The sequence below is a fragment of the Sphingosinicella flava genome, assembly GCF_016025255.1.
GTDB lineage: Bacteria > Pseudomonadota > Alphaproteobacteria > Sphingomonadales > Sphingomonadaceae > Allosphingosinicella > Allosphingosinicella flava.
The window spans coordinates 1-112,538 of record NZ_CP065592.1 but is presented as its reverse complement, the minus strand read 5'-3'; the positions used below and the strand labels follow the sequence as shown (position 1 = coordinate 112,538).

General features: G+C 63.3%; 114 protein-coding genes, 4 tRNA genes and 1 pseudogene. 67 read left to right on the top strand and 52 right to left on the bottom strand.

Going from position 1 to position 112,538, the window contains the following annotated elements; genetic code table 11:
• Positions 1–71: 71 nt before the first annotated feature.
• The 6 genes from IC614_RS00590 to IC614_RS00565 all read left to right on the top strand — a co-directional run bounded on the left by IC614_RS00590 (position 72) and on the right by IC614_RS00565 (position 5,481).
• Complete coding sequence (locus IC614_RS00590; protein WP_200971832.1) at positions 72–389, top strand: DUF6481 family protein; 318 nt, start codon at positions 72–74, stop codon at positions 387–389.
• A gap of 13 nt (positions 390–402) precedes the next feature.
• Positions 403–2,007 carry a carbon-nitrogen hydrolase family protein gene (locus IC614_RS00585; protein ID WP_200971831.1) on the top strand — a complete coding sequence of 535 codons (1,605 nt, stop codon included), beginning with the start codon at positions 403–405 and terminating at the stop codon, positions 2,005–2,007.
• A 372-nt stretch (positions 2,008–2,379) separates the two neighbouring features.
• Positions 2,380–2,895 (top strand): 50S ribosomal protein L10, encoded by a 516-nt coding sequence (rplJ, locus tag IC614_RS00580; RefSeq protein WP_200971830.1) that lies wholly within the window; start codon positions 2,380–2,382, stop codon positions 2,893–2,895.
• Positions 2,896–2,951: 56 nt separating this feature from the next.
• Positions 2,952–3,329: a 50S ribosomal protein L7/L12 gene (gene rplL / locus IC614_RS00575; protein ID WP_200971829.1), complete on the top strand. Its 378-nt coding sequence runs from the start codon at positions 2,952–2,954 to the stop codon at positions 3,327–3,329.
• A gap of 123 nt (positions 3,330–3,452) precedes the next feature.
• The gene (locus tag IC614_RS00570; RefSeq protein WP_200971828.1) at positions 3,453–4,187 is read left to right on the top strand and encodes a leucine-rich repeat domain-containing protein; all 735 of its coding nucleotides are present in this window, start codon (positions 3,453–3,455) and stop codon (positions 4,185–4,187) included.
• Between the two features lie 97 nt (positions 4,188–4,284).
• Positions 4,285–5,481 (top strand): hypothetical protein, encoded by a 1,197-nt coding sequence (locus tag IC614_RS00565; protein WP_200971827.1) that lies wholly within the window; start codon positions 4,285–4,287, stop codon positions 5,479–5,481.
• On the opposite strand, the gene IC614_RS00560 is transcribed toward IC614_RS00565, so the two are convergent.
• Positions 5,406–5,795, bottom strand: a complete 390-nt coding sequence (locus IC614_RS00560; RefSeq protein WP_200971826.1) for a MerR family DNA-binding protein — start codon at positions 5,793–5,795, stop codon at positions 5,406–5,408. The two genes, IC614_RS00565 and IC614_RS00560, sit on opposite strands and share 76 nt — an antisense overlap.
• Before the next feature lie 51 nt (positions 5,796–5,846).
• Here IC614_RS00560 and IC614_RS00555 point away from each other — a divergent pair, with 51 nt between their 5' ends.
• From IC614_RS00555 to IC614_RS00530, 6 genes are all read left to right on the top strand, one after another.
• Complete coding sequence (locus IC614_RS00555; RefSeq protein WP_226372672.1) at positions 5,847–6,320, top strand: DUF4396 domain-containing protein; 474 nt, start codon at positions 5,847–5,849, stop codon at positions 6,318–6,320.
• Positions 6,321–6,344: 24 nt separating this feature from the next.
• A complete protein-coding gene (locus tag IC614_RS00550) occupies positions 6,345–7,754 on the top strand; it encodes a hypothetical protein (protein ID WP_207791129.1) in 1,410 nt (469 codons plus the stop codon).
• A 425-nt stretch (positions 7,755–8,179) separates the two neighbouring features.
• The gene (rpoB, locus tag IC614_RS00545; protein WP_200971824.1) at positions 8,180–12,334 is read left to right on the top strand and encodes a DNA-directed RNA polymerase subunit beta; all 4,155 of its coding nucleotides are present in this window, start codon (positions 8,180–8,182) and stop codon (positions 12,332–12,334) included.
• A gap of 142 nt (positions 12,335–12,476) precedes the next feature.
• Positions 12,477–16,745, top strand: a complete 4,269-nt coding sequence (gene rpoC / locus IC614_RS00540; protein ID WP_200971823.1) for a DNA-directed RNA polymerase subunit beta' — start codon at positions 12,477–12,479, stop codon at positions 16,743–16,745.
• Between the two features lie 444 nt (positions 16,746–17,189).
• Positions 17,190–18,368, top strand: a complete 1,179-nt coding sequence (locus IC614_RS00535; protein WP_200971822.1) for a glycosyltransferase family 4 protein — start codon at positions 17,190–17,192, stop codon at positions 18,366–18,368.
• Between the two features lie 18 nt (positions 18,369–18,386).
• On the top strand, positions 18,387–19,910 hold the full coding sequence (locus tag IC614_RS00530) for a helicase HerA-like domain-containing protein (RefSeq protein WP_200971821.1): 1,524 nt from the start codon (positions 18,387–18,389) through the stop codon (positions 19,908–19,910).
• A 4-nt stretch (positions 19,911–19,914) separates the two neighbouring features.
• Here the strand turns inward: IC614_RS00530 and IC614_RS00525 are convergent, their stop codons facing one another.
• Positions 19,915–20,412 (bottom strand): hypothetical protein, encoded by a 498-nt coding sequence (locus IC614_RS00525; RefSeq protein ID WP_200971820.1) that lies wholly within the window; start codon positions 20,410–20,412, stop codon positions 19,915–19,917.
• A 114-nt stretch (positions 20,413–20,526) separates the two neighbouring features.
• Between IC614_RS00525 and IC614_RS00520 the strand changes: the two genes are divergently transcribed.
• Together IC614_RS00520 and IC614_RS00515 are read left to right on the top strand one after the other, a co-directional pair.
• A complete protein-coding gene (locus IC614_RS00520) occupies positions 20,527–20,766 on the top strand; it encodes a hypothetical protein (protein ID WP_200971819.1) in 240 nt (79 codons plus the stop codon).
• A 69-nt stretch (positions 20,767–20,835) separates the two neighbouring features.
• Positions 20,836–21,075 carry a hypothetical protein gene (locus IC614_RS00515; protein WP_200971818.1) on the top strand — a complete coding sequence of 80 codons (240 nt, stop codon included), beginning with the start codon at positions 20,836–20,838 and terminating at the stop codon, positions 21,073–21,075.
• Between the two features lie 3 nt (positions 21,076–21,078).
• Here IC614_RS00515 and folP read toward each other — a convergent pair whose 3' ends face one another.
• Positions 21,079–22,161, bottom strand: coding sequence for a dihydropteroate synthase (gene folP, locus IC614_RS00510; protein ID WP_200971817.1), 1,083 nt, complete (start codon positions 22,159–22,161; stop codon positions 21,079–21,081).
• Between the two features lie 273 nt (positions 22,162–22,434).
• On the opposite strand from folP, the gene IC614_RS00505 reads away from it, so the two are divergent.
• On the top strand, positions 22,435–22,869 hold the full coding sequence (locus IC614_RS00505) for a DUF2231 domain-containing protein (protein WP_207791128.1): 435 nt from the start codon (positions 22,435–22,437) through the stop codon (positions 22,867–22,869).
• Positions 22,866–24,167 carry a PQQ-dependent sugar dehydrogenase gene (locus IC614_RS00500; RefSeq protein WP_200971816.1) on the top strand — a complete coding sequence of 434 codons (1,302 nt, stop codon included), beginning with the start codon at positions 22,866–22,868 and terminating at the stop codon, positions 24,165–24,167. Before IC614_RS00505 ends, IC614_RS00500 begins: the two co-directional genes overlap by 4 nt.
• 8 nt (positions 24,168–24,175) lie before the next feature.
• Here the strand turns inward: IC614_RS00500 and IC614_RS00495 are convergent, their stop codons facing one another.
• The 4 genes from IC614_RS00495 to glmM all read right to left on the bottom strand — a co-directional run bounded on the left by IC614_RS00495 (position 24,176) and on the right by glmM (position 28,313).
• Positions 24,176–25,309 (bottom strand): site-specific DNA-methyltransferase, encoded by a 1,134-nt coding sequence (locus IC614_RS00495; RefSeq protein ID WP_200971815.1) that lies wholly within the window; start codon positions 25,307–25,309, stop codon positions 24,176–24,178.
• A gap of 205 nt (positions 25,310–25,514) precedes the next feature.
• On the bottom strand, positions 25,515–26,117 hold the full coding sequence (locus IC614_RS00490; RefSeq protein ID WP_200971814.1) for a ribonuclease HII: 603 nt from the start codon (positions 26,115–26,117) through the stop codon (positions 25,515–25,517).
• 49 nt (positions 26,118–26,166) lie between these two features.
• Positions 26,167–26,982 (bottom strand): bifunctional hydroxymethylpyrimidine kinase/phosphomethylpyrimidine kinase, encoded by an 816-nt coding sequence (gene thiD, locus IC614_RS00485; RefSeq protein WP_200971813.1) that lies wholly within the window; start codon positions 26,980–26,982, stop codon positions 26,167–26,169.
• On the bottom strand, positions 26,979–28,313 hold the full coding sequence (gene glmM / locus IC614_RS00480) for a phosphoglucosamine mutase (protein WP_200971812.1): 1,335 nt from the start codon (positions 28,311–28,313) through the stop codon (positions 26,979–26,981). The genes thiD and glmM overlap by 4 nt, the downstream gene beginning before the upstream one ends.
• A gap of 103 nt (positions 28,314–28,416) precedes the next feature.
• Between glmM and IC614_RS00475 the strand changes: the two genes are divergently transcribed.
• Both IC614_RS00475 and IC614_RS00470 read left to right on the top strand, forming a co-directional pair.
• Positions 28,417–29,703 carry a dicarboxylate/amino acid:cation symporter gene (locus IC614_RS00475; RefSeq protein WP_200971811.1) on the top strand — a complete coding sequence of 429 codons (1,287 nt, stop codon included), beginning with the start codon at positions 28,417–28,419 and terminating at the stop codon, positions 29,701–29,703.
• Positions 29,703–30,686 carry an aldo/keto reductase gene (locus IC614_RS00470; RefSeq protein WP_200971810.1) on the top strand — a complete coding sequence of 328 codons (984 nt, stop codon included), beginning with the start codon at positions 29,703–29,705 and terminating at the stop codon, positions 30,684–30,686. The genes IC614_RS00475 and IC614_RS00470 overlap by 1 nt, the downstream gene beginning before the upstream one ends.
• Positions 30,687–30,730: 44 nt before the next feature.
• Here IC614_RS00470 and IC614_RS00465 read toward each other — a convergent pair whose 3' ends face one another.
• From IC614_RS00465 to IC614_RS00455, 3 genes are read right to left on the bottom strand one after another with little or no spacing between them, the layout of a single operon-like run.
• Complete coding sequence (locus tag IC614_RS00465) at positions 30,731–32,017, bottom strand: amidohydrolase family protein (RefSeq protein ID WP_200971809.1); 1,287 nt, start codon at positions 32,015–32,017, stop codon at positions 30,731–30,733.
• Complete coding sequence (locus tag IC614_RS00460; protein WP_200971808.1) at positions 32,014–33,402, bottom strand: amidohydrolase; 1,389 nt, start codon at positions 33,400–33,402, stop codon at positions 32,014–32,016. Before IC614_RS00460 ends, IC614_RS00465 begins: the two co-directional genes overlap by 4 nt.
• Positions 33,403–33,422: 20 nt before the next feature.
• A complete protein-coding gene (locus IC614_RS00455) occupies positions 33,423–35,024 on the bottom strand; it encodes a peptide MFS transporter (protein ID WP_226372671.1) in 1,602 nt (533 codons plus the stop codon).
• Between the two features lie 235 nt (positions 35,025–35,259).
• Here IC614_RS00455 and IC614_RS00450 point away from each other — a divergent pair, with 235 nt between their 5' ends.
• Together IC614_RS00450 and IC614_RS00445 are read left to right on the top strand one after the other, a co-directional pair.
• Complete coding sequence (locus tag IC614_RS00450) at positions 35,260–35,841, top strand: nitroreductase family protein (protein WP_200971807.1); 582 nt, start codon at positions 35,260–35,262, stop codon at positions 35,839–35,841.
• A 67-nt stretch (positions 35,842–35,908) separates the two neighbouring features.
• Complete coding sequence (locus IC614_RS00445; RefSeq protein ID WP_200971806.1) at positions 35,909–36,256, top strand: GntR family transcriptional regulator; 348 nt, start codon at positions 35,909–35,911, stop codon at positions 36,254–36,256.
• 199 nt (positions 36,257–36,455) lie between these two features.
• On the opposite strand, the gene IC614_RS00440 is transcribed toward IC614_RS00445, so the two are convergent.
• Positions 36,456–36,896 (bottom strand): biotin transporter BioY, encoded by a 441-nt coding sequence (locus tag IC614_RS00440; RefSeq protein WP_200971805.1) that lies wholly within the window; start codon positions 36,894–36,896, stop codon positions 36,456–36,458.
• 93 nt (positions 36,897–36,989) lie between these two features.
• On the bottom strand, positions 36,990–38,717 hold the full coding sequence (locus tag IC614_RS00435) for an acyl-CoA dehydrogenase (protein WP_200973028.1): 1,728 nt from the start codon (positions 38,715–38,717) through the stop codon (positions 36,990–36,992).
• A gap of 53 nt (positions 38,718–38,770) precedes the next feature.
• Between IC614_RS00435 and IC614_RS00430 the strand changes: the two genes are divergently transcribed.
• Positions 38,771–39,703: an L-threonylcarbamoyladenylate synthase gene (locus IC614_RS00430; RefSeq protein ID WP_200971804.1), complete on the top strand. Its 933-nt coding sequence runs from the start codon at positions 38,771–38,773 to the stop codon at positions 39,701–39,703.
• A 1-nt stretch (position 39,704) separates the two neighbouring features.
• Here the strand turns inward: IC614_RS00430 and msrA are convergent, their stop codons facing one another.
• Together msrA and IC614_RS00420 are read right to left on the bottom strand one after the other, a co-directional pair.
• Complete coding sequence (gene msrA / locus IC614_RS00425; protein ID WP_200971803.1) at positions 39,705–40,250, bottom strand: peptide-methionine (S)-S-oxide reductase MsrA; 546 nt, start codon at positions 40,248–40,250, stop codon at positions 39,705–39,707.
• Between the two features lie 61 nt (positions 40,251–40,311).
• The gene (locus tag IC614_RS00420) at positions 40,312–41,355 is read right to left on the bottom strand and encodes an ATP-dependent DNA ligase (RefSeq protein ID WP_200971802.1); all 1,044 of its coding nucleotides are present in this window, start codon (positions 41,353–41,355) and stop codon (positions 40,312–40,314) included.
• A gap of 279 nt (positions 41,356–41,634) precedes the next feature.
• Here IC614_RS00420 and IC614_RS00415 point away from each other — a divergent pair, with 279 nt between their 5' ends.
• Positions 41,635–42,150 (top strand): murein L,D-transpeptidase catalytic domain family protein, encoded by a 516-nt coding sequence (locus tag IC614_RS00415; RefSeq protein ID WP_226372670.1) that lies wholly within the window; start codon positions 41,635–41,637, stop codon positions 42,148–42,150.
• A gap of 79 nt (positions 42,151–42,229) precedes the next feature.
• Here IC614_RS00415 and IC614_RS00410 read toward each other — a convergent pair whose 3' ends face one another.
• Entirely contained in the window at positions 42,230–43,501 is a 1,272-nt protein-coding gene (locus tag IC614_RS00410; protein WP_200971801.1) for a L,D-transpeptidase family protein, read from the bottom strand.
• A gap of 257 nt (positions 43,502–43,758) precedes the next feature.
• Here IC614_RS00410 and IC614_RS00405 point away from each other — a divergent pair, with 257 nt between their 5' ends.
• Positions 43,759–44,934: a GGDEF domain-containing protein gene (locus IC614_RS00405; RefSeq protein ID WP_200971800.1), complete on the top strand. Its 1,176-nt coding sequence runs from the start codon at positions 43,759–43,761 to the stop codon at positions 44,932–44,934.
• Between the two features lie 8 nt (positions 44,935–44,942).
• On the opposite strand, the gene IC614_RS00400 is transcribed toward IC614_RS00405, so the two are convergent.
• The 10 genes from IC614_RS00400 to IC614_RS00355 all read right to left on the bottom strand — a co-directional run bounded on the left by IC614_RS00400 (position 44,943) and on the right by IC614_RS00355 (position 54,339).
• Positions 44,943–45,479 carry a DUF3617 domain-containing protein gene (locus IC614_RS00400; protein ID WP_200971799.1) on the bottom strand — a complete coding sequence of 179 codons (537 nt, stop codon included), beginning with the start codon at positions 45,477–45,479 and terminating at the stop codon, positions 44,943–44,945.
• A 31-nt stretch (positions 45,480–45,510) separates the two neighbouring features.
• A tRNA-Gln gene (locus tag IC614_RS00395) sits at positions 45,511–45,585 on the bottom strand.
• Positions 45,586–45,635: 50 nt separating this feature from the next.
• Positions 45,636–46,532 (bottom strand): branched-chain amino acid aminotransferase, encoded by an 897-nt coding sequence (locus IC614_RS00390; protein ID WP_226372669.1) that lies wholly within the window; start codon positions 46,530–46,532, stop codon positions 45,636–45,638.
• Between the two features lie 297 nt (positions 46,533–46,829).
• Positions 46,830–47,648 carry a pyrroline-5-carboxylate reductase gene (gene proC / locus IC614_RS00385; protein WP_226372668.1) on the bottom strand — a complete coding sequence of 273 codons (819 nt, stop codon included), beginning with the start codon at positions 47,646–47,648 and terminating at the stop codon, positions 46,830–46,832.
• A complete protein-coding gene (locus tag IC614_RS00380) occupies positions 47,645–48,154 on the bottom strand; it encodes a type III secretion system chaperone family protein (protein WP_200971797.1) in 510 nt (169 codons plus the stop codon). Before IC614_RS00380 ends, proC begins: the two co-directional genes overlap by 4 nt.
• Before the next feature lie 170 nt (positions 48,155–48,324).
• Positions 48,325–48,636: an accessory factor UbiK family protein gene (locus IC614_RS00375; RefSeq protein ID WP_200971796.1), complete on the bottom strand. Its 312-nt coding sequence runs from the start codon at positions 48,634–48,636 to the stop codon at positions 48,325–48,327.
• Between the two features lie 149 nt (positions 48,637–48,785).
• On the bottom strand, positions 48,786–49,295 hold the full coding sequence (locus tag IC614_RS00370; RefSeq protein WP_200971795.1) for a TspO/MBR family protein: 510 nt from the start codon (positions 49,293–49,295) through the stop codon (positions 48,786–48,788).
• A 12-nt stretch (positions 49,296–49,307) separates the two neighbouring features.
• On the bottom strand, positions 49,308–52,409 hold the full coding sequence (locus IC614_RS00365; RefSeq protein WP_200971794.1) for an efflux RND transporter permease subunit: 3,102 nt from the start codon (positions 52,407–52,409) through the stop codon (positions 49,308–49,310).
• Between the two features lie 98 nt (positions 52,410–52,507).
• On the bottom strand, positions 52,508–53,572 hold the full coding sequence (locus tag IC614_RS00360) for an efflux RND transporter periplasmic adaptor subunit (protein WP_200971793.1): 1,065 nt from the start codon (positions 53,570–53,572) through the stop codon (positions 52,508–52,510).
• 32 nt (positions 53,573–53,604) lie between these two features.
• On the bottom strand, positions 53,605–54,339 hold the full coding sequence (locus IC614_RS00355; protein WP_200971792.1) for a TlyA family RNA methyltransferase: 735 nt from the start codon (positions 54,337–54,339) through the stop codon (positions 53,605–53,607).
• A 77-nt stretch (positions 54,340–54,416) separates the two neighbouring features.
• Between IC614_RS00355 and IC614_RS00350 the strand changes: the two genes are divergently transcribed.
• Positions 54,417–54,836: a DUF6766 family protein gene (locus IC614_RS00350; RefSeq protein ID WP_200971791.1), complete on the top strand. Its 420-nt coding sequence runs from the start codon at positions 54,417–54,419 to the stop codon at positions 54,834–54,836.
• A gap of 3 nt (positions 54,837–54,839) precedes the next feature.
• Here the strand turns inward: IC614_RS00350 and dxs are convergent, their stop codons facing one another.
• Positions 54,840–56,762, bottom strand: a complete 1,923-nt coding sequence (dxs, locus tag IC614_RS00345) for a 1-deoxy-D-xylulose-5-phosphate synthase (RefSeq protein WP_200971790.1) — start codon at positions 56,760–56,762, stop codon at positions 54,840–54,842.
• A gap of 125 nt (positions 56,763–56,887) precedes the next feature.
• Between dxs and IC614_RS00340 the strand changes: the two genes are divergently transcribed.
• Positions 56,888–57,397 carry a hypothetical protein gene (locus IC614_RS00340; protein WP_200971789.1) on the top strand — a complete coding sequence of 170 codons (510 nt, stop codon included), beginning with the start codon at positions 56,888–56,890 and terminating at the stop codon, positions 57,395–57,397.
• A 3-nt stretch (positions 57,398–57,400) separates the two neighbouring features.
• On the opposite strand, the gene IC614_RS00335 is transcribed toward IC614_RS00340, so the two are convergent.
• Positions 57,401–57,862 (bottom strand): Fur family transcriptional regulator, encoded by a 462-nt coding sequence (locus tag IC614_RS00335; protein WP_200971788.1) that lies wholly within the window; start codon positions 57,860–57,862, stop codon positions 57,401–57,403.
• Between the two features lie 277 nt (positions 57,863–58,139).
• Positions 58,140–58,505, bottom strand: coding sequence for a MerC domain-containing protein (locus IC614_RS00330; protein WP_200971787.1), 366 nt, complete (start codon positions 58,503–58,505; stop codon positions 58,140–58,142).
• A gap of 111 nt (positions 58,506–58,616) precedes the next feature.
• On the opposite strand from IC614_RS00330, the gene IC614_RS00325 reads away from it, so the two are divergent.
• The 8 genes from IC614_RS00325 to IC614_RS00290 all read left to right on the top strand — a co-directional run bounded on the left by IC614_RS00325 (position 58,617) and on the right by IC614_RS00290 (position 64,727).
• Positions 58,617–59,771, top strand: a complete 1,155-nt coding sequence (locus IC614_RS00325; RefSeq protein WP_200971786.1) for a COX15/CtaA family protein — start codon at positions 58,617–58,619, stop codon at positions 59,769–59,771.
• Between the two features lie 2 nt (positions 59,772–59,773).
• Entirely contained in the window at positions 59,774–60,094 is a 321-nt protein-coding gene (gene cutA, locus IC614_RS00320) for a divalent-cation tolerance protein CutA (protein WP_200971785.1), read from the top strand.
• 120 nt (positions 60,095–60,214) lie between these two features.
• A complete protein-coding gene (gene rplM, locus IC614_RS00315) occupies positions 60,215–60,694 on the top strand; it encodes a 50S ribosomal protein L13 (protein WP_200971784.1) in 480 nt (159 codons plus the stop codon).
• Positions 60,694–61,266, top strand: coding sequence for a 30S ribosomal protein S9 (gene rpsI, locus IC614_RS00310; protein WP_200971783.1), 573 nt, complete (start codon positions 60,694–60,696; stop codon positions 61,264–61,266). The genes rplM and rpsI overlap by 1 nt, the downstream gene beginning before the upstream one ends.
• Positions 61,267–61,575: 309 nt before the next feature.
• Positions 61,576–63,201: a M28 family metallopeptidase gene (locus tag IC614_RS00305; RefSeq protein WP_200971782.1), complete on the top strand. Its 1,626-nt coding sequence runs from the start codon at positions 61,576–61,578 to the stop codon at positions 63,199–63,201.
• Between the two features lie 183 nt (positions 63,202–63,384).
• A complete protein-coding gene (locus IC614_RS00300; RefSeq protein WP_200971781.1) occupies positions 63,385–63,723 on the top strand; it encodes a 4-fold beta flower protein in 339 nt (112 codons plus the stop codon).
• 153 nt (positions 63,724–63,876) lie between these two features.
• On the top strand, positions 63,877–64,287 hold the full coding sequence (locus IC614_RS00295) for a PRC-barrel domain-containing protein (protein WP_226372667.1): 411 nt from the start codon (positions 63,877–63,879) through the stop codon (positions 64,285–64,287).
• Between the two features lie 47 nt (positions 64,288–64,334).
• Complete coding sequence (locus IC614_RS00290; RefSeq protein ID WP_200971780.1) at positions 64,335–64,727, top strand: MAPEG family protein; 393 nt, start codon at positions 64,335–64,337, stop codon at positions 64,725–64,727.
• Here IC614_RS00290 and IC614_RS00285 read toward each other — a convergent pair.
• From IC614_RS00285 to IC614_RS00265, 5 genes are all read right to left on the bottom strand, one after another.
• Positions 64,724–64,942, bottom strand: a complete 219-nt coding sequence (locus IC614_RS00285; protein ID WP_200971779.1) for a hypothetical protein — start codon at positions 64,940–64,942, stop codon at positions 64,724–64,726. The genes IC614_RS00290 and IC614_RS00285 overlap by 4 nt on opposite strands.
• A gap of 148 nt (positions 64,943–65,090) precedes the next feature.
• Positions 65,091–65,252, bottom strand: coding sequence for a hypothetical protein (locus tag IC614_RS00280; RefSeq protein ID WP_200971778.1), 162 nt, complete (start codon positions 65,250–65,252; stop codon positions 65,091–65,093).
• Between the two features lie 101 nt (positions 65,253–65,353).
• Entirely contained in the window at positions 65,354–66,895 is a 1,542-nt protein-coding gene (locus tag IC614_RS00275; protein WP_200971777.1) for a DHA2 family efflux MFS transporter permease subunit, read from the bottom strand.
• A 3-nt stretch (positions 66,896–66,898) separates the two neighbouring features.
• Positions 66,899–67,966 (bottom strand): HlyD family secretion protein, encoded by a 1,068-nt coding sequence (locus IC614_RS00270; RefSeq protein WP_200971776.1) that lies wholly within the window; start codon positions 67,964–67,966, stop codon positions 66,899–66,901.
• Positions 67,963–68,388: a MarR family winged helix-turn-helix transcriptional regulator gene (locus tag IC614_RS00265; protein ID WP_226372666.1), complete on the bottom strand. Its 426-nt coding sequence runs from the start codon at positions 68,386–68,388 to the stop codon at positions 67,963–67,965. The genes IC614_RS00270 and IC614_RS00265 overlap by 4 nt, the downstream gene beginning before the upstream one ends.
• Positions 68,389–68,492: 104 nt before the next feature.
• Between IC614_RS00265 and IC614_RS00260 the strand changes: the two genes are divergently transcribed.
• Positions 68,493–68,566, top strand: a tRNA-Gly gene (locus tag IC614_RS00260).
• 304 nt (positions 68,567–68,870) lie between these two features.
• Here the strand turns inward: IC614_RS00260 and IC614_RS00255 are convergent.
• The 3 genes from IC614_RS00255 to IC614_RS12455 form a co-directional block, all read right to left on the bottom strand.
• Positions 68,871–69,722: a DUF3800 domain-containing protein gene (locus IC614_RS00255; RefSeq protein WP_200971774.1), complete on the bottom strand. Its 852-nt coding sequence runs from the start codon at positions 69,720–69,722 to the stop codon at positions 68,871–68,873.
• A 137-nt stretch (positions 69,723–69,859) separates the two neighbouring features.
• A complete protein-coding gene (locus IC614_RS00250) occupies positions 69,860–71,218 on the bottom strand; it encodes a hypothetical protein (protein ID WP_200971773.1) in 1,359 nt (452 codons plus the stop codon).
• A gap of 58 nt (positions 71,219–71,276) precedes the next feature.
• A complete protein-coding gene (locus IC614_RS12455) occupies positions 71,277–71,501 on the bottom strand; it encodes a YozE family protein (protein ID WP_200971772.1) in 225 nt (74 codons plus the stop codon).
• A 29-nt stretch (positions 71,502–71,530) separates the two neighbouring features.
• Between IC614_RS12455 and IC614_RS12375 the strand changes: the two genes are divergently transcribed.
• The 3 genes from IC614_RS12375 to IC614_RS00235 all read left to right on the top strand — a co-directional run bounded on the left by IC614_RS12375 (position 71,531) and on the right by IC614_RS00235 (position 72,852).
• Positions 71,531–71,662: a hypothetical protein gene (locus IC614_RS12375; protein WP_264175500.1), complete on the top strand. Its 132-nt coding sequence runs from the start codon at positions 71,531–71,533 to the stop codon at positions 71,660–71,662.
• 351 nt (positions 71,663–72,013) lie between these two features.
• Complete coding sequence (locus IC614_RS00240) at positions 72,014–72,460, top strand: hypothetical protein (protein WP_200971771.1); 447 nt, start codon at positions 72,014–72,016, stop codon at positions 72,458–72,460.
• Positions 72,461–72,495: 35 nt separating this feature from the next.
• The gene (locus IC614_RS00235; RefSeq protein ID WP_200971770.1) at positions 72,496–72,852 is read left to right on the top strand and encodes a hypothetical protein; all 357 of its coding nucleotides are present in this window, start codon (positions 72,496–72,498) and stop codon (positions 72,850–72,852) included.
• Here the strand turns inward: IC614_RS00235 and IC614_RS00230 are convergent.
• Entirely contained in the window at positions 72,849–73,607 is a 759-nt protein-coding gene (locus IC614_RS00230; RefSeq protein WP_200971769.1) for a competence/damage-inducible protein A, read from the bottom strand. The two genes, IC614_RS00235 and IC614_RS00230, sit on opposite strands and share 4 nt — an antisense overlap.
• A gap of 79 nt (positions 73,608–73,686) precedes the next feature.
• Between IC614_RS00230 and map the strand changes: the two genes are divergently transcribed.
• The 5 genes from map to glnA all read left to right on the top strand — a co-directional run bounded on the left by map (position 73,687) and on the right by glnA (position 77,473).
• Positions 73,687–74,514, top strand: a complete 828-nt coding sequence (gene map, locus IC614_RS00225) for a type I methionyl aminopeptidase (RefSeq protein WP_200971768.1) — start codon at positions 73,687–73,689, stop codon at positions 74,512–74,514.
• 61 nt (positions 74,515–74,575) lie between these two features.
• Positions 74,576–75,295 (top strand): Crp/Fnr family transcriptional regulator, encoded by a 720-nt coding sequence (locus tag IC614_RS00220; RefSeq protein ID WP_200971767.1) that lies wholly within the window; start codon positions 74,576–74,578, stop codon positions 75,293–75,295.
• Between the two features lie 101 nt (positions 75,296–75,396).
• Positions 75,397–75,735 (top strand): P-II family nitrogen regulator, encoded by a 339-nt coding sequence (locus IC614_RS00215; protein WP_200971766.1) that lies wholly within the window; start codon positions 75,397–75,399, stop codon positions 75,733–75,735.
• Positions 75,736–75,744: 9 nt separating this feature from the next.
• A complete protein-coding gene (locus IC614_RS00210; RefSeq protein ID WP_200971765.1) occupies positions 75,745–75,954 on the top strand; it encodes a helix-turn-helix domain-containing protein in 210 nt (69 codons plus the stop codon).
• Positions 75,955–76,060: 106 nt separating this feature from the next.
• On the top strand, positions 76,061–77,473 hold the full coding sequence (glnA, locus tag IC614_RS00205; RefSeq protein ID WP_200971764.1) for a type I glutamate--ammonia ligase: 1,413 nt from the start codon (positions 76,061–76,063) through the stop codon (positions 77,471–77,473).
• A gap of 70 nt (positions 77,474–77,543) precedes the next feature.
• Here glnA and IC614_RS00200 read toward each other — a convergent pair whose 3' ends face one another.
• Positions 77,544–78,449 carry a hypothetical protein gene (locus IC614_RS00200; RefSeq protein ID WP_200971763.1) on the bottom strand — a complete coding sequence of 302 codons (906 nt, stop codon included), beginning with the start codon at positions 78,447–78,449 and terminating at the stop codon, positions 77,544–77,546.
• Positions 78,450–78,684: 235 nt separating this feature from the next.
• Here IC614_RS00200 and IC614_RS00195 point away from each other — a divergent pair, with 235 nt between their 5' ends.
• The 3 genes from IC614_RS00195 (at position 78,685) to IC614_RS00185 (ending at position 82,356) form a co-directional block, all read left to right on the top strand.
• The gene (locus IC614_RS00195) at positions 78,685–79,830 is read left to right on the top strand and encodes a hypothetical protein (RefSeq protein ID WP_207791126.1); all 1,146 of its coding nucleotides are present in this window, start codon (positions 78,685–78,687) and stop codon (positions 79,828–79,830) included.
• Positions 79,831–80,025: 195 nt separating this feature from the next.
• The gene (gene dgoD / locus IC614_RS00190; protein WP_200971761.1) at positions 80,026–81,165 is read left to right on the top strand and encodes a galactonate dehydratase; all 1,140 of its coding nucleotides are present in this window, start codon (positions 80,026–80,028) and stop codon (positions 81,163–81,165) included.
• A gap of 123 nt (positions 81,166–81,288) precedes the next feature.
• Complete coding sequence (locus tag IC614_RS00185; RefSeq protein ID WP_200971760.1) at positions 81,289–82,356, top strand: cellulase family glycosylhydrolase; 1,068 nt, start codon at positions 81,289–81,291, stop codon at positions 82,354–82,356.
• 55 nt (positions 82,357–82,411) lie between these two features.
• Here the strand turns inward: IC614_RS00185 and IC614_RS00180 are convergent, their stop codons facing one another.
• Both IC614_RS00180 and IC614_RS00175 read right to left on the bottom strand, forming a co-directional pair.
• Positions 82,412–83,047, bottom strand: a complete 636-nt coding sequence (locus tag IC614_RS00180; RefSeq protein ID WP_200971759.1) for a response regulator transcription factor — start codon at positions 83,045–83,047, stop codon at positions 82,412–82,414.
• Entirely contained in the window at positions 83,044–84,192 is a 1,149-nt protein-coding gene (locus tag IC614_RS00175; RefSeq protein WP_200971758.1) for a sensor histidine kinase, read from the bottom strand. Before IC614_RS00175 ends, IC614_RS00180 begins: the two co-directional genes overlap by 4 nt.
• Positions 84,193–84,327: 135 nt before the next feature.
• Between IC614_RS00175 and IC614_RS00170 the strand changes: the two genes are divergently transcribed.
• Together IC614_RS00170 and IC614_RS00165 are read left to right on the top strand one after the other, a co-directional pair.
• The gene (locus IC614_RS00170; RefSeq protein WP_200971757.1) at positions 84,328–86,265 is read left to right on the top strand and encodes a TonB-dependent siderophore receptor; all 1,938 of its coding nucleotides are present in this window, start codon (positions 84,328–84,330) and stop codon (positions 86,263–86,265) included.
• Positions 86,266–86,283: 18 nt separating this feature from the next.
• Complete coding sequence (locus IC614_RS00165) at positions 86,284–86,775, top strand: Rid family hydrolase (protein ID WP_200971756.1); 492 nt, start codon at positions 86,284–86,286, stop codon at positions 86,773–86,775.
• Between the two features lie 74 nt (positions 86,776–86,849).
• Here the strand turns inward: IC614_RS00165 and IC614_RS00160 are convergent.
• Positions 86,850–86,939: transfer RNA gene (locus tag IC614_RS00160), tRNA-Ser, on the bottom strand.
• 124 nt (positions 86,940–87,063) lie between these two features.
• Here IC614_RS00160 and hspQ point away from each other — a divergent pair.
• The 4 genes from hspQ (at position 87,064) to IC614_RS00140 (ending at position 89,104) form a co-directional block, all read left to right on the top strand.
• Positions 87,064–87,444 (top strand): heat shock protein HspQ, encoded by a 381-nt coding sequence (gene hspQ, locus IC614_RS00155; protein WP_226372665.1) that lies wholly within the window; start codon positions 87,064–87,066, stop codon positions 87,442–87,444.
• 184 nt (positions 87,445–87,628) lie between these two features.
• Positions 87,629–88,066, top strand: a complete 438-nt coding sequence (gene rplU / locus IC614_RS00150; RefSeq protein WP_200971755.1) for a 50S ribosomal protein L21 — start codon at positions 87,629–87,631, stop codon at positions 88,064–88,066.
• Between the two features lie 44 nt (positions 88,067–88,110).
• Positions 88,111–88,380, top strand: a complete 270-nt coding sequence (gene rpmA / locus IC614_RS00145; RefSeq protein ID WP_200971754.1) for a 50S ribosomal protein L27 — start codon at positions 88,111–88,113, stop codon at positions 88,378–88,380.
• Positions 88,381–88,546: 166 nt separating this feature from the next.
• Positions 88,547–89,104, top strand: a complete 558-nt coding sequence (locus IC614_RS00140; protein WP_200971753.1) for a GNAT family N-acetyltransferase — start codon at positions 88,547–88,549, stop codon at positions 89,102–89,104.
• A 73-nt stretch (positions 89,105–89,177) separates the two neighbouring features.
• On the opposite strand, the gene IC614_RS00135 is transcribed toward IC614_RS00140, so the two are convergent.
• Positions 89,178–90,032 carry a metal-dependent hydrolase gene (locus IC614_RS00135; protein ID WP_200971752.1) on the bottom strand — a complete coding sequence of 285 codons (855 nt, stop codon included), beginning with the start codon at positions 90,030–90,032 and terminating at the stop codon, positions 89,178–89,180.
• 44 nt (positions 90,033–90,076) lie between these two features.
• Here IC614_RS00135 and IC614_RS00130 point away from each other — a divergent pair, with 44 nt between their 5' ends.
• From IC614_RS00130 to IC614_RS00105, 6 genes are all read left to right on the top strand, one after another.
• A complete protein-coding gene (locus IC614_RS00130) occupies positions 90,077–90,670 on the top strand; it encodes a helix-turn-helix domain-containing protein (protein WP_200971751.1) in 594 nt (197 codons plus the stop codon).
• 182 nt (positions 90,671–90,852) lie between these two features.
• The gene (gene obgE / locus IC614_RS00125) at positions 90,853–91,890 is read left to right on the top strand and encodes a GTPase ObgE (RefSeq protein WP_200971750.1); all 1,038 of its coding nucleotides are present in this window, start codon (positions 90,853–90,855) and stop codon (positions 91,888–91,890) included.
• A gap of 88 nt (positions 91,891–91,978) precedes the next feature.
• A complete protein-coding gene (locus IC614_RS00120; RefSeq protein WP_200973023.1) occupies positions 91,979–92,917 on the top strand; it encodes an NAD-dependent epimerase/dehydratase family protein in 939 nt (312 codons plus the stop codon).
• Positions 92,918–93,240: 323 nt separating this feature from the next.
• Positions 93,241–93,492: an acyl carrier protein gene (locus IC614_RS00115; protein WP_200971749.1), complete on the top strand. Its 252-nt coding sequence runs from the start codon at positions 93,241–93,243 to the stop codon at positions 93,490–93,492.
• 179 nt (positions 93,493–93,671) lie between these two features.
• Complete coding sequence (gene spt, locus IC614_RS00110) at positions 93,672–94,877, top strand: serine palmitoyltransferase (protein WP_200971748.1); 1,206 nt, start codon at positions 93,672–93,674, stop codon at positions 94,875–94,877.
• A 97-nt stretch (positions 94,878–94,974) separates the two neighbouring features.
• Complete coding sequence (locus tag IC614_RS00105; RefSeq protein WP_200971747.1) at positions 94,975–96,981, top strand: hybrid sensor histidine kinase/response regulator; 2,007 nt, start codon at positions 94,975–94,977, stop codon at positions 96,979–96,981.
• Here the strand turns inward: IC614_RS00105 and IC614_RS00100 are convergent.
• From IC614_RS00100 to IC614_RS00090, 3 genes are read right to left on the bottom strand one after another with little or no spacing between them, the layout of a single operon-like run.
• Positions 96,938–97,831, bottom strand: coding sequence for a hypothetical protein (locus IC614_RS00100; RefSeq protein ID WP_200971746.1), 894 nt, complete (start codon positions 97,829–97,831; stop codon positions 96,938–96,940). The genes IC614_RS00105 and IC614_RS00100 overlap by 44 nt on opposite strands.
• 10 nt (positions 97,832–97,841) lie before the next feature.
• Positions 97,842–98,813: a diacylglycerol/lipid kinase family protein gene (locus IC614_RS00095; RefSeq protein WP_200973022.1), complete on the bottom strand. Its 972-nt coding sequence runs from the start codon at positions 98,811–98,813 to the stop codon at positions 97,842–97,844.
• 2 nt (positions 98,814–98,815) lie between these two features.
• A complete protein-coding gene (locus tag IC614_RS00090; protein ID WP_200971745.1) occupies positions 98,816–99,307 on the bottom strand; it encodes a DUF2141 domain-containing protein in 492 nt (163 codons plus the stop codon).
• Positions 99,308–99,438: 131 nt separating this feature from the next.
• Between IC614_RS00090 and lptF the strand changes: the two genes are divergently transcribed.
• The 6 genes from lptF to IC614_RS00060 all read left to right on the top strand — a co-directional run bounded on the left by lptF (position 99,439) and on the right by IC614_RS00060 (position 105,198).
• Positions 99,439–100,638: an LPS export ABC transporter permease LptF gene (lptF, locus tag IC614_RS00085; protein ID WP_200973021.1), complete on the top strand. Its 1,200-nt coding sequence runs from the start codon at positions 99,439–99,441 to the stop codon at positions 100,636–100,638.
• Positions 100,635–101,732, top strand: a complete 1,098-nt coding sequence (gene lptG, locus IC614_RS00080) for an LPS export ABC transporter permease LptG (RefSeq protein ID WP_200971744.1) — start codon at positions 100,635–100,637, stop codon at positions 101,730–101,732. Before lptF ends, lptG begins: the two co-directional genes overlap by 4 nt.
• Before the next feature lie 211 nt (positions 101,733–101,943).
• Positions 101,944–102,660: a sterol desaturase family protein gene (locus IC614_RS00075; protein ID WP_226372785.1), complete on the top strand. Its 717-nt coding sequence runs from the start codon at positions 101,944–101,946 to the stop codon at positions 102,658–102,660.
• A gap of 191 nt (positions 102,661–102,851) precedes the next feature.
• Positions 102,852–103,517 (top strand): MipA/OmpV family protein, encoded by a 666-nt coding sequence (locus tag IC614_RS00070; protein WP_200971743.1) that lies wholly within the window; start codon positions 102,852–102,854, stop codon positions 103,515–103,517.
• An 87-nt stretch (positions 103,518–103,604) separates the two neighbouring features.
• Entirely contained in the window at positions 103,605–104,741 is a 1,137-nt protein-coding gene (locus IC614_RS00065; protein WP_200971742.1) for an N-acetyltransferase, read from the top strand.
• Between the two features lie 97 nt (positions 104,742–104,838).
• Complete coding sequence (locus tag IC614_RS00060) at positions 104,839–105,198, top strand: hypothetical protein (protein WP_200971741.1); 360 nt, start codon at positions 104,839–104,841, stop codon at positions 105,196–105,198.
• A 14-nt stretch (positions 105,199–105,212) separates the two neighbouring features.
• Here IC614_RS00060 and IC614_RS00055 read toward each other — a convergent pair whose 3' ends face one another.
• Genes IC614_RS00055 through erpA form a run of 3 tightly spaced genes read right to left on the bottom strand, consistent with a single transcriptional unit; the run spans position 105,213 to position 106,641 of the window.
• Positions 105,213–105,482: a hypothetical protein gene (locus IC614_RS00055; protein WP_200971740.1), complete on the bottom strand. Its 270-nt coding sequence runs from the start codon at positions 105,480–105,482 to the stop codon at positions 105,213–105,215.
• A 3-nt stretch (positions 105,483–105,485) separates the two neighbouring features.
• On the bottom strand, positions 105,486–106,268 hold the full coding sequence (gene xth / locus IC614_RS00050) for an exodeoxyribonuclease III (protein ID WP_200971739.1): 783 nt from the start codon (positions 106,266–106,268) through the stop codon (positions 105,486–105,488).
• Between the two features lie 37 nt (positions 106,269–106,305).
• Positions 106,306–106,641, bottom strand: a complete 336-nt coding sequence (erpA, locus tag IC614_RS00045; protein WP_200971738.1) for an iron-sulfur cluster insertion protein ErpA — start codon at positions 106,639–106,641, stop codon at positions 106,306–106,308.
• Positions 106,642–106,747: 106 nt separating this feature from the next.
• On the opposite strand from erpA, the gene purS reads away from it, so the two are divergent.
• From purS to IC614_RS00030, 3 genes are read left to right on the top strand one after another with little or no spacing between them, the layout of a single operon-like run.
• A complete protein-coding gene (gene purS, locus IC614_RS00040) occupies positions 106,748–106,984 on the top strand; it encodes a phosphoribosylformylglycinamidine synthase subunit PurS (RefSeq protein ID WP_200971737.1) in 237 nt (78 codons plus the stop codon).
• Positions 106,985–106,998: 14 nt separating this feature from the next.
• On the top strand, positions 106,999–107,664 hold the full coding sequence (purQ, locus tag IC614_RS00035; RefSeq protein ID WP_200971736.1) for a phosphoribosylformylglycinamidine synthase subunit PurQ: 666 nt from the start codon (positions 106,999–107,001) through the stop codon (positions 107,662–107,664).
• A gap of 1 nt (position 107,665) precedes the next feature.
• Entirely contained in the window at positions 107,666–108,361 is a 696-nt protein-coding gene (locus IC614_RS00030) for a Crp/Fnr family transcriptional regulator (RefSeq protein ID WP_200971735.1), read from the top strand.
• 3 nt (positions 108,362–108,364) lie between these two features.
• Here the strand turns inward: IC614_RS00030 and IC614_RS00025 are convergent, their stop codons facing one another.
• Positions 108,365–108,787 carry a hypothetical protein gene (locus IC614_RS00025; RefSeq protein ID WP_200971734.1) on the bottom strand — a complete coding sequence of 141 codons (423 nt, stop codon included), beginning with the start codon at positions 108,785–108,787 and terminating at the stop codon, positions 108,365–108,367.
• A gap of 138 nt (positions 108,788–108,925) precedes the next feature.
• Positions 108,926–109,660, bottom strand: a complete 735-nt coding sequence (locus IC614_RS00020) for a queuosine precursor transporter (protein ID WP_200971733.1) — start codon at positions 109,658–109,660, stop codon at positions 108,926–108,928.
• Between the two features lie 57 nt (positions 109,661–109,717).
• Between IC614_RS00020 and IC614_RS00015 the strand changes: the two genes are divergently transcribed.
• Positions 109,718–109,794, top strand: a tRNA-Arg gene (locus IC614_RS00015).
• A 97-nt stretch (positions 109,795–109,891) separates the two neighbouring features.
• On the opposite strand, the gene IC614_RS00010 is transcribed toward IC614_RS00015, so the two are convergent.
• A complete protein-coding gene (locus IC614_RS00010) occupies positions 109,892–111,553 on the bottom strand; it encodes a ShlB/FhaC/HecB family hemolysin secretion/activation protein (protein ID WP_226372784.1) in 1,662 nt (553 codons plus the stop codon).
• A gap of 2 nt (positions 111,554–111,555) precedes the next feature.
• Positions 111,556–112,538: pseudogene (locus IC614_RS00005) on the bottom strand (hypothetical protein); the annotation flags it as partial.

Genomic DNA, 112,538 nt, shown 5'->3' with positions numbered 1-112,538 from the left:
GTCGGGCGCGCCGTTTCTGGAACAGGTGCGGCCGACAACCGTCTCTAGCCAAGTTCAGGAGTTGATGAGACATGAGTTCATATAAGGATCCGTCCTTTCAGGACCGGGTCGGCAGAGCCTTGGAAGCGAAACGGAAAGCGCTCGATGCCCTGCGTTCGAAGGCCCCCGTCGACGAGAAGGTCGTCGCGGAGCGGCAAGCGGTGCGTGCACGGCGCGAAGCCGCCGAAGCTGAAAAGCGTGAAGCGAAGAAGGCGGCGGAAAGTGCCGCCAAGGAGGCGAGAGCCCTCAAGGCCGCCGAGAAAGCCGCGTCGATTCCCGCGCCGCCGACTGAAGCGGATCGCAAGGCCGCGCGCGATGCGCGCTACGCGGCGCGCAAAAGCAGGAAATAGGGCTTTAGCAGCCATGTCGAGCAAGAGCCCCGCTACGCTGCAAGTGCGCACGGCCAGTCCTAAGGACGTAGCGGGCATACTCGCGCTCATCAGTCGCGCTTATCCTGGCATCGAAAATTACAATGCCGGGCAGATACGCGGCCAGATCAACAACTTCCCCGCAGGGCAGTTCGTCGCGGTCTTCGAGGGCGAAATCGTCGGCTATTGCGCCTCTTCGCGGATCGACGAGGTGATCGCGCTGGCGCCGCACGATTGGGCGACGATCACCGGCAATGGCTTTGGCAGCCGCCACGATCCCACTGGGGACTGGCTGTACGGAATCGAAATGGCCGTGGACGAACGTCAGCGCGGCCTTCGTATCGGCAAGCGTCTGTATGAAGCGCGACGGGCTCTCGCCGAACGGCTGGAGTTGCGCGGCATCGTCTTCGGCGGCCGGATGCCGGGCTATGCGCGCGTTAAGTCGAAAGTGGACGGCCCCGAAGACTATCTCGACCGGGTGCGCGAAGGAAAGTTCCGCGACCCCGTCATTGGCTTTCAGCTTTCGAATGGGTTCACGCCGATCGGAGTGCTTCGCAAATATCTCCCGTTCGACAAGGCGTCCGACGGGTTTGCCGCGCACATGGTATGGCGCAATCCTTATGTGGACCCGAACGAGCCGCTCGCCTTCCGCGTGCCACGCGATGTTGAAAGCGTCCGCCTCGCTACCGTCCAGCTCCAGGCGCGGGCGGTGAAGAGCTTCGATGAGTTCGTCCACAATGTCGAATATTTCGTCGACGTGGCGGCGGACTATCGCTCCGATTTCGTAGTGTTTCCAGAATTGTTCACCATGTCGCTCCTCTCGTTTGAAAAGGAAGCGCTGTCGCCGATGGAGGCGATAGACCGTATGACCGATCACCGCGCGCCGATCGTCGCCGAATTGTCGCGCATGGCGCTGCGTTACAACATCAACATCGTCGGCGGATCCCACCCGACCCGCACCGAAGACGGCAGCATCCAGAACGTCGCTTATATCTGCCTGCGCGACGGATCGGTCCACGCGCAGGAGAAGATTCACCCGACGCCGAACGAAGCGTATTGGTGGAAAATCAAGGGCGGGAACTCGGTTGAGGTCATCCAGACCGACATCGGGCCCATCGGCGTGCTCATCTGCTATGATAGCGAGTTTCCGGAACTTGCCCGGCGGCTGGTGGATGAAGGCGCGCGGATTATCTTCGTGCCTTTCTGCACCGACAATCGCCAGGGCTATATGCGGGTGCGCTACTGCGCGCAGGCAAGGGCTATCGAGAACCAGTGCTTCGTCGTCTTGTCCGGGAATGTCGGGAACCTTCCCGGAGTCGACAATATGGACGTGCAATATGCTCAATCGTGCATCCTCACGCCCTGCGATTTCCCGTTCGCCCGCGACGGTATCGCGGCGGAAGCAAGCGAGAATATCGAAACGCTGACGATCGCTGACGTGAATCTCGCCGATCTCACCTGGGCACGTGCGGAAGGCACCGTTCGCAACCTTTCAGACCGCCGGTTTGATCTTTATCGCATCGATTGGAATCGTGGCCAAGATGATCGCCCCTCTCCCGATATGCGGCCGATGGGGTCCAAGGCACCGGGCGGTGGCTAGGCACCAAGTCTCTACGGAGGCGAGCACATGATTTCCCGGATGCGGCCAATGCTTTCAAGGGCGCATATTCAAGCTGCACCCATGCCCGCTCTCGGCACCGCTCGGCGCCCGGCGCGGCTTGGCGGTTGACTTTGCGGGAGATTGCGGTAGAGGCGCGGGCTTGCCGGGTGGGCTTTCCCGCCGGGCAGCCGTCCGAGACAGTTGGTGGAGGTGATTTGGCCTCCTTAATGTCCAGCCTAGACGGGGAAGAGTTTCAAGCCGAACGGCTCAGCCGCATCGGTGTCTGCCTGAACGATCAGGCCGTCAGCCCTACCCCTCGGACATAAGTACCCGCGCGGCGGATGGTCCGCCGTGCGTAATGGAGTGTAAGGCATGGATCGCGCTCAAAAAGCCGAGCAGGTCGCACAGCTGAAGCAGACGTTCAACGAGAGCGCGGTCGTGGTCATCACCCGCAATCTCGGCCTGACGGTGGCGCAATCGACCACCCTCAGGAACCGGATGCGTGAAGCCGGCGCCAGCTTTAAGGTGTCCAAGAATACGCTCGCTCTGATTGCCGTAGAGGGCACGACCTACGCACCCATCAGCGACATGCTGACGGGTCCGACGGCGCTCGCCACCTCCACCGATCCCGTCGCGGCCGCCAAGGTGGTCGTCGACTTCGCGAAGACGACCGACAGGTTCGAAATCGTGGGCGGTGCGATGGGCGATACGCTCCTCGATGTCAACGGAGTGAAGGCGCTCGCCGAGCTTCCGTCTCTCGATGAACTGCGTGCAACGATCATCGGCCTCATCCAGGCGCCGGCGACCAAGATTGCGCGGACCATCAACGAGCCGGGCGCACAGCTTGCGCGTGTCTTCGGCGCTTTCGCCGCCAAGGCAGACGCCTGATTTTTTCTTGTTGAACTGAACATACGGGGCCGACGCGCCCTCATTGGAGACTTAAAATGGCAGACATCAATGCTCTCGTTGATCAGCTTTCCGAGCTGACCGTCCTCGAAGCCGCCGACCTCGCGAAGGCGCTGGAAGAAAAGTGGGGCGTTTCGGCCGCCGCGGCTGTCGCGGTTGCTGGCCCGGCTGGCGGCGGCGCCGCTGCTCCGGCCGCTGAAGAGAAGACCGAATTCGACGTGATCCTCACCGGCGACGGCGGCAAGAAGATCAACGTCATCAAGGAAGTCCGCGCGATCACCGGCCTCGGCCTCGGCGAAGCCAAGGCGCTCGTCGAAGGCGCTCCGAAGCCGATCAAGGAAGGCGTGAACAAGGACGAAGCCGAAAAGATCAAGAAGCAGATCGAGGAAGCAGGCGGCACCGTCGAGCTCAAGTGATCCGAGGCGCCTTGCGGCGCATCGGAGTCATCCCGGACTTGATCCGGGATCCAGGCTTTGAAAGAAGGCGGTTCCCTAGGGGCCGCCTTCTTTTGTTAACTTCACGTCATTATCATCCTTCCAATGAGAAGTGCATCGCCATTTGCCGGAGGCGGCAGACACTATACACTTGCCGAACAGCTTCGCGGGATCGATGAATGGGAGCAAGCGGGCTGGAACCATAAATTCGTGCAGCGGCCGGATGAGATAGCCTCTTGCGCCGAGGTCGCCGGCCTGTCGCGAAGCAAAACCTCCTATCGCGGAATCGGTGAGTGCCGGACCATCCGCTACCTCGTCGCCCGGTCGGTGGATCAGCCGTTCCTCGAGGAAATCTGCACCCTGAAACAACTGGAGCGTCTGGATCTCAACGGTCCGGTTACAGCAGCGAACATTGACTGCTTAGGCAATCTGACACGCCTGCGGCACCTAAGAATTGATAGTGCGCGTAACGTCACGGATTTCAGCCCCCTGCTTCTTATGCCGGCCTTGAAGCGTTTGTTCATCGAGAATGCGAAGCATATCTCAACTTTGGCCTGGCTCAATGATGCCCATCAACTTGAAGCCTTGGGCGTGGAGGGCAGCATGTGGATCCCGCTGACGCTACACAGTTTGAAACCAATTGCCGGCCTCAGATCCCTGCAAGGCCTCTTCCTCACCTCCGTCCGGCTTCAGGATAAAGACCTTTCTTCACTGGCAACCCTCTCAAGGCTCAAATTATTGCAGTGTGCGCGTTTCGCACCCCAAGCGGAATTCGAGCGGCTCCATCAGGCCAAACCCGATCTCGAATGCACCTGGTTCGACACGCGAAATTGGAAATAATTTAACTCCATTATCAACGGAAAGGGATGGAACCCGACCTCGGAACCGTCGTTCCATGATTGGTCCGTAACGCCTGCAAGCCTGGAGGCCATGCCTGATGAAGATCTGTTTTCCCTTCATCGCGCAGGCGCATCAGACCTTTCATGCGCTGCCGATCGCGCTGGAACTCTCGCGCCGTCACAAGGACGCGGAAGTCCATATCGCCGCGGCGACTCCCGCCCACCTCGCCTTCGTGAAGAAGCTCGCCCGCCAATATTATCCGGACGCCCGACCCATTTTCGAGATGCTGAGCCTGCCGCGTTGGGTCCGCGACAGCATCCCGCGCTGGGGCCAGGGCATCGCGCCCAAGCTCCTCTCCCTCTTTTGCAACCTGCGCTATTTCAGCGGCTTCGACGCCTTGGTCGTCCCGGAACGCACGACCTTGCTGCTGAAACGCTTCCTGAAGAAGCCGCGCTTCATCTGGACGCGGCACGGCGCCGGGGATCGCGCCAGCGGCTTCCAGAAGGATATCGGCCAGTTCGACTTCGTGCTGATGTCCGGCGGCAAGATCGAGAAAAGGCTGCTTGAGGAGCATCTGGTCGAGGAGGGCCATTACGCCACCGGCATCTATGCCAAATTCGATCTCATCCGGCGCATGAAGCGCGAGCCGCTTTTTTCGAACGGCCGGCCGACCGTGGTCTACAATCCACATTTCTGGCTGAGCCTGTCGTCCTGGCCGGCCTGGGGGCAACAGGTGCTCGATCATTTCGCGCGCAGCGATCGCTACAACCTGGTCTTCGCGCCGCACATCCGGCTCTTCTACCCGCCGCGCCCCGACAAATATGCGCCGTTCGCGCGCTTCGACCGGCTGCCGCACATGCGGATCGACCTTGGCAGCGTCGCGTCGGCGGATATGACCTATACGATGGGGGCGGACCTCTATCTGGGCGACGTCAGCAGCCAGGCGGCCGAATTCCTGATCCGCCCCCGCCCTTGCCTGTTCCTCAACGCGCATGGGGCGGACTGGCGGGGCGACCCCAATTACCGTTTCTGGGACATGGGGCCGGTGATCGACCATGTGAATGATCTGGAGGCGGGGCTTGAGGAAGCGTTCAGCACCCACGAACGCTACCGGCAACGGCAGATCGATTATATTCGCGACACGTTCGGCGCGGCGGACAAGCCGACCGGCCCCGTCGCGGCGGATGCGATCATGCGGTTTCTCAAGGCCGAGGCGGCTCAACCTGCGGCGATGGCGCCCAATATCGGACAATCGGCACCCGCATCGCCCGCACATGCATCGGCGAGCAGCTGAAGCTCGTCGCGGAGGCGCTGCAATTCGCCGAGGCGCGCGTCGATCGTCCGCAAATGGGTGAGGGCCAGCCGCTTCACCTCCGCGCTGGCTCGCCCCGGATCCTGGTAGAGGCCGAGCAGCTCCCCGCATTCCTCCACCGAAAAACCGAAGGCGCGCGCCCGCCGCACGAAGGCGAGACGCCCGACTTCCACCGTGCCGTAGATGCGATAGCCGGACGCCGCGCGCCCCTCCGGCACGACCAGGCCGATATCGGCATAATAGCGCACCGTCTTTACTGGCAATCCCGCCGCCTGGGCCGCCTGTCCGATCGTCATTCCCGGCAATGTCTTGACCTTCCAGTTACTGGAAGCCTTATTTCGCCCGCCATGGCCGCCGAATCAAGGAGCAACCTCATGGCCCATGCCGCCGCCCTGCCCGATTTCCATTGGCATTGCCGTCACACATGGCGCCGCGCCTCGGTCAACACCGCCTGGTGTCTGACCGGCTGCGCGGCCGGCGACTTCGGAACCATCGCCTTCTTCCAGCTGACCGGCATCGCCTGGCCGACCATGGCGATCATGATCCTCGCGACGCTGAACGGCATCCTCGCGTCGATCGCGCTCGAAACCGCCATCCTGTCGCGCCAGATGGCGTTGCGCACCGCCTTCAAGACCGCGATCGGCATGTCGCTCATCTCGATGATCGCGATGGAAGCGGCGATGAACGGCGTCGACTGGCTCTTGACCGGCGGCGCGATGCTCACCTGGTGGGTCTTGCCGATCATGCTGCTGGCCGGATTCCTTGCCCCGCTTCCCTATAATTACTGGCGCCTCAAGGCCCTGGGCCGCGCCTGTCACTGACCTTTCGATATGAGGACGATCACCATGCGTTCGATGCTTTCCGTGTCTCTTCTCGCTTTGATGGCGGCGCCGGCCTTCGCCCAACAGCACGATCATGGCGCCCATCCTTCCGCGCCCCAACCGTCCGCTCCGGCGCCGGCCCCGCCGCCCGCCGGACAGGACGATCATGCCGGACATACCCCTCCGCAAACACAGGAGGCAGGGCCGCATCGCCATCATGACATGGCCGAGGACATGAAATCCGAAGGTCATGACGGCCATGCCGCCGCCGCCCATGCCATGCGCGGCGCGCTCGGCCCCTACCCTTCATCCCGCGAGGCCTCCGGTACGGCCTGGCAGCCCGATGCTTCCCGTCATGGCGGCGTCCATCTGCGGGCCGGGGAGTGGACCCTGATGGGCCATGCCCTCCTGAACGGCGTCTATAGCAGCCAGGACGGTCCTCGCGGAGACGACAAGGCGTTCCTGTCCGGCATGGTGATGGGCATGGCGCAGCGGCCGCTCGGCGCCGGCACGCTTCAGTTGCGCACGATGCTGAGCCCCGATCCCTTCATGGGCAAGGCGGGCTACCCCCTCCTTCTCGCCTCGGGCGAGACTGCGGACGGCGTCACGCCGCTCGTCGACCGCCAGCATCCGCACGATTTCTTCATGGAATTGTCGGCGAGCTACAGCGTGCCCCTCGCGCCGGACACCAGCCTCTATCTCTATGGCGGCCTTCCCGGCGAGCCCGCCTTTGGCCCGCCCGCCTTCATGCACCGCATGTCGATCATGGACAGCCCGGAGGCGCCGATCACCCATCATTGGCTCGATTCCACCCATATCACGTTCGGCGTGGTCACGGCGGGGATCACGCATCGGAACGTGAAGATCGAAGCCTCCCGCTTCAACGGCCGGGAGCCGGATGAGAAGCGCTACGACATCGAAACGGCGCCGCTCGATTCCACCGCAGTGCGGTTGAGCTGGAACCCCAATGCCAACCTCTCCCTTCAGGCGAGCTGGGCGGATCTCAAGAGCCCGGAACAACTGGAGCCCGGCGAGGATGAAACCCGCTGGTCGGCGAGCGGGATCTACACGCGCGACCTCGGCGATGGGAAATGGTGGTCGGCGACCGCCGCCTGGGGCCGCCGCGACAAGGATCATGGCAGCCTCGACGCGCTCGTCCTCGAAACCGCCGTCGGCCTCAATGCCTGGACCCTGTTCGGCCGTGCCGAATATACCGAGAATGATGAATTGCTGTCGGAAGATGGCCATCATGGCGACACCTACCGGGTCGGAAAGGCGTCGATCGGCGTGATCCGGGATTTCGAGGTGGCACCCAGCGTGAAGTTCGGCATCGGCGGCCTTTACGCCCGCAATTTCGTGCCCGCGGCGCTGGAGCCGCTCTACGACGGCGACCCGGCGGGCGCGATGGCGTTCGTGCGCTTGAAAGTGGATTGATCGGATAAGATTTAGGTAAGTGAGATTCCAGCTTTCGCTGGAATGACATTCCAATTTTAGATCTCACGTCATTCCAGCGAAAGCTGGAATCTCACTTACCTCACTTCTCTTCTTACCGATTGATCCTGAATAAACCTCTCCAGGATCACACCTGACTAGACTCAGATGACCGGAGAAGGACTGGTGCGGCTGCAAGAGACGACGCGCGGACAACAACAGCCGAAAAGTTGACTTTCCAACAGCCTTTCCCTACATGCCTGCCATCACCACAGCCTTTCGGAACAGGACATGCCGTCGCGCAGCATGTTCAAAGCATTGATCGGCCTTGTGGTTCCTTAGACGCTTGAAGCTGCCTTTTCGTTGGAAAAGCGCGGCTTTTTGCGTTTTCAGCGCACCTGTTTCGACGGAACGAGGCGAAATTTTTCATGGCGACCAAGGCAGCACCGGCGGCGGAGACTCGGGTTTCCGCGTCCAAGCGGATCCGCAAGATCTTCGGCAATATCCACGAAGTCAGCGAAATGCCGAACCTCATCGAGGTTCAGCGCGACAGCTACGAACAATTCCTCCGCTCGCGGCCGCAGGACGGCTATGTGTCGGGCCTGGAAAAGACGCTGCGCTCGGTCTTCCCGATCCGCGACTTCGCCGGCACCGCCGAGCTGGATTTCGTTCATTACGAGCTTGAAGAGCCGAAATACGACACTGACGAGTGCCGCCAGCGCGGCATGACCTATGCCGCCCCGATGCGCGTCACCCTGCGCCTCATCGTGTTCGAGGTGGATCCGGATACGGAAACCCGCTCCGTCCTCGATATCAAGGAGCAGGACGTCTATATGGGCGACATGCCGCTGATGACGAAGAACGGCACGTTCATCGTCAACGGCACGGAGCGCGTCATCGTCAGCCAGATGCACCGTTCGCCGGGTGTCCTGTTCGATCATGACCGCGGCAAGACCCACGCTTCGGGCAAATATCTCTTTGCCGCGCGCGTCATCCCCTATCGCGGCTCCTGGCTCGATTTCGAATTCGACGCCAAGGACATCGTCAACGTCCGCATCGACCGCAAGCGCAAGCTGCCGGTAACGGCGCTGCTGCACGCCCTTGGCCTCACCAGCGAGGAAATCCTCAACACATTCTACAACCGCGTCACGTTCGTGCGCGGCAAGGACGGCTGGCAGATTCCGTTCGTGGCCGAGCAATGGCGCGGCCAGAAGCCCGCTTTCGACATCGTCAACGCCGAAACCGGCGAGGTGGTGTTCCCGGCGGGCCAGAAAATCACGCCGCGCGCCGCCAACAAGGCCGGCAAGGACGGGCTCACCAGCCTCGTCATCCCGACCGAAGAGATTTTCGGTCGCTATTCGGCCTATGACCTCATCAACGAGAAGACCGGCGAGATCTATATCGAGGCCGGCGACGAGGTTTCTCCTGAGAACCTCGAGAAGCTCGACAAGGCGGGCATCGACCGTCTCGAGCTGCTCGACATCGATCATACCAATACCGGCGCTTGGATGCGCAACACGCTGAAGGCGGACAAGTCGGAAGACCGCGACAGCGCGCTGTCCGACATCTACCGCGTCATGCGCCCCGGCGAACCGCCGACGAAGGAAACCGCCGAAGCCCTGTTCGCCGGCCTGTTCTTCGATCCGGAGCGCTACGACCTGTCGGCCGTTGGCCGCGTCAAGCTTAACATGCGCCTCGGCCTCGATGCCGAGGACACGATCACCACGCTCCGCACCGAAGACATCGTCGCGGTCGTCAAGGAACTGGTGAACCTGAAGGACGGCAAGGGCGAGATCGACGACATCGACAATCTCGGCAACCGCCGCGTCCGTTCGGTGGGCGAATTGCTCGAGAACCAGTATCGCGTCGGCCTGCTCCGCATGGAGCGCGCGGTGAAGGAGCGCATGTCGTCCGTCGATGTGTCGACCGTCATGCCGAACGACCTCATCAATGCGAAGCCGGCCGTGGCCGCGGTCCGCGAATTCTTCGGCTCCTCGCAGCTGTCGCAGTTCATGGATCAGACCAACCCGCTGTCGGAAGTGACGCACAAGCGCCGCGTGTCGGCGCTCGGGCCGGGCGGCCTCACCCGCGAGCGCGCGGGCTTCGAGGTCCGCGACGTTCACGTCACCCATTATGGCCGTATCTGTCCGATCGAAACGCCGGAAGGCCCGAATATCGGCCTCATCAACTCGCTGGCGAGCTTCAGCCGGGTCAACAAATATGGCTTCATCGAGACGCCGTATCGCAAGGTCATCGACAATAAGGTGACGAACGAAGTCGTCTATCTGTCGGCGATGGAAGAGGCGAAGCACACGATCGCGCAGGCCAACGCCGATCTGGATGCCGAAGGCCGCTTTACTGAGGATCTCGTTTCCGCCCGTCAGGCCGGCGAATTCCTGATGGTCCCGCGCGACCACATCACGCTGATGGACGTCAGCCCCAAGCAGCTCGTCTCGGTCGCCGCGTCGCTCATCCCGTTCCTCGAGAATGACGACGCCAACCGCGCGCTCATGGGATCGAACATGCAGCGTCAGGCCGTGCCGCTCGTCCGCGCCGAGGCGCCGTTCGTCGGCACCGGCATGGAAGAGACGGTTGCGCGCGACTCGGGTGCCGCGATCGCCGCCAAGCGCGGCGGCATCGTCGACCAGGTCGACGCGTCGCGCATCGTGATCCGCGCCACGGGCGAAGTCGAAGCCGGCAAGTCGGGTGTCGACATCTACACGCTCATGAAGTTCCAGCGTTCGAACCAGTCGACCTGCATCAACCAGCGTCCGCTGGTGAAGGTGGGCGACGTGGTGAATGCGGGCGACGTCATTGCCGACGGCCCCTCGACGGAGCTTGGCGAGCTCGCCCTCGGCCGCAACGTGCTCGTCGCGTTCATGCCGTGGAACGGCTACAATTATGAGGACTCGATCCTCATTTCCGAACGCATCGTGAAGGACGACGTCTTCACCTCGATCCACATCGAGGAATTCGAAGTGATGGCGCGCGACACGAAGCTCGGGCCGGAAGACATCACCCGCGACATTCCGAACGTCGGCGAGGAAGCGCTCCGCAACCTCGACGAGGCGGGCATCGTCTATATCGGCGCCGAAGTGGAGCCAGGCGACATTCTGGTCGGCAAGATCACGCCGAAGGGCGAAAGCCCGATGACGCCGGAAGAAAAGCTCCTCCGCGCCATCTTCGGCGAAAAGGCCAGCGACGTGCGCGACACCTCGCTTCGCCTGCCGCCGGGCGTTGCCGGTACGATCGTCGACGTGCGCGTCTTCAACCGTCACGGCATCGACATCGACGACCGCACCCGCGCCATCCAGGCCGAGGAAAAGGATCGTCTGCGCAAGGATGCCGAGGACGAACGCTCGATCCTCCGCCGTGCCACTTATTCGCGCCTGAAGGACATGCTGCTCGGCCAGACGGCCGCCGCGGCGCCGAAGGGCATCAAGAAGGGCAGCGCGATCGACCAGGATCTGCTGGACAGCGTCGAGCGTCACGAATGGTGGAAGTTCGCCGTCGCCGACGACAAGGTTCAGGGCGATCTCGAAGCCGTTCGTACCCAGTTCGACGAAGCCGAAGGCGTCATCAAACGCCGCCTTGAGGACCGCATCGAGAAGCTGGAGCGCGGCGACGAGCTGCCGCCGGGCGTCTTGAAGATGGTCAAGGTCTTCGTTGCGGTGAAGCGCAAGCTGCAGCCGGGCGACAAAATGGCCGGCCGCCACGGCAACAAGGGCGTCATCTCGCGCATCCTGCCGATCGAGGACATGCCGTTCCTCGAAGACGGAACGCATGCCGACATCGTCCTCAATCCGCTCGGCGTGCCGTCGCGTATGAACGTCGGCCAGATCTTCGAAACGCACCTCGGCTGGGCCGCGCGCGGCCTTGGCCGCCAGATTGCGGGCATGCTCGAGGACATCCATCACAAGGGCAAGGACATTGCGTCCGGCGACGTGACGGCGGTTCGTGCCAAGCTGAAGGACATCTACGGCGATCATTATCACGCCGAGATCGACGCCCGCGACGAGGACGAGGTGATGGAACTCGCGTCGAACCTCGTGAACGGCGTTCCGATGGGCACGCCGGTGTTCGACGGCGCCAAGGAAGCGGACGTCTCGGCGATGCTCGCCAAGGCGGGCCTCGACGAAAGCGGCCAGGTGACGCTTTACGACGGCCGTACCGGCGAAGCGTTCGACCGCAAGGTGACCGTGGGCTATATCTACATGCTGAAGCTCCACCACCTTGTCGACGACAAGATCCACGCCCGTTCGATCGGCCCGTACAGCCTCGTCACCCAGCAGCCGCTGGGCGGCAAGGCGCAGTTCGGCGGACAGCGTTTCGGCGAAATGGAAGTGTGGGCGCTCCAGGCTTACGGCGCCGCCTATACGCTCCAGGAAATGCTGACCGTGAAGTCGGACGACGTGATCGGCCGTACCAAGGTCTACGAAGCAATCGTCAAGGGCGACGACACGTTCGAAGCCGGTATTCCGGAGAGCTTCAACGTGCTCGTCAAGGAAATGCGCTCGCTGGGCCTCAACGTGGAGCTCAACAGCCTCGCGGACGATGACGATCTGGCCGAGGCGGCGGAATAACTGAACTCTAGCCCCTCTCCCCTTGCGGGAGAGGGGTTGGGGAGAGGGGTTTCGGCCTCACTCCCCTCTCCCTCCCACCGCCACGGCGGTGGGGCCCTCCCTCTCCCGCAAAGGGGAGAGGGGCTAAAGGAAGAGAAACGACATGAATGAACTGACCAACTTCGCAAACCCGGTCGCCAAGCCGGAGACGTTCGACCAGATTAAGATCGGCATCGCCTCGCCGGAGCGCATCCGTTCATGGTCGTTCGGCGAGATCAAGAAGCCGGAAACGATCAACTACCGCACGTTCAAGCCGGAACGCGACGGCCTGTTCTGCGCGCGCATCTTCGGTCCGATCAAGGATTACGAATGCTTGTGCGGCAAGTACAAGCGCATGAAATATAAGGGCATCGTCTGCGAAAAGTGCGGCGTGGAAGTGACCGTGTCGAAGGTCCGCCGCGAACGCATGGGTCATATCGAACTCGCCGCGCCGGTTGCCCACATCTGGTTCCTGAAGTCGCTGCCGAGCCGCATCGGCCTGCTGCTCGACATGCAGCTGAAGCAGCTTGAGCGCGTCCTCTACTTCGAATCCTATGTCGTCATCGAACCGGGCCTCACCCCGCTCGAAAAGTATCAGCTCCTCACCGAGGACGAGCTGATCGAGGCGCAGGACGAATATGGCGAAGACGCCTTCTCCGCCGGCATCGGCGCCGAAGCCGTCAAGCAGATGCTGATGGACCTCGACCTCGAAGGCGAGCGCAAGGATCTGCTGGAAGAGCTCGCGACCACCAAGTCGGAGTTGAAGCCCAAGAAGATCATCAAGCGCCTGAAGGTCGTCGAAAGCTTCCTCGAATCCGGCAACCGTCCGGAATGGATGATCCTGGACGTCGTTCCGGTCATCCCCCCCGAACTGCGCCCGCTGGTGCCGCTCGACGGCGGCCGTTTCGCGACGTCGGATCTGAACGACCTCTACCGCCGCGTCATCAACCGCAACAACCGCCTGAAGCGGCTGATGGAGCTGCGCGCGCCGGACATCATCGTCCGCAACGAAAAGCGCATGTTGCAGGAGGCCGTGGACGCCCTGTTCGACAATGGCCGTCGCGGCCGCACCATCACGGGCGCCAACAAGCGTCCGCTGAAGTCGCTGTCCGACATGCTGAAGGGCAAGCAGGGCCGCTTCCGCCAGAACCTGCTCGGCAAGCGCGTCGACTATTCGGGCCGTTCGGTCATCGTGACCGGTCCGGAACTGAAGCTCCACCAGTGCGGCCTGCCGAAGAAGATGGCGCTCGAGCTGTTCAAGCCGTTCATCTACTCGCGCCTCGACGCCAAGGGTCTCTCGATGACCCTCAAGCAGGCGAAGAAGTGGGTGGAGAAGGAGCGCAAGGAAGTCTGGGACATCCTCGACGAAGTCATTCGCGAGCATCCGGTGCTCCTCAACCGCGCGCCGACGCTCCACCGCCTCGGCATCCAGGCGTTCGAGCCGGTGCTGATCGAGGGCAAGGCGATCCAGCTTCACCCGCTCGTCTGCGCCGCCTTCAACGCCGACTTCGACGGCGACCAGATGGCCGTGCACGTTCCGCTGAGCCTCGAGGCGCAGCTCGAAGCGCGCGTCCTGATGATGTCGACCAACAACATCCTGTCGCCCGCCAACGGCAAGCCGATCATCGTTCCCTCGCAGGACATGGTCCTCGGCCTCTATTATCTCAGCCTCGAGCGTGAGGGTGAGCCGGGCGAAGGGTCGCTGCTCAGCGACATGCAGGAGGTCCACCAGGCCCTGAACGCCGGTGCCGTCACCCTGCACTCGAAGATCGTCAGCCGCGTTCCGCAGACGGACGAAAACGGCAACACCTACATGAAGCGCTTCGAAACGACGCCAGGCCGCATGCTGCTCGGCGAGACGCTGCCGAAGAGCCACAAGGTGCCGTTTGAAACCGTCAACCGCCTTCTCACCAAGAAGGACATCGGCGACGTGATCGACGAGGTCTATCGCCACACGGGGCAGAAGGAGACCGTGCTGTTCGCCGACGCGATCATGCAGCTTGGCTTCCGTCACGCCTTCCGCGCCGGCATTTCGTTCGGCAAGGACGACATGATCATCCCGCACGAGAAGGAAGGGCTGGTCGACGAGACCCGCGCGCTCGTGAAGGATTATGAGCAGCAGTATCAGGACGGCCTGATCACCCAGCAGGAAAAGTATAACAAGGTGATCGACGCCTGGAGCCGGTGCGGCGACCAGGTCGCGAACGCCATGATGGACAAGATCAAGGCGCAGCCGAAGGACGAGAATGGCCGCATGGCCCCGATCAACTCCATCTACATGATGGCGCATTCGGGTGCCCGTGGTTCGCAGGCCCAGATGAAGCAGCTTGCCGGTATGCGCGGCCTCATGGCCAAGCCGTCGGGCGAGATCATCGAAACGCCGATCATCTCGAACTTCAAGGAAGGCCTCACCGTCCTCGAATATTTCAACTCGACCCACGGTGCCCGCAAGGGTCTGGCAGACACGGCGCTCAAGACGGCGAACTCGGGTTACCTGACCCGCCGTCTCGTCGACGTCAGCCAGGATTGCGTGATCGTCGAGGAGGATTGCAAGACCTCCAACGCACTCGAAATGCGGGCGATCGTTCAGGGCGGCGCGACCATCGCCTCCTTGGGCGAGCGTATCCTGGGCCGTACCCCGTCCGAGGATATCGTCGACAGCAAGACGGGCGACGTCATCGCCCGGGAAGGCACGCTGATCGACGAACCGGCGGCGCTCAAGATCGACGAACTGGGCATCCAGGCCGTGAAAATCCGTTCGCCGCTCATCTGCGAAAGCGTCCAGGGCGTCTGCGGCAAATGCTACGGCCGTGACCTTGCCCGCGGTACGCCGGTCAATATCGGCGAAGCGGTCGGCGTCATCGCGGCGCAGTCGATCGGCGAGCCGGGCACGCAGCTCACGATGCGGACCTTCCACATCGGCGGTGCGGCGCAGCTCAACGAAACCTCGAACCTCGAAGCGGCCGTCGACGGCACGATCGAGCTTCGCGACCTGCCGACGATCATGGACAGCCGCGGCCGCCGCATCGCGATGGCGCGCAACGGCGAGCTGGCGATCGTCGACATGGACGGCCGCGAGCGGGCCTCGCACCGTATCCCGTACGGCGCGCACCTCCTCGTCGATCACGGCCATATCGTGTCGAAGGGCGATCGGATCGCCGAATGGGATCCGTTCATGATGCCGGTGATCACCGAAAAGGGCGGCACCGTGAAGTTCCAGGATCTGATCGAGGGCAAGACGCTCACCGAACAGACCGACGAAGCGACGGGCATCGCCCAGCGCGTCGTCACGGAATTCCGCGGCACGTCGCGCTCGAAGGAAGATCTGCGTCCGCGCATCACCCTGCTCGACGACAATTCGGGCGAGGCGGCGCGCTACATGCTCTCGCCGGGCGCGATGCTCTCGGTCGAGGACGGCCAGGTGGTTCAGGCGGGTGAAGTGCTCGCCCGTGTGTCCCGCGAAGCCGCCAAGACCCGTGACATCACCGGCGGTCTGCCGCGCGTCGCGGAGCTTTTCGAAGCGCGCAAGCCGAAGGAGAACGCGATCATCGCGAAGGTCTCCGGCCGCGTGTCGTTCGGCAAGGACTATAAGGCCAAGCGCAAGATCGCGATCATTCCCGAGGATGGGGGCGATCCCGTCGAGTATCTGGTGCCCAAGTCGAAGGTTATCGACGTGCAGGAAGGCGACTTCATCAAGCGCGGCGACAACCTGATCGGCGGCTCACCCGATCCGCACGACATCCTTGAAGTGCTCGGCGTCGTGGCTCTGGCCGAATATCTCGTGTCGGAAATCCAGGAAGTCTATCGCTTGCAAGGCGTGAAGATCAACGACAAGCACATCGAGGTGATCGTTCGCCAGATGCTGCAGAAGGTCGAGATCATCGAAAGCGGCGACACCACCCTCCTCGTCGGAGAGCAGGTCGACCTTGCCGAGATGAACGAGATCAACGCCAAGCTCGGCAAGAACCAGGCCCGCGCCGTCGGCAAGCCGGTTCTCCTGGGCATCACCAAGGCGTCGCTGCAGACCCGCAGCTTCATCTCGGCGGCGTCCTTCCAGGAAACGACCCGCGTCCTCACCGAAGCCTCGGTGCAGGGCAAGGTCGATACGCTGGATGGCCTCAAGGAAAACGTCATCGTCGGCCGCCTCATTCCGGCGGGCACGGGCGCGGGGATGCAGCGCATGCGCATCGCCGCCTCCAGCCGCGATGCCGCGCTCCGCGCCGCGCATCGCAAGCTGCAGGAATCCTTGATCGCCGCCAACACGGCCGAGGAAGAGCATGCAGCCGAGCTGGCCCAGGGCCCGGAAGCCGCGATCGGCAACGATCCTCTGGGGGATGTCGCCCCGAGCGGCACCGGCACGGACGCCGATGCGGGCGAATATCTGAACGACTAAGGTTCGGACCGCCGACAAAAAGCCCCGCCGGAGCGATCCGGCGGGGCTTTTTTATGGTCGGCCGGCAACCCAGTCTTCCTCGTCATTCCAGCGAAAGCTGGAATCTCCCTCCTTCTTTGCCTACACAAGGGCAGTGAGACTCCAGCTTGCGCTGGAATGACGGCGGCAAGGGAAAGCATTTTCCTACAGGACAGGCTCCATGCTAATGCGCCTCTCTTGCTCTTTCTCCCCGTGAGCCTCCTCCGCAATCCACTTCCGCTACCCGAGCCTGGAAACTGACAAAACTGACGGTTTCGCCGTGCCAACGCATCCAGATTGTCAGCTTTCAACACTGTCCCGATCACCCGCCTTGCTGTGGCGAGCCTGCAATAGCGCTCTGCAAGGAAAGTCCACCGCGCCCGCGCGGCTTTGCCTTTCCTCCCCAACCCGCTATCGAACGTCGCAATGGACGTGACCGAGCTTCGCATCGCCCTGTTCAGCGGCAATTACAATTATGTTCGGGACGGCGCGAACCAGGCGCTGAACCGGCTGGTCGATTATCTGCTCCGCCAGGGCGCGGCGGTGCGGATCTATTCCCCGACTGTGGACAATCCGGCGTTCGAGCCCAAGGGCGACCTGATCAGCGTCCCTTCCCTCGCCATCCCGGGCCGCGCCGAATATCGCGCGCCGCTGATGATCCCGCCCTCCGTCAAGCGGGACATCAAGGCGTTCCAGCCCAACATCTTCCACATCGCGAGCCCGGAAATCCTCGGTCACCGCGCGGTGACGCTGGCGCACAGGCTGGACTTGCCCGTGGTAGCTTCGGTCCATACTCGGTTCGAAACCTATCTGCGTTATTACGGCGCGGCATTTCTGGAGCCGTTGGTCGAAGCGGGCCTGCGCCGCCTCTATCGCCGCTGCGACGCCATCTTCGCGCCGTCGGAAAGCATGGCTCAATGCCTGCGCGATCAGCGGATGAACTATAATGTCGGCATCTGGACGCGCGGCATCGACACCGGCATCTTCGATCCCGCGCGCCGCAGCCTCGAATGGCGCCGCTCGCTCGGCATCGAGGATGATATGCCGGTCGTCGGCTTCGTCGGCCGCCTCGTCATGGAAAAGGGTCTCGACGTTTTTTCCGACGCGATCGACCGGCTGGAAAAGCGGCAGGTCCGGCACAAGGTATTGATCGTCGGGGAAGGCCCGGCGCGGGACTGGTTCGAAAAGCGCCTGCCCAACGCGATCTTCGCAGGCTTCCAGGGCGGAAACGATCTCGGCCGCGCCGTCGCCTCGATGGACATGCTGTTCAACCCGTCGGTCACGGAAACGTTCGGCAATGTGACGCTGGAGGCGATGGCGGTCGGCCTGCCGGTCGTCGCCGCGATCGCGACGGGCAGCGAGAGCCTCGTCACCGACAACGTCACCGGCCGCCTGATCCGTCCGGGCGCCATCGACGCTTTCGCCGACGCGCTCGCGCATTATTGCCGCGACGAAGCCGCCCGCAAGGCCGCGGGCGAAGCCGGACGCGCCGTGACCCTTCATTATGGCTGGGACGAGGTCAATCAGGCTCTCGTCGACGCCTATCTGCGGGTGATCCGCGAACATGCGGGCGCTGGACGGCCGAAGGACAGCCCCGTTCCCTGATCAGCAAAGGATAGCCGGATGAAGCAGGAAGGCGCGCTTTTCGTCGGATCGGGACCGGGCGGTCCGCAATGGCTACGCCTCGACCGCGCCAACCGCCACGGCCTCATCGCTGGCGCCACCGGCACCGGCAAGACGGTGACCTTGCAGGGCCTTGCCGAGGGATTTTCCGCCGCGGGCGTGCCGGTCTTTCTCGCCGACGTGAAGGGCGACCTCGCGGGCCTTGCCATGCCCGCGACGCCCAACGCGCCTTATTATGAGAAGCTCACCGCGCGGGCGGCGGAGATCGGGATGGCGGATTATGCGCCCGCCGAGGCCCCGGCCATCTTCTGGGACTTGTTTGGGGAGCAAGGCCATCCCATCCGCACCACCGTCACCGAAATGGGGCCGCTGCTGCTCGCCCGCCTGATGGGCCTTAACGAGACGCAGGAAGGCGTTCTCAACATCGCCTTCCGCGCGGCAGACGATGAAGGGATGCTGCTCCTCAACCTCGACGACCTCCAGGCGATGCTGACCTTCTGCGCGGACCATGCCGATGCCTTGTCCGCCACCTACGGCAACGTGGCCCGCGCGACCGTGGGCGCGATCCAGCGTCAGCTTCTCGCCTTGGACGCGCAGGGCGGCGGAAGCTTCTTCGGCGAGCCCGCGCTTCAGATCGCCGATTTCATGCGCGTGGATGAGCAGGGGCGCGGCCAGGTCAGCATCCTCGCTGCCGACAAGCTGATGGCGAGCCCGCGCCTCTACGCGACCTTCCTCCTCTGGCTGCTGTCCGAATTGTTCGAGGATCTGCCCGAGGTCGGCGATTCCGACAAGCCGAAGCTCGTCTTCTTCTTCGACGAAGCGCACCTGCTGTTCGACGACGCGCCCAAGGCTTTGCTGGAGAAGATCGAGCAAGTCGTGCGCCTCATCCGCTCGAAAGGCGTCGGCGTCTATTTCGTGACGCAGAACCCGATCGACATTCCCGACGATGTCGCCGCCCAGCTCGGCAACCGCATCCAGCACGCCTTGCGCGCCTTCACACCGCGCGACCAGAAGGCTGTCGCGGCGGCGGCCGAGACGTTCCGCCCCAATCCGTCCGTCGACGTCGCTTCGGCGATCACCGAGCTTCGGACCGGCGAGGCCTTGGTGTCGCTGCTGCAGGAGGACGGCTCCCCTTCCCCCGTCGAGCGCACCCTGATCCGGCCACCCGCCTCGCGCCTCGGCCCGCTGGAGCCCAAGGAACGGGCGATCATCCGCTCCCTCTCGCCCGTTGGCACCCTGTATGACGAAGCCGTCGACCGGGAAAGCGCCTACGAAATGCTGAAGACACGCGGCGAGCAGGCGGTGGCCGAAGCCGCGCGGATCAAGGCCGAGAAGAACGCCGAAAAGGCCCGCATCGCGCAGGAAAAAGCGGAAGCTGCCGCCGAGCGCGAGCGCCGCAGAAACCCCTCGCTGCAGGATCAGATGCTGAACCAGGTCGGCCGCGCCGTGCAGCGGCAGGTCGCGAACAAGGTGGCGGGCCAGATCGTGCGCGGCATCCTCGGCAGCCTGTTCGGTAGGCGGTGACGCCTTAGGATTGATCCTTCACCCGCTGGAAAGTGATCGTTTCAGTCTCCGCTTTCCCATTTGTCACGTAGGTCTCGGTCTTCCGCAGGGCGTCCCGACCCATGATTTCCATGGTGAAACCATGCTGGTGCGATTCCTCCGCGTCCAGATCGGTGGCATCGACGAATTCGAAGGCCATCACATCTTGGGAGGGCGGAGAAGCCAATCGCAGCCGCGGCTGATTACCCTGCCCGCAATAATGGGTGGCGAGAAGGCGGCCGCCGTCCATGTGATAAATGGTCATCGTTTGCCGGCCTTTCGCGCTTCCCCAGGTTTCGACCAGCGCCGATCCGTTGGCGATCGTCTTGAAGCTGATGGTCAACCCCTTGCCGTCAATATTGCTCCATGTCCCTTCGAGCTGCTTGAGCTGATCGAAGCGGGTTGAAGGCGAACTTTCCTCCGCGCACAGCGGCGCGGTTGCAAACAAGCCGGTTAGAAAAATAGCGAACGCGATCTTCTTCATATTTCCCCTTTCGTCGACCTAGAAGGCGCCATTCATCGATTTCTCTACCGTAACGATTGACTTCCAAATCGCGCGTTCACTAGGTTTCCCCTCCACCATCTTACCGGGGGTATTATGCTTATCAAGAAACTTGCGGTCGCGGCCGTTGCCACGTCACTGCTCGCGGCGCCGGTCGCCGCCAATCCGGCTTCGGCCCTGTCTCTCGCCCCCAGCGTTCGCGCCGGCGCGCAGGCGGAAGGCGAGAACGAGCTGTTCGGCACCCTGTTCGGCACGCTCATCAGCCTCGCGGGCACCGCATTGTCGCTCTATCTGGCTTACGAGCTGATCGACGACGAAGACTCGGTCAGCGCCTAAGCTTCCAGCACTGATTTCGGGCGCCGTTTCCCCTTGGAGCGGCGCCCGTTGCATATTTGGAGCATCGTCATGCGTTTCAGCATCGTTCCTGCCATCCTTGCACTGTCCCTTGCGGCACCCGCACAAGCCGCGAACGGCGCGTCCGCCCTTTCCCTGTCGCCGTCCATTCGGGCCGGTGAACCGATGATCGAAGACGCCACGCTGGCAAGCAGCCTTCCCATCGGCACATGGATCAGCATCGGCCTCGCGCTGGTCGGCGCCTATCTCTCCATCGACGCGCTGTCGGACGACGAGCCGGTCAGCGCCTGATCGTCACGATTGAGGCGTGAGCGCGGCATCGCGGAGGCCGCGCCACACCTTCAAGGCCTGAACCGTTTCGGGCACGTCGTGCACACGCACGATCTGGGCGCCCTGCTCCATCGCCTTCAGCGCCAGGGCGATGGAGCCGCCCAGCCGCTGATCCGCTGGCGCTTCGTTCGACAGCGCCCCGATCATCCGCTTCCGGCTCGCCCCCAGCACGATCGGGCAGCCGAGGCCATGGAACAGCGCGAGGCCGTTCATCAGGTCGAGATTATGCTGCACGGTCTTGCCGAAACCGATGCCGGGATCGACCAAAATCCTGTCGCGCCGAATGCCCGCTTCCAGCGCCGCCGCGATCCGGGTTTCCAGCCAATCGTAGACCGCGAGCAGCACGGGACCGTCATAAACTGGGTTCTGCTGCATCGTCTCGGGTGTACCCTGATGATGCATGAGCACGACCGGCGCGCCCGATCGCGCCACGATTTCCGCCGCGCGCGGATCCCAGCTGAGCGCCGACACATCGTTCACCATCACCGGAGCCTCGGCCAACGCCGCCTCCATCACCGCCGCCTTGCGCGTATCGATCGAAATGGCCGTCCCCGCCCCTGCCAGCATCCGGAGCGGCGGTATGACGCGCGAGATTTCATCCTGCTCCCATACCGCCTGCGCGCCCGGCCGCATGGATTCCCCGCCAATGTCGATGAGCGCGGCCCCGGCTTCCGCCATGGCGAAGCCCGCCGCGGTGGCGCGCGCCAAATCGTCGTGCGCGCCGCCGTCCGAAAAACTGTCCGGCGTGACGTTCAATATGCCCATCACCTGCGGCTGATCGAGACGGATCGTCCGCCCGCCTAAGGTCAGAGGCATGCGCGGAGATGTGAGATTGGCCCAAGCCTGAGCGGTATCCGCGCCAAGCGTGGGGAGCAATCCTTCCATATCGGCAACCGGCACCAATTCCAGCGACCGCCGCCCGCTTTCCACCCGGATCAATTCCACAGCCGAAAACCAGACCAGCCCCCCGGCGAGCCGCGCCACCTGTCCATCCAGCCCGAACGGCGCGTCGACGAAGGCGGTGGGACGGAGATAGATTCGGGTCATGCGGGGCGTCCCTGCGCCTGAAAACCGGCGCGGAAATTGATGAAAGTCAGACTACGTCGAACAAAAAAACGCTCTCCAAGCGTCTCCACGCGTGCAGAGCGGGGAGCAACGGCAAACGAGGCGGCAACGGCGTTCACAGTGGCGCGATAGCGCGTTTCCTGGCCTGTAGGAAAGCCCGTTGGCCGGGGCGACAACAACGACCCTCACGGCAGCGCAACGGAACCTCTGGTCGTCGTCCGCATTTTCCTCCGTGAACAACGGAGGAGGACAGCCGTGGCGACCACCACCGAGCGATCTTATGTCCGAACCGCGTTGCATCCCGTCCATGCAGTCCTGCTCGCCGCCATCCTGCCGTGCTTCCTCGGCGCGCTGCTGAGCGACCTGGCTTATGGGTCGAGTTATGAGCTGCAATGGGCGAATTTCGCGTCGTGGCTGATTGTCGGCGGGCTGGTGTTCGGCGGGCTTGCGTTACTGTGGGCGATCGTCGGCTTGCTCCGCGCCGATGTTCGGCGCGACCGGCGGCGGGGGCTGTACGTGCTGGCGCTGCTGGGCGCCTGGATCGTCGGTTTCGTCAATGCCCTGGTCCATGCCAAGGACGGCTGGGCGCGGATGCCGGATGCGACGATCCTGTCGCTCATTGCCTTGCTGCTCGCGCTCCTGGCGATCTGGCTCGGTTTTCCCAGCCTTCGTGCGGGAGACATGAAATGATCCATGCCCGCTTTTTCCTGCCTGCCCTTTCCGCCTTGGCGCTTGCCGCCTGCGGAGGCCAGCCCGCGGCCGAGCAATATGGCGCCAATCCCGATCTTCCCCAGCCTCAGCGCGGTCTGTTGCCGAGCATGGAAATCGCCAAGCCGACGGGCTGGGACGGGCAAATGCCGACGGTGCCGCAAGGCTACACGATCCGCGCGATCGCGACAGACCTCAAAATCCCGCGCCAGACGCTGGTGCTGCCCAATGGCGATATCCTCGTCGCGGAAGGCAAAGGCGGCGGCGCGCCGAAGCTGACGCCCAAAGACGTAATCGCGGGCTATATCAAGGCCAAGGGCACGAGCCCGGTCAAGGGCGGCAACCGCCTGACCCTGCTCCGCGACGCGGACGGCGACGGTACTTATGAAGGCCGTACCGTTTTCGCCAAGAATTTGAACGCGCCCTATGGCCTCGCTTTTTCTAACGGGCGGATTTACGTCGCCAATCAGGATGCGCTGGTGCGGTTCGACTATCGCGACGGCCAGACCAAGGCCAGCGGGCCGCCGATCAAGATCACTGAGCTCCCATCGCAGATCAACCATCACTGGACGAAAGCGCTGGCGGTTAGCCCGGACGGCCGTTTCCTCTATGCTGGCATCGGATCCAATTCCAACATCGGCGAGCGCGGTATGACGGCCGAGCAGGACCGCGCGGTGATCTGGCAGATCGACGCGCAAACCGGCGCCCACAAAATCTTCGCGTCCGGCATCCGCAACCCGACCGCGCTCGCCATCCAGCGGAGCACGGGGACGTTGTGGTCGGTAGCGAACGAACGGGACGAGATCGGCCCCAATCTGGTGCCCGATTATCTGACGTCCGTGCGGGAGGGCGGCTTTTACGGTTGGCCCTATTCCTATTGGGGCAATAATGTCGACGATCGCGTCCGGCCGCAAAATCCGCAGAAGGTCGCGTCCGCGATCCGCCCGGATTATGCGCTCGGCTCCCACGTCGCGGCCTTGGGCGTCGCTTTCTCCAATCCCCTGATGGGCGCGCGTTTCGCCGACGGCGTGTTCGTCGGCGAACATGGCAGCTGGAACCGCAATCCGCCGGTCGGCTACAAGGTCGTCTTCGTGCCCTTCCGCGGCGGTCGCCCGGCGGGGCCGCCGATCGATGTCGTCACCGGCTTTCGCGGCGCCGACGGCAAGACGCGTGGACGTCCCGTGGGCGTTACTGTCGACCCGCGCGGCGCGTTGGTCGTCGCGGACGATTTGTCGAACACGATCTGGCGGGTGACGGCGGCGGCAGGGCAGCCCCGCTAGCGGGCTGCTTAGCCCAACGCCGCAATGTATTTTTGCCTCAGATCGTCGAGGCAGACGAGGCGTTCGCCTTGTTCGATGTGCCAAAAGGTCCAGCCGTTGCAGCTTGGCGCCCCTTGGGCGGCGGCGCCGATCTGGTGGATGGAGCCTTGCTTGTCGGCGAGGCTGACGGAGGCGTCGGCGCCGACCTTTGCGCGCCAGCGGCGCTTGCTGTCGGTAAGGACGGCGCCCGGTTCGATCATGCCGGTTTCGACAAGAGCCCCGAACGGCACCTTGGGCTGCTGCCGCTTCGACACCATCGTCTTCATCGCACTTTCGTCGAGCTCGAGCGTGCTGTCGATGCGCTGGCGGGCCACCTTCACATATTTCTTTTCGCGCTCGATGCCGATCCACTGGCGGCCGAGGCGGCGTGCGACGGCGCCGGTGGTGCCGGTGCCGAAGAAGGGATCAAGGACCACGTCGCCCTTGTTGGTGCAGGCGAGCAGCACGCGATAGAGGAGGCTTTCGGGCTTCTGCGTCGGATGGGCCTTTACGCCTTCCGTCTTCACCCGCTCGCCGCCCGAACAGATGGGGAGCACCCAGTCCGACCGCATCTGAAGATCGTCGTTCAGCGCCTTCATCGTCCGGTAGTTGAAGGTGTAGCGGCTGTCCTCGCTCTTCGACGCCCAGATCAGGGTTTCATGCGCGTTGGTGAAGCGGGTGCCGCGGAAGTTCGGCATCGGGTTCGACTTGCGCCAGACGATGTCGTTGAGGATCCAGAACCCCAAATCCTGCAGCGTCGCGCCGCAACGGAAGATGTTGTGGTAGCTGCCGATGACCCACAAAGTACCGTTGGGCTTCAGGATGCGGCGGGCCTCCTTCATCCACGCCTTTGTGAACTCGTCATAGGCCGCAAAGGTATCGAACTTGTCCCAATCGTCGTCGCAGGCGTCGACGCGGCCGCCTTCGGGCCGGAACAGCTCGCCGCCAAGCTGAAGATTGTAAGGCGGGTCGGCGAAGATCATGTCGACGCAGGCGTCCGGAAGTGACGCCATGGCGGCAATACAATCATCCTCGATGATGCTATTGAGCGGCAGGCCGCGCAGGGGCTCGACCTTGGCCTTCATGCCCTTCTTCGGCACGGCGACACGCTGCAGAACACTCATCGAAACCCCCGGAAGCAAAAGAGGCTCAGATTGAGTCAGCCGGACTCCTTGGTCAACAACAATGACTTGGGAGCGGATGTTGAGATTGAATCGGGAATGCGCGAACGAAAGGAGTCCGGCCCAACATATGGGGCGCGAGCGGCCGCCGGTGACTCAAGATGAAGTGGTGTGACCCAAAGGACTCAAGCCCGAAGTTTCGATGACGTCAAAGATCCAGCAGATGCTGCTTCACCGGCGCGAAAGTCCGGCGGTGGAGCGGCGTCGGGCCGAGGCGGTCGAGCGCAGCGCGGTGATCGGGCGTGCCATAACCCTTGTTGGAGCGCCAGTTATAGCCCGGATGCTGATCGCAATAATCCGTCATCATGCGATCGCGCGTCACCTTGGCGACGATCGAGGCGGCGGCGATGGAGCGGCTTTTCGCATCGCCGCCGATGATCGCGGTGGAAGGGTAAGACCAATTTGGGCAGCGATTGCCATCGACCAGCACCATGCCCGGGGCGATCCCAAGCGCCTCCACGGCGCGGGTCATGGCGAGCATGGTGGCCCAGAGAATGTTGTAGCGGTCGATCTCCTCCACGCTCGCGATGCCGACGCCGATGCGGGCGACTTGGCGGAGCTTGCCGTAGAGGCTTTCACGCACTTCGAAGCAGAGCTTCTTGCTGTCGTCGATTCCGCGCGGACAGCGCTTGCGGTCGAGAATCACGGCCGCCGCGACGACCGGCCCGGCGAGAGGCCCCCTGCCCGCTTCGTCCACGCCGACGACGGGGGCGGCATAATCCTTCTCGATTTTGAAACAAGGCGCGGTCATCGCCGTTCATCATAAGCGGCGCGCCTGCGGCTCGCCAGAAAAAGCGCGATCAATTCGTCGCGTCGGCCCGTTCGTAGGGAATGACGCCAAGCGCGTGGCCGAGCGGTCCATGGCCGGCGCCAAAGCCGGGCGCGGCGGCGATGGCACGTTGCAGATAATCGCGCGCACGCGCCACCGCTTCCACGAGCGGACGCCCTTGGCCAAGGCCCGTGGCGATAGCGCTGGCAAGCGTGCATCCCGTGCCATGAGTATTGCGCGTGTCGACCCGCGCGCTTTCCCAATGCGTGCGGATGCCATCGGCCTCGATCAGCGTATCGCGCAGGACCGGGCCATCGATATGCCCGCCCTTGGCAAGCACCGCGACGTTCCACTCCGCCGCCAAAGCCTTCCCGGCTTCTTCCGCTTCCTCTGCGCTCGTCACAGCCCGGCCGGTCAGAATGCCGAGTTCGGGCGCGTTGGGCGTCACGATCGTCGCAATCCCGAGCAGCTTTCGGAACGCGGTGATGGTCGCCTTATCCGCCAATGCCGCGCCGCTCGAGGCGACCATGACGGGATCAAAGACGATGGACGTTCCGGATAAAGCGGCCAGCCGTTCCGTCACCCGCTCCGCCGTGTCCGGCGCGCCGATCATGCCGATCTTCACTGCGTCCACGCCGATGTCGGAGACCACCATGTCCATCTGTTGCAACACGAAATCGGCGGAAATGGGCAGCACGCCTTCGACGCCCAGAGTGTTCTGGGCGGTAAGTGCGGTGACGGCAGTCATGGCGTGGCCGCCCATCATCGTCACCGTCTTGATATCCGCCTGGATGCCCGCACCGCCGCCGCTGTCCGACCCGGCGATGATGAGGATGCGGGCGGTCACGCCGCCTCGATCGCCGCGCAGATGTCGTCCACGACCTGGCTCACCAGCCCTTCGTCTTCGCCCTCCGCCATGACGCGGATTACCGGCTCGGTCCCGGATTTGCGGATCAGGAGACGGCCAGCGCCGTTGAGGCGGACTTCGCCCGCCGCAATGGCGGATTTCACCTTATCATGCTCGAGCGGCGCACCACCGGTGAAACGGACGTTCTTCAGCAGCTGCGGCAACGGATCGAATTGATGGAGCAATTCGCTGGCAGGCTTTTCGTTGACGGCGAGGGCGGCGAGAACTTGGAGGCCCGCGACCAGGCCGTCGCCGGTCGTGGCATAATCGGACAGGATGATGTGACCCGATTGCTCGCCGCCGACATTGTATCCGCCCTTGCGCATTTCTTCGAGCACATAGCGGTCGCCGACTTGCGAACGGATGAGCGATAGGCCGCACGCGCCAAGATGGCGCTCGAGGCCGAGATTCGACATCACCGTCGCGACGATGCCCTTGCCGCGCAACGCCCCCCGCTTCGCCCAGGAGCAGGCGATGAGCGCCATTAACTGATCGCCGTCCACCACTTGTCCGGCCTCATCGACAACGATCAGTCGGTCGGCGTCGCCATCCAGCGCAATGCCGATATCGGCGCGGGTTTCGATCACCGTCTTCTGCAGCAATTGCGGCGCGGTCGACCCGCAATTTTCGTTGATGTTGGTCCCGTTGGGATTGACGCCGATGGCGACCACGTCCGCGCCCAGCTCCCACAGGGCTTCGGGCGCGACCTGATAAGCGGCGCCGTTCGCGCAATCGATCACGACGCGGAGGCCGTCGAGGCGAAGATGTTCGGGGAAGGTCGACTTGGCGGCATGGATGTAGCGGCCACGCGCATCCTCGATCCGCTTGGCGCGGCCGATTTCGGAAGCGGGAACGAGCTTGGGCGGCGCGTCGATCATCGCCTCGATCGCCATTTCGTCCTGATCGGAGAGCTTGTAGCCGTCCGGCCCGAACAATTTGATGCCATTGTCGAGATATTTGTTGTGGCTGGCCGAAATCATGACGCCAAGATCGGCGCGCATCGAGCGGGCGAGCATCGCGACGGCGGGCGTCGGCACCGGGCCCACCATCACCACATCCATGCCGACGCTGGTGAAACCCGACACGAGCGCGGATTCCATCATATAGCCCGACAGGCGCGTATCCTTGCCGATCAGCACGCGGTGGCGGTGGTCGCCGCGCAGGAAATGCGCGCCCGCCGCCTGGCCGACGCGCTGCGCCATTTCGGCGGTCATCAGCTTCTCGTTGGTGCGCCCCCTGATGCCGTCCGTACCGAAATATTTGCGCGCCATTCCCAAATCCCACTGTTGCGCCGCAACATGCAAGCGCACATGATGCGCCGCTTTAGCGCCCGTCGCGGCGTTTTTGAACCTTTTCGTCATAAGGGACAACAGCATGTCACAACCGACACGCATTCTTGCAGCGCTCGTCCTCGGCCTGTCGCTTGGCCTGTTCAGCGCTTCGGCGGGAGTGGCCTGGCTGGACGGCGCCGTTTCGGGCGCGAGCCTGGTGGGCGGCTTGTGGCTTAACGCGCTGCAGATGACCATCGTGCCGCTGGTCGTCTCCCTGCTCGTCACCGGCATCGCCGCGACGGCCAAGGCGGCGCGGGCGAGCAAGGTGGCGGGCCGCGCGCTCGTCCTTTTCATCATCCTCCTTTGGATTTCCGCCGCCATTGCCGCCGTGCTGACGCCGATGATCCTCGATGCATGGCCGCTGCCGCGCGATGCGGCCGACGGGCTACGGTCCGCGATCGCCGGATCGGCCCCGGTGGGCGAAGTGCCGAGCCTCGTCGATTTCTTCCGGTCCATCGTACCGACGAACCCCGTCGCGGCGGCAGCGAACGATGCATTCCTCCCGCTCATCCTCTTCACCCTCGTCTTCGCTTTCGCGCTGACCCGCATTCCCGATGCGGCACGCGACCAACTGATCGGATTTTTCCGCGCGGTTTCGGACGTGATGCTGGTGATGATCGGCTGGATATTGTGGCTGGCGCCGATCGGCGTGCTCGCGCTCGCTTATGCGGTCGGGGCGCGTGCGGGGACGGCGGCGTTCGGCGCGCTCGTCCATTATGTGATCGTCGTGTCCGCCGTCGGCATCGTCGTCTGGGCGCTGGCTTATCCGCTCGCGCTGATCGGAGCGCGCACAGGCCTCGCCACTTTCGCCCGCGCCGTGGCGCCGAGCCAGGCGGTGGCGATCAGCACCCAATCCTCGCTGGCCTCGCTCCCAGCCATGCTCCGCGGGACGGAGCGGCTTGGCGTGCCGGTCGCGCTGTCCGGCGTGGTGCTGCCGATGGCCGTCGCCATTTTCCGCGTCACCGGACCGGCAATGAACCTTGCCGTCGCTTTCTACGTCGCGCACCTGTTCGGGATCGAGCTTGGGCCAGGCGCCATCGCCGCCGGAATCGCCGCCGCGGCGACGACCACCCTGGGCGCGGTCAGCCTGCCAGGCCAGGTGAGCTTCATCACCTCCATCGCGCCGATCTGCATCGTCATGGGCATTCCCATCGAGCCGCTCGCCTTGCTGATCGCGGTGGAGACGGTGCCGGACATTTTCCGCACCTTGGGCAACGTGACGATGGACGTCGCCGCGACCGCGACCGTCGCCAAACGCAGCGGCGTTCCGGCAGAGGTGGTGGAGAGCGAGCAAGACGCCTTGATCGAGGCCGGGATGGAGATGCGCTGATGCGTTACCGCATGCTTGGACGGGATTTGGAAGTGTCCGCGCTCGGCCTCGGCTGCATGCCGATGGCGGGCGTCGGGACCGGGCTTTACGGCCATGCGGACGAGGCGGAATCGATCGCGACCATCCATCGCGCCATCGACCTTGGCGTCACGTTTTTCGACACCGCCGAAATTTACGGCCCTTACACGAATGAGGAACTGGTCGGGCGGGCGATCAGAGGCAGACGAGACGGCCTCGTCATCGCCACGAAATTCGGCTTCCTGATCGAGGATGGGCGCAAGACGGGCGTCGACAGCAGCCCGGCCAATATCCGCCGCGCCTGCGAGGCATCGTTAAGGCGGCTCGGCATCGAAGCCATCGACCTCTTCTATCAGCATCGCGTCGATCCCGCCGTGCCGATCGAGGACGTCATGGGGGCGCTCGCCGATCTCGTGCGCGAGGGAAAGGTGCGCCATATCGGCCTTAGCGAGCCGGGCGCCGACACCATCCGCCGCGCCCACGCCGTGCATCCGGTGACAGCGATCCAGTCCGAATATTCGCTGTGGGAACGCGGGGTGGAGGCCGACATTCTACCCGCCATCCGCGAACTCGGCATCGGCTTCGTGCCTTATTGTCCGCTAGGGCGCGGTTTTCTGACCGGACAGCTGACGCGTTTGGAGGATATCCCCGCCGACGATTACCGCCGGCAGGATCCGCGCTATGCGCCGGGTAATTTCGAGGCGAATCTCGCTTTCGTCGAAGTCGTGAAGACGGTCGCGGCGCGCCACGGCGTGTCGCCCGCCCGGGTGGCGCTCGCCTGGCTCCTGGCCCAAGGCGAAGATATCGTGCCCATCCCGGGCGCGAAGAGGCGGGTGACGATGGAAGACAGCATGGGGGCTGCGCATCTCGACCTGACCGGCGCCGACCTTGCGGAACTGGCGAACGGCCCGGTTATTGCCGGTCCGCGTTATCCCGATGAGGAATTGCGCGGGACACGTCTTTGACAAGCCAATGCTCCCGCTTTCGCAGGAGCACAGCATACGCTGACTTAACGGTCGTAAGCCTTGGGAAGCTGTCCCTCGGTGGGGTTCAAATAGCGATCCCGAAGCCGCGTTTGGCGGTTTTCCAGCGGCTGCTGGACGCCGTCGATCAGCATGGCGACCGGGGCCGAGCCGAGCTCGAGCGGGTCGCCGTCCCAGATCACCACGTCGGCGCGGCGGCCGGGACGGAGGGAGCCGAAATCATTGCCCATGCCCATCACTTCGGCGGGGCCGGAGGTGACGGCGGCGAGTGCTTCGTCCCAAGTGAGGCCGGTGGCGCCCGGCACCTTTTGCAAGGCGACGAGATTGCCCGCCGACTGCTTGGTGTTGCGCGGCTGACCGTCAATCTCGCCGACCGCGAGCTTGACGCCGGCATCTTGCATCCGCCCGTAATTGGACTGGGTCGCCGCCAACACTTCGAACGATGAGGGCAAGTCGTTCAGCGCCGAGGCGATGACGGGCACGCCAGACGCCGCGATCCGGTCCGCGATCATCCAGCCTTCGCTGGCGCCAACGAGGATCAGCTTCAGCGCCGGAAAATCCTCACGCAGCTTCAACACCTCGATAATGTCGCTCGTCTTTTCGGCATGGACCATCAGCGGCATCTTGCCGGTCACGACCGGCACCAAAGCCGCGGCGTCGAGGCGCATCAGCAAAGCGTCCGAACTGCGGCCGTCATAAGCGGCCGGGTTGCGGGCATAATCGCGCGCTTCCAGCATGGCATTGCGGAAGAAGGCGTGCGCGGCGGCACGGCTGCCCCCCGCTTCGTTCGCGCCATCTTCACCGAACTCGACATATTGAAAGGCGCGCGGGACGAACACCGCCTCGCGGTCGTCGCCGGTATCGACCAGAGCGCCCTGCCCAGCGAACATCGTTCGCGCAGTGTTGGGCGCAACGATGGCGCGCGTGACGCCCCGCCCCCGGCTGATCGCCATGGCGGAAACGCGGGCGTTGATCGCCGGCGCGATGTCGAGCGCCGCCGAAAAGGGCGTGCTGGACGCGTTGGTATCGTTGGTCTCACCCACCGCCTCGACCTCGACCAGGCCCAGTTGCGTGAAGCCCGCGACAAGACCCGGCGTGACCCAGCGCCCTTGCGCGTCGATCCGCTGCGCATCGGCGGGGACGGCGACATTCGCGCCAGCCGCGACGATGCGGCCATTGCGGATGACGACCGTGCCGCCTTCAATCGGCGCGGAGCCGTCGCCGATGGCGACCTTGCCGCCCGTGATGGCAACGGTCTGGGCGCAAAGCGGAGCGGCGGCACAGGCCGCGAGGAGGATCAGGAGCCGCTTCATTTCACATCCCCTTCGCCCGGCTGGCCGAGCTCGAAATCGGAAACTGGCCTCCGCTTCGGATCGTTCGCGTCGTACATGAGCGCGCCGTCGATCCATACGCGTTCGGGCCGCGTGTAGACGCTGAACGGATAGCCGTTCCAAAGAACCACATCGGCCATCTTGCCCGCCTTCAGGCTGCCGGTCTTGTCGGCGATGCCAAGCGCCTTGGCGGGATTGTAGCTAAGCCAGGTCCACGCGGTTTCCGGCGCGATGTCGATACCGGCGCGGCGGCCGTCGCCCATCGCCTTGGCGGCCTCCTGGTTCAAACGCTGGATGCCGTTCGGATCGTCGGAGTGGACGATCGTGCAGGCGCCCGCCTTGTGCATCAATGGAATATTCTCGTTGATGGCGTCATAGGCTTCCATCTTGAAGCCCCACCAGTCGGCCCACAGCGCGCCGCAGACACCATTGTCCCGGAGCATATCCGCGATTTTGTAGGCTTCGACGGCGTGATGGAAGGTGGAGACCTTGTAGCCGAATTCCTTCGCCATATCCATGACTTGCGCCATTTCATCGGCGCGATAGCAATGGTTGTGGATCAGGATCTCGCCGTCGAGTACGCCGACCAAGGTTTCCATTTGAAGATCGCGCGGGGTGGTAGGCTCCTTGGCGACCTTACGCTTGTAATCCTGCGCCTTCAGCCAGGTCTGGCGGTTGACGGCCATGTTGCCCATGCGGGTGCCGGGCATCTGGTTGCGGCCGCCATAGACGCGCTTTGGATTTTCGCCGCAGGCCATTTTAAGGCCATAAGGCGCGCCGGGGAATTTCATGCCCTGCACCGTGCGCGCGGGGACGTTCTTCAGCGTGACGGAGCGGCCGCCGAAGAGGTTGGCGGAACCGGGCAGGATCTGCAGCGCCGTTACGCCGCCATTGGCGAGCGCGCGGGAGAAGCCGGGATCCTGCGGCCAGACGCTATGTTCCGCCCAGACTTCCGGCCGCACGGGGCTGGTGATTTCGTTGCCGTCGGAATGCGCCTCGACGCCGGGGCTCGGATAGTCGCCCAGATGGCTATGCACGTCGATGATGCCGGGCGTCACCCACTTGCCCGCCGCGTCGATCCGGGTCGCACCAGCGGGAATGGCCGTATCCGCGCCGCCGACCGCCAGCACCTTGCCGTCGGCCATTACCACCGTGCCGTTGTCGATCCGTCCGCCCTCGCCGTCGAAGATCGTCGCGCCGGTGATCGCCGTCACCACGCCGGGATAGGCGCGGTAGGTGGACGGATACGGATCCTTGTTGAACGCGGCGACCGGTTCGGACGAGGCCGTCTTGGGCTCCTCCTTCGCCGCGCCCGAACAGGCGGTGATGAGGGCCGCGAGCGCGGCCCCCGTCAACAGGTGCTTCATAAAATTCCCCCCGTCTGGTCCTACGCTTCGCCGCGAACGGTTTCGCCCTTGGTGTTGGGCGACGGCGCGATGGGCTCGGCCAGCTCGGCCTCGCCCGCCATTCGCTCGTCGTCGCGCAGCGTGTCGAGATGCATCAGCTTCTTGACGAGAGGCGCAACGACCAGGACGAGAACGCCGATGCCGACGGCGATCCAGCCCACGGTGGTCCACACCTGCAAATACAGCTCCTTGCCTCCGCCATTTTCGGCATTCTCCGCGCCGGCGGCGGCGGAGATGATGCCCGCCATGAAGTTGCCGCCAGCAGTCGCGAAGAACCAGGCGCCCATGATGAGACCCGCCATGTGCCACGGCGCCAGCCGGTTCATCGCCGAAAGGCCGACGGGCGAGAGGCAGAGCTCGCCGGTGGTGGCGAGCAGATAGAGCAGGAAGATATAGATGACCGGCGTCGCATTTTCGATGCCCGCCGCCTGCGTGCCCCAGACCAGGACCAGGAACGAAAAGCCGATCTGGACGAGCGCCAAGCCGAATTTGGCCGGGGTCGAAGGCTCCATCCCGCGGCGGCCGAGCGAGGTCCACAGCCAGGCGAACAAGGGCGCGAGCAGGATGATGAAGGCCGCGTTGACCGAGTTGAACAAGGAGGCGGGAACCTCAAACCCCAATATGTTGCGATCGACATAGCGGTCGGTGAACAAGGTGAGGCCGGCCCCATGCTGTTCGAACAGGCCCCAGAAAAGCGGCTGGAGGAGCAGCAGGAAGGCGATCGCATAGATGCGGTGCCGCTCTTCCCGCGTCAGCTTCATATGCGCGATGTAGAGGATGTAGCCGAGCAGCGCGAGGCCCGACACGAGAAGCAAAGTGCCCACCACTTCCTGGAACTGGACGAGCGCCCAGATCAGGCCGATCGAGGCCAGGCTCAAAGCGTAGATGATATATTCGACGGGCACGCCGGCGACGCGGCGGCTCAGCGCCTCCACGCTCGGCGGCTCGGCGCGGCCCATCAGCAGCGGCTTGCCGAGCACGAAGACGACGAGGCCCAAGAGCATCCCGACCCCGGCGGCGCCGAAGCCGTATTTCCAGCCATAGACCTCGCCGAGATAGCCGGCGATCAGCACGCCGATGAACGAGCCGAGATTGATGCCCATGTAGAAGATCGTATAGGCGCCGTCACGGCGCACGTCGGTGCGCGGATAGAGCTTGCCGACGATCACCGAGATGTTGCCCTTGAGGAAGCCGGTGCCAACGATGATGAAGGCGAGGGCAAGCCAGAAGATGCTGATGGTCGGATCGCCCTGCCCGCCGCTTCCCTCGAACGTCATCAGGAAGTGGCCGATCGCGATGACGATCCCGCCGAACAGTACCGCCTTTCGCTGCCCCAGGTAGCGATCAGCGAGATAGCCGCCGAGAACCGGGGTGATGTACACGAGGGAAGTATAGGCGCCGTAGGTCAGCGACGCATCGCCGTCGGAGAAAAGCCAGTGCTTCGTAAGGTAGAGGATGAGCAGCGCGCGCATCCCGTAATAGGAAAAACGTTCCCACATCTCCGCGAAGAACAGGATGAACAGGCCGCGGGGATGACCGAGAAGGGTCTTTTCCGCAGGCGCCAAAGCCGCATTGGTTGCCACAGGCACTACTCCCAACAAGATGGCCGCCCTTTGCCGGACGGCGCGTTGCGGGGAGACTAACGCGCAAAACGCTCTTGTGAAGCCGGATTGTGACACCCATGTGCCAATCCACATTTCAAGCGCTGGTGTAATCGCCTCCGTCATCCCGGCGAAAGCCGGAATCTCAGGACGAATGAGCGTATTTGCCGAGGAGACCCGGCTATCGCCGGGATGAAGGGATGTTTAGGACCGCCCGATGCTGAACGATTTTTCGACTCCTCTTTCCTTATTGAAGACGCGCCGCTCCGCCCGCCCGCGAGACCTGGTCGCGCCTGGACCCAATGCCGCGGAATTGCGTGAGATTTTCGAGATCGCGGCCCGGACGCCCGATCACGGCAAGCTTCATCCCTGGCGTTTCGTGCATGTTCCCAAAACGGCGCGTCCGGCCTTCGAAAACTTGCTCCTCACCGCCTATCGCGCCGCCAATCCGGAACCGGGGCGGCTGGAAATCGAGGCGGTGGAGCGGTTCGCCAATCAGGCGCCGGAACTGATTGTCGTGCTCTACAGCCCCGTCGACAGCGCGCGCATCCCGCCCTGGGAACAGGAATTGTCTTGCGGCGCCGCGTGCATGAACCTTCTCTCCGCCGCTCATGCCCTCGGCTATGCGGGCGGCTGGGTGACCGGTTGGGCAGCGTCCTCGCCGGCAGTATTGAAGGCGTTCGCGCAAGCCGAAGACGAGCGGATCGCAGGGTTTTTCTTCCTGGGAACGCCCGGCGTTCCACTGGAGGAACGGCCGAGACCGGACAGGGACGAGGTAGTATCCGAGTGGAGAGGTTAGCACTGCCCGCTGCTTCCCTGGGGACTTATCCCTTGACCCCCTCACTGTCTTAGGCCACTATAGCGCCATGCCAGCCGAAGAACGCCCCGTCTACCTCCGCCTCCGCGACAGCATTGCCGCGGCCATTCTCGAAGGCCGCGTCAAGGACGGCGATCCGCTGCCTTCCGTCCGCTCCCTCGCCGCCGAACATGGCGCCAATCCGCTCACCGTGGCCAAGGCCTATCAGCTGTTCCAGGACGAGGGCCTCGTCGTCGTTAAACGCGGCGTCGGCATGTTCGTCGCGCAAGGCGCAGCCGGACGGCTGCACGCTGCGGAGCGCAAGGACTTTCTCGACAATCGCTGGCCGGAAATCTCCGCGCACATGCGCCGCCTTGGTCTCGACGTCGAGGATTTGGTAGAACGCGCCCTCGCTTGATTCTGCCGGAAATTCAATGACAGCCCTTGTTATTTTGGCGATCGCGCTTGCGATGGACGCCTTCGCGTCTTCGCGGGCGCCGCGATCGGGCCCCGCCTTGGTCGAAAAGCGGAAGTTTTAGGCGGGCTGATGCTGCTAACCCTGGGCCTCAGGATTTTCGTCGAGCATCAATTCCTGGCTGCGTAAGACATCCTGCGTACTAACGCTTCTTGAACAGCATCAGCACCAGCACCGCCGCGATCGACTTCAGGATTGCGCCGGGCAGGAAGGGCAGCAGGCCCTGCGCTATGGCATCGTTGCGTCCCACGAAAGTCGACAACCATAAGGCTCCCGGCAAGAGGCATAGCGCATGGCCGATCATCGCCGCGGCAAAGGCATGAAAAGGCTTGCGGCCGCCCCAACCCCGCTCGCCGAGCCAGCCGGTGACGGCGGCGGCAATGGGAAATCCGGCCAGATAACCGCCGGTCTCGCTCAAGAATTTCTGCCATCCGCCCGATCCGCCGGAAAAGACCGGCAGGCCCGCCGCCCCAGCCGCAAGCCAGGCGAGCACGGTCACCAAGCCCAGCCGCCAGCCAAGCAGCATGCCCGCGAGAATAACCGCGAGTGTTTGCAGCGTGAACGGCACCGGCTCGACTGGCACTTCCAAGCGCGACGCGGCTGCGAGGGTGATGATGCCGAGCGCGATGACGATCAGCCTTGCGGGGTGCCGCGAAAGGCGAGCGGCAGCTTCATGTCAGGCCGCGAAGGCTTCGGCGGGAATGGAATAAAGGATATCGGCCGGCGCGCGTGCGGCGGGCTCGAGCCCCAGCGCCTCCGGCACGATCTGGTCGAGATAGAATCGTGCCGCCGCCTTTTTCATGGCGAGAAAGACAGGATCGCCGTCGCTTCCTTCCGCTGCCGCCAGCTGTCGCGTCATCAGCCAACCCGCCGTCACTACGGAAAGCATGGTGAGGAAAGGGTAGGAACCCGCGAGGCGATCGTCGGCGGACGCGTTCGCCATGTGCGTGGCCACGCCTTCCACCGCATCAGTCAGCGCCATCAGCGCGCCCTCTCCGGTCGCATCGGCGCGGATGTCGGCGATCAGGCGGGCGAAGACCGTGCCGCCTTCCAATCCGAGCTTGCGGCCGACCAGGTCAGCCGCCTGAATGCCGTTCGTCCCTTCGTAGATCGGCGTGATGCGCGCATCGCGGTAATGCTGGGCGGCGCCGGTTTCCTCGATATAACCCATGCCGCCATGGACCTGCACGCCGAGGCTGGCGACCTCCACGCCGATATCGGTGCCATAGGCTTTCACCAGCGGCGTCAGCAGGTCGACGCGGGCCTGCGCCCCTTCGACGCCGAGAGCCGCGCGATCCACCTGTCCCACCGCATAATAAGTGAGCGCCCGCGCCGCCTGAGTCAGTGCCTTCATGCGGATCAGCATGCGCCGCACGTCGGGATGCTCGATGATGGCGACAGGATCGCGGCTCGCCGCGCCCGCGCGGGCGGACTGGATGCGGGCCTGGGCATAAGCGACCGCCTTTTGCGTCGCGCGCTCGGCAACCGACACGCCCTGCAGGCCGACATTGAGACGGGCGTTGTTCATCATCGTGAACATGGCGCGCATGCCGCCGCATTCCGCGCCGATCAGATAGCCGACGCAATTCCCTTCGTCGCCATAGGACATGACGCAAGTGGGCGAGGCATGAATGCCGAGCTTATGCTCGATCGAGACGCAGCGCACATCGTTCCGCGCACCGATATCGCCATTCGCATCGAGCAGGAATTTGGGCACGAGAAAGAGGGAAATGCCCTTTGTGCCTACGGGCGCATCGGGCGTGCGCGCCAGGACGAGATGGACGATATTGTCGGCCAGATCATGCTCGCCCCAGGTGATGTAGATTTTTTGCCCTTCGATCCGGTACGTGCCGTCCGGCTGCCGCACCGCTTTCGCCCTAAGCGCGCCGACATCCGAACCGGCTTGCGGCTCGGTAAGGTTCATCGTACCGCTCCATTCGCCGGTGACGAGCTTGGGAAGCCAGGCATCCTGCAACTCCTTCGAGCCGTGATGCTTCAGCGCCTCGATCGCGCCGGGGGTGAGCATGTTGATGAGCGAAAAGCCGAGATTGGCGCTGCCCAGATCCTCCAGCACCACCGCCGCCAGGGTTTGCGGCAGGCCCTGCCCGCCATGGTCCACCGGCCCGGCAAGCGTGCCCCATCCGCCCTCGACATAAGCGCGGTAAGCGGCCTTGAACCCGTCTGGCAGGGTAACGCCCTCCGGCGACCATGTCGCGCCCAGCGTGTCGCCAATGCGGTCGAGCGAAGCGAATTCGCCGGCCGCGAGAGCGCCGACGCCATCGAGGATCGCGTCGCTCAATTCCGCCGAAAGCTCCGTAAAATCTTCCGCGCCCGCGAAATCCTGCAACGCCACGATATGACGCAGGAGGAATTTCTGCTCTTGGATGGGGGGCGTGTAGGTCATGCTCATCCTCTCGCGATCTTGCGCCTTGGCCTCCCTCGCTATAGCCCGCAGGCGTGACCGCGCAACACACCCTCGTCCGCCCTTACGGCACGGCCGCCATCGCAGAAGCGGCGGCGCTGATCGCAAGCGGTCAGCCGGTCGCGGTGCCCACCGAAACCGTCTACGGCCTCGCAGCCGATGCCACATCGGGAGAGGCCGTGGCCCGCATCTATGCGGCGAAGGGCCGGCCGAGCTTCAACCCGCTGATCGTCCACGTGCCGGACCTTGAAGGTGCGGAACGGATCGCGGTCTTCGACGACCTGGCGCGGGATCTGGCCCGCCGTTTCTGGCCGGGCCCGCTAACGCTCGTTCTGCCGCTCAAGCCGGACGCGGGCATCGCACCCATCGTCACGGCGGGGCTTTCCACCATCGCCATCCGGGTTCCGGCGCATCCCGCCATGCGCGCCCTCATCGCCGCCGTGGACAAGCCTCTGGCCGCTCCATCCGCCAATGCGAGCGGCCGGATCAGCGCCACCCGCGCCGCCCATGTGCTCGCGACACTCGACGGACGCATAGCCATGGTGATCGACGGCGGTGCGACGGCGGTGGGCCTGGAATCGACTATTGTCGCGATCGCGGACGGCACGGCGCGGCTGCTCCGCCCCGGGCCGCTGACGGAAGCCGATCTCGGTATTCCTCTCAGCAGAGGGTCAGGCAAGATTGAAGCGCCGGGCCAGATGTCGAGCCATTATGCCCCGACCAAGCCGCTTCGGCTCGATGCGGCGGTCGCGGCGCCGGGCGAATGGCTGATCGGCTTTGGCGCGATCAAGGGCCACGCCAATCTCAGCGAAAGCGGCGATCTGATTGAGGCCGCCGCCAACCTGTTCGGCGCATTGCACAAGGCGGAAAGCCAGCCCCTTCCCAAAATCGCCGTCGCGCACATTCCGCAAAACGGCTTGGGTCAAGCGATCAACGACAGGCTCAAAAGGGCGGCGGCACCCCGATAGCTTAAGCGGTCGCCGCGTCCTTCGCGCGCGCGGCGAAGCTCTTGCGCAGTTTCTGGAGCTTGGGGGGGATGACGGCGAGGCAATAGGGATTGCGCTGGCCCTCGCCCTCCCAATAATCCTGATGATAATCCTCGGCAGGATACCAGTCGGACAAAGGCTCGATCGCCGTCACGATGGGCGCGGGCCAATCGGGCTGGCTGCGCTCGATCGCCGCCTTGGCGGCCGCCTCCTGATCGGCGTCGCACGGGAAGATCGCCGACCGATATTGCGTGCCGACGTCATTGCCCTGGCGATTGAGCTGAGTCGGATCGTGGGTCGCGAAATAGATGTCGAGGATGTCGTCATAGGAAATGACGTCCGTATCGAACGTCACCCGGATCGCTTCGGCGTGACCGGTGTCGCCGCTGCACACTTGCTTATAAGTCGGGTTGAGCGTGGTGCCGCCGATATAGCCGCTTTCGACGCTCTCGACGCCGATCACATCCTTGAACACCGCTTCCGTGCACCAGAAGCATCCACCCGCCAGCGTCGCGACTTCTTTCGTCATCGTCATCATTCCTTTCGTTCGGTACGCGAGATAAGATGACCTCCGCCCGATTGAAACAGTCTCACGCGCTTTTCAGCAATGCCGCGATTTCGGCGGGCGGGGCTTCGGGCCGGAGCTGCTCCATGCGGCATTGCTCTACCGCCTTGTCCGGCCGCCAGCGCAGGAATTTGGTGCCGTGGCGGAAACGGTCGCCGGTGACATGATCATAGCGCACTTCGGCCACCAGTTCGGGCCGAAGCGGCTGCCATTCGGCCGAGCGATCGGTGCTCCAACGGCTGGGGCCGCCCGGCGCCTTTCCCGTGAAGCCTGGCGGCTCCACCAGCTTTTCGAGCCTTTTCGTCAGAGCGGGACGCTCGACAGCCGGAATGGATGACGTGAAGCCGACATGGTTGAGCCGGCCCTGATCATCGTAAAGGCCAAGCAGCAGCGAACCGACTTCGCGGCTGCCGGTGCCATAGCGAAAGCCGCCGACCACGCAGTCGGCGGTGCGCAGGCACTTCACCTTCACCATCGCGCGCTCGCCCGGAAGGTAGGCGCCGTCCAATGCCTTTGCGACGACGCCGTCCAGCGCTCCGCCCGTCCTACCGAGCCAAGCTCTTGCCTCGGCGATGCCCAACGTGCTGGGAGACAAAGAAAAAACAGGATGATTCTCCGCCGCGTAAAACGCCTCAAGCGCCGCCCGCCGCTGTGACAGCGGTTGGCTCAAAAGGCTCCTGCCCTTCGTGTCGGCGAGGCAATCGAACAGCATCAGATAGGCGGGCGTTTCCACCGACAGCTTGCGGATCCGGCTTTCGGCGGGATGCAGGCGCATCTGAAGCGCTTCGAAGGACAGATGATCCCCTTCGGAAATCAGCAGCTCTCCATCGACCGCGAAGCGATCCGCTTTCACTTCACGCAAAGCTGTCACGACTTCAGGAAAATAGCGGTCGAGCCCCTTGCCGGCCTTCGACTGCAATTCGACCTTGTCGCCGTCGCGAAAAGCAAGACATCGAAAGCCGTCCCATTTGGGCTCGAACTGCCAATCGCCGCGATCCGGCAACGTTTCGGCGAGCTTCGCCTCCATCGGCGGCGTGCCGGGCTTCACCTCAAGGCGATCGAATGCCATGCGTCCTCCACCTGGGAGACGTTTTGCCGGGCGCGGCGGTTCCCGCGACGGAGAGTTAACCTTTCTGCTTCACAATGCGACGAGCCGATTCGCCCGTGCGGCGAACGACGGCCCGGCTGTTGAGGATAGGGGCGAAACGGGTCATTCTGGCAACGTAAGAGTGGGAGAGTAGTTATTCTTACGCGTCGTAATCTTATTCAGGGCGGAGCGGCTGCGGGATTGGCAACTTGCCTGTCAGCGCCTGCTCTTGCCAATCAAGTCTGGGCTACGGCCCGTCCCTTGCAGCCTCAAATCAATCCCGCCTTGCTCGCCAAGGCGAAGCTGGCGTTGGATACGCGTCCCGTCCGTAATCGCGACATGATGGGCGTAGTCGACTTTTCGAAGGCGTCGCGCGATCCGCGCTTTTACATCGTCGATATCTTGAGCGGCGCCGCGACCGAATATCACGTGTCGCACGGCCGCGGTTCCGATCCGGCCCATTCGGGATGGCTGGAATATTTTTCCAACACCCCCTCGTCGGAAGCGTCGTCGTCAGGCGCCTATCTCACCGACAATATCTATTACGGCAAATATGGCCGCTCGCTCCGCCTCAAGGGGCTCGATACGACCAACAGCAACGCCGAATATCGAAATATCGTGGTGCACAGCGCCTGGTATGCCGAGCCGGAAGTGGCCGAAAAAGCGGGCAAGCTCGGCCGCAGCGAAGGATGCTTCGTGCTGTCGCTGACGAACCTGCAATATGTTCTGCTACGCCTTGGCCCAGGCCGTTTGATTTACGCCGACAAGGTCGCATAAGGCCACTCGCAGGCGGAAGTGAAACAACCTTTCCACTTCCGCCTATCCGAGGCCCGGCTCTCGCCGGGACATACAGGATTTACTTGCTGGCTGCCGCCGCCATGCTGTTGCCGGCCTTGTCGTTGAGGCCCGCGATCACGGTCTTATCGCGGCCGTAGACGTCATCATAGGAAATGATCCCGCCTTTGTCCTTCGCCGCCGCGGCGGTGAAGTAAGCGATGTAGACCGGCGTATCGACACGAGTCTTGGCTTGCGCGGTCTTGCCCGACGCGATCGTCCGGTTGATCTTCTCCTGGCTCCATTCCGGATTGTCGAGCAGCTTGCGCGCAAAACCCAGCGCGTCCTGCGTCCGGATGCAGCCATGGCTCAACGCACGCGCGGCACGGGAGAAATATTGCTTGGACGGCGTATCGTGCAGGTAGATGGCGTAGTTGTTGGGCATCACCACCTTCATCCGGCCGAGCGCATTGCCCGGGCCCGGCGGCTGACGGTAACGGACGCCATTGCCCGCCTTCACGGCCACATAGCCCGCCTTGCCGCGCACTTCAGGCGTGATGCTGGCGGGCACTTCCCACCATGGATTGAAGATCACGCCGGTCGCGACCGCGCTTAATTGCGGCGTCTTGGTCTTCACCGCGCCGACGACCGCGCGGTGCCGGGCGGTCACCTGGCCGTTCTCTACGATGGCAGCGGTGAAGGCCGGCACATTGACGATCACGTAACGCGGACCAAGGTCGCGCGGCAGCCAGCGCCAGCGTTCGAGATTGGCGCGCGCTTTGTCCGCCACCGCCTTGTCGGTGGTGACGGCGAGAACCTCTTTCAGCTCCGCATATTGGGGATGGGTCGGCAACAGGCCGTCCAGGGTGGCGCGCACCTTGTTGTCGCGCACCGCGCTTTCCATCAGCGCATATTGCTTATTCCCGTCGAGATCGGGATCCTGCATGTGCCAATCGATCCGGCCCTTCCCACGCACATGGCCGAGCGCCAGATCGGACGATAGGCGAAGAAAGCTGTCGGTCGCCGCCGTACGGAGCGCCATTTCATCCGTGCCCGAAAGTGCGGCGCGCAACGCGTCCGGCGCGTAATCGGCGGGAGTCAGGCCTTCCTGGCCGACGCCCTCCACATATGCGAGCAGTTCCTGCGCGGCCTCGCGGGTCCAAAGCGGCGCCATGACCGGATTCTGAAGCGATCGGATCGCAAGCTCCCCTTCGAAGGTGCGGGTCGCGGGTGCCTCTCCGGCTTTCACCTGTTCCTCTGTCGGCTTCTCGCCCTCCTGGAGTTGAGCGAGCGACGGCGCGGCGAATCCGGCCAGTGCGGCCGTTGCGAGCAGGGAGCGGATCGAGTTTTTCATAGCCTCGTCTTTCTATGGCAAAGCGGGCGGCGGGGCCAGATGGGTTTTAGCCATTGCTGTTCCTTTCGCCCGACAGGCGCGCTTTTTGAAGAAATCCGGGTGAACGGACGATGACCGACCGTGCCACGGCGGCGCCCTCGCTTTCCCGTACGGCATGCAAGACTAAGGCGATATGTCTCTGTCATTACAGATGATTAACCTTACCACGCTAAGAATAGGCGAACTGCGCGCGGGGCGGCGAGGAAGGGACGAGACAGATGCAGCAAACACGGCAACAGCCGGCGCCGCTCTGGCGAATCACCCGCTGGCTGGTCGATCCCGGAATCGAAGTTCCAACGGCGATCCGCACCTCCCTCGTCAACGGCCTTTACGGCACGCTTCCCATTTTCGCGGGCGGCGTCCTCAATACGATCAGCGTCGCTGCGGTCATCGCTTCACGTTTGCAGTACGGCCTTTTCCTCCTGTGGCTGACGCTGGAAGTAACCCTGTGCCTGGTCCGCCTCGCCGTGCTCCTGCAGGCGCAGCGGCGCAACTTCATCGGCATCGAACGCTTGACCGACCTTTATGTCGGCCTTGGCGTTTTGTGGGCGGGCAGCGTCGGCTTCGGCACCTTCATCAGTGTGGCGAGCGGCGACTGGATGGCGGCCGCCCTTGCCTGCCTGTCGGCGGCCGCGATGTGCGGCGGCATCTGCTTCCGCAATTTCAGCGCGCCGCGCCTTGTCGGCGTGATGATCGCCCTCAGCCTTGGGCCGTGCATGGTGGCGGGGGTGCTGAGCGGCGAGCCGGTATTCTTGCTGACGCTGTTTCAAATCCCTTTCTATCTCTACGCGATGACGGCGGCTGCCTTCCGCCTCAACCGCATGCTGGTGTCGACGATGCAGGCGGAACAGGAAAACGACCACCTCGCCCGGCACGACCTGCTGACCGGCCTGCTCAACCGCATCGGCCTCGAACGGCAACTGGAGGAATGCGAGACGCTGGCGAACACGCCCCTCACCCTCTTCTACCTCGATCTCGACGGGTTCAAGGCGGTCAACGACCGGATGGGTCATGCGGCGGGCGACAGCCTGCTCGCCATGGTCGGCGAACGGCTTCAGGCGATCACGCGCGGAGGCTTGATCGCCGCCCGCATCGGCGGCGACGAATTCGTCATGGCGGGAAGCGGGAACGACCGCGAGACCGCGCTGGAGGTCGGCGCCGGGATTATCGATGCCATCGCGGCGCAACCCTATCTCATCGGGCACCACGCCATCGAAGTGGGCGTCAGCGCCGGTATCGCCTTTTCGCCCGATCATGGGAAAGGGCTCGCCGACCTGCTCAGCGCGGCCGACAACGCGCTCTATCAGGCGAAATCGCGCGGCCGATGCAGCCTCGCGGTCGCGGCGACGATCGGCCAGCCGCCGCCGTTGCGGCTGGCGGCCCTATCCTCCTGAAGGAGGGCTCAGCCTTCGATCGAATCACCCGGTTGCACGCCCGCCGGGCATTGACCGACCCAGCGGCCGACAATCCGGGTCTCGCCGCCCTGACGCTTGCCGTCGGGCATGGTGACGAAGGCGCCGATCCGCATGTTCATCGCGGTATCGCTGCCGGTCACTTCGATTTCGGAATCGATGGTGAGGCCGTTTTGCGGGCAGGACGCCTTGACGAACAGACGCCCCGAATTGCTGTCGCGCTCCACCTTGCACTCCTTGGGATAGGAGCGGGTCAATTCTTCGCGCAGCTGTGGGTTGGCGTCCGCGCCCAGGCATTCGCGGCGCGTTTCGTTGGCGTTGTCGCCGCTTTCCGTCATTTCCCAGGCGCCGGGGCGGAATTGCGGCACGCCGTCGGCGCCGATCTTCAGCGCACCGTCCGCGGCGGCCGTTTCCCCGGTCTTGCCGGCTTCGGCGCTACCGTTCGAATCCTGCTGCTGGCCGCAAGCGGCGAGCGCCAGAGCGGCGGCGGAAATGACGAGATAACGCATGATTTGAACCTTCCCCATGAAGTGGCTCCACCTGCCACATCTCACGCGCTGGCTGGGGCGGCAGGATTCGAACCTGCGAATGCCGGTACCAAAAACCGGTGCCTTACCGCTTGGCGACGCCCCAATGCGCGTGGAAGAGCGGCCTTATCGCCGCTCTTCGTGCAAGAAAAGCCCTTAGCTGTTTGAAATGCGACGATTGACGAGATCGAGATAGTCCTTGCGGAGCTGCATCGTCAGATCGCCGACCTCGAAATTCCACGGACCCGCGGCGCGGACCGGCGTGACTTCCGCCGCGCTGCCCGTCAGAAAGAATTGTTCGAAGGATTCGAGCTCGTCCGGCCAGATCGCGCGTTCGATCACCTCGATCCCGCGGCGGCGGGCAAGATTCATCACCGTCTGACGGGTGATGCCGTTCAGGAAGCAATCGGGCGTCGGGGTATAGAGCTTGCCGTCCTTGATGAAGAAAGCATTGGCGCCGGTGCCTTCGGCCACCTGGCCGCGCCAGTCGAACATCAGCGCGTCGTCATAACCCTTCGCCTGCACTTCGTGGCGGGCCATGGTGCAGATCATGTAAAGGCCCGACGCCTTGGATTGGACCGGCGCTGTATAGGGTGCGGGTCGGCGCCAGGGCGAAATGGCGAGATTGAGGCCTTTCTTGATCGCCTCCTCCCCGAAATAAGCGCCCCAATACCAGGCCGCGACGGCAAGATGGATCTTCGAGCGCTGGGCGGAGACGCCCATCTGCTCCGACCCGCGCCAGGCGACCGGGCGCACATAGGCGTCCTGAAGGTCGTTGGCGCGCAGCACCTCGCGGCAGGCCTCGTCGATTTGCGCGACAGAATAGGGGATTTCGAAGCCCAGGATTTCACCGCTCTTCTTCAGCCGTTCGCTATGTTTGGTGAGCTCGAAAATCTCGCCGCCATAAGCGCGCTGACCCTCGAAGACCGAGGAAGCATAATGAAGCGCGTGGGTCAGGACATGCACATTGGCTTCGCGCCAGGGCACGAGCTTGCCATCCAGCCAGATCCAACCGTCGCGATCATCATAATTTTGCTGGTCAGATATGCTCACAATTCATCCCCCTTTTTCATCGCGCCGCGATAGGGCTGACCCGTCGGCCGGTCAACTCGCACCCGGCCAGGCATTCGACGCTTCCCTAAGTTGACGGGATTGAGACGTTCGCACGGCGATTCCGTCAGTTTTGTCAATTTCCGCCCTTTCGAGCGGAAAGGACGGCTCAACAGATGAGGATCATCCCTAACATGGAAGCGAAACTGTAGGAAAATGGTTTGAACAGCCCGCCTGCACGGTCCGGCTACCATTTCTTTCCCGTCATTCCCGCGCAGGCGGGACGGTGAGAGGGGGGTGCTAGCGTCCTTGCGTCATAGCCGCGAGTTCGCGGTTGCGCTGGGCCGAGGCGGAAAGCGTCTCCTTGAGGAGCGCGGCGAGGCCATCCTCGCGATCGAGGATATCGAGCCCGGCCCGGGTCGAGCCGCCGGGGCTCGCCACGCGGTCGGCGAGCATGGCGGGGCTTTCCGCCCGTTCCGCCGCGAGCGCGGACGCACCCTCGACGGTGGCGAGGGCCAAGCGGGCCGCCTGCTCCCCGGGAAGGCCAAGATCGGCCGCCGCCTGCCCCAGCGCGTCGATGAAACGGTAGAGAAAAGCAGGGCCGCTGCCCGCGAGCGCAGTGACGAGGTCGAACAAATCCTCATCCTCCACCCATTCCGCCGCGCCGAGCGTAGCCATCAGGTCTTGCACAAGCGTCCTTGCGTCCCGATCGCCGTCCTTGGCAAAAAGACCGACGACACCTTTGTGCAAACGAACAGGGGTGTTCGGCATGGCGCGGACGATAGTGCGCGGTGCTGCAAAACGGGCACGCAGCGTATCCGCCCGTGTCCCGGCGAGGATGGAAACGAGGATTGTCCGCGGCTCGAGAGCGGGCGCGAGCATCGGCGCAACTTCGTCCAGCTTCTGCGGCTTCACCCCTAGAAGGACGAGTGCCGGCACCTCATCCTCGGGAAGCACGGGGAGGACGCGGACACCATGCCCTACCTCCTTCCCACTCGGCCGCACGACGGTGATCCGCGCCGGATCCATGCCCGCCGCCATCCAGCCGTCGAGCATCGCGCCCGCCATGTTGCCGCAGCCGATCAGCCAGAACGGCCCCGGCAGCGGCGGCAGGCTCACGCCTCGCCCTGCGTTTCGATAAGCGCAGCGGCGATGGCCTCCTGCGGCGTCTTGTCGGCCCAGAGGACGAACTGGAAGACCGGATAGAAGCGCTCGCATTCCTCGATCGCCGCTTCGACCAGCGTTTCGGCCTGGATGAGGCTCAGGACGCCGCCTTCCTCACCCTCCAACAGCGCCGCGTGACGGAAGAGGACAAGGCCGGAAGAGGTCCAAAGCTCGAAATGGCCGAGCCAGAGCTGCTCGTTGATGAGGCCGATCGTCTCATAGGTCGCGGCGCGCTTTTCGGCCTGGACGCGAATGTCCGGGAGGGCAAGGAACTGGAGGACTTGATCCTCTTCCCGCCAGATCGCGCGCAGCTCATATTGGGTCCAGCTGCCCTGGAAGGTGGCGACGATTTCCTCGTCCCCGCTCCGCTCGAACGCCCAGCCATGCGCGGCGAAATAATGTTCGAGCATGTCGATGGGAGCGCTCGTCTCCCGTTCCAGCTCATACTCGTCCGTATTCATCGCTCACCCGCTCTGTTGCGAAAGAAACCGTGCATGGTCGAAACGCACGGCGCAAGAGATTGGCAGCAATAAGCTGTGGATATCCGGATTCCACAGGCGGAGAGATCGTCTAGATTCCAGCTTTCGCTGGAATGACGAGAAGAGGGTAGAAGGATGAAGGAAAAGTAAGGTCAGGCGTCCGGTCCGGGCTTACCCGCGGGCTTGCGCGGACGCGGCGCCTTTCCGGCGGCGGGTTCGGCGCCGATCTTTGCTTCCAAAGCCTCGATCCGCGCTTTCAGCAGCGCATTTTCTTCACGCGCGGCGACCGCGATGGCCTTGGCCGCTTCGAATTCGTCGCGGCTGACGAAATCCATCCCTGCAATACCTTCGCGGAACTTTTCGCGCATATTTTCCTGCGCCTCGCGGCCCATGCCGGCCAGCGTTCCGGCCGCGCCGTTCATCATCTTCACGAAATCGTCGAACAGGCGGTTCTGGGATTGCATCGGTCGGGACTCCTCAAAAATCTTTGGTCAATATCGGAGCTCAGCCAAGCCATCGCAAGAGCCAAGCCATCGCAAGAGGCAGTGCTCCGGCGGAGGCCGGAGCCCAGCGACACGGATCGAGCGGCTGGATCCCGGCCTTCGCCGGGACACTAAGATGCCGGATTGAGGCGGATGATCTCGTAATTGAGGATCGAGGCGAAGCTGAGCCACACCATATAGGGCACCATCAGCCAGGCGGCGGCCTTGCGGATGCGCGCGACCCAGAAGGTGGTCGCGATGGAGAGGACCAGCATCACGACAATGATCGCCAGCGCGAGGCGCGGCTGGTGCATGCCGAAGAAGACCGGCGACCAGAGGAAATTCAGCATCATTTGGCTGCCGAACAGGATGAGCGCCGTGCGCCGCGTGCCGCTGTTCGGCGCCTGAAGGATGAACGCGAGCGCGACCCCCAAAAGGATGTAGAGGGTCGTCCACACCGCGCCGAAGGTCCAGCCGGGCGGCATGGCCTGCGGCTTGGCAAGGCCGTCGAACCAGGGGTTGCCGTAACCCGAATTGGACACCCAGCCCGATGCGAGGCCAAGGAGAAGGATGGCGGGCACCGTGACGACGGCATGACGCCAGAAAGACGTTTCCCGCCGCACCATTTCAGCGTCAGCCATGTCGTCTACTCCTTATTCTGCGGGCAGCGGCCTTGCGAGTTCGGCCTCCAACCGGCGCGTCACTTCCTGGGGTGAACCTGTGTAACGCGCGAGGCGGGAATATAGAACCGGGATGAGAAACAGGGTGATGACCGTCGCCATCGAGACGCCGAACACGACGACCACGCCGATCGCCTGACGCGCGCCCGCGCCCGCGCCGCTGGCGATCATCAGCGGCACCGCGCCCGCCACGGTGGCGATGGAGGTCATCAGGATCGGGCGGAGGCGGCGGGCCGAGGCGTCGCGGATCGCGGTGCCGATATCCCTGCCCGCATCGCGCAGCTGATTGGCGAATTCGACGATCAGGATGCCGTTCTTGGCCGCGAGGCCCACCAGCATGACGATGCCGACCTGGCTGTAGAGGTTGAAGGTCTGCCCCATGAGCGCAAGGCCGATCACGCCGCCCGCCACCGCGAGCGGGACTGTGGTGATGATGACGCCGGGGTGGACGAAACTTTCGAACTGCGCGGCGAGCAGCAGGTAGACGACGAGGATGGTGAGGCCGAAGACGATCCAGATCGACCCGCCCGCTTCCTTGAACGCCTGGCTCTCGCCGCGATAGCCGACCGCCGTGATTTCGGGCGACTGAGCAGCCTGACCCTCGAGGAAGGCGAGCGCGTCGCCGAGCGAATAGCCGGGCGCGACGCCGCCGGAGAGGGTGATGGCGCGCAATTTGTTGAACCGGCCGAGATCGCGCGCGCCCGCCGTCTCGCGCGTGGTGACGAGGTTCGACAGCGGGATGAGATCGCCGGTGCGGCTGCGCACGTAGATGGAGGCAAGGCTCGCCTCGGTGGCGCGCGCGGCGGCATCGGCCTGGATGACGACGCGATATTCCTCGCCCCGGTCGACATAAGTGGTGACGCGGCGGGAGCCGAGGAGGCTTTGCAGCGCCTGGCTGACATCGTTGACCGAAACGCCAAGGTCGCCCGCGCGGCGGGTATCCACTTCGATGCGGAGCTGCGGCTTGGTTTCCTTATAATCGGAATCGAGATTGACGATGCCGGGATAATCCTGCGCCGCCGCGATGATGCGGTCGCGGGCGCGGGCGAGGTCTTCATAGGTCGAACCGGCGATCACGAAACTGACCGGCTGGCCGCGGCCCCGGCTGAGCGACGAGCGCACCGACGCGTTGCCGCGCACCGCGGGAATCTGGCCGAGCGCGCGGTTCACCTCGGCCACCACATCCTGCGTGGCTTCCTCGCGCTCGTCCCACGGTTTCAGGAAGACGGTGATCGCGCCGTTGTTGAAATCCTCGCTCGCGCCGAAGCCGCCCGGCACACGGGAAATGAGCGTGCGCACCGCGCCGTCGCCGACCATCGGCAGCACCTTGGCCTCGACCTGGCGCATGTAACCGTCCATCGCGGCATAGCCCGTGCCTTCCGGCGCCGAGACGTTGGCGGCGAGGATGCCCGCATCCTCCTGCGGCGCGAGCTCGGACTGGATGGTGGTGAAGAGGAAAGCGGCGGCGGCGAGGAACGCGACGACGACGAGGCTCGGGACCAGCGGCTTCTTCAGCGTGCGGTCGAGCCGGTCGGCATAGAAATTTTCGAGGCCCTGGAATTTGCGGTCGACCCAGGCGGCGAGGCGTCCTCTTTCCTCATGCTTCAGGAGCTTGGAGCAGAGCATCGGCGTCAGGCTGAGGGCGAGGAAGCCGGAGAAGGCGACCGCGCCGATCATCGCGACCGCCAGTTCGCGGAAGAGGAGGCCCGTCTGGCCCGAGATGAACATGACCGGCACGAACACGGCGCAGACGACAAGGGTGGTGGAAATGATCGCGAAACCGACCTGCCTCGTGCCTTCGAAAGCGGCGGACAGCGGCGGCTCACCCTCCTCGATGCGGTGATAGATGTTTTCGAGCACCACGATGGCGTCGTCCACCACGATGCCTATGGAAAGGACGAGCGCGAGTAGGGTGAGGAGATTGATCGAGAAGCCGAAGGCCGACAGCACCGCGAAGCTGCCGAGCAGGCAGAGCGGGACGGTGATCGCCGGAATGAGGGTCGCGCGCCAGCTTCCGAGAAACAGGAAGATGACGAGGACGACGAGAACGGCGGCCTCCCCTAAGGTTTCCCACACCTTCTTGATGGCTTCGCTGATGAAAAGGGATTCATCGGAGCCGACGGTGATCGTCATGCCTTCGGGGAGGGTCGGCTGGATGTCCTGCGCCAAGGCCTTGGCCGCGTTCGACACGGCGAGCGTGTTCGCGCCCGATTGCCGGACGATGCCGAGGCCCACCGCGGGCTGGCCGTTGAGGCGGAAGGCGGTGTAGGGATTTTCCGCGCCCTGCTCGATCCGGGCGACGTCGCCCAACCGGACGAGATAGCCGTTGTCGCCACGCCCGACGATCAGCCCTGCGAAATCCTGGGGGCTGGTGAAGGGGCGGTCGACGCGGAGCGACACGTTCTGGCTCGCGGATTCGAGGCGGCCGGCGGGAAGCTCGACATTCTGGGTGCGAAGCGCGCTTTCCACGTCGGCGGGGGTGAGGCGGAAGGCGGCGAGCCGTTCCGGGTTCATCCACACGCGCATGGCGGGCCGCGCCTCGCCGCCGATGAAGACTTGCGCCACGCCGTCGATGGCCGAGAAACGGTCGACGATGTTGCGGTCGACATAGTCGCTCAGCTGCAAAGGGGTCCAGCCGGGCTTGGAGATGACGAGGAACAGGATCGGCGAGGCGTCGGCGTCGACCTTGCGCACTTCGGGCGGGCGGACCTCGTCCGGCAAATCGTCCGCCGCGCCGCCGACGCGGTCGCGCACGTCGTTGGCGGCGGCATCGACCGATCGGCCCGGCGCGAATTCGATGGTGATGTCGGAGCGTCCGTCCTGCGAGCGGGAGGAGATGGTCTGCAGGCCCTCGACGCCGGACAGGCGTTCCTCCAGCACCTGCGTCACGCGGCTTTCGACGACCGAGGCGGCGGCGCCGGTATAGATGGTCTGCACCGACACGATAGGCGGATCGACGTCCGGATATTCGCGGACGGAAAGGCCGAGGAACGCGACGACGCCGACGACCGCGATCAGCAGCGCGACCACCGCCGCGAAGACGGGGCGTTTTACGGAAAGGTCGGAGAGCTGCATGAGCTAGGCCTTATCGTATCCCGGCGAAGGCCGGGATCCAGTCATGGCACGGTGCTGCTGAATCCCGGCCTTCGCCGGGACACAATGAAGCGTGAATATCACCGCGCTTTGCCCTTCGGCTGACCGGCAGGAACGGCATTTTTTGCGCCCGCCAGCCGCACCTTCATGCCGTCGGACAGCTTCACGACACCCTCGGTCACGACCTGCTGGCCGGGCTTCAAGCCTTCCACTATCTCGATGCGGCCACCCGAGCGCAGGCCGGTGCGGACTTCGGTGCGCTTCGCCTTGCCGTCCGGCGCGATCGTATAGACGAAACGCTTGTCGCCTTCGCCGACCACGGCCAATTCCGGCACGGAGAGGCCCATGCGCTGCGCGGTTTCTATGGCCACGGTCAGCAGCATGCCGGGCTTCAGGCGGCGGTCCGGATTGGGGAGGCGCGCGCGCACGGTGACGGCGCGGCTGTCCGGATCGATCACCGGATCGATGGTCGCAATCCGGCCCCGGAAAGGCTGGTCGGGATAGGCAGCCGATACCGCTTCGATGCCGAGGCCCGGCTGAAGCGCGGACAACACCGTTTCCGGCACCGGGAAATCGAGCTTCACCGAACTCACGTCGCTGATCGTCGCGATCTCGGTCCCGGCCGACACCACCGCGCCCGGCGAAATGGTGCGGAGCGATACCCAGCCCGAAAAAGGCGCGCGGATCACGCGGTCGCCGATCGAGGCCTCGGCGCCCGCCGCCTGCGCGCGTGCCTGCGCCGCCAGCGCGGCCTGGGTATCGAGGCTGCTCACCGTCGCGAAACCGCGCTCGCGCAGGGCCTGAACCCGGCGCAACTGCTGATCGGCTTCCCGCGCGCGGGCCTGGGCGCCGGACAGTTCGGCGCTTTCCTGGCCTTGTGCCAGCACAGCGATGGTCTGGCCACGCGTGACATAGGCGCCATCATCGAAATTCAGGCGCACGATCCGCTCCGTCACCGGCGCGGCGAGCGTCACCTGCTCGTTGGCGAGCGCGGTGCCGACCGCCTCGATCCGCTCGACGAAACGCATGGTCGTGGCGGGCTCCGCCTTGACGAGCGGCGGCGGACGGTCGCGGCCGCCTTCCGCTTCGGAACAGGCAGACAGGAAGGCGACGAGCGCGAGAGCAAGGGCTTTGGTTCGGGACACGGGCGTCGGGCTAACGTTCGAAGGTTGCGTTATCAAGTCCGCGTGGCGCCGAGCAGGAATTCGACATTCCCCTCCGGCCCGGTGATCGGGCTCTGGACGATGCCCTCCACCCGCCAGCCGCGGCTCTCGATCCACGCTGCTGCGGCCTGGCTGACTCTCAGATGAACGGCGGGGTCGCGCACCACGCCGCCCTTGCCGATCTCGCCCCGCTCCGCTTCGAATTGCGGCTTCACCAGCGCGATCAGACGTCCGCCAGGCTTTACGAAATCGATTGCCGTATCAAGCACTTTGGCGAGCGAAATGAAGCTCGCGTCGCACACGACGATGTCGACGGGTTCGGTGACGATGTCCGCAGTGAGATAGCGCGCATTGGTTTGTTCGTGCACGACGACACGAGGGTCGCTGCGCAGTTTCCAGGCGAGCTGATTCGTGCCGACATCGACTGCGAAGACCTTCGCCGCGCCTTTCTGGAGCAGCACGTCGGTAAAGCCGCCGGTCGACGAGCCCACGTCCAGCCCTATCGCGCCGGTCACATCCCAGCCGAAATGCTCCAGACCATGCGCCAGCTTGATCCCGCCGCGCGACACCCAGGGATGTTCGCGCCCGCGCACCTCGATCGGCGCATCTTCGGCCAGCACCTGCCCCGCTTTCTCGATCTTCCTCTCGCCGGAAAAGACGAGGCCCGCGAGGATCAGGGCCTGCGCCTTCGAGCGGCTTTCAACGAGGCCGCGGTCCACCAGCAATTGGTCGCTTCTGATCTTTGCCACTTCAGACTCTTTCTATGCCGGAACCCCGCCAATCGCGGCAACGTTTCGCCTGCGCAAGTGATGACAGGGAGAGGATCATGAAACCCGGTTTCTTCAAGAAATACGCTTATGCCTGGATCACTGTCGCCTTCTTTCTCGGGTCGCTGCTGCTCCATTGGCTGTTCGGCTGGTATGCCTTCGTCGACGAAGCCGCGCAGCATGGCGAGGCGCCGGAGGTTTCAGGCTATCTCGTGGAAATGGGCCGCGACACGTTCGAGAACTGGCAGTCGGAATTCCTGCAGCTGCTCTGGCAAGTCGTCGGTCTCGCTTACTTCCTCTATGTCGGCTCGCCTTCATCGAAGGAAAATGACGACCGGATGGAAGCCAAGATCGACCGCCTTCTCGAACTGCAGCTCGGCGACAGGGCCTGGATTGAAATCTCCGACATCGACGAGCGGTTCCTGCGCACGCACGGACATGCGGCGCCGTGGGGACACCCGAGCGAGGGTCGCGAATAGGCTTTAAGCGCGGACTTCGGCGATGCCCGTGCTGTTGTGGCGGAGCGCTTTCAGCACCGTGTCGACGATGGCGGCGGCATCCAACCCGGCTTCTTCATATTGCTTTTCGGGCTTATCCTGATCCTGGAAGAGGTCGGGCAGGCGCATGGTACGGATCTTGAGGCCCGCGTCGGTGAGGCCCGCGTCTGACGCAAGAGTCAAAACATGGGCGCCGAAGCCGCCGATCGCTGCTTCCTCGATCGTTACCGCGACTTCGTGGGTCGACAGGAGCTTGCGAATGAGATCCTCGTCCAGCGGCTTGGCGAAGCGCAGGTCGGCGACGGTGGTGGAGAGGCCTTTGCCCTCCAGCGTGTCGGCGGCCTTCAGCGCTTCTTCCAGACGGGTGCCGAGGGACAGGATCGCGACCTTCTTCCCCTCGCGGACGATACGGCCCTTGCCGATTTCCAGCCGCTGCGGAACTTCGGGAATGGCGACTCCGGTGCCGTTGCCGCGCGGATAGCGGACCGCGCTCGGGCCGCTGTCGTGCAGCGCCATGGTGTGTACCATGTGCGTCAGCTCCGCCTCGTCGGCGGCGGCCATGACGACCATGTTCGGCAGCGTGCAGAGATAGGCCAGATCGAAGCTGCCCGCATGGGTGCAGCCGTCCGCGCCGACGAGGCCCGCGCGGTCCATCGCGAAGCGGACGGGAAGATTCTGGATGGCGACGTCGTGCACGACCTGGTCGTAGGCGCGCTGGAGAAAGGTCGAATAAATGGCGACGAACGGCTTGTGCCCCTGCGCCGCGAGGCCCGCCGCGAAGGTCACCGCATGCTGTTCGGCGATACCCACGTCGAACATGCGGTCGGGAAAGCGGCCGGCGAATTTATCGAGGCCGGTGCCGGACGGCATGGCGGCGGTGATGGCGACGATCTTGTCGTCCCGCTCGGCCTCGGCAATCAGCGCCTGGGCGAAGACGTTGGTATAGCTGGGAGGACCGGCGGGCGCCTTCACCTGCTCGCCTGAAATGACGTCAAATTTCTGGACGCCGTGATATTTGTCGGCGGCGGCTTCGGCGGGCGCGTAGCCCTTGCCTTTCTTCGTCACGACATGGACGAGCATCGGCCCCAGATCCGCGTCGCGGACATTTTCGAGGATCGGGATCAGGCTGTCGAGATCGTGGCCGTCGACCGGGCCGACATAATAGAAGCCGAGCTCCTCGAACAAAGTCCCGCCCGTCACCATGCCGCGCGTATATTCCTCGGCGCGGCGGGCGGCGCGGTGGAGCGGCCCGGGCAGCTTGCGCGCGAAACGCTGGGCGAGATGGCGGACGGAGAGATATTTGCCGGAGCTGACCAGCCGGGCGAGATAGTGGCTAAGGCCCCCGACCGGCGGCGCGATCGACATGTCGTTGTCGTTCAGGATCACGATCAGCCGATTGCCCGCTTCGGAGGCATTGTTCATCGCCTCATAGGCCATGCCCGCCGACATGGATCCATCGCCGATCACCGCGATCGCCTTGCCCGGCGCGCCCGACAATTTGTTGGCGATGGCGAAACCGAGCCCCGCCGAAATGGAAGTCGAGCTATGCGCCGCGCCGAACGGGTCGTACTCGCTCTCCGCGCGCTTGGTGAAACCGCTGAGGCCCCCGCCCATGCGGAGGGTGCGGATGCGGTCGCGGCGCCCGGTCAATATCTTGTGCGGATAGCATTGGTGGCCGACGTCCCAGACCAAACGATCGTCGGGCGTGTTGAACACATAATGGATGGCGACGGTCAGCTCGACGACGCCGAGACCGGAGCCCAGATGCCCGCCCGTCGTGCCGACGGCGGAGATGGTTTCCGCGCGCAATTCGTCGGCCAGCTGGCGGAGCTGCTTGGGCTGCAGCCTACGCAGATCGGCCGGGATATTGACGGTGTCGAGAAGCGGCGTTTCCGGGCGCTCGGTCATCGGGTTATGGCATCCTTTCCTTCAGAGCCTCTAGCGCTTGGGGTTCCGCATGTCGAACCTTTGTACACAGGAGGAAGCCTACCTCGAGTAAAGGAGATATGCTATTTTCGTGCAGGAGGTTCGCCATGTCATCTCTTGCGGAAGCTTTGGCTCTACTGATTTCTCATTCCGCTGCCGTCAGCGAAGATGGGACCGCTCTTGCCCGTACGCTGTGCGGCCGTGATGAAAAGGTCATCTACTCTTGCCCATTCAACGCAAAAATTGGTTCTGTTTGCGCAGCGGAAAACAAGATCATTTTTCGCTATGGCACATCCCGCTCTCTTGAAGCCGAAGTTACCAGTAGTGGCTCTGATGGCCGGGCCTATGGCAATTATATCGTAGGCGGCGGCGGAGGATACCAGACCAGTATCCGTTTTCATGACGGCCACCGTGATTATGTGGTTTTCTCCGCTGTTTATGGAGAGCTAACCGAAATCGCTGGAGAGCAAAAATCGGGTGTGAGCATCTTTGAATGGGGGAATCTCGCCACCTCACTTCAGTGCAAACTCGAAGGTTGTCGGCAGCAAATAAATAGGAATACAGTTGACGCTTTGGCGCCTGATCCTGAGGAGGATGCGTTTGGCGGCTGGCAGTAGTATTCAGCCGCCCACGCACTCTCCGCAGCGTCCATGAACCTCGATCACTGGTCGTTCCGCCGCAAAACCCGCTTCTTCCGCAGCAGCGCGCACGCCTCCCGAGAGCGTATCGTTATCGATGTGAGTCGCTTGCCCGCAATTATCACAGATCAGGAAAATGCAATCGTGAAGGCACCCCGGATGGTCGTTCGCCACATAGGCGTTCACACTTTCCACTCGCCGCGCGAGATTGGCGCCGACGAACAGGTCGAGGATGCGATAGACGCTGTTGGCGGCGACGCGGCGGCCCTGCTCCTGGCTCACCTTCTCGGCGATATCGTAGGCAGAAGCCGGCTTGTCGAACGCGGCCAGTGCCTCGAATATGGAGGCGCGCATTTGCGTCCATTGCTCGCCGGATTTTTCCATCGCGATTTTCGCCGCCGTGGCGAGCGACTCGCCTTCATGCCTGTGATGCTCATGCGCCATGACCGGAAAGATAGGCCGTTCAGGAGACAGGGACAAGCGGACGCAAAGGCGCGGCCCGCGGCGCTGAGGATGCTGCCTGGATCTTAAAACAAGTCATTGACCTTAAAACATTGATCTTAAAACCGTCATTCCAGCGAAAGCTGGAATCTAGACCATGCCCGATCAAGTGGAGGTGCCGACGATAGATTCCAGCTTTCGCTGGAATGATGTTAGAAGTCTGGAATGACGGTAGAAATAATGTCGAGCGCCGAAAGGCTGCGGACAAGGAGCGGGAGGCTCAGTTGACGGCGCGGCGGTTGAGGTCGTGGCCGAGGGCGAGGACGGAGACGCCGAGGATCGTGTAGACGATCTCCATGCCCCCGTGCGGCAGGGACAAGGCGCCCGCCATGATGCCGATGCCGAAACCGCCGACGGCCGCGGGCATCATATAGCCATGTTCGGCGATCCCCTTCCCAAGGGCGACGATGCCGAGGAGGATGGCGAGGAACAGGCCCGCTTCATGAATGTGCGGCGACAAAAGCGCGCCCGCGGAAGCCAGCAGGGCAAGGGCGATGCTCGTCGCGAGGCAATGGACGAGGCACAGGCCCGACAGGCCAATGGCCAGCCGGTCCAGCATTCCATCGCGGATGTTAAGTGCGAACATCTAAGATCCCTTGCTGACCGCCTTTATACGGCTTCGGACCGGAAGTTACAATATCACATCCCTTAAAAAAGTTGCATTGAGATGCGGCGGGTGAAAGCGCATATGGCCGCCATGAACACCGCCGCAGCGTCCGCTTTCCTTCCGTCCGCGCGCAGCCCCCGGCCCCGCGCCGTTTCCAACTGGCTTCTGGCCGTCGCCGCGCTCGTCTTCCTGATGGTCGTGGTGGGCGGCATCACCCGCCTCACCGAGTCGGGTCTGTCGATGGTCCGGTGGGAACCGGTGTCCGGCACCGTGCCTCCGCTCAACGAAGAGCAATGGATGGCCGAGTTCGACGCCTACAAGGCGACGCCGGAATATCAGAAAGTGAACCGGGGCATGTCGCTGACCGAGTTCAAATCCATCTTCTTCTGGGAATATGTCCACCGGCTGCTCGGGCGCTTCATCGGCCTGGCCTTCGCGCTTCCCCTCCTCTGGTTCGCGGCGAAGAAGGCGATTCCGAAAGGCTATGGCCCCCGGCTGACCGCCCTCCTCGCGCTCGGCGGGCTGCAGGGCGCGATCGGGTGGTGGATGGTGGCGTCCGGCCTCGTCGACCGGCCGGACGTCAGCCATATCCGGCTTGCCGTCCACCTGCTCACCGCCCTCCTGATCCTGGGCGGCCTCGTCTGGACCGCGCTCGACCTGCGCGCGCTGGACGCGGGGCACGGGCGGGCGAAGATGCCGACCCTCGGCATCTGGACGCTGTCGGTCCTCGCGCTCCAGATGCTGTTCGGCGCCTATGTGGCGGGGCTCAACGCCGGTTATGCGTTCAACACCTGGCCCTTGATGGGCGATGCTCTGTTCCCGGCGGAAACGCCGATGCTGGAGCCCGCCTTGCGCAACTTCGTCGACAATCCGGTCGTCGTGCAGTTCGTCCACCGCTGGCTCGCCTTCGCCGTCGCGGGTTTCGCAGTCCTGTTGGGGCTGAAGGCTGGGCGCTTGGGCCATAAGGGCGCCGCCCATGCGGTCTTCACGACGGTGACAGTCCAGATCCTGCTCGGCATCGCAACGATCCTGACGGGCGTGGAGCTGTGGCTGGGCGTCGCGCACCAGGGCATGGCGGCCCTGCTGCTGGCGGCGATCGTCGTCGCGGCGCATCGGATTGGCGATGTGCCTAAAGCCCTCCCCCTCGATGGGGGAGGGTTGGGTGGGGGTGATCTCTCCGCCCGTACCGAACCGAGCCACGGCATCACCCCTCCCCAACCCCTCCCCATCGAGGGGAGGGGCTAAGAGTGGACGACGTCGTTTCAGTCTATGCCATTTTCGCTGACGGCGAGGAGGCGCGACGGATTGGACGGACGGCAGTCGAGGAACGGCTGGCGGCCTGCGTGAACATCCTCGGACCCTGCCAATCCATTTATCGTTGGCAGGACGCGGTCGAGGAGACCGAGGAGGTCGCGGCGGTCTTCAAGACCGGTGCCGCGAGGGCGCCGCGCCTGATCGAGCGGATCGCCGCGCTTCACAGCTATGACGTTCCCGCTATCACCGTGTTGCCTGTCGCCGACACCTTGCCCCGCTATCGGGCCTGGATCGAGGAAAATAGCGGAAGGTAATATTTTACCCGTCAGCAAAGCCGCTGTTTTCTTGACAAAATAGCCGCTCATCCGCATTAGGCCGCTACCAGCGCCGCTCGGATTCGGGCGGCGCAGTCATTTTCATAAGGGTTTCAGGCCATGAAGGCGCTGTTGAAGACCACCAAGCCGGCAAAGCCGGCCGAGGTCGTGAAGAAGTGGCATCTGATCGATGCCGAAGGTCTGGTCGTCGGGCGTCTCGCCACGATCATCGCCAACATCCTGCGCGGCAAGCACAAGCCGAGCTTCACCCCGCACGTCGATTGCGGCGACCATGTCGTCGTCATCAACGCCGACAAGGTGAAGTTCACCGGCAAGAAGCTGAACGACAAGATCTATTACAAGCACACCGGCTATGCCGGCGGCATCAAGTCGGTCACGGCCGGCAAGGTTCTCGAAGGCCGTTTCCCCGAACGCGTTCTTGAAAAGGCCGTTGAGCGCATGATCCCCCGTGGCCCGCTCGGCCGCGACCAGATGCGCGCCCTTCACCTCTACAATGGCACCGAGCATCCGCACGGCGGCCAGAATCCTGAAGTCCTCGATGTCGCGGGCATGAACCGCAAGAACAAGGTGGGTGCCTGATGTCCGATACCCGTCAATCGCTTTCCGATCTCGGCGCCGTCGTCGAAGGTCAGGCTGCAGCCGCTCCGGCGGCTGCCGAGCGTCCCGCCGGCCGCGGCCGGCGCGAAGAGCAGGTCAACGACCACGGCGTGTCCACGCAAGGGCCGCAGATCGAAGCCGTCCTGCGCGAACAGCAGCTCGACGCCCAGGGCCGCGCTTATGCGACCGGCCGCCGCAAGGACGCCGTTGCCCGCGTGTGGCTGAAGCCCGGCACCGGCAAGATCACGATCAATGGCCGCGACCAGGAAGTCTATTTCGCGCGTCCGACCCTGCGTCTCGTCATCAACCAGGTGTTCGACATCGCCGAGCGCACGGGCCAGTATGACGTCGTCGCGACGGTCAAGGGCGGCGGCCTCTCCGGCCAGGCGGGCGCGGTCCGTCACGGCATCAGCCAGGCGCTGACCCGGTACGAGCCGGCGCTGCGCACGGCCGTGAAGCGCGAAGGTTTCCTGACCCGCGACCCGCGCGTTGTCGAGCGCAAGAAATACGGCAAGGCGAAGGCCCGCCGCAGCTTCCAGTTCTCGAAGCGCTAAGCCGCGTCGAAGCGTTATCGAAAAGGCGGTCCGGGTTCCGGGCCGCCTTTTTCTTTACCCCTTCCTGTCCGGGCAAACGCTGCCTATCTTTCCCGTTCTACAGCCGAAAGGACAAGGACATGGACTTCCTTAAAAGCATGCAGAGCCGGGACTGGGTGATCGCCGCCGTGGCCTTCGTCGTTGGAGCGATCATCTTTTAACGAGAGGCCGGACGGCCAAGAGACGCGGCGCGGCCCGCCGCCTTTTCGGTTGCCAGCCCCGTTCATGCCTGTAGTCTTTCCCCGGATTCAGTCTTCCAGGGAATATTCGATGCGTTTCAAACTTCCTGCCGCTATCTTGGCGGCGGCCTCCTGCGCTTCCATCGTCATCGCGCAGACGCCAGCTCAGGCCCCCGCTTTCACCGCCGACGCCTTTCGCAGCCATGTCGCCTTCCTGTCGGACGACCTGCTCGAAGGCCGCGACACGGGATCGCGCGGCCATGAAATCGCCGCGCGCTATGTCGCGACGCAGCTCGCCGGGCTGGGGGTGAAGCCGGGCAATCAGGGCAGCTGGTATCAGCAGGTTCCCTTCGGCAGCTACATGATCGAAGACGGCGCGGCGTTGAGCATCGGCGACACCCGCTATGACAATTTCAGCGAAGTGATCGTCAACGCCTCGCCGCGCGAACCTGCGCTCAGCCTGGAGGCGCCGGTCGTGTTCGCGGGTTACGGCCTCGACAGTCCCAGCCAGGGCTTCAACGATTATGCCGGATTGGACGTGAAGGGGAAGATCGTCCTCATCATCGGCGGGACGCCCAAGGGCACGCCGAGCGATCTCAACGCGCATCTGAACGGGCAGAAAGGGGTCATGGCGGCGAAGAATGGCGCGATCGGCGTGATCCAGATCGCCCGCCGGGACGAAAGCCAGCGCCGCCCCTGGGAGTCCCTCACCCGTTCCGGCCCCCACCCTTCGGTGGTCTGGAGCGAGACGGACGGCAAGCCGTATAGCAATGCGCCCGCCATCCGCTTCAGCGCGTCGATGAGCCACAAGGCGGCGGCGTTATTGTTCAAGGGTTCCGGCAAGACGTTGGAAGCCGTGCTTGATCAGGCGGACAAGGAAGGCGGCAAGCCGAAGGGCTTTGCGCTGAAGCCGAAGGTCGCCGTCCGCTCCAAGACAAGCGCCAGGACGTTCCAGAGCCCCAATGTCGTCGGCATGATCGAAGGCTCCGACCCGGTCCTCAAGAACGAATATGTCGTCCTCATGGCCCATCTCGACCATGTCGGCATTGATCCGGAACGGGAAGGCGCGGACAAGATTTTCAACGGCGCGATGGACAATGCGACCGGCGTCGCGACACTGATCGAAGCGGCGCGCGCGATGATGGCGACCAAGGACCGGCCGAAGCGTTCCATCCTGCTCGCCGCGGTGACGGCAGAGGAAAAGGGCCTTCAGGGCTCACAATATCTCGCCAAGCATCCGGTGGTCGGCGGCGGCAAGGTCGTCAGTGTCGTCAATCTCGACATGCCGATCCTCACCTATGATTTCCAGGATGTGATCGCCTTCGGCGCCGAACATTCGACCATGGGACAGACCGTCGAGAAAGCGGGTGCCAATATGGGGGTAAAGCTCATTGCCGATCCCCTGCCCGAAGAGCGGCTGTTCACCCGTTCAGACCATTATCGCTTCGTGCAGGAAGGCATTCCGTCCGTTTTCCTCATGACCGGTTTCGGCAATGGCGGCGGCGAGAAATTCCGCCATTTCCTCGCGACCGATTATCACAAGGTCAGCGACCAGATCACCTTGCCTTTCAATTGGGAAGCCGGCGCCAAATTCGCCCGCCTCAATTACGAAATCGCGCGCGAGATCGCCGACGCCCCCCAGGCGCCGCGCTGGTATGAAGGAAACTTCTTCGGAAATGCCTTCGCGCCCGGGCAGCCCCGCGCCGTGCGTCGGTAAATGACGGCCCTTCCGCCTTTACGGGCGGGAGGGCGTGTCGACGAGACGTTGGATTGGGGCGCCATATGCCCTGCGCCCTGCCCCTGCCGTTAATCTGGCATACAGGTTCCGAAGGCGAATTTCGGGCGGCCCATTAACCACATTTTCGGGCCTGTTTCGAACATCTTATCGGGGGAGGCAGCAATGCCCATGTATGTCTATTCCGCCGACGGTCACCCCGTCGGTTTCCGTTTTGGCGACTATATTCACGACATGGGGGGTGACGCTGTCGGCCGCATCCTTGGTTCCCACGTCTATCGCCTCGATGGTTCTTATGTCGGGGAATTCTTCAAGGACACCGTGGTCGACAAGCCCGCGCACAATCCGCGCAATATCGCGCCGATGCGCCGTCCGGAAACCGTCCCTTCGCCCGGCATCAGCTTCTCGCGCCGGGCCGTCGTCGATTATGGCTATCAGGATATTTTCCACCGGCTCGCCGAACCGATGGACTTGAGCGACGAATATCGGATGGCGGCCGAATAAAGCCCGGTTTTGCCGGAACCGCCTCACTGCGCGGCGCGTTTTAAACGCGCGCATCAAGAGGTGATTGAAACCCGCCGAATGGCGGCTGACGAAGGGCTTCAGCTTCCAGGCTGAAGCCCTTCGCGCGTTGGCCTCTAAACCGGGAGAGGCGCCATGATGATCGAAGAAACGAAAATGACCCTCGCTTCGGAAACCGAAGCGGTGACCGACGACACGCACGAGCTCATTTCCTCGCGCCGCGTGGAAGGAACGCCCGTTTATAACATACGCGGCGAACGGCTGGGCCACGTTCATTCCGTGATGATCGGAAAGAAAAGCGGCCAGGTCGCCTACGCGCTCCTGTCCTTTGGCGGATTCCTGGGCATCGGGGAGCATGTTCATCCCGTGCCATGGGAAATCCTGACCTATGACGTGGATCTGGACGGCTATACGGTCGACCTGACGCGCGAGCAGTTGAAGAACGCGCCGACGATGCGGCTCGACGAAAGCGACCGCCCCCGCCGCCCCGAAGAGGATCAGGAAATCTCGCAATATTATGGCACGATGAATTGGTGGGGCCTTTAAGGCCGCGTCCACTTGCATGATCTGCGCCTCTGCGCGAAGCTCATGCAATGACGATCGAACTCACCGTCCTGGCGCTCGGCTGCCTGCTCGCCGTCGTCCATATTATCTTGGCGGTGAATGCCAAGACGCGCCAGTACGGACGCGCATGGAATATGGGCGCCCGTGACGAGGAATTGCCCCCGCTCAATCCGCTGGCGGGCCGCCTCGACCGCGCGCGCGGCAATTTCCTGGAGACCTTTCCGATCGCCATCGCGGCGATATTGATCGTCACCGTGGCGGAGCGGACGAACGCCTGGACGGCCGCCGGAGCCCTCCTCTGGCTCGCCGCCCGCGCCGTCTATCTTCCGCTCTATGCCGCGGGCATTCCGAAGATCCGCACGCTTGTCTATACGATCAGCATGGCGGGCCTGGCCATGATCCTCGCCCAGGCCTTGCTTTAAAGGCAGAATTTGTCGTCCGCAGTTTCCGGGTCATAGATAATGAATGGATAGCGCTCGGCATCGCCTGACAGATGCGTGGCCTGCGTTTCATATTCGATCGCCATTTGTTCGAACATCGCCGCCGTCGGCGGGTGCAATGTCGATCGCGCCAACTTCCGACATTGATCGGCCTGGTGACGCAAATGAACGATCCGGTTCGTCTGATACTGTGTCATGCCCCGCTTTCCCGGCCTTCCCTCGTGAGGAAGGCAGATTTCAGCTAAAGGCACTTTCCCCCGCAAACCATTCAGCCAACGGCGAAAAATACTATATCCAAGGATTCTAGGCTGCGATTGCCAAAGCCAAGCACGCTTATCGCCCGGCTTATCCCGAAGGGTTGCGACGCTGCTCGATCCGTTCGGCCTGCCGTTCATAGCGGACAGCCATTTCCTCGAACATCGCCGCGGCGGGTTGCCGTTCCGAACAACCCGCGAGAAAGCGGCATTGCCGCGCCTGAAACCTCAGGTGCATCAGACGTCCCTGCATTCATCCCCCTTTGCCCATGAGCAGGCGTTCATCCTGATGTTAGGGTCTGCCGCAGCGGGGAACAGATAACATTCGGCCAAAATACCTATAACTGTGGATAGTCAGTCCGCGACGACCGGAGGGCCGCCGCCCGGCGCCTTCGCCTGACGAAGCAGCAGGAGGAGAGGCAGGGCGGCAAGCGTGATGAGCATCATCAAGTGGAAATCGTCGATATAAGCGACCATCGCCGCTTGCCGGTTGATCTCCGCGTTCAAGGCGGCGAGCGCGGTGTCGCCGCCAGTTCCCAGCCGGTCCAGCAGGGCCGGATCGACGCCTTGCAACCGGCTCTGCGTCACGCTGGACGCGATATCGGCGTGGCTCACCTGCAGATTGCGGGACAGCAAGGTCGTGACGATCGAAATGCCGACCGATCCGCCGATGCTGCGCGACAGATTGAGGAGGCTCGCCGCCGTCGTGCGGTAGCGCGCCGCGAGCGTGCCGAACGCGAGCGTGTTCAAGGGCACGAAGATCAGGCCGAGGCCCAGCCCCTGCACCACGCCGGACGTGATGACCGGCCGCGAATCCATGTCGAGCGAGAAGCCCGACATCTGCCATAGCGAAAGGGCCATGAGCCCGAAGCCGGTGAGGATCAGCACGCGCGCATCGATCTTGCCGACGAGCCGCCCGGCGATCACCATGGAGATCAAGGTGCCCACGCCGCGCGGCGCGGTAAGAAAGCCCGATTGCAGCACCGAATAACCCATCAGGCGCTGCAGAAGCGGCGGCAGCAAGGCGAGCCCCGCGAGCAGCAACACGCCCGTCACGGCCATGAAGAAGAGGCCGGTCGCAAAATTGCGGTCGGCGAACATCCTGGGGTCGAAGATCGGGTTCCTGGCCGTCAGCATATGGACGACGAACATCCAGGCGCCGCCGACGGCGATGCCGAGCTCGATCCAGATTTCCCAGCTTTCGAACCAGTCGCGCTGCTCGCCCCGGTCGAGCATCATCTGCAGGCCGCCGATGGCGAGCGCGAGCAGGGCGAAGCCGAACAGGTCGAAGCGCTTCGATACCCTGGGCGTCGCGGGGAGGTAGCGGATGAGCATGACCGTCGCGAGGACGCCGACCGGAAGGTTGACGAGAAACACCCAGCGCCAGTTGAAGCTGTCGGTCAGCCACCCGCCGAGCACCGGCCCCAGAATCGGCCCGATCATCACGCCGCCGCCGAACAGGGCCATGGCCTTGGCGTGCTTTTCGGGCGGGTTGATGTCGAAGAGGGTCGCTTGAGCGAGCGGCACGATGAACGCGCCCGCCACGCCCTGCAGCGCGCGGAACAGCACCATTTCCGGCATGTTCTGCGCGAGCGCGCACAGCACCGAAGCGGCCGTGAAGCCGATCACCGTCCACAGGAAGAGCGGTTTCCGGCCCACCTTGTCGGCCAGCCAGCCGGTGATCGGAATCGCGACGGCCGATGCGACGATATAGCTGGTCAGCACCCAGTTGATCGTTTCCGACGTCGCGCCGAGGCTGGTTTGCATATGGGGCAGCGCGACGTTGGCGATCGTCGTGTCGAGCACCTGCATCAGCGTACCCAACATCACCGCGATGGTGATGAGGATACGCTCCAGCCCCTCGGGCCTGGCGATGGCGGATGCGGGCGCGGCCATGACCTAGCGCGTGGCAACCCGCTGCGATGCCCGGCCTTCCGTATCCACCGTCACTTCCGCCGAGAGGCCCGCGATGAACGGCCGGCCCGGCGTTTCGTCGAGCGCGATGCGGACGGGCACGCGCTGCGTCACTTTCACCCAATTGCCGGTCGCATTCTGCGCGGGCAGGACGGAAAATTCCGATCCCGTCCCCGCGCCGATGCTGGCGACATGGCCCTGGACCTTGAGGCCGGGATAGGCGTCGAGCTCGATCTCGGCGGGCTGGCCGACCGTCATCTTGGCAAGGTCGGTTTCCTTGTAATTGGCCTCGACCCACGTGTCGCCGCTCCGCACGATGGTCAGCACCGGAACGCCCGCCACAACGGCATTGCCAGCCTGTAGGCGGTCGGCCTGGCTGACGAAGCCGTCGGCCGGGGCGCGGATTTCGGTGCGCTGCAGGTCGAGCAGCGCCTTTTCGCGCGCAACGCGTGCCGCTTCGACGGCGGGCTGGTTTGTAGCGCCCTCTCCGGCGAGCGCCGCACGCGCGGTCGCGGCGTCCGCCTCAGCGTTGGCAAGCCGTTCGCGCGCCTCCTGCACCGCATGCTGGGCCTCTTCATAGCGCACACGGGTGGTGAAGCCGCGCTCGAGAAGCTCGGCGTAACGGGAAAATTCCTTCTGCGTGTAGGCAAGGTTCGCCCGCGCGCCTTCGATATCGGCGCCCGTGCCCGCCGACGCGGTCTGGAGCTGGTTCACCTGCACCCGCGCCGCCGCCATCTGCGCCTCGGCCTGGGCGAGCGCGAGGCGATAGGGGCGCTGGTCGAGGACGAACAGCAGGTCGCCTTTCTTCACCCGCTGGTTCTCGCGGACATGCACCTGCGCGATCGCGCCGCCCACCTCGGCGCTCACCGACACCTTGTCCTGGGCGACATAGGCATTGTCGGTCGCGACATAGCGGCCGGACGTCAGCCAGAAATAACCGCCCACGATCGCGAGCAGCAACGGCACCGACAGCATCAGAAATGTGCGCCACGCCGGCTTTTTCGGTTTCGTGTCGGAGGGGGCCGTATCGGCCGTCATTACCGTGTCGCTCATGCCGCTTTCCGCTCTTTCAAATTGGCTCTGATCCGGGCGAGCACGTTCGCGACGGCGTCCTGCTCGGCCGGTGAAATTCCATCCAGCGCATCGGCATGGAAGGCCGCCCCGATCGCCTGCAGTTCCCGGACCACCGGCTCGGCTTTGGCGGTGAGATGGATGCGCCATGCGCGGCGATCCTCTTCATCCCTGCGGCGTTCGACGAGCCCGGCCTCTTCCAGCCGGTCGACCATGCGGCAGAGGGTGATGGGCTCTACGTCCAGAGCATCGGCAAGGTCGACCTGCCGCAACCCATCCTGCCGCCACAACCGGGCCAGAACCCGCCACTGCGCACGCGTCGCGCCGAGCGCCACCGCCCGCCGATCGAAATCCCGCCGCATCAGCCGCGCCGTTTCCGCCAGATCGAATCCCAATGTCTGCATGAAGCGCATATAATAAGTATGCTTATTATCTACAATGGCGTTGTTCCGACACTGTGCGTTGACCGGTGAGAGCCATTTGTGGCAAGCCGTCCCAGCGCTATCTCGCGGGTGTAGCTCAATGGTAGAGCAGAAGCTTCCCAAGCTTACGACGGGGGTTCGATTCCCCTCGCCCGCTCCATGGTGCTCTCGTAGACGCCCCGCTCACACACACTTTGAATTGGCTTTTTTGCCATCTTTGACGTGGGGTGTGAGCCGAGTTGTTCGTGCGCAGTTGAAGCAAGCGTAGACGGAAATCGGCTTCGAAATCCCGTCGAGCTGCCGCTCGCGCTAGAGCCCTTGGCCAAGGAGATCAGCTCTGGAGGAGGCCACTCAAGCGATGCGGAATTATTCTCAGGTTCGTTCGAGGATTCCATGAGCTTGAGCCTCTCCAATAAGGCTCAGTTCTTGCGGCGCTCAGCCGATCCACGGCAATACGGCGAATGTCACCCTTCCAAGTTGTAGCGCTGCCGCCAGTTTCGCCGGTGAGTTGATACGGAGGCGTTCAAGATTCGATGGATTGCCCGGTCCTCAGGTCCGGGAGGAGGCAGGAGGGTGGTCCACTTAATCCGGGTCACAATCTTTGCGTAACAGCTCGCAAAGAAGTTCTTGGCCTCCGGCGACCACCCTTCTCGGTAGCCATTGTCAACCTCAAGAAACTTCCTGGCGAGGAATATCACCAAGTCGGAAAGCTGGATCATGGGGTGGCGGACCGAATCCACCGGATAGCTGAACTCAACGAGCCACTTCAGTCGACGCGCCTGTGGAACGTCATAGCGCCGATATGCGGTGATCGCATCGACGCGGGCTTGGTAAGCATCCTTCTGATCCAGGATGATCATTGCTCGCACGGTTCGCCCCAGCACCTGCTTGGCATATCGTTCTATATACGTGACGAGATAGTTGAAGCCGAGCAGGTATGGCACTGAACAATCTACTACCGGATGCGCATCAGCATTCAGGTTCGCTCCCAGCTTTGCCTTATCTATCGCTACAAGGTGCAGCGGGTGCTTCCGGTCTGTGATGAGATCTAAAAGCTCGTGGATCAAACCTGCCCGCTGCTCGCGGTCATACTGTTCAAATGGGCCTTCGCCGTTCACCAAGTCCGTCGCGTGAAGCTCGAAGCCGTCGGGGAGGTCTCCGCCGAAGAATTCCGTCAAACAGCTCCTGAACCGATCAGTCGTTTCTCTCCATCCTTGATCTTTAACGGAGATGCCGCCGAGTACGAATATCGGCTGTTGGTTGTTCTGGAGATCTCCACCGGTACACCCGCTTTCGTCGAGGTAGAAAAAGTGCATCGATGCCGTCCCCCATCAAACCATTCTAAGTCATTGTCGCCTTTTTTAGTGAGCCTTCCCGCCATCATCGTCGCGCCGGGCTCACCTATGTGATAATCGCATCTCCAAACATTCACGGCCGCTCGTGCCTAGTTGGTTTAGCCTATACCCAGCTTCTGCTGGAGGTAGGCCTGCAGAATGCTACTGCTAACATCGAGCAACTTCTGTCCACCGACCTGACTCACTCGACCAACAAACGCCTTCAGTTTGCCCTTGGCACTGACGATCTGTTCGGGCGAGGAGTTGGAGTCCTCCAGCTCGTGCACTGCGGCCCTCAGCTCTGAGCGTCTTGAGCCACCCACTCGATCGATCAACTCCAGCAGCTCCCTCGGTGCCGGCCCGATATTCTGCGTGCCGTGCACCTCACTGGCCACTAAGCCGTGAACATTTTCGAAAAATTGAGGCTTATAATTGAGAGTAAGCGGCCGCTCTCTGTGGCCGCCCAGCGTGAGGAACGAACCGACCCCTAGTGTTACAGGTATCATCTGATTGACGATCTCGTGTATCGCATCGAGGTCTCCGAGAGGAACAGCGTCGACCAATTCGCCCTCCAGCTGTTGCCTAACCTTGAGAGCGACCTTCTCCCTCTCATGGCGCATGTCTGTAGCTATTCTGCGAAGCTGCCTTGTGTACCGACTTACGATGTCCGCAATTTCCGCCCGATCGGCTCCCATAGCCACCAACAAAGTTTCGGCGCCATGTGGATCCTTCAAGCAAAGGTCCATCAACTGACCGAAGGATTCCATCTGGCCGGCTATCGCTTCCTGCGAAACCTCTCCGTCTCCGAAAAACTCGTATACCGTTCCTGCTGCAGTCGCATGGGTTGATTGGCGAACCTTGATCTTAGCCGCGCTTTCTAGGTAATCGCGGAAGAGCGACAGAACTTGCTCCGTCTGCCCGGCCCAGACAGTCCCTTTCGGTACGTAGAACCGAAACAGCATATTGCTTTGGTGTTGCTGAACAAACTCAGATGCAATGATCGAGATCTCTGCGTTTCTTTCGTACGCTACGACGTTCAGATCATAACCGTTAAAGAATGCCTGAACTTGCGCTCGTTTTTCCCTATCGAGAGGCTTGAAGTACTCAGATGAAGGGGTCCAAAACTCTTCGACGTAGTCGCCGTCGTGTTCCTCAACTGAGGCACTCTCAATGCCAAAGAAGCTCTGATGAACGAAGATGAGATGGGGAAGTCGGGAGATGCGCGAAAACAGCTCGTCTCGTACGGTGATATACTCAGAGTGGCAGAGGCGCTCCATCGCCTTCCATGTAAGCTTAACTACGACGCCAAATAGGTCTTCCTCATCGATAATGCGGACGATGTCGCTCCAATTGGATGGGCGAGACTCGAGCATCTTTTTGAAATAGTTAATTTGTGCAACCGCCAACCGGCTGGTGGCTGCATCGGGGTTAGCCTCACCTATGAAAAGGAAGGACTTGTCAGAGGTATCTTCGACCATCTCAGTCGGCATCCCGGTGATCCTGCGGGTCTAATTGACTACGTAGCGCCTAAATAACTTACACGCTTCTGGCGGATCGCCTTGTTTTAGCTACGTAGGATCCCCAAACCGAACGAGCAGCATCGATGGCCCCATCACAAGCGCGGTTCCGCTCTAAATAGGCGCGAAGCTGGGCCCAACTCTCTACGTCCGGCAGATTAGGATCGAGCTTAGCATCCCGAACGAAGTCGCCTTGAGGATTGCCCCTCGCCTGTCTGTTCGAGATGTAATCACGGAAAGACATTGCACGTACTCCTAAACGGACAGGGGCCGATGGGCTACGCCAAACTTTTTCTCAGCCTGAAGTACCAGCTTCTCATTGTCCCCCAACCGCTCTTCCCAAGATCTTATGTCGCCTATAACCGCACTGCGACGCGCATCCTCAAGACCCTTGGCGGCCTCTGATCGCATTCGGTAAACGCTTGCGAGAAAATCGCCTGCTGTTGGCATCCCCATGAGAGCACCTCCCCAACCCGTGTACACCACGCGCAGGGTCCATGCGACGGATGGGCACATCAATTCTGTGGATAAGTCGGACCCTTTGTGCAGTCAGTATTTCACGCATCTTTCGCTTAACATCGCGTGTAGGCGAGCTTACATCCCGAGCCTCCATGAGTATGATAACGGCGGATCGGGTTCGCCCGCTCCACTTCCACCCTCCGCAGCGTTCATTCTGGTGAAACGGTTGAGTCTCTATCTCGACGGGCATCTTTCAGCGGGGTTGCGCGTTGCAGCGGCGGAACGAAACGGGAGAATATGATGCGCTTCATTGCCCAGGCGGCGGTCATCCTTTTCCTTGCCGCCTGCGCTCCCCTGCCGGTGCCGTCCGCTTGGACGATCCAGACTTCGGCGACGGCGGGTACCGCGCTTGTCTATCAAGAGGGCGAAAGCGTTTCCGTCCGCTTCGCCTGCCGCCGCAATCCGGTGGATTTCTACGTACAGCCGGGAGACTTTTCGGCCGTTGCGGGCGATCCCCCGCTGATCCTGCGCAGCGGCGCGGCGAGCGTCAGCTTGCAGACCCGCGCGATCCCCGGCGGACCTGACATCGTCGAGGGGACGGCGCCCATGTCGGCGGGGGTCGTCGCGCTGATGGAAAGTCCAGAACCGCTGACGCTGTCTTATGGCACGCAGGATCGCACGCTGCCGGCAAGCGATGCGGGCCTCCGCGCCCGCTTTGTCGCGGCGTGCCGACAAGCGCGCTGATTGCCCCGGTGCATTCGCTCCTCTAGGGCCGGGTCATGACTCTTGGCGGTATTAGCGCGGCCTATGCGGACGTGAAGGTTTTCATCGAGCATTATACCGGCCTGGAGCGCGATGCGCTTCACATCCATCTCGCCATCCTTCTCTACCTTTGCGCGATGTTCGTGTTCCGGCAGACGCGGCGGAGCCGGATACCCTGGCTGGTCGTCCTCGCCTTCGAGATATTGAACGAATTGTTCGACCTGCGTTGGCAGCAGATACAAGGTACGTCGCTGGCGTGGCACGAAAGCCTGAAAGACCTGTGGAACACGATGCTGTGGCCCACGGCGCTTCTCTTTATCGGACGCTATACGACCCTGTTCGGGCATCGCGCGGGGAAGAGTGAAGGCCCCTAGATCGCGCCGTCGACAATCTCGCGCCCATTGCCGGTCAACGCGTCGATCAGCGTCTCGATACAGGCATTCAGCGCGTCGGGCTCCGTGCTGCGCACGACGAAATTCGCCCCCACCCGTCCTTCCTTGAAAAAGGGGTAGGAGCCGATCTGGCATTCGCGATGCGCCTTTTCAGTAGCCGCGAGCAGATCCGCCACTTCGCTTTCCGCCACCCAGCAGCCGACGGTGCGCGACAGGAGCGGTTTTCCGCCCTCCAGCGTCCCCGACAGTGCTTCGAGCATCAGCGTCGTGATGTGCGGCACCCCGGCAAGGATGAAGATGTTGCCGATACGGATGCCGGGCGCGCCGGACATGCGATTCTCGATCAAATCCGCGCCTTCGGGCACCCGTGCCATCCGGAGCCGCGCTTCGGTGATGCCGCCCCGGCTTTCATAATAAGCCTCGAGGATCGCACGCGCCTTCGGATGGACGACGACCGGGACGCCGAGTGCCGCCGCGATCGCGTCGACCGTGATGTCGTCATGGGTCGGGCCGATGCCGCCGGTGGTGAACAGATAATCATATGCCGCGCGCAGGGCGTTCACCGCTTCGACGATCCGCGCCTCCACATCAGGCACGATCCGCACTTCGGCCAGGCGAATGCCCTGCAGGTTCAGCCATGAAGCGATTTGCGCGACATTCTTATCCTGCGTGCGCCCGGACAAGATTTCGTCACCGATGATGACGAGTCCCGCCGTCCAGATCCGTTCCGTATCCATGCGGCATCTTTAGCGGCGGAGGGAGCGCGGCGCCATCGCTTCATTGCCGTTAACGGCCGCCATCGCTATATCCCGGTCCATGAACGATATCCTGGAAATCGACGACGCCGTCATCGGCCATAGCGGCCAGATCAAGCTGCATGGGCCGAAGGGCTTCGAAGGCATGCGCGCGGCGGGGCGGCTCGCGGCGGAAATCCTGGACGAGCTCACCAAGCATGTCGTGCCCGGCATCACCACGCAGGAAATCGACGACATCGTCCATCGCATGACGCGCGACGGCGGCGGCTATCCCGCGACGCTCGGCTATCGCGGCTATACGAAGAGCTGCTGCACCTCGATCAACCATGTCGTCTGCCACGGCATTCCGGGCGACCGGGCGCTGAAAGACGGGGACATCGTCAATATCGACGTCACCCCGATCCTCGACGGTTGGCATGGCGATACCAGCCGCATGTATTTCGTCGGCGACAATGTCCCGATCAAAGCGAAGCGCCTCGTCGACGTAACCTATGAAGCGATGATGCGCGGCATCGCGATGGCGAAGCCCGGCAACCGCCTGGGCGACATCAGCCATGCCATCCAAAGCTACGCGGAAAGTTTCCGCTACGGCGTCGTCCACGAATTTTGCGGCCACGGCCTCGGCCGCGAATTCCACAGCGCGCCCGAAGTCGTCCATGTCGGCAAGCCCGGCACTGGGCCGGAATTGAAGCCCGGCATGTTCTTCACGATCGAACCGATGGTGAATATCGGCAAGGCGGCGTGCAAGGTGCTGGACGACGGCTGGACGGCGGTGACGCGCGACCGCTCGCTCTCCGCCCAGTTCGAACATTCGGTCGGCATCACCGAGGACGGCTGCGAAATCTTCACGAAAAGCCCGCGCGGCCTCGATAAACCGCCTTACGCCTGACCCTTCGCATTGCGGCAGGGAACGGCTATGGTCGACCCTCGTCAAAGGGGGGAGGTTGCGCATGATCGAAAAACTGCTCCTGAAACTACGTGCCCGCGACACCATCTCGGCTGAGGAAGAGCGTGCCTTGGAAGATGCGGTCAGCGAGGTCAGGGAGATACCCGACAACAAGACGATCGTTTCACCGGGTGAAGAACTGGCCGTTTCGACCCTCCTGCTCGACGGCTTTCTCGCCCGCTACAAGGATCTGCGCGACGGGCAGCGGCAGATCACCGAGCTTCACGTTCCGGGCGATTTCGCCGATCTCCACAGCTTCACCCTGAAGCGGCTCGATCATAATGTCGGCACCTTGACCCCCTGCAAGATCGCTCTCGTTCCCCACGAACGGCTGGAGAGGATTACCGAAGCCTTTCCCCATCTCACGCGTCTTCTGTGGTTTTCGACCAATCTCGATGCCGCGATCCACCGGGAGTGGGAGGTGTCGCTCGGCCGCCGTTCCGCCTTCGCGCGCGTGGCCCACCTGTTCTGCGAGCTGTATCATCGCCTTAGCATCGTCGGCCTGACCGATGGGTTATCCTACGATTTCGCGCTGACCCAGACGGATGTGTCCGAATGCCTCGGCCTGACCGCCGTCCACGTGAACCGCACCTTGCGGGAACTTCGGGAATCCGATTTGCTGGAATTTCGCGGGCGGAAGGTCGTCATTTCCAACCTCGCGGCCTTGCAAGCCGCGGCGGAGTTCGATGCAGACTATCTCTACCTCGACTCCCGCCCGCGCTGAATTCAGCCGATCGCCATCGTGAGGCACCGTATCACGGCGGCTTCTTGGCGCCCTGCCCTGCCCCCGCTATCGTCACGCTGCACCGCAACCAGGGGATTCGCGTGAAGAAGATCGAAGCGATCATCAAGCCGTTCAAGCTGGACGAGGTGAAGGAGGCGCTGCACGATATCGGCGTGTCCGGAATGACGGTGCTCGAAGCAAAGGGCTTCGGGCGCCAGAAAGGCCATACCGAGCTCTATCGCGGCGCCGAATATGTCGTGGATTTCCTGCCCAAGGTGAAGCTGGAGGTGGTCGTCGACGACGCTCTCGCCGACCGCGTGGTCGAGGCGATCGAGACTGCCGCCCGCACCGGCCGGATCGGCGACGGCAAGATCTTCGTCTCCCATGTCGAACAGGCGGTCCGCATCCGCACCGGGGAGCGCGGCCCGGACGCGATTTGACGCTAGCGCATGGATGATCCCCGCCTCGCCCAGATGCACCCGGACGAGCTGCGCGCCGCCATGCGCACGCTTGGCTACAAGACGCAGAACGATCTCGCCAACGCGATCGGGGTCAGCCGCTCCGCCGTCAGCCTGTGGCTGGAGGGCAAGGTCGGCGTGCCGCGCCCGGTCGCCATGCTCCTGCGCATGCTGATCGCCGCCCAGCGCCGCGTCTACTGACCGGCGTGAAATATTCACCGGCCGCTGGAGCGGCTTTTCCCACGCCGTTAGAAAGCCCCGGCGCGGCCGAGTCCGGCGGCGATTCCATCGAGCGAGGGCAGACGACATGGCGAACGACGCGGGCAAAATCCTGGACATGATCAAGGATCAGGAAATCGAATGGGTCGACCTTCGATTTACCGATCCCAAGGGGAAGTGGCAGCACCTCACCATGTGCGCGGGTGTGGTCGATGAGGATCAGCTGACCGACGGCTTCATGTTCGACGGCTCCTCCATCGCGGGATGGAAGGCGATCAACGAAAGCGACATGATCCTGAAGCCGGACCTCGACGCCGTCTATGTCGATCCGTTCAGCGCGACGCCGATGCTGATCCTCGTCTGCGACATCGTCGATCCGGGCACCGGCGAACTTTACGCCCGCGATCCGCGCTCGACCGCCAAGCGCGCCGAGGCTTACCTCAAGACCACCGGCATCGGCGACACCGTCTATGTCGGCCCGGAAGCCGAATTCTTCATGTTCGACGACGTGCGGTTCGAGGACGGCTACAACACCTCCTATTTCAAGATCGACGATATCGAGCTGCCGACCAATTCGGGCCGCGAATATGAAGGCGGCAACCTCGCCCATCGCCCGCGCGCCAAGGGCGGCTATTTCCCGGTCGCGCCGGTCGACAGCGCCGGCGACATTCGCGGCGAGATGGTCTCGACCATGCTCGAAATGGGCCTGCCCATGGACAAGCATCATCACGAAGTCGCCGCCGCGCAGCACGAGCTCGGCCTCACCTACGGCACGCTCGTCGAAACCGCCGACCGCATGCAGGTCTACAAATATGTCGTGCACCAGGTCGCCCACGCCTATGGCAAGACCGCGACCTTCATGCCCAAGCCCATCGCGCAGGATAACGGATCGGGCATGCACACCCACATTTCGATCTGGAACGGCGGCAAGCCGCTCTTCGCGGGCAATGGCTATGCGGGCCTTTCGGAAACCGCGCTCTTCTTCATCGGCGGCGTCATCAAGCACGCCAAGGCCCTCAACGCCTTCACCAACCCGACGACGAACAGCTACAAGCGCCTGGTCCCCGGCTTCGAGGCGCCGGTGCTGCTCGCTTACTCCTCGCGCAACCGCTCGGCCTCATGCCGCATTCCCTACGGCACGGGCGAGAAGGCGAAGCGCGTCGAATTTCGCTTCCCGGACGCGCTCGCCAACCCCTATCTCTGCTATGCGGCGATCATGATGGCGGGCCTCGACGGCATCCAGAACCGCATCCATCCGGGCGACCCGATGGACAAGAATCTCTACGATCTGCCGCCGCAGGAATTGGTGGACGTTCCGACCGTCTGCGGATCGCTCCGCGAGGCGCTCGTGTCCCTCCAGAACGACCGCGCCTTCCTCACCCGCGGCGACGTGTTCAGCGACGATCAGATCGACGCCTATATCGACCTCAAATGGGAAGAAGTGCTGCGCTGGGAAACCACGCCGAGCCCGGTCGAATACGACATGTATTATTCGAGCTGATCCGCCTGAATCACAGAAAAGGCTTCGCCAGTTTTGCCAGCGAAGCCTTTTCTTTGTAAGCCGCGTTGCCTTAATCTAGGGGCTTCATGACCCACTTGATCGTGGTGGTTGTGGACGCGCTTTCTTCCTTGCCCTCTTGCTTGGTGGCGCGCACGATTTCTACGGGTTTACCCTCACTCGTCGTCCAAGTGCCGGTTGCCGATCCGCCTGCACCACTAACCTTAGCCCCTACGACCGAAAATTTCGTAAGCGAGGACCATGTGAATGGCTGCACCCTGATCTTCCTTGGTTCGCCGGTCGACGCCTCTTCGGCATCGATTTGAAATACACTTGTCCCTAAATCCACGTCCGCCGTTTTCGCCTTGTTGTCGACGGTGATCAGGAACGAGCATTTCTCGTCATCTTCGACCGAGAGATTTTTCTCGCCAGTCACGGAATAATCGGTGGTGAAGGAGCCACTTTCACCTTCGCCGGCATCGACGGCGACGAATTTCTTGCCCCGATCCGCGACAGTGATTTTCCCCGTACAATCTTCGGACCCCCAAGTGTCCTTATCACCCTGGAAGCTGTCATTCTTACCCCATTGTTCTTCAGGGATGTCAGGTATCTTTATGGTGCCGCTCAAACGTTTCGCCACTTCCGCCTGACATGCTTTCATCGCTCTCTCGCTCCCGCGAGATTCGCAGGCCTGCATTTGAGCGACAAGGTTCATTTCAGCAGCGCCCGGCTTATAGTCGGAAGGGTCGAAAGTCGGCGCTACCCCGTCATAGCTCGCAGTATCCTTGGCTAGGAATTTCAGCCGTGCCCGCCCGGTGAAAATCCGGCTTTTGTCTATGTCTTCCGTGCTGCCGTCCCTGATCCGGGAGCTATAATTGCCTGTAATCTCAACGGAAAAGTCGACGACGGCATAACGGTCCTGAGCGACGGCAAGACCGCTGGCGAACAGTGACGTAAGACCGGCACACAGAAATTTCATATCATGCCCCTCCATTCAAGCGTCGGCTCCATGGGATCCGAGCAGTTGTATTTGCAAAGCTAGACTGGGCCAGGAGGGGCCTCAATATCCTGCCGCCGCCTTCGTCGAAGCAACGGCTTATCTTCGTCGACTTTAGGCTTGGACCTCGTGCGACTTTGACGAAAGCTGCAACTCTTAGGTTACTGGCAGGGAGCGGCGCATGAAGATCGGCTTTTTAATCACAGCGGGATTGGCCATGGTCGCAACGGTCGCGCAGGCACAGCAGGCGACTTATTGGATGACCGCGGAAACCGGCAGCGGCATGAACCTGCAGCCGGGCCTCGCGGGTCTTGGGAAAAAGCAGCAGGACTATACGCGCAACCTCCGCCTCCACCTCGGCTCCTCGCGCAGCGCGGCGGCGGATGCGAAGGCGGAACATATTCCTCCCGCCGATCTCGGCGCCGGCCCCGCCTTGCCCCTGAAGCTGGTCAAGGATGACGGCGGCAGAGAGAAAGGCATCGTTTCCTGGGAGGATTTGGACATCAAGGGAAGGATGCTGATTTATTGGGGATGCGGCAATAATGTCCGCGCCAATCAGCCGGCGATCATCGATTTTTCGAAGGCCAAGCAGGCGGGAGCGAAAATCATACCCGCATCGATCCTTCAATTCAGCCAGCCGCCTTTGCCTTCGGCCAAGAAGAATGCCAGCTATTCGAATTGGCCCAATGAAAAGTCCAGCAAACCGATCCCGGCGCAAGGCTCGCTGGCGGGCGACCATGTCGTGCGCGGCGCCTACACCCCGGACATCAGCTTCAGCCTCAGCCAGAATCAGGATTTCCTGGCGCCGGTCGTGCTGACGAGTTCGACATCCCCGGCCGCGGATGGAACGATTCAGCTTGCCTGGAATCCGGTGGTCAATGCCAAGGGCTATTTCGCCATGGCCCAAAGCTCGGCTGCCAATGGCGACATGGTCTATTGGAGCTCCAGCGAAGTGCCGACAATGGGCGCGCCGGATTTCATGCAGGCGTCGGAAATCAATCGCCTTCTCCAGAAAAAGGCGCTGCTGGGCCAAACCCAGACCCAGTGCACGATACCGGCCGAGGTCGCCAAGCATCTGTCGGGCGCGATGCTGAACATCAGCGCTTTCGGTCCTGAAGCGAGCTTTTCGCATCCGCCCAAGCCCGCCAATGCCAAAGCCGACTGGCGGCCCGAATGGACGGCGCACCTCCTTACCAAGGCGTCCTATTTCAGCGCGATGGGCATGGAGGCGAAGCTTGCCGGTCGAGGCCGGGATGACGATGCCGGCGCTGAAGGGGATGAGGAAGAAACCGAAACGCCGGAGCAGGCCAAGAAGAGCTTGCTCAAGAAAGGCGTTGGCGGCCTGCTGAAGAAAGTCTTCTGACAGGAAGAGCCCGGCCGGACGCACGCCGGGCTCGCTGCCGCATCGGCTCAAAGCTGCGTGGGGGGCACTCGTTCTCGCCCCCCAGGCCCGTCGATGGACGTTGGGCATGGCATCCTGGCGCGGTTTCCGGCTGGAACCCGCTCCTTGCAGGCTGGTTTCTTGGGCCTTGGCCCTTGCTCATCGGGACGGCTCCTCATGAAGATTGCGCGCATCGAGACTTTTTATGTTCCGCCTCGTTGGCTGTTCGTCCGTGTCGAGGCGGATGACGGCACGGCCGGCTGGGGCGAAGCGAGCCTTGAGGGTTATGCGGAGGCCGTGGCCGGTGCGTTCGAGGCCTTGCGGGACCGGTTCATCGGTCAGGATCCGCGGCGGATCGAGGACATTTGGCAAGTGGCGTATCGCGGCGGCTTCTATCGCGGCGGGCCGGTCTTGATGTCGGCGCTCGCCGGGCTCGATCAGGCCTTGTGGGACTTGAAGGGGCGGCATTACGGCATCCCTGCCTGGGAGATGCTCGGCGGCAAGGTCCGCGACCGGGTGCGCGCTTATGCCTGGATCGGCGGCGACCGGCCGGACGACATTGCCGGCGCCGCCAGGGCGCGGCGGGAACAGGGCTTCTCGGCGGTCAAGATGAACGCGACCGCCGAGCTCGACTTTCTCGGCGCGCCCGCGCTCTTGGGCGAGGTCGCCGACCGCGTCCGGGCCGCGCAAGGCGAGGGAATGGACGTCGGGCTCGACTTTCACGGCCGCGTCCACAAGCCGATGGCGAAGCAACTCGCCAAGATGCTGGAGCCGCTCGGCCTCCTCTTCATCGAAGAACCCCTGCTCTCGGAACATCCGGAAGGCCTCGTCCAGATCGCGACCCTCGTCAGCACGCCCATCGCGCTTGGCGAGCGCCTCTATTCGCGCTGGGACTTCAAGCCCTTCCTGGCGTCGGGCGCCGTCGACATCATCCAGCCGGACTTGAGCCATGCCGGGGGCCTCAGCGAATGCCGCAGGATCGCGGCGATGGCCGAAGCCTATGACGTCGCCGTGGCGCCGCACTGCCCGCTCGGACCGCTGGCGCTCGCCGCCTGTCTTCAGCTCGCCGCGACCAGCCCCAATGTCGTGCTTCAGGAAATGTCGCTCGGCATCCACTACAATGCCGGCTACGACCTGCTGAGCTTCGTCAAGGAGCCCGCCGTGCTGACCCCGGTCGAGGGCCACCTCCCCATCCCGGAAGGGCCGGGGCTCGGCGTCGACATCGACGAAGACGCCGTCCGCGAAGCCCACCAAAATCCCCACCGCTGGCGCAACCCGGTCTGGCGGCATTCGGACGGAAGTTTCGCTGAATGGTGAGCGTCAACCACTCGTCGCATTTTGGCCGACCGGTCGATCTATTAATCTGTGATTTAAGACAATTATGACATAAATCCTGTCCCAGCTTCCGGGGGTTGGAAGCGATAGGGTGGGTTTAGCGATATGACTGAACGGTGGACTCCGGATGCGGCGCATGCATGGTTCAATGCGCAGCCTTGGCTCGTAGGATGCAATTTCACACCCTCCTACGCGATCAACCAGCTTGAAATGTGGCAGCCCGACAGCTTCGATCTGGGCGCGATCGAAGCGGAGCTGAAACTGGCCGCGTCGATCGGCATGAATGCGGTCCGCGTCTATCTCCATGATCTGTTGTGGATTCAGGATGCGCCGGGCTTCCTCGACCGCGTCGACGCCTTCCTCGCGAAGGCGGACGAATATGGCATCAGAACCATGCTCGTCCTGTTCGATTCCTGCTGGCATCCCGAACCCGCGCTCGGGCCCCAGCCCGCCCCGCGCGAAGGGGTGCACAATTCCGGTTGGGTGCAGTCGCCCGGCATGCCGGTATTGGCCGATCCCGGCGCACATGGACGGCTCGAAGATTATGTGAAAGGCGTAGTCGCCCGGTTCGCAAAGGACGAACGCGTCCTGTCCTGGGATATTTGGAACGAGCCGGACAATGGGCCTGAGGTCGCCTTGTGCGATCCGCGCCAGCTGAAGGCGAAGGCCGATCTCGTCGTGCCGCTGCTGGTGAACGCCTTCCTCTGGGCCCGAGAGATGGCCCCGATCCAGCCGCTTACCAGCGGCATCTGGCTCGGCGACTGGTCGGCACCGGATCTGCTGAGCCCGATCCAGCAGGCGCAGACCGGCAATTCCGACGTCATCTCCTTCCACAATTACGGCACCGCACAGGATTTCGTGACGCGCGTCAAATGGCTGAAGGCGATGGGCCGTCCGCTGATGTGCACCGAATTCATGGCGCGGCCCGCGGGCAGCACCTTCCAGGAAATCCTGCCGCCCGCCAAGGAGCATGGCGTCGGCGCCTTCTGCTGGGGCCTCGTGCGCGGCAAGACGCAGACTCACCTGCCCTGGGATAAATGGGAACCGCCCGCGCCTGTCGCGAACGACGTCTGGTTCCACGACATTTTCGACGAACACGGCAATCCGCACGATCCCGCCGAGGTCGAATTCCTGCGCCTCCTCAACGCGATAGACGACAAGATGTCGGCTTGAGGAAAGCGGGTGAGCGGGCCTGGAAAATCCGGGCCCCTCACCAGCGATGCTTGCATCACCTCAGGACATTGCCCTCGATCGCTTTCAAGACCGCCCTCGTCCTGTCGCGGGCGTCCAGCTTGATGAGGATATTGGACACGTGGTTCTTGATCGTGCCTTCCGCGAGATCGAGGGCCTCGGCGATTTCGCGATTGCTGTAACCGCCCATCATGAGCCGGAGCACTTCGCGCTCACGGCCGGTGAGAGAGAATGAGGATTGCTGGCCCCCTTCGCTTTGAGCGGCATTGGCGAGCAGCCGGTGGCTCAAGGCGGGGTGGAAGGCGGTGCCGCCATTCGCCAGGGCGCGGATCGCGCCCGCGAGATCGTCGAGCGATACGTCCTTCATCATGTAACCCTTGGCCCCGGCCCGGATCGCGGCGAGGGCGGCTTCCCCGTCGTCGAAGGTCGTGAGGATGAGCGTCGGCGGCAGGCAATTCCAACGTTTCAGTGTTTCCAGCACGCCGATGCCGTCAAGGCCCGGCATGCGAATATCGAGGAGCACCACGTCGGGCGCCGCCTTGCGGATCAGGCCGAGCGCCGTCTCCCCATCCTCGGCGAGGCCGATCACCTCTACGTCCGGGACGAGGGCGAGGAGTTGCTGGATACCCTGGCGGACCAGCGTCTGATCGTCGACGATGACAACGCGGATCACGCTGCGTTGACGCCTTTCGCGGGAAGCCATGCTTCGATAACGAAGCCTGGGCCCGTGCCGGATGTGACCTTCATGCCGCCGCCCTGGGCCTCAAGCCGCTCGCGCATGCCATGAAGGCCGTTGCCGAACGCCGGGGCCGAAATCGTGCCGCGGCCATCGTCGCGCGCGATGAGGCACACGCCTTTTCCGTCCCATCGCAGCTCCAGCCACAGATTTTCCGCATCGGCATGGCGGGCGGCGTTGGTGATCGCTTCCTGGGCGCAGCGGAGGATGACATGGGCGTGAGACGCGGCATGGCTTTCCAGCTCCTCGGGGAAGTCGACATGGATGCGCGGCCTGGGAATGCCGTGCGCCAGTTGAGCGAGTGCGGCGCGAAGGCCGGTTACTTCCGTTTCGCGAAGCGTGCCCACGACGTCCCGGACGCGGCCGAGAAGCGCCCGCGACAAATCCTTTGCCGAACGTACTTTCTGCAGCCCGTCGCCTTCCGGAAGAATATGGCTCGCCACTTCGAGCTGGAGCGCGAGCGCGGTAAGCTCATGCCCCCAAGCGTCATGCAGCTCGCGCGAGATGCGGGTGCGTTCGGCAATGCGGGCATTTTCCGCGAGCAAGGCCTGCATCGCGCGGAGTTCGGCATTGGCGGCCGCGAGCTTATGCCCCGCCTCCGCTTCCCGCCGCATCGCGCTGGCGGCGAATACCGCGAACAGGGAAAGGCCGGAACACAGGCCGAGCGTCAGGGAATATTCGGCGCAAATCCAGGCGCGCCAGACGAACAGGAACGTCAGCGCCTGCGCGACAGCGAGGCCGACGGCGCGATTGGCGGAGGTCAGGGTGGCGACCTGCCACGATGTGATCACCATCAAGCCCGCCGATATCGCGCTGGCGTCCGTCACCGCCATGACCAAAGCGGCGCCGAATTGGATGGCAACCAGCGTCCAGGAGCGGAAGCGCGACGGCGGCAGATGCGCCCAAAGCAGAAGCGACGCTCCAAAAGCCAGGAAGGCCATCGTCCACCAGGGCGACGGCCCCGTTTCGGTCGCGAAATTCGGGCGCAGCACTTCGCGCAGGTCCGGCCACCCGACGATCATCCAGATGAGAAAAGCCGTGGCCAGGAACCAGTTGCGGTGGCGCGGAAGGACGAGTTCCATCCCGCCTTCATGCCACAGGGGCAGGCCATGCGCCACCTGCCGAAAGTCATGGGTTCGCACCCATGCTGTTCGGCACTCACTCTACAGCGCCGCCTGCCGCCATAACGCCCTTGTTTTGGGGTTGGGGAATATAGCGTGCACATTCCATCGAAGATTTTGCTGAAATCCGCCTTGCTGGCGTCCCTGTTCGCCGGAGCGAGCGGGCCGGCGCTCGCCCAGCGGGCGGGCGAAAATGCGGTCAAGCAGGCGCAAGACGCCTTCGGCTTTTCCGTCGGGGGCGAGACTGTCGGGATTTATTCGATGGATAATGTGCGCGGGTTCAGCCCCGCGACGGCGGGCAACATCCGCATCGAAGGCCTCTATGCCGACCGCCAAGGCTATCATAGCGGCCGGATCATCCGCAGCACCAGCGTCAAGGTCGGCCTCAATACGCTCGGCTACCTTTTCCCAGCACCCTCCGGCATTGCCGACTTCGCGCTGCGCGCACCGGCGGAGACCACGCTGAGCGTCGTCGGCGGGCTTGGGGATTACGCCTCGCCGTTCGTCGACATCGACGGCGGCCTGGCATCGCCGGACGGCACTTTTCGCATCGCGGCCGGGGTGAGCATCCATCCGGAGGACAATTCGTTCCGGGGCCATACCAGCCGTTATTGGAATGCGGGCGCCGTGCCCCGCTGGCAGGTCAGCGACGATATCGTCCTGACCGCTTTTTTCGACCGGGAAAAAGGCGGCAACGACGGGGCCAGCCCCATCTTCTTCGCGGGCGGTCCTTACCTGCCGCCGCGGATCAAGCGCAGGTTGTTCGTCGGCCAATCCTGGAGCGACTATCGCTTTCACACGGAAAATGAGGGGCTGATCGGCGAAGCGGCCCTTGGGGACGGATGGACCTTGAAAGCCGGGGCGTTTCATTCCGTTTTCAATCCCAAGCGCAATGCCTATGACATGGTGAGGGACATTCAGCCGGACGGGGCCGCCCAACGCGCCATCTTGCTGACCCCTGAGCAGCGTTTTGCTTCCACGTCGGGAGACGTGCAGCTTCAGCATTCCTGGACGGCGGGCCGCGCCCGGCACACGCTCACCGCGAGCGTTCGCGGCCGCGACTATCGGGCGCGCAATGGCGGCGAAACGCTGGTGCCGCTCGGTCCCTATCAAATGAACGATCCGGTCGATTTCCCGGAGCCCGACATAGAGGTCGAGCCGGCGCCGAACCGCGATCGCGTCCGGCAACGGACGGGGGGCCTCACATATCGCCTTGAATGGGCGGGGGCGTTGGACATCGGCCTCGGCCTTCAGAAAACCGATTACCGGAAGATTGTCAGGCCCGGAAACGGCGCGGAACGCTCGAACCATTCGGCGCCCTGGCTTTACAACGCGACCGCGGCCTGGCGGATAAAGCCTTCCTTCATCGTCTATTCAAGCTATGCGCGCGGGCTGGAGGAAAGCGGGGCCGCGCCCGGGAACGCCGTCAACGCCGGTGAAGTGCTCCCCGCCATACAGACCAAGCAAGCCGAGATCGGCCTGCGCACCGGCATCGGCCCTTTCACCCTGACGTCCGCCGCCTTCGACATCAGCCGCCCTTATGCGGCCGTGGATGCGGACGACGTCTTTCGGCTGGTCGGCAAGGTCAGGCACCGCGGCGTCGAAGCATCCTTGGCCGGTCAACCGGCACAAGGCCTTTTTCTCCTCGGCGGCCTGCTGCTGATCGATCAGCGCGTGACGGGAGAGGAAGTCGATGCGGGTCTGCGCGGAAAGCGGCCGATCGGCGCCATGCCGATCTCGTTTCAAGGGAGCGCCGATTATGCCCTGCCCTTCCTCCCCGGCGTTTCCGTGGACGCATCGATCAACGTCAACGGCAAGCGGACCTCCCGCCGCGACAATCTGGCCGATGTCCCGGCAAGAACCCTCGTCGGCATGGGCGCGCGATACCGCTTCACGGCGGGGGGACAGCCGGTTACGTTGCGGGGCAGTATTGCCAATCTGTTCGATACTTACGGCCTCACCGTCGTCGGATCGGGCAATTATCATGAAATAGCGGGCCGTCGCTGGCGGCTCACCTTGTCGACCGACTTTTGATCTATTGGGGGGATGACGATGCAGAAAAAATCTATCCTGGTTGTCGCGGCGCTCCTTGGCGGATTTGCGGCAGCCGCTCCGGCCCATGCCAAACGCAGCGAGGCCAGTGTCGTCATGCCGTGCAAGCCGGAGCAGCGGCGCCACCTGGAACAGGCCGGCTATGCGAGCGCCGTCATTTCAAGGGGCATGCTCTATGTATCCGGCGTCGCCTCGATGCAGAGACAAGGAGAAGCCGATTTCCAGCCGGCCTTCACCCGCATCTTCGAATCGATCGGCAGGACGCTCGCCAGCGTCGGCGCGACCTGGGACGATGTGGTGGATGTCACGAGCTATCATACCGACATCGACGCCCAGATGGAGCAATTCGGCAAGGTGAGCGCCCAATATCTAAAGGCCCCCTTCCCGACATCCACGGTCGTCGGCGTCAACCGGCTGATCGTGCCCCAGGCAATCGCGGAATTGAAGGTCGTCGCCGAATTGCCGGACGGCGCGAAGCAAGTGTGCCCGTGACGTCTTAGCCGCATGCTGGAAATGCGAAAAGCACCCGGGCAATCGGAAAATAAGCGCGATGCTATCGGGCAAGGTGGCGGAGAGGGAGGGATTCGAACCCTCGATACAGTTGCCCGTATGCCGCATTTCGAGTGCGGTGCTTTCGACCACTCAGCCACCTCTCCGCAGAGACCAGGGGCGCGGGAGCATGGCTCCGGCGCGGCTGACAGGGGGCGGCCTCTAACGGATGGAAACGGGCTTGCCAAGCGTTCAGCTTGCGGAAATGGCCGCAATTCCTAAATCGGGCTTATGAACAGGCCCGATTCCTTCTTCATCGACATCGAAGCCGCCATGAAGGCGCCGCCCGTCGCGCACGCCCGCTTCGCGATCGGCGCGGTGGTGCAGCACAAGCGCTTCGGCTTTCGCGGCGTGATTTTCGACGTCGATCCCGTCTTCGCCAACAGCGAGGAATGGTATCAGGCGATTCCGGAGGAATTGCGCCCTCCCAAGAACCAGCCTTTCTACCATCTCCTCGCCGACAATGGCGACGGCAGCTACGTCGCTTATGTCAGCCAGCAGAATCTGGTGGAAGACGATAGCGACGAACCGGTCGAACATCCCGCCATCCCGGGCATGTTCGAAGGCTATGAGGGCGGGCGCTACCGCCTGCGGCCGGAGCATCGGCACTGAACTTCTTCAGGCCGCGCCTTGGCGTCACGAGATTCCGGCTTTCGCCGGAATGACGGGGAAGAGAGTGGCGAGACAGACGGTTGACAGCCTCACCCCTGTCTAGTAGCAGCCCGGCTTTCCGCGGGGCCTCTCGGCTCCAAGCCCTGTCTCGCGGGTTTAGCTTTAAGGTAATTGGAAAAAGCCCATGTTCGCTATCGTGCGCACGGGCGGCAAGCAATATCGCGTCGCCGCCGGAGACAAGATCGCCGTTGAAAAGCTCGCAGGCAATGCGGGCGACACCATTTCCTTGGGCGACGTGCTGCTCGCCGGCGAAGGTTCGGAGCTGAAGGCGACCGACGGCCTCACCGTCTCCGCCGAGATCATCGCGCAGGCGAAGGGCGAGAAGGTCATCGTCTTCAAGAAGCGCCGCCGCCACAATTACCGCCGCAAGAACGGCCATCGCCAGCAATATACGATCCTGCGCATCACCGCGATCGGCGGCGAGAAGGCGCAAGCACCGAAGAAGGCCGCTGCCAAGAAGGAAGCCCCTGCTGCCGAAACCGCCCAGGCGGAAGCTCCGGTGAAGGCCGCCGCCACCAAAAAGGCGGCGACAAAGAAGCCGGCCGCTGATAAGAACGCGTAAATTTCACGCACATACTAGCAGATTCGAAGAGTTAGAGACGCAAGATGGCACATAAAAAAGCAGGTGGTTCATCCCGCAACGGTCGCGATTCGGCAGGCCGTCGTCTTGGCGTGAAGAAGTTTGGCGGCGAAGCGGTCGTTCCGGGCAACATCATCGTGCGTCAGCGCGGCACCAAATATTATCCGGGCGCGAACGTGGGCATGGGCAAGGACCATACCCTGTTTGCGCTTGCCGGCGGTCGCGTTGCGTTCCGTGACGGTAAGCTTGGCCGTAAATTTGTCTGTGTAGACATGATTATGGAAGCGGCTGAATAAACGGGTAGCCGAGGACGGGCTACCCCCCAGGGGTGGCCCCGGTACTCATCAGAGAACCAAATCGAGGGAGAGGGGCCATCCTTCTCCCTTTTTTATTTCTCCCTCGAAAATGTCGCCGCTCCGTAACCTTCGCGGGCCAAGGCGCGGCAACGGAAGAGAGGGATCTATGTTCGCACGAACCGACAGATTGCTGCTGCGGCCCGGCTGGGCCGAAGACGCACCCGCGCTCGCCGCCGCGATCGGGGACGAGGCTATCATCCGCAACCTCGCCAGCGCGCCCTGGCCTTATCACCTGACCGATGCGGAGGCTTTTCTGCGCGCGCAGCGGGACATGCGCCTTCCCGCCTTCCTCGTTACCCGCCGCACGACCGGCGCGCCGGAACTGATCGGGAGCGTGGGCCTCGGCGCAACACCGGACGGGGACATCGAGCTCGGCTATTGGATCGCGCGGGCCCATTGGGGCCGGGGCTATGCGACCGAAGCGGCCGCCGCGGTGGTCGAGATCGCCCGCGACGGCCTGCGCTTGAAGCGCCTCGTCGCCTCGCACTTCGTCGACAATCCGGCGTCCGGCCGGGTGCTTGAAAAGCTGGGTTTCGAAACGACGGGCGATGTCGCCTGCCGGTTCAGCAAGGGCCGTGGCCAGGCCGCGCCCGCGAAGCTCTTCGACCGCACCTTTCGCCCCGCGCCGACGCTGATGCAGACGGAGGAGATGATCGCCGCATGATGTTCCCCAGTGAAAGCCGGGGTCCAGCCAGACAAAGATTTGGGTTCCGGCCTTCGCCGGAACACAATCTTAATCAGGCATAAACTTCCGACGACCGCGCCGCTGCCAGGCGCTTCTCTTCCCGCTCGATCAGCGCGCGGTCGTCATGGTGCCAGGGGTGGAAGCCGGGCATGAAATAGCTGGCCCAGGCCCCCAATATCTTCCGCATCATTCCCGGATTGCCGAAAGCGAACCAGAACAGCCGCGCCCAGACGCGCGGACCGGTCAGACCGTCCTGCCGCAACAATTCCAGCGTCCCTTTCGTCCGGTCCACGACGAAATTGTGCGTGACGAACAGCATCACCTTCGCCTTCACCTTCCATCGCGTGAAGCGCGGCCACGTCTTCGTCGCGTGCATCCAGGTGTCGTAGGCGACGCCCTTATGCTCGATCTCCTCGATCGCGTGCCAGCGCCACAACGCTGCCGATTCGGGGTCGGCATCGGCCAGATGGCGCGGATCCTTCAGCAATTCGTGCGCCAGGATCGCGGTGAAATGTTCGAGCGCCATGGTCGCGGCGAGCGCCACAATCGGCGGCCGCGTGCGGACGATGTCGAGGCGATAATCGACCCGGTCCTCCAGCGGCTTCAGATCGTATCCCGCCTGGTGCGCGCGCTTGTTAAAGGCGACATGCTCGCGGCTGTGCATCACTTCCTGGGTGACGAAGGCCTTGATCTCCGCCGCCAATTTCGGATCGGCGCCCTCGCGGAACGCGCGCACGCTCTCGACGAAGAAAGCCTCGCCCTTGGGAAAGGTCGCGGACAGCGCATTGTAGAGCGCTGTCCCGACGGGATCGCCGCCCATCCACCAGCGCGCCGTCTTGTCTTCCCGCCCGAACCGGCGGTCGCGCGGCGTGATCGTCAGGTCAGAGGGTGTCGTTCGACGCGCCATCCGTGTATCTCCTTCGTCAAGAAAGATGAGAGATACTGACATCAATGTCAATAACGAGACTTCGCCTCAGCCCTGAAGAAAGCCGCTCCGCCGCGCTCGAAGCCGCGCGCGGGCTTCTCATCGAGGATGGTCCCCAGGCGGTGACGCTAAAGGCGGTCGCCGCGCGCATGGGCCGCACCCACGCCAACCTCCTCCACCATTTCGGATCGGCGGCGGACTTGCAGAGCGCCCTTGCCCGCCACATCAGCGAGCGGGTGATCTCAGGGATTGCGGGCGCCGTCCAGCGCGCGCGCGAAGGCACCGCCGACCCGGGCGAGATCGTCGACCGCACGTTCGACGCCTTCGACCGCGAAGGGGGCGGGGCGCTCTGCGCCTGGATGATCCTGTCCGGCAATCACGAGGCGCTGAAGCCGATCCTCGACGCGATTCACGCCCTCGTCGATCAGCTCGGCGAGGGACATGGCGACCATCCCGTGCACGAGACCACATTGTGGCTGGTCCTGGCGGCCCTCGGCGACTCCCTCCTCGGCGCCCCGATGGCCGACGCCCTCTCCCTCCCCCGCGACAAAGCCCGCGCGCTTGCCCGCGCGCAACTGCTGGCCTCCTTGGGGGTGGCTCCAACGCCGCCAACAAGCTAAGGAACCCGCAACTCCGCCCGTGAAGGCATAGCCCTCCCCCTTGATGGGGGAGGGTTGGGTGGGGGTGATGCCGGGGACATTCACAGCCCTACGTCGAACATCACCCCCACCCGGCCTCCCCCATCAAGGGGGAGGGGCTCACCCTCGCGCGCATTGAACGACATCCTATATCCGGAACCATCATGCATTTTCTCGATCAAGCCAAAATCTACGTGAAATCCGGTTCCGGCGGCCCCGGCGCGGTCAGCTTCCGGCGCGAAAAGTTCATCGAATATGGCGGGCCGGACGGCGGCAATGGCGGCAAGGGTGGCGATATCGTGTTCGAAGCGGTGCCCGGCCTCAACACCCTGATCGACTTCCGCTATACCCAGCATTTCAAGGCGCCGCGCGGCAAGGGCGGTGCGGGCTCCAACATGACCGGCGCGGGTGGCGAGGATCTTGTCATCAAGGTTCCCGTCGGTACCCAGATCCTGTCCGAGGACAAGGAGCATGTCCTCCTCGATTTCACCAGGGTCGGACAGCGCGAAATCTTCCTGCGCGGCGGCGACGGCGGGCGGGGCAATGCGAGCTACAAGACGTCCACCAACCGCGCCCCGCGCCAGCACGGCACCGGCTGGCCGGGCGAGGAAGCCTGGGTCTGGCTGCGGCTGAAACTGCTTGCCGACGCGGGGCTTCTCGGCCTGCCCAATGCGGGCAAATCGACCTTCATCAACGCCGTCAGCAACGCGAAGGCGAAGGTGGGTGCCTATGCCTTCACCACCACCCGGCCCCAATTGGGCGTCGTCAGCCATCGCGGGCGTGAATTCGTGATGGCCGACATTCCGGGCCTGATCGAAGGCGCGGCGGACGGCGCTGGGATCGGCGACCGCTTCCTCGGCCATATCGAACGCTGCCGCGTCCTCCTCCACCTCGTTGACGCCAATGCCGAGGATGTGGCCGACGCCTATCGCATCGTCCGGGACGAGCTTGAAGCCTATGGCGCGGGCCTCGTCGACAAGCCGGAAGTGGTGGCGCTGAACAAGGCCGACACGATGGACGACGAGCTTCTCGACGCATTGTCGGATGAGCTGGAAGCGGAATGCGGCTGCAGGCCCTTCCGCATCTCCGGCGCGACTGGCGCAGGCGTCGAAGAAGTGCTGGATGCCATCGCCGCCCATATCGGCACGCTCGACGCCGAAGCGGGCGGGGATGAGGAAAAGTCAGCATGGTCGCCGCTCTAATTCCTCCCCGGTACGGGGAGGTGGCAGCGCACAGCGCTGACGGAGGGGCTGGCACGGAGTTTCGAGTACCCCCTCCACCATGCTTCGCATGGTCCCCCTCCCCGTACCGGGGAGGATCCAGGTGACGACGCTCGCGATCACCGGCGGCACCGGCTTCGTCGGCCAACATCTGCTGCGCATGGCGGTGGAGAAGGGCCATTCCGTCCGCGCCCTCACCCGCAGCGCCCAGGCCGCAGTGGACGGCATCGAATGGGTGGAAGGCGCGCTCGACGATCCCGCAAGCCTCGCCCGTCTTGCCGAGGGTGCCGACGCCGTGATCCATGTCGCGGGCCGCATCGGCGGCACGCGCGCGCAGTTCGAAGAGGCCAACGTCACCGGCACAGCCAACATGATCGATGCAGTGCGGAGCGCGGGCGTCCGCCGCTTCATCCACATCTCCTCCCTCGCCGCGCGCGAGCCGCATCTGTCCGATTACGGCTGGTCGAAGGCGCGGTCGGAAAAGGTCGCCGCCGCCTCCGGCCTCGACTGGACGATCGTCCGCCCCCCCGCCGTCTACGGCCCCGGAGACAAGGAGACGCTGGAGCTGTTCAAGATGGCGAAACGCGGCTTCGTAGCCCTGCCGCCGCCCGGGCACTTCTCCGTCATCCACGTTTCGGATTTATGCCGCTTGATCCTGGCGCTGATCGACAGCCGCGCGTCCTTCAGCCAGACCTACGAGCCGGACGACGGCCGCGACGGCGGCTGGGAGCATCGCCATTTCGCCCGCACCCTCGGCCGCTTGTTCGACCAGCGCGCTGCCACGCTCTCGGTGCCCAAGGCCGTCCTCCACGGCGCTTCCGCCCTCGACCGCCTGTTCCGCCGCGGCAACGCCAAGCTCACCGCCGACCGCGTCCGTTATTTCTGCCACCCCGACTGGGTGGTGACCGCGCATAAAAGGCCGCCGCAAACCCTTTGGTCGCCGATGGTCCACACGCCCACGGGCTTGAAGGAGACTGCGGACTGGTACCAAGCCCAGGGCTGGCTCTAAAGCCCTCCCCCTTGATGGGGGAGTTAGGTGGGGGTTATGCCGGGGAAGTTCACCGCTCTACGTCGAACATCACCCCTCCCCAACCCCTCCCCATCAAGGGGGAGGGGCTAAAAACGCTGTCCTACAGGCAACCATTCGGGCTAGCTCGATGCCATGGCCAGCTTCCGTCTTCCCTGCTTTTGCAACCCCGCTGCCCCTCCAAGTTGAGGCAAAGCGAAAAACTCTCCACACCATCAATTTCATCAGGTTCGTTACCTTCGCCCTTGCCCCCAATTCGCCCAATTCGCTTGGCAGAGGGCTGTGGAGAACAGTAAGGATCGTCCATGACTGATAGAGAAGAAACCTTCGCCAAGATTGCCGAGCTGATCGCGCCGTTCAACAAGAAGGACGCGGCGCTCACCGAAACCACCACCTTCGCGGGCGATCTCGAATGGGACAGCCTGACCGTGATGGATTTCGTCGCGGCGATCGAGGACGAATTCGACATCCTCATCACCATGAACATGCAGGCTGAAATCGAAACCGTCGGCCAGCTCGTGAACGCCGTCGAAGACCTCCGCAACGGCGGGGAATAATCATAGCCTCCCCCTCGATGGGGGAGGGTTGGGTGGGGGTGATCTACGACGTAGAGCACCGCCTCTTCCGGAAACATCACCCCACCCAACCCATCAAAGCCGCAGGCTTGTCCCCCGGACAAGCCCAAGAGCGGCTTTGATCCATCGAGGGGAGGGGCTCAAGAAAGCGGAACCAAACTATGACCGATCTCTTCTCCAAATTCGATCCGCTGATCGCCGAGCGCCAGGCCTTGCTCGACACCGGCGTCCGCGATCCCTTCGCCATCGTCATGGACAAGGTGCTGTCGCCGACCCAGGCGATCATCAAGGGCAAGGAAACGATCCTGCTCGGCACCTACAATTATATGGGCATGACCTTCGATGCCGACGTGATCGCGGCAGGCAAGAAGGCGCTCGACGAGTTCGGTTCGGGCACCACTGGCAGCCGCGTCCTCAACGGCACCTATCAAGGCCATAAGGAATGCGAGGACGCGCTGAAGGATTTCTACGGCACGAAGCACGCCATGGTCTTTTCGACCGGCTACCAGGCGAACCTCGGCCTCATGTCGACCATCGCGGGCAAGGAGGATTACATCATCCTCGACGCCGACAGCCACGCTTCCATTTATGACGGCTGCGCATTGGGCAACGCGCAAATCGTCCGCTTCCGTCACAACAGCGTCGAGGATTTGGACAAGCGCCTCGGCCGCTTGCCCGCAGAGGGCGGCCGCCTCGTTGTGCTGGAAGGTGTCTATTCCATGCTCGGCGACATCGCGCCGCTCAAGGACATGGTCGCGGTCGCCAAGAAGCATGGCGCGATGATCGCGGTCGACGAAGCGCACGGCATGGGCTTTTTCGGCCCCAACGGCCGCGGCGTGTTCGAGGAAGCGGGCGTCGAGGACGATGTCGATTTCGTCATCGGCACCTTCTCCAAATCGGTCGGCACCGTGGGCGGCTTCATCGTGTCGAACCATCCCAAGTTCGAGATATTGCGCCTCGTCTCACGCCCTTACGTCTTTACCGCCTCGCTGCCGCCGAGCGTCGTCGCCACCGCCGCGACTTCGATCCGCAAGCTGATGCATGCAGACGAGAAACGCGCGCATCTGTGGAAGAACAGCAGGCGCCTCCATCAGGGCTTGCGCGATCTCGGCTTCGATATCGCGACGAAGGAAGCGGAAAGCGCGATCATCGCCGTCCTTCTTCCCGATCAGGAAAAGGCGGTGATGACGTGGCAGGCGCTCCTCGAACAGGGCGTCTACGTGAACATGGCCCGCCCGCCCGCGACGCCCGCCGGCATGTTCCTCCTCCGCTGCTCGCTCTGTGCCGAACATACGGACGAGCAGGTCGACCTCATCCTCCAACGCTTCGCCAATGCGGGCCGTATCGCGGGCGTGATCCCGGCCTGAGCGCCGCGATCAACCGTGAGCGGCCTCGGACCGCCCGAGGTTTCGGCGCTTTTCCCGGCGCTTTCAAACGAAAGGGTCTTGGATTAGGATCGACCGCATGACCGAGGAGGAACTGGACGCCGGTCCGGCGGCTGGCGCATCCGGATGGCGGCGCGGCTGGGCGAGCGTTGGCGCGGTTCTCGCCACGATCGCGCTCGTCGGCCTCATCGTCATGGTCACCCTGACCAACAAGGCGCGTGACCGCGCCCTCGATTGGGAACGGCATACCTATGACGTGGTGCTGCTCACCCGCACCGTCGACGCTTCCATCGCCCGTTCCGAAGCCGCGCTCGGCCGCTACGTTCTTGACGAACAGCGCGCGACGGGCACGCTTTATTACGACGAATGGCGCCTCGCGGCCCGCCAGATCGATCAGCTCCGCAAGCTCGTCCATCGCGACCCCGCCCAGGCTTCCCGTGTCGCGGACCTCACGAAATTGTTCGAAGCACGGGGAACGGAACTCACCACGGCGGCCGGTCAAGCGGCGGAAGGCGAAGGCAGCGGCGGCGTCCCCTATTTTTACCAGGCCGGCCTGTCCAAAACCGGCCCCGCCCTCCGCGCCAAGCTCGACGACATCGCGCGCAACGAGCAGGAAGCGCTGCGGCGCCGGATGGCCGAAACCAGCATGTTCACGCAGCAGGCCGATGAGCTGACAAGCTGGCTGAGCTGGCTTGGCGTCCTCATCGGCCTTGCCGCGATCGTGCTTGGTTTCGCGGCTTTCCGCGCGATTTCGCAATGGTTGATCGCGCGGCGCGAAGCGGACGATGAATTCATGCGCGCGGCGGATCTCGAGCATGCCGTCCAGGCGCGCACGCGCGAGCTTCGCGAAGCGAACGAGCGGCTGCGCGAGGAAGCAGCCGAACGCGCCGCCGCCGAAGCGCAGCTCCATCAGGTGCAGAAGATGGAAGCCGTCGGTCAGCTAACCGGCGGCATCGCGCACGATTTCAACAACATGCTGGCCGTCATCGTCGGCGGCCTCGATCTCGCCAAGCGCAAGCTCGGCATCTCGCCGGCGGATGCGGAAGCGCAGATCGATCACGCGATGGAAGGCGCTGTCCGCGCCGCGGCCCTCACGCGCCGCTTGTTGGCGTTCGCCCGGTCCGAACCGCTTCTGCCGAAAGGGATCGCCCCGGCCGATCTCGTTCAAAACATGCTCGACCTGATCGACCGGGCGATCGGTGAACGCATCCAAGTCGAAACGCGGCTGCCCAAGGAAGGCTGGCACGTCTGGGCGGATTCGAGCCAGCTTGAAAACGCCATCCTCAACCTCTGCGTCAACGCGCGTGACGCGATGAGCGGCGAAGGGCAGCTCGTCATCGCCGTCGACAACGTCACCCTGCAGGCCGGAGAAGTCGGCAAGCTCGCGGCAGGCGACTATGTCGAGATCAGCGTGGAGGACGATGGCTGCGGCATCGCGCCGGAGCATCTTTCCCGGGTCATGGAGCCTTTCTTCACGACCAAGCCGGTGGGCAAGGGCACCGGCCTTGGCCTCAGCCAGATTTTCGGCTTCGCGCGCCAGTCGGGCGGTGACATCGCCATTCGTTCCGAAGTCGGCGGCGGCACGCGCGTCTCCATCTACTTGCCCCGCGCGAGCAGCGAGGCGGTGCAGGCCGCGATGGCCAATGACGGCAATGCTTTCGCCGAACCGGTTTTCGTCCCCGATCATATGGCGGTGCTGGTCGTGGAGGACGACCCGCGCGTCAGCCGGGCGACCGCCGGTGCCTTGAAAGAGCTGGGCTATGAACCTGTTCCCTGTGCGAACGGCAGGGAAGCCCTCGCCATCCTCGTGGAACGGCCCGATATCGCATTGCTCATCACCGATGTGATGATGCCGGAAATGACCGGCCCGCAGCTCGCCCGCATCGTATCGGACCGCTATCCCGACGTGGCGATCCTCTTCGTCACAGGCTATGTCGGCGAGGCGGGCGATGCCGAGGATTTGAGCGGCTACGATATCTTGAGGAAACCCTTCACCGTCGCCGCGCTCGCGACCGCCGTGCACGACACGCTGGCGCGCCGCGCTAGCGGATCGCCCTTCCCATCAGCAAGCGCGGCAGCAGAATGAGGGCCGCGATCAGCGGCAGCTTGCGGTGCCAGGGGCGGATGCGGATATCGGTCCCCGCATGGCGGTTGATCTTCCAGGCGAGGTAATCGATGCCGCCCGCAAATGTCCCGCTCGCCTTGACGAGGCGTAGCACCGACAGCCACTTTCCCTTGCGCTGCATGGACCGCCAGCGGCGCGCCATCGCGGCGGCGGAAACCGGCCTGGCGCCCGCGATCTCCGCGAGAGCGGCAAGACCGAACCGCTCATAGCGCGCCGGATCGGCTTCGACGACATTTGACGGCCGGGCGGTCCGCTCTGCCCGCAGCTCGGCCCCGTAAGTGAGCGCGAAGCCGCGCTTCCAGACGGTATCGGGGTCCAGCGCCGTACTTTCCGGCATCATGGGGAGGGTGAACCGGAACAATGTGGGCGCGGCTTGGGCCACGCTGTCGATCACCTGCGTCCGGGCCGCCTCATCCCGTGTCCACACAAGCCGCGCAGGCTGCGCGAAGCGTGCCCAGACGGAGACGCTGCGCGCATCGGGGCCGGTCTCGCGGTGAAAATCAGCTTCGCTCAAGACCGCATATTTGGCGGCCAATCCGCCATGTTCGAACGGAAAGACATTGGGCGGTATCATCCGGTTCGCCGCCGCGAGCCAAGTCCGGCCATAGGCAGCACGATAATCCGACACGATCACATAGAAATCGAGCATCAGCCCGTCGAGCACGGCCGTGCGCAGGCATGAGCCATAGAACAGGACGGCGCGGGCGGCGCCCGGATATCGGCCGGCGATCTTTTCGGCCATGGCGATTACGCGGGGCTCGACCCGCTCCGCCAGTTCAGCCGCGACCAGATCTCGCAAAAGCGCACTCATGTAGCGGATATTAAGCCGCCAGGCGCAGGAACGGAACGGGGCGCGTGGGCTTCAGCAGGATCGGGTGGCCCGAGCAAGCCTCGAACAATTCGCCGTCGAGGATGACGCTGGAATGATCCCCCTCGATCAGGATTTCATCGCCGCGCTCGACATGGACACCGGTCAACTCGCGGCGTCCCAATTTTCCCATGATCGCCGCGATAAAAGCGCGTGCCATGGACGCCAGGCGGCGCTCGACGATGAGCAACTGAAGTGCCCCCTTGCGTGCGCCCGGCGTCGGGCTATGGCCGCCGAGCAGCAGGCGTTCCAGCGTCGTTACCATCAGGAAGGCGAACCGGCCCTGCAATTGACCGTGACGCCGCACCGATACCGTCACCGGCTGCGGCCGGGGCGGCAGAAAGGCAAGGCGCAGGCCAAGGATCATCGAGAGAAACAACGCGATCGCGGTCAGAACGTGGCTGAAGCTGTTCGGAAGGCCGAGCGGATAGATTTTGTGGCGGCAGAAGAGGATCGTGTCGGCCAGCCCCGCGCCGCCGAGGAACATGCCGAGCACCGGGGGCTTGGCCGTGCCGTTCGACAGGGAAATGAGTTCGCGGGAAACGACATGCGGCGCAAGATCGCTGGCGGCGAGTTCCAGAACCCGCTCCAAAGCCGCGATGGGATCTCCGTCCGCGCCGAGATCGAGCGCAATGAGATTGGTCTTGCCGTTGGGCAGCACGGCGACGGGCGGTGGATTATCGCCGAAATAGGCGCCCTGATGCAATTCCGTCAGCGCGGCCTGAACGGTGCCGTCGCCACCGTTGATAACGAGCACCTTGGGATTGATCCGCGCGATCGTCCGCAGCGCCGCGCCGATCTGATCGACATGCTCGACCTCGTAATGGAAGATGTCCTTGTGCCGGGCGCAGAAGCTCCGGACGCGCGGCAGGAGGGCCCTGTTCCCCGTCGAACGCGGATTGGAAAGGAGCGCGACCCGGGTCATCGTCACCCTTTGATCGGCTTGATAGCCAGGCCCTGGCGGTAGTTCATGACGATATCGATCGGCGTGACGCCGCCGCCGGCATTGATCGCGACCTTGGCATAGCTCGGTTTCAGGCTGGTGAGCGACAAATTCGGATTGCGGGAAAAGCCGCCGCCATCGCTCCAGCCCGATTTGCCGTCGCCATTGGCATCGTGGCGGACCGCGACGGCATAACGCCCGGCCTTGGGCACCGCGATGCAAATGGGCTGCAACGCGGCCGATGCGGCAACCTCGACGCGACGAAGCTTTTTGCCCTTGGCGAGGAAATCGGCGGGATTGCTGCCGTAAAGCTGCACGCGAACCTTGCCCATCTTATTCTTAAGACCGGTGACTTTCACCAATATGGCGGGGCCGCCCTTCCTGCACGATGCCGCATCCGGACCAACGGCGGCCGGTGCGGCGGCCGGAACCGCGGCAAAGGAAGCCGCCATTGCAAGGGACACCAATTTGAACATGACCAAGACGCTCCTGGAAGCTATAGCCACTCGCCTATTGGCGTCGCGGCAGAGTTGACTCAGCCCCCTGCGCTTCCAAAGTGGGTGAAGGTTGCGGCCAAAATGTGGTCAAGGGGCGTCAAAAGTTGAAAATCGCCACCCAAATCGACAGGTACATCGCGCGCCTGATCGCCGTGCCGCTCATCGCGACGCTCGTGCTGGCCGCGATGCTGCTGCTGCTCGACAAGATGCTGCGCCTGTTCGACTTCGTGGTGACGGAGGGCGGACCGGTCGGCATCGTGTGGAAGATGCTGGCGAACCTCATACCCGAATATATGTCGCTCGGCATTCCGATCGGGCTGATGCTCGGCATCCTGCTCGCCTTTCGCAAGATCGCTCTGTCGTCGGAACTGGATACCTTGCGCGGCGTCGGGCTCGGCTATGGACGGCTGTTGCGCACGCCCTACGTCTATGCGCTGGCGTTGATGGCGCTGAACCTGGCCATCGTCGGCTTCATCCAGCCTTATGCGCGTTATGCCTATGAAGGACTGCGCTACGAGCTGCGCTCCGGCGCGCTCGGCGCATCGATCAAGGTTGGGGAATTCACCAATATCGGCCAGGGCATGACGCTGCGCATCGAGCGGAGCGACGACGAGGGGCGCCGCCTTCAGGGGATTTTCGTTCGCGCCGATACGAAGGACGGCAAGACGCTCGCGGTTACCGCAGCGGAAGGGCGGTTCCTCGGTACCGACGATCCGGACACCATCCTCCTGCGCCTGCGCGATGGCCGCCTGGTCCACGACGCACCCGATTATCGCGTGCCGCGCGTCTTAAGTTTCGCCAATCACGATCTGCCGATCAGCCTCCCGGTCATCGACGCCTTTCGGAAGCGGGGCGATGGGGATGCCGAACTGACGATCCCCGAACTCATCCGCATCGGCGGCAACGATGCCGTCAGCCGGGAACGGCGCGACAAGGTCCGCGCCAATTTTCATTTCCGGATGGTGGAAGTGGCGATGATGCTGCTCCTCCCCCTGCTCGCCGTGGCGCTCGCCGTGCCGCCGAAGCGCAGCACCTCGGGTCTCGGCATCTTTCTGTCGATCGTGATGGTCGTCACCTACCACAAGGTGAATCAATATGGGGAGCAGATGGGCGCGCAAGGCCGGATCGACCCGATCATCGCCCTCTGGGTGCCATTCGCGATTTTCGCGGCGCTGATCCTCTGGATGTACTGGACGCTGGCGCATAAGCCTGGGGGGCAGCCGATCGGCGCGCTCGAGAAAGCGGCGTCGAAGGCGGCAAAGGGCATCAGCTCCATCTTGCGCATCCGCAGGCGGGAGGTGGCGGCATGATGAACGTCCATTTCTTCCCGTCTAAACGAATCGCTTTCTATATGGCGAAGCTGTTCGTCCTGCGCAGCCTCGCCGTGCTGGCGGCGCTCGTCATCGTCCTCCAGACCCTGGATCTATTGGGCGAATCCGGGAAGATTTTGGCGGTGCCGGGCAATGGCGACGCCGATCTCTGGCGCTATGTGTCGCTTCGCATTCCGCAGCTCATTTCCCGCTTTCTGCCTTTTTCCGTGCTGCTCGGCACGCTCATCACGCTCGCCACGCTCAACCAGAATAGCGAAGTGGTGAGCATGAAGGCGGCGGGCATATCGGCGCATCAGATCATCGCGCCGCTCATTCTCGCCAGTGTCGGCATCGCCGCCCTCACATTCCTGTTTCAGGAACGGATCGTCACGCGCGCGACGGCCGAACTCAACAGCTGGTCGAAGGCGGATTATGCGCGGCTGCCCCCGAAAAGCGGAATCCTCAACGACGTTTGGGTGCGGCAGGGCGACGACATCGTCCTCGCCCGCCGCGTCCAGGGCCGCGGCGCGGCGACGCGGCTCTCCGGCGTCACCGTCTACGAGCGCGGCGACGGCACTCTGCAAACGATCATCAACGCGAAAAGCGGCGCACCCGTATCGGGTGGGTGGGAGCTGCGCGACGTGGAAACCTTTACCGTGGATTCCGGCACGACCGCGCGAGCGGACCGGGTGGTCTTGCCTCATAGCGCGGAGGCCGACCAATTCACGCTCGCCCGCGTCGATGCCGGCGAGATGGATTTCATGACCTTGAAGAAGGCCATCGCTGACCTGCAGATTGCCGGCCGCCCGACCGGCCCGCTGGAAGCGGGCCTGTGGCATAAATTGTCGGGCCCGTTATCCGCCGTCCTGATGCCGCTGCTCGCGGGCATCGCGGCATTCGGCCTCGCCCGGTCCGGTCAGCTTTTCCTGCGGGCGGTCACCGGCATGGCATTGGGTTTCGCCTATTTCGTCGTCGACAATTTCGCGCTCGCCATGGGCAATTTCGGCGCCTACCCGCCGCTTCTCGCCGCCTGGGCGCCCTTTTTCCTGTTCCTCCTGATCGGCGAAGCGGTGCTGGTGAGGACCGAGGAGTAAGTACGAAGAAAGCCGGTGCGCCTCATCGGCAACACCCGCGTAAATCCGCACTTTCGTCCTACTTCTGCCTTATTGCCAATTCATGACGAAGGCACATATGGGCCCGCATAAGGTGGCAACACCGTTAGGGCTGACACATGAAGGATTTGCCGTGAAAATCGCCGAAACAGCGCGCCCCGGTTTCTGGAATCGGTCGCACCATCTGGACAGAATGACCTTGAAGGAGCTGGTGGTCGCCTATTTCCAATATCCGGCCATCATTGCCTATCTGCTGCTGTCCGCCGCCGCGCTCGGGCTGTTTGTATGGCGCCCGGCGCCGCTTATGCCTTCGCTTCTGGCCGTGGCGGTGGCGATGCTGGCTTATCCGCTGGCCTGGTACGCCTTGCATCGCTGGGTGCTGCACAGCCGCTGGATGTTCAAGGTGCCCGCGCTCGCCGCGACCTGGAAGCGCATTCATTACGATCACCACCAGGATCCGAACCACCTCGAAGTGTTGTTCGGCGCGCTGCACACAACATTGCCGACGATCGCATTCGTCACCGCTCCGATCGGCTATGCCATAGGCAGCTATTGGAATGCGGGCATTGGCGGCGCGGCCCTCGCCTTCGCGACGGGCCTTCTCACCACGTGCTTCTATGAATTCTGCCACTGCATCCAGCACCTCGCCTACAAGCCGAAGTCGAAGTGGCTGGCCGAGATGAAGAAGCGGCACATGGCCCACCATTTCCACGACGAAAATGGCAATTACGGCATCACCACCTTCTTTTGGGATAAGCTGTTGGGCACGTTCTACGACCGCGCGGACCGTCCTGAAAAGAGCCCGACCGTCTTTAACCTCGGTTATACACCGGAAGTGGCCCGGCAATATCCGAAGGTTGCACAGCTTTCAGGCGGCGTCGTGACGGGTCACCCCCGCCGGCGCGGCTGATGGCATCCTTGAATAGATTGATTTCCGAGGCGCAACGAAGTTGCGCCTCGTCCGTTTTCGGGGCGATGAAATCTAGCCGATCCTGTGCGGCAATTGCCGCTGCCGCTTGTGCCGCCTTAGGCTCCACACCCGCATTTGCTCAGAATAGCGATGACAGCACGCGCGTCCGCATCGGCCTTGGCGCACAATTCGTGCCGAGTTATCCCGGTGCCGACGATGTCAGCTTCCGTCCGCTCTGGGACATTGGCCGGGCGCGCGGCGAAGAGGTTTTCGGTTTCGAGGCGCCGGACGAAAGTTTCGGAATTCCCCTGATCAGCACCAATAGGCTCGAAATCGGTCCCGTCCTGAATTACGAGGGCAGCCGCAAGCCGGACGAGGTCGGCGTGCCGCTCGACAAGGTGAAAGCCACGTTCGAGGCCGGCCTGTCCGCCGATTATTATCTCACCGACTCCTTTCGCCTGCGCGGCGAAGCCAGGCGCGGCCTTGGCGGGCATGATGGATGGATCGGCGTCGCCAGCGCGGATTACGTCCTGCGCGACGGCGACTCTTATCTCTTCTCCATCGGCCCGCGCTTGACGGTCGCCAACGCGCGCTATCATCGCGCCTATTTTGGGGTCAAGCCGGACGAGAGCGCCGCGACCGGCCTTTCTCCTTACCGTCCGGACGGCGGCATTCAGGCGGCAGGCGTGTCGGCGAGCTTCCTCTATCAACTTACCCCCAAATGGGGCGTCTACAGCTACGCCAAATATGACCGGCTGGTCGGCGAAGCGGCGGATTCGCCCATCGTTCACACTTATGGTTCACGCGACCAATTTTCCGGCGGTCTTGCGCTTACCTATACTTTCAATTGGGATTGAACGGCACTTAGCCCCGATTGCATCAGTCACTTGCTTGGCATGTTGCGCCGGAGTGACAGCGTGGACTGCGGCGGCTAGGAAAAGGCCATGAGCGACCTCATCATCAGTCCGGTCCGCGGCAAGGCCGACCGCAAGACCTTCGTCGATTTCGCGTGGGACGTTTATGCAAGCGACCCCCATTGGGTGCCGCCGCTGAAGGACGAAGTCCATGGCCTACTCGATCCAAGGAAGAATCCATGGTTCGAGCATGCGGAGGCCGAATTTTTTCTTGCGATGCGCGATGGCAAGGTGGTCGGCCGCATCTCTGCGCAGGTTGACCGGCTGGTGCTCGACACGATGGGTGCCGGCATCGGCCAATGGGGGATGTTCGAAGCGCTGGATGCGGAGAGCGCGGGTGCCTTGATCCGCACAGCCGAGGATTGGCTGCGCCGCAAAGGCATGACCCGGGCATTGGGCCCGTTCAGCCTGTCGATCTGGGACGAACCGGGCTTGCTGGTCGAAGGCTTCGATCATGCGCCGACCGTGATGATGGGCCATCATCGTCCCGCTTATGCGCCGTGGATCGAGGCCGCCGGATATGCGGGCGTCAAGGATCTCTACACTTACGATCTCGATATCACGGGGAATTTCCCGCCGCTCGTCGAGCGCATCGTTTCAAGCGGGGAGCGAAACCCGCGCATCCGCATCCGCAAGGTCGACAAATCCCGCTTTGCCGAGGAAGCGGCGCTGATCCTCGGTATTCTCAACGATGCCTGGTCGGACAATTGGGGCTTCATTCCGCTGACCGACGCGGAAATCGCCTATGCGGGCAAGAAGCTGAAGCCGATCGTGTTCGAAGACCTGATCCGCATCGCCGAAGTCGAGGGCGAGCCGGTCGCTTTCATGATCACCCTCCCGGATTTGAACGAACTGACCCGCGACCTCAACGGCAACCTTTTGCCGTTCGGTTGGGCGAAATTGCTCTGGCGCTTGCGCAAGCCGCAGGTGCGGACGATGCGCGTGCCGCTGATGGGCGTCGTCAAGCGTCTTCAGGCCAGTCGCCTTGCCAGCCAATTGGCCTTCATGATGATCGAATATATCCGGCGCGACTCCGTCCGTCATTATGGCGCATCCCGTGGCGAGATCGGTTGGATCCTGGACGACAATCAGGGCATGAAATCGATCGCCGAGATGCTCGATAGCCGGATCAACAAGGTCTACAGGATCTACGAAAAGGCGCTGTGAGCCGCCGCGTTCAGGCCCCGTCCACTTTGCTGGGAACACAGGAGGCCTGACACGAAGGGGAGTAGCGCCGTTGAATCTGGTTCGGGCAGGTCTTTGCATGATCCTCGCGGCAGCCCCGGCTTCCGCGAGCGCCCAGGAAGTTTCCCCCAATACGCCGCAGCGAACCATCAACATTACCGTCTATGGCGACGATGCTTGCCCCAAGGCCGAAAGCGAAGATGAAATCGTGGTGTGCGGACGGCGTCCCGAAGGCGACCGCTATCGCATTCCCAAGGCGCTGCGCGACGATCCGGCGAACCTGTCCGCGACATCCTGGACGACGCAGATGGAAGCCCTGGATCAAGACATGCGCTACACCCGGCCCGACAGCTGCTCCGCCGTGGGCAGCTTCGGCCAGACGGGCTGTTTCCAGGAACGTATCCGCCAGTGGCGGGCGGAGCGGCGCCAGAGCCGCTAGGCCTCCGGAGAATTTCAGTCGCGATTGCGTCGCCGATAATCTTCCACCGCGCACTGAGCTTCCATCGTGGAAATGGCCTTGGGTGTGAGGTCGGCGTCTGGATCGCTTCCTTCAAAAGCCTCAATCTTGCCGGCAAGACACTTTTTGATAGGGCCTGAAACGGCGTAATGAGGGCGGTATTCCGAACCGCTTAAATACCATGCTCCCGCCGCAAGGGCGGCTGCGGCCAAGACGCAGCCCAGTTCCTTCTTCTCCTTGCGATCACGCGGTTCATCGCTGGTCACAATTCAATAATCGTCCAGAACAATCCAAGTCGCGGCGTGATCCGAGGCTTTTTCGCGCCCGCGATACTCCTTGTCGACACCGGCATCCGTCATCCGGTCTGCCGCCTGCGGGCTGAGGAGCAAGTGATCGATCCGGAAACCGGCATCCCGCTGCCACGCACCCGCCGTATAGTCCCAGAAGGTGTAGACGGCGCCCACAGGATAGCGGACGCGGATCGCATCGGTCCAACCTTGGTGGACGAGCGTGCGAAAGGCGGCGCGGCTTTCCGGCTGCATCAGCGCATCCTTCGCCATGGCACGGACCGAAAAGACATCGTCATGATGCTCGGTCGGGATGACGTTGTAATCCCCGGCCAGCACCACCGGAATTTCTTCCTCCAGCAAATTCCGGGCATGAGCGGCCAGCCGGTCGAACCAAGCGAGCTTGTAGGTGAATTTCTCCGTCCCCACCGGATTGCCGTTGGGCAGATAGATGCTGCCGATGACGATGCCGTTCACGGTCGCCTCGATATAGCGGCTATGCGTGTCGTCGGGATCGCCGGGAAGGCCGGTGCGGCGCAGCTCCGGCTCCACATCACGAGCGAGGATCGCGACCCCGTTAAAGCCCTTCTGCCCGTGCCAGACCGCGCCATATCCCGCCGCTTCGATGTCCGCGATCGGGAAGTTGTCGTCGTCGCACTTCAACTCCTGAAGGCAGACGGCATCGGGCTTCTGCTCGTCCAACCACTCGACCAACCGGGGCAGACGCGCGCGGATGCCGTTCACATTATAGGTCGCGATCTTCATGGCGCTTGCTTAACCGGCACGAGCGGCAAGCGCAAAGCTAGATCGAAAAGCTCGTGCCGCAGCCGCAACCGGACGCGGCGTTGGGATTGACGACCTGAAAGGAAGCGCCGCCCAGCGACTCGACGTAATCGACCGCAGAGCCGCGCAGAAGATCGAGGCTGACCGGATCGACCACGAGGGTCACCCCATCCCGGCTGGCCGCAATGTCGTCGGCCTCCACCGCCTCGGCAAGAGCGAAGCGATATTGGAAACCCGCACAACCGCCGCCGTCGACGGCGAGGCGCAGAATGGCGGGCTTGTCCTGCCGCTGCGCGATGGCCGCAACGCGGGCCGCCGCGGACGGCGTCAGGGAAATTTCGGGCGTTCCGGTCATGATCCCAAGATAAGGCATGAAAGGGTGGCTCACAAGCGGCCCGGCGCTTGTCAGACTCTCTCGCAAGCGGCATAGGGGCGGCATTCCAAAACAGGAGCGCTCACGCATGAAGGTTCGCGTCTACGTCACGCTGAAAAACGGCGTTCTCGATCCGCAGGGCAAGGCCATTCACCACGCCCTTGAAGGCCTGGGCTTTTCCGGCGTCAACGATGTGCGCCAGGGCAAGATGATCGAACTGGACGTGGACGACGCCGTTTCGGACGGCGACATCGAGGGGATGTGCAAAAAGCTCCTCGCCAACACCGTCATCGAAAATTTCCGCATCGAACGCCAGGCGGCCTGAAGGAACCAAGCCCCATGAAAAGCGCCGTCATCGTCTTTCCAGGCTCCAATTGCGACCGCGACCTCCAGGTCGCGCTGCGCGAGGTGAGCGGGCACGAACCGGCGATGATCTGGCACAGGGAAACGGCGCTTCCCGCTGGGCTCGACCTGATCGCCGTGCCGGGCGGCTTTTCCTATGGCGACTATCTCCGCTCCGGCGCGATGGCCGCCAATTCGCCGGTCATGCGCGCGGTGAAGGATGCGGCGGACAAGGGCGTCTCCGTCCTCGGCATCTGCAACGGCTTCCAGATCCTGACCGAAGCCGGAATGCTGCCAGGCGCATTGATGCGCAACGCCAACCTGTCCTTCGTCTGCCGCGACGTGAATTTGAAGGTCGAGAACAGCCAATCTGCCTTCACCAGCCGTTACGAAGCGGGGGAAGAGATCGTGATCCCCGTCGCGCATCACGATGGCAATTACACGGCGGATGACGATGTATTGGACCGCCTGGAAGGCGAAGGCCGCGTCGCCTTCCGTTACAATTGCACGGTCAACGGCTCCAAGCGCGACATTGCGGGCATCCTCAACGAGGCGGGCAACGTCCTTGGCATGATGCCGCACCCCGAACGGATGATCGAACCCGCCCATGGCCGCACCGACGGCCGCCGCCTGTTCGAAGGTCTCGTGGAGAGCCTCGCCTGACATGCCGATCAGGGCGGAGAGCTGCGCCGACTGCCCTGTTCGCGATTCGGCTATCTGCGCGGCGCTCGACGCACAGGAATTGGCCGAGCTTGCCGCCATTGGCCAAACTCGCGATTTCAAGAAAGGCGACACGATCTTCGCTTTGCGGGAGGATCATTATGTCTGCGCGACCATCGTTTCCGGCGCGGCCAAGGTGGCGTCGATCGACGCGAACGGCATAGAGCGGATCGTCGCGCTCCTCCATCCAGCCGGCTTTCTCGGCCAGCTTTTCGCAACTACCACGCAGCATGAGGTGACGGCCATTGCGGACAGCCGCTTATGCTTGTTCCCCAAGGGCGGTTTCGAGCGCGTCATGGAACGTCATCCAGCGCTCACCCGCTCAATTCTCGAGCGGACTTATGCCGAGCTCGACAGGTCTCGCGCCCTCACCGATCTAATCGGGCGGCGCGATGTGAAGGCGCGGCTCGCAGGATTGTTGCTGGCGCTAGCGCGCGCCGCCTCTCCTTCTCCGTGCGGCAATGCGGCTGAGTTTGATCTGCCGCTCTCCCGCGAGGAAATGGCGAGCCTGATCGGCACCACCATCGAGACCGTAAGCCGTCGCCTGACCAGCATGGAACAAGACGGCATCATCGCGCGGAAAGGTGCCCGCGGATTGATCATCCGCGACACCCCTTCCCTCATGCGCCTCGCGGCCTGATCGTCAAAGCGTTGCCTTGACGATGGCGAAGGCCATGGCGAGGCCGACCATCAGCGCGGGCAGCACCACGATTTGGGCAAGCGCCTGTCCCGCGGTAAATTTGCCTGTGATACATTCGATGCCCTCGTCCATGAATTCGGCCCAGCTCTGCTTGCGAAGCCCGTCATCCGGTGCAACCCGGCTCCACCAGGCGGGGGTTACGAAGAGCGAAAGAATGCCGATGACGACGATGGCCGCGGGCACTTTCATGTCATTCCCCATGAAGGCGGTCATCAATATGCCGGCGAAGGAAAGATAGGCACCAAGCAGCATGGCGTGGACCGCCGGGTGGATGTCGAACGGACGCTCTCCCCGGTTCCTTTGGCCGGCGACCGGAACGATATTGGCATTTTCACGGAGCCGGGCGGCTGGCTGATGGACCGACATGGCAAACTCCTTCTCTTCTGATGAGCAGGAATTACCCTTGCCGCCGGCCTTGCGCTTTGACGGGCGTCAAAATCCGCGACTGGCCGCTTCGTGTCTAGCCTTTCCAATAATTTGCGATCGCCGGGCCGTGCAGGGACGTCAGAGCGCCGTCTTGAACGGCGTGAAGTCGGTCGCTTCGTCGTAAATGTCGATGCCTTCGCGCTTCTTCAGCCAGCCGACGACGGCATAAGTGAAGGGCGTCAGCAGCGCCTCCCAACCCACTTTCAGCGCGAATTGGGTGAGGAGGACGATGACGAGCGTCCCGTTATCCCAAACGCCGTAGAAAGCGAGCGGATAGAATATGATGCTGTCGATCCCCTGCCCCACCACCGTCGAGCCGATCGTGCGGGTCCAAAGATGCCGCCCCTTCGTCCACACCTTCATGCGCGCAAGCACGTAGGAATTGGCGAACTCCCCCGCCCAAAACGCAACGATCGAAGCGAGGACGATGCGCGGCACCTGTCCGAACACTTGCTCATAAGCCGCCTGCCCCTGCCAGCTCGCGGCGGGAGGCAAGGCGACAACGATGGCGGCCATAGCCGCCATGAACAAAAGAGCCGCAAAGCCCGCCCAGATGCACCGCCGCGCGCGCGCATAGCCGTAGACTTCGGTCAGCACGTCGCCGATGACGTAGGAAATCGGGAAGAACAAGATGCCCGCGCCGAACGGCCATTCCCCCACCCCGGGCAGATCGATCACCGCCACCTTGCCCGCGCCAAGCACGTTGGAGAGGAGAAGGATGGTGACGAATGCCGCCATCACGAAATCGAAACTGCGCAAATTGCGCCCGCTGACGGCACCGCTGTCGACCGCCTGAATATCGCCCCCATTCATGCCTGTTCGATTAGCGCAGTTTCGCTCCGTCGCAAAGCACGCTAGAGCAGCCGCAACGCGCCCGTAGCTCAGTTGGATAGAGCACGAGCCTTCTAAGCTTGGGGCCGCAGGTTCGAATCCTGCCGGGCGCGCCACCCATTATTATGGCGCTAACGCATTCAAGACCTGAATTCGGTCGTGCGCTGACCCGGGCCAACGTTATCCGCTCGCGCTCAACAATTCCCGCCGCTGTCAGAACGTGGCGGCTAAGCCGACATGTCCCCGGGATTTATCGCCGTTATTGATGCTTTCGCTGATCTGAAAACCCCAAGAAGCGCGCAGCGACAGGTGGCGACCAATGCCGACATCGATTCCGGCACCGGCGCTCATGACGTCGTTCCAACTTTGCTCTCCCGCGAGCCGGGAACGGTTGCCGAAGACCGCGGTGTCGAGAAACAGGTAGGGGCGCAACCGCGTCTGGCGTCTTTCGAGCATCGGAGTGCCGAGTTCGTTCCGCAACACGAAGCCGCGATCGCCGTAAAAGCGGCCCTCGTCGAAGCCCCGGACGCTGCTCCAGCCGCCGACCGAAAGCTGCTCCGAACCGACGAGCGCCGCCGTCGAGAGCTGCGCCCGCAGCGCGTTCGTCAGGGTGAAGCCGGCGGGAAGCCGCGTCTGCCGGTCCAGGCTCAGGCGCAGCACCGCGTAAGTGGCATCCGCGCCGACCCGGGTGGCGGCGAATGTTTCGTCATTGTTGCGGCCGGTCAGCCCGCCGGGGCTGAGAGTGAGGTTCGCGCCGACCGCCGTGCCGCCGCGATTGTCCTCGAACTGGCCGCGCCAGCCGATCGTCGCCTGGGCGACGTCGACCGTATTGTCGTTGAGCGGCAGATCGGCGAAACGGAAGTTGTTGTTCGATTGCTTGAATTCGAACCCGACAATCAGCACCTGGCCGCGCGGCAGCGGCACTTCGTAATTGGCCGCCGCCGACCAGGAATAGCCGTCGAGCGTGAACGGATCGGGCAGATCGCCCTTGATGTCGGCATAGCTCGCCGAAACATTCAGAATGTGCCGCCACGGCAGGAAGCTCTGAAAGCCGAGCGAATGCGCCACAGTCTTCTCGAAATCCGGACTCGCGGAAAGCTGGTAGCTCAGGATGTCGCCGCGTCCGAAGGCATTGCCCCAGGTGAAGGCGGCCCCGACGCGCAGCGGATCGGTCTGATCGGTGCCGGTGTCATCGAGGGTCGCGCTCACCGACCAGGGGCGCTTTTCCTCCACCGCCAGCGTCAGATCGACGGTGCCGAACGATCCGCCGGGCGCCGCGACGACGTTCGCCTCGCGGAAGGAATTGCGGTTGATCCAGGCGATGTCGGCATCGAGCCGCGCCTTGTCCACCGGCTCGCCCGGCGGCTGCGTCATGGCGTTGCGATAGCCTGCCTCGTTGAACTTTTTGGCCCCGACGACGCGAAGGTCGCCCATCCGCCCTTCGACGACAAGCAGCTGGACCACGCCATTCGCGGCATTCTGGTCGGGCAGCGCTGCGATGGCGAACGGCTGCGGACTGGCGGCGATCGCCGCGTTCGCGGCATTGACCATTTCAGCCAGCGTGGCGCTGTCCAGATTGCGCCCGACATAGGGTTCGAGAGCGGCCTTCAGCCGGTCGCCGGCCGGCGGCGGCAGACGGCTGGCATCGACGCCTGTAACCGGGCCGGTCCACCCGGTCACAGCCGCCTGCGCGGGATCGGGAAGCATGACGATGCCACCTATGGCTTCGACAGCCGGATCCCCAGTGGGGTCAGCAGGCGTCGCCACGTTAGCGGCGGAAGCGGCCACGCCATGTCCGTTCTCCTTAACGCGCTCGGCGGATTCAGCCGGTGTTGTGGAAATAGCGGCGAAGGTCAGCAAGGAAGACAACATCATGTTCACTGTCTCTGCCCTACTATCTTGGAGAGATAATCGCCAAGAACCGCAGTGGTTATTTCCGAAGCCTTTGGCGGATTGAGCAGCAGGTCGCTCAATCGCGCTTCAACCGCACGTTGGCGTTCTTCGAGGCCACTCGGGCTTATATCGGTCAGGCCGATCAGGCCGACCAAGGGAGAGTTCTGCTGACGGGTATCCCGTGCAGCATATATGGCCTGCAGCTCTTTCTGAGCATCTTTAATCGCTTCCTGCCGCGCTCCCTCGGCGAGATAAGCAATGAAGTCTGCCTCCTGCTGTGTTCGTGCGGACATCGGCTTCTTGAGGATGGAACTGATCACATTCTTGCCTTCCGTCACGGGCCAATCCCTACGCCCTTGGTCAAGCATCTCATTGATTGCAGCCGGGGTCGCATACGAAAATGTCGCCGAAAGACTTTGCCGGGCCAGCTCCTCATCCCATGGCCGAATCAAGCCGATTGGCAGGCCCCATTGACCGAGCTTAGTCTGTCGATAGCGCCGCATGGACTCGGCGACGGCGAGGGCAGTGTCGCGCTGCCTGCTGAGCCAGTCATTGACATAGGCGAGTACATCCTGATCGATGGACGGCGGCGAACATTGCCTTCCCAGCGCTAGGCACTGGGTCACATAAAGCTCGGTGAGTTGATCGGCGGTAACCCGGTAGGCACTCAACAGGCCGGGCATCTGATCGAACGGGTATTTAGGCCCCGTCTGATCGATCAACACCGTCACCTTTAGATCGCCCATCGGCGTCCTGTTGATACTATTTTCGTCCATCACGACGATCGTCACTGGCGGCGGTGGCGGCGGTGGCGGAGGCACATAGGTAGCCGATATCGTCACGTTGCGCGTCGTCGCCGGCGCTCCCGAATTTACGGCATTATTGGCCGTCTGCCCGCTCGGCAGCCCGTTACCCCGCGGCGGCGGCGGTGGCGGCGGCGGCGGCGGCGGCGGCGGCGGCGGCGGCG

Coding starts and splice junctions, on each gene's coding strand:
- IC614_RS00365 (WP_200971794.1), bottom strand. CDS start 52,409: ATGCAGCTCTCCGACCTTTCCGTAAAACGCCCCGTCTTCGCGGCGGTG.
- purS (WP_200971737.1), top strand. CDS start 106,748: ATGAAGGTTCGCGTCTACGTCACGCTGAAAAACGGCGTTCTCGATCCG.
- IC614_RS00275 (WP_200971777.1), bottom strand. CDS start 66,895: ATGGCCGCGCCCGCATCCGCCATCGCCAGGCCCGAGGGGCTGGAGCGT.
- IC614_RS00165 (WP_200971756.1), top strand. CDS start 86,284: ATGCAGAAAAAATCTATCCTGGTTGTCGCGGCGCTCCTTGGCGGATTT.
- IC614_RS00435 (WP_200973028.1), bottom strand. CDS start 38,717: ATGACCTACACGCCCCCCATCCAAGAGCAGAAATTCCTCCTGCGTCAT.
- IC614_RS00460 (WP_200971808.1), bottom strand. CDS start 33,402: ATGAAGCACCTGTTGACGGGGGCCGCGCTCGCGGCCCTCATCACCGCC.
- rpoB (WP_200971824.1), top strand. CDS start 8,180: ATGGCGACCAAGGCAGCACCGGCGGCGGAGACTCGGGTTTCCGCGTCC.
- IC614_RS00495 (WP_200971815.1), bottom strand. CDS start 25,309: ATGAGTGTTCTGCAGCGTGTCGCCGTGCCGAAGAAGGGCATGAAGGCC.
- IC614_RS00090 (WP_200971745.1), bottom strand. CDS start 99,307: ATGTTCAAATTGGTGTCCCTTGCAATGGCGGCTTCCTTTGCCGCGGTT.
- IC614_RS00140 (WP_200971753.1), top strand. CDS start 88,547: ATGTTCGCACGAACCGACAGATTGCTGCTGCGGCCCGGCTGGGCCGAA.
- rplJ (WP_200971830.1), top strand. CDS start 2,380: ATGGATCGCGCTCAAAAAGCCGAGCAGGTCGCACAGCTGAAGCAGACG.
- IC614_RS00250 (WP_200971773.1), bottom strand. CDS start 71,218: ATGGTCGAAGATACCTCTGACAAGTCCTTCCTTTTCATAGGTGAGGCT.
- IC614_RS00585 (WP_200971831.1), top strand. CDS start 403: ATGTCGAGCAAGAGCCCCGCTACGCTGCAAGTGCGCACGGCCAGTCCT.
- rpmA (WP_200971754.1), top strand. CDS start 88,111: ATGGCACATAAAAAAGCAGGTGGTTCATCCCGCAACGGTCGCGATTCG.
- spt (WP_200971748.1), top strand. CDS start 93,672: ATGACCGATCTCTTCTCCAAATTCGATCCGCTGATCGCCGAGCGCCAG.
- IC614_RS00065 (WP_200971742.1), top strand. CDS start 103,605: ATGAGCGACCTCATCATCAGTCCGGTCCGCGGCAAGGCCGACCGCAAG.
- IC614_RS00235 (WP_200971770.1), top strand. CDS start 72,496: ATGACTCTTGGCGGTATTAGCGCGGCCTATGCGGACGTGAAGGTTTTC.
- IC614_RS00300 (WP_200971781.1), top strand. CDS start 63,385: ATGCCCATGTATGTCTATTCCGCCGACGGTCACCCCGTCGGTTTCCGT.
- IC614_RS00105 (WP_200971747.1), top strand. CDS start 94,975: ATGACCGAGGAGGAACTGGACGCCGGTCCGGCGGCTGGCGCATCCGGA.
- IC614_RS00265 (WP_226372666.1), bottom strand. CDS start 68,388: ATGCAGACATTGGGATTCGATCTGGCGGAAACGGCGCGGCTGATGCGG.
- IC614_RS00565 (WP_200971827.1), top strand. CDS start 4,285: ATGAAGATCTGTTTTCCCTTCATCGCGCAGGCGCATCAGACCTTTCAT.
- glnA (WP_200971764.1), top strand. CDS start 76,061: ATGGCGAACGACGCGGGCAAAATCCTGGACATGATCAAGGATCAGGAA.
- rpoC (WP_200971823.1), top strand. CDS start 12,477: ATGAATGAACTGACCAACTTCGCAAACCCGGTCGCCAAGCCGGAGACG.
- IC614_RS00465 (WP_200971809.1), bottom strand. CDS start 32,017: ATGAAGCGGCTCCTGATCCTCCTCGCGGCCTGTGCCGCCGCTCCGCTT.
- IC614_RS00570 (WP_200971828.1), top strand. CDS start 3,453: ATGAGAAGTGCATCGCCATTTGCCGGAGGCGGCAGACACTATACACTT.
- IC614_RS00500 (WP_200971816.1), top strand. CDS start 22,866: ATGATCCATGCCCGCTTTTTCCTGCCTGCCCTTTCCGCCTTGGCGCTT.
- IC614_RS00010 (WP_226372784.1), bottom strand. CDS start 111,553: ATGATGTTGTCTTCCTTGCTGACCTTCGCCGCTATTTCCACAACACCG.
- IC614_RS00030 (WP_200971735.1), top strand. CDS start 107,666: ATGCCGATCAGGGCGGAGAGCTGCGCCGACTGCCCTGTTCGCGATTCG.
- IC614_RS00115 (WP_200971749.1), top strand. CDS start 93,241: ATGACTGATAGAGAAGAAACCTTCGCCAAGATTGCCGAGCTGATCGCG.
- IC614_RS00285 (WP_200971779.1), bottom strand. CDS start 64,942: ATGACACAGTATCAGACGAACCGGATCGTTCATTTGCGTCACCAGGCC.
- rplL (WP_200971829.1), top strand. CDS start 2,952: ATGGCAGACATCAATGCTCTCGTTGATCAGCTTTCCGAGCTGACCGTC.
- IC614_RS00200 (WP_200971763.1), bottom strand. CDS start 78,449: ATGAAATTTCTGTGTGCCGGTCTTACGTCACTGTTCGCCAGCGGTCTT.
- IC614_RS00295 (WP_226372667.1), top strand. CDS start 63,877: ATGATGATCGAAGAAACGAAAATGACCCTCGCTTCGGAAACCGAAGCG.
- IC614_RS00470 (WP_200971810.1), top strand. CDS start 29,703: ATGCGTTACCGCATGCTTGGACGGGATTTGGAAGTGTCCGCGCTCGGC.
- IC614_RS00175 (WP_200971758.1), bottom strand. CDS start 84,192: ATGGAACTCGTCCTTCCGCGCCACCGCAACTGGTTCCTGGCCACGGCT.
- IC614_RS00550 (WP_207791129.1), top strand. CDS start 6,345: ATGCGTTCGATGCTTTCCGTGTCTCTTCTCGCTTTGATGGCGGCGCCG.
- IC614_RS00590 (WP_200971832.1), top strand. CDS start 72: ATGAGTTCATATAAGGATCCGTCCTTTCAGGACCGGGTCGGCAGAGCC.
- IC614_RS00325 (WP_200971786.1), top strand. CDS start 58,617: ATGAACACCGCCGCAGCGTCCGCTTTCCTTCCGTCCGCGCGCAGCCCC.
- rplU (WP_200971755.1), top strand. CDS start 87,629: ATGTTCGCTATCGTGCGCACGGGCGGCAAGCAATATCGCGTCGCCGCC.
- IC614_RS00375 (WP_200971796.1), bottom strand. CDS start 48,636: ATGCAATCCCAGAACCGCCTGTTCGACGATTTCGTGAAGATGATGAAC.
- IC614_RS00525 (WP_200971820.1), bottom strand. CDS start 20,412: ATGAAGAAGATCGCGTTCGCTATTTTTCTAACCGGCTTGTTTGCAACC.
- IC614_RS00380 (WP_200971797.1), bottom strand. CDS start 48,154: ATGAATACGGACGAGTATGAGCTGGAACGGGAGACGAGCGCTCCCATC.
- IC614_RS00475 (WP_200971811.1), top strand. CDS start 28,417: ATGTCACAACCGACACGCATTCTTGCAGCGCTCGTCCTCGGCCTGTCG.
- map (WP_200971768.1), top strand. CDS start 73,687: ATGAACGATATCCTGGAAATCGACGACGCCGTCATCGGCCATAGCGGC.
- IC614_RS00020 (WP_200971733.1), bottom strand. CDS start 109,660: ATGAATGGGGGCGATATTCAGGCGGTCGACAGCGGTGCCGTCAGCGGG.
- IC614_RS00445 (WP_200971806.1), top strand. CDS start 35,909: ATGCCAGCCGAAGAACGCCCCGTCTACCTCCGCCTCCGCGACAGCATT.
- IC614_RS00095 (WP_200973022.1), bottom strand. CDS start 98,813: ATGACCCGGGTCGCGCTCCTTTCCAATCCGCGTTCGACGGGGAACAGG.
- IC614_RS00290 (WP_200971780.1), top strand. CDS start 64,335: ATGACGATCGAACTCACCGTCCTGGCGCTCGGCTGCCTGCTCGCCGTC.
- IC614_RS00075 (WP_226372785.1), top strand. CDS start 101,944: ATGACCTTGAAGGAGCTGGTGGTCGCCTATTTCCAATATCCGGCCATC.
- erpA (WP_200971738.1), bottom strand. CDS start 106,641: ATGACCGGAACGCCCGAAATTTCCCTGACGCCGTCCGCGGCGGCCCGC.
- hspQ (WP_226372665.1), top strand. CDS start 87,064: ATGAACAGGCCCGATTCCTTCTTCATCGACATCGAAGCCGCCATGAAG.
- IC614_RS00560 (WP_200971826.1), bottom strand. CDS start 5,795: ATGACGATCGGACAGGCGGCCCAGGCGGCGGGATTGCCAGTAAAGACG.
- purQ (WP_200971736.1), top strand. CDS start 106,999: ATGAAAAGCGCCGTCATCGTCTTTCCAGGCTCCAATTGCGACCGCGAC.
- IC614_RS00450 (WP_200971807.1), top strand. CDS start 35,260: ATGCTGAACGATTTTTCGACTCCTCTTTCCTTATTGAAGACGCGCCGC.
- IC614_RS00535 (WP_200971822.1), top strand. CDS start 17,190: ATGGACGTGACCGAGCTTCGCATCGCCCTGTTCAGCGGCAATTACAAT.
- IC614_RS00400 (WP_200971799.1), bottom strand. CDS start 45,479: ATGGGGAAGGTTCAAATCATGCGTTATCTCGTCATTTCCGCCGCCGCT.
- msrA (WP_200971803.1), bottom strand. CDS start 40,250: ATGACGAAAGAAGTCGCGACGCTGGCGGGTGGATGCTTCTGGTGCACG.
- IC614_RS00490 (WP_200971814.1), bottom strand. CDS start 26,117: ATGACCGCGCCTTGTTTCAAAATCGAGAAGGATTATGCCGCCCCCGTC.
- dgoD (WP_200971761.1), top strand. CDS start 80,026: ATGAAGATTGCGCGCATCGAGACTTTTTATGTTCCGCCTCGTTGGCTG.
- IC614_RS00330 (WP_200971787.1), bottom strand. CDS start 58,505: ATGTTCGCACTTAACATCCGCGATGGAATGCTGGACCGGCTGGCCATT.
- dxs (WP_200971790.1), bottom strand. CDS start 56,762: ATGACCGAGCGCCCGGAAACGCCGCTTCTCGACACCGTCAATATCCCG.
- IC614_RS12455 (WP_200971772.1), bottom strand. CDS start 71,501: ATGTCTTTCCGTGATTACATCTCGAACAGACAGGCGAGGGGCAATCCT.
- IC614_RS00305 (WP_200971782.1), top strand. CDS start 61,576: ATGCGTTTCAAACTTCCTGCCGCTATCTTGGCGGCGGCCTCCTGCGCT.
- xth (WP_200971739.1), bottom strand. CDS start 106,268: ATGAAGATCGCGACCTATAATGTGAACGGCATCCGCGCGCGTCTGCCC.
- lptG (WP_200971744.1), top strand. CDS start 100,635: ATGATGAACGTCCATTTCTTCCCGTCTAAACGAATCGCTTTCTATATG.
- obgE (WP_200971750.1), top strand. CDS start 90,853: ATGCATTTTCTCGATCAAGCCAAAATCTACGTGAAATCCGGTTCCGGC.
- IC614_RS00520 (WP_200971819.1), top strand. CDS start 20,527: ATGCTTATCAAGAAACTTGCGGTCGCGGCCGTTGCCACGTCACTGCTC.
- IC614_RS00515 (WP_200971818.1), top strand. CDS start 20,836: ATGCGTTTCAGCATCGTTCCTGCCATCCTTGCACTGTCCCTTGCGGCA.
- folP (WP_200971817.1), bottom strand. CDS start 22,161: ATGACCCGAATCTATCTCCGTCCCACCGCCTTCGTCGACGCGCCGTTC.
- IC614_RS00350 (WP_200971791.1), top strand. CDS start 54,417: ATGAAACCCGGTTTCTTCAAGAAATACGCTTATGCCTGGATCACTGTC.
- IC614_RS00240 (WP_200971771.1), top strand. CDS start 72,014: ATGATGCGCTTCATTGCCCAGGCGGCGGTCATCCTTTTCCTTGCCGCC.
- IC614_RS00530 (WP_200971821.1), top strand. CDS start 18,387: ATGAAGCAGGAAGGCGCGCTTTTCGTCGGATCGGGACCGGGCGGTCCG.
- IC614_RS00405 (WP_200971800.1), top strand. CDS start 43,759: ATGCAGCAAACACGGCAACAGCCGGCGCCGCTCTGGCGAATCACCCGC.
- IC614_RS00130 (WP_200971751.1), top strand. CDS start 90,077: ATGTCAATAACGAGACTTCGCCTCAGCCCTGAAGAAAGCCGCTCCGCC.
- IC614_RS00420 (WP_200971802.1), bottom strand. CDS start 41,355: ATGGCATTCGATCGCCTTGAGGTGAAGCCCGGCACGCCGCCGATGGAG.
- IC614_RS00230 (WP_200971769.1), bottom strand. CDS start 73,607: ATGGATACGGAACGGATCTGGACGGCGGGACTCGTCATCATCGGTGAC.
- IC614_RS00135 (WP_200971752.1), bottom strand. CDS start 90,032: ATGGCGCGTCGAACGACACCCTCTGACCTGACGATCACGCCGCGCGAC.
- IC614_RS00340 (WP_200971789.1), top strand. CDS start 56,888: ATGTCATCTCTTGCGGAAGCTTTGGCTCTACTGATTTCTCATTCCGCT.
- IC614_RS00555 (WP_226372672.1), top strand. CDS start 5,847: ATGGCCGCCGAATCAAGGAGCAACCTCATGGCCCATGCCGCCGCCCTG.
- glmM (WP_200971812.1), bottom strand. CDS start 28,313: ATGGCGCGCAAATATTTCGGTACGGACGGCATCAGGGGGCGCACCAAC.
- IC614_RS12375 (WP_264175500.1), top strand. CDS start 71,531: ATGGGCTACGCCAAACTTTTTCTCAGCCTGAAGTACCAGCTTCTCATT.
- IC614_RS00210 (WP_200971765.1), top strand. CDS start 75,745: ATGGATGATCCCCGCCTCGCCCAGATGCACCCGGACGAGCTGCGCGCC.
- IC614_RS00220 (WP_200971767.1), top strand. CDS start 74,576: ATGATCGAAAAACTGCTCCTGAAACTACGTGCCCGCGACACCATCTCG.
- IC614_RS00335 (WP_200971788.1), bottom strand. CDS start 57,862: ATGGCGCATGAGCATCACAGGCATGAAGGCGAGTCGCTCGCCACGGCG.
- IC614_RS00195 (WP_207791126.1), top strand. CDS start 78,685: ATGGTCGCAACGGTCGCGCAGGCACAGCAGGCGACTTATTGGATGACC.
- IC614_RS00270 (WP_200971776.1), bottom strand. CDS start 67,966: ATGAGCGACACGGTAATGACGGCCGATACGGCCCCCTCCGACACGAAA.
- IC614_RS00100 (WP_200971746.1), bottom strand. CDS start 97,831: ATGAGTGCGCTTTTGCGAGATCTGGTCGCGGCTGAACTGGCGGAGCGG.
- IC614_RS00280 (WP_200971778.1), bottom strand. CDS start 65,252: ATGCAGGGACGTCTGATGCACCTGAGGTTTCAGGCGCGGCAATGCCGC.
- IC614_RS00255 (WP_200971774.1), bottom strand. CDS start 69,722: ATGCACTTTTTCTACCTCGACGAAAGCGGGTGTACCGGTGGAGATCTC.
- IC614_RS00410 (WP_200971801.1), bottom strand. CDS start 43,501: ATGAAAAACTCGATCCGCTCCCTGCTCGCAACGGCCGCACTGGCCGGA.
- rplM (WP_200971784.1), top strand. CDS start 60,215: ATGAAGGCGCTGTTGAAGACCACCAAGCCGGCAAAGCCGGCCGAGGTC.
- IC614_RS00025 (WP_200971734.1), bottom strand. CDS start 108,787: ATGTCGGTCCATCAGCCAGCCGCCCGGCTCCGTGAAAATGCCAATATC.
- IC614_RS00060 (WP_200971741.1), top strand. CDS start 104,839: ATGATCCTCGCGGCAGCCCCGGCTTCCGCGAGCGCCCAGGAAGTTTCC.
- IC614_RS00370 (WP_200971795.1), bottom strand. CDS start 49,295: ATGGCTGACGCTGAAATGGTGCGGCGGGAAACGTCTTTCTGGCGTCAT.
- IC614_RS00185 (WP_200971760.1), top strand. CDS start 81,289: ATGACTGAACGGTGGACTCCGGATGCGGCGCATGCATGGTTCAATGCG.
- IC614_RS00120 (WP_200973023.1), top strand. CDS start 91,979: ATGGTCCCCCTCCCCGTACCGGGGAGGATCCAGGTGACGACGCTCGCG.
- rpsI (WP_200971783.1), top strand. CDS start 60,694: ATGTCCGATACCCGTCAATCGCTTTCCGATCTCGGCGCCGTCGTCGAA.